109 protein-coding genes, 2 tRNA genes and 1 pseudogene (1 of these 112 cut by a window edge) are annotated in these 92209 nt (G+C 60.1%); 72 read left to right on the forward strand and 40 right to left on the reverse strand.

The window, feature by feature from the left end; all coding sequences use genetic code 11:
• A protein-coding gene (gene cysE, locus HYI44_RS23540; RefSeq protein ID WP_045057716.1) for a serine O-acetyltransferase crosses the window boundary here: on the reverse strand, window positions 1-240 show its 5' end (the start). The gene continues 537 nt to the left of window position 1, outside the view; 240 of the gene's 777 nt are visible here — the first part of the coding sequence; it begins with the start codon at window positions 238-240; its stop codon lies off the left edge, out of view.
• A 2-nt stretch (window positions 241-242) separates the two neighbouring features.
• The gene (gene trmJ, locus HYI44_RS23545) at window positions 243-1013 is read right to left on the reverse strand and encodes a tRNA (cytosine(32)/uridine(32)-2'-O)-methyltransferase TrmJ (protein WP_122837619.1); all 771 of its coding nucleotides are present in this window, start codon (window positions 1011-1013) and stop codon (window positions 243-245) included.
• A gap of 146 nt (window positions 1014-1159) precedes the next feature.
• On the opposite strand from trmJ, the gene suhB reads away from it, so the two are divergent.
• Entirely contained in the window at window positions 1160-1978 is an 819-nt protein-coding gene (gene suhB, locus HYI44_RS23550) for an inositol-phosphate phosphatase (protein WP_008014726.1), read from the forward strand.
• A 263-nt stretch (window positions 1979-2241) separates the two neighbouring features.
• Here suhB and HYI44_RS23555 read toward each other — a convergent pair whose 3' ends face one another.
• The 6 genes from HYI44_RS23555 to queA all read right to left on the reverse strand — a co-directional run bounded on the left by HYI44_RS23555 (window position 2242) and on the right by queA (window position 8326).
• On the reverse strand, window positions 2242-2790 hold the full coding sequence (locus HYI44_RS23555; protein WP_045061576.1) for a glycine zipper 2TM domain-containing protein: 549 nt from the start codon (window positions 2788-2790) through the stop codon (window positions 2242-2244).
• 121 nt (window positions 2791-2911) lie between these two features.
• On the reverse strand, window positions 2912-3826 hold the full coding sequence (secF, locus tag HYI44_RS23560) for a protein translocase subunit SecF (protein ID WP_122837618.1): 915 nt from the start codon (window positions 3824-3826) through the stop codon (window positions 2912-2914).
• 9 nt (window positions 3827-3835) lie between these two features.
• Window positions 3836-5704, reverse strand: a complete 1869-nt coding sequence (gene secD, locus HYI44_RS23565) for a protein translocase subunit SecD (protein WP_225570639.1) — start codon at window positions 5702-5704, stop codon at window positions 3836-3838.
• A gap of 63 nt (window positions 5705-5767) precedes the next feature.
• Entirely contained in the window at window positions 5768-6103 is a 336-nt protein-coding gene (gene yajC / locus HYI44_RS23570; RefSeq protein ID WP_007982729.1) for a preprotein translocase subunit YajC, read from the reverse strand.
• A 43-nt stretch (window positions 6104-6146) separates the two neighbouring features.
• Complete coding sequence (gene tgt / locus HYI44_RS23575) at window positions 6147-7262, reverse strand: tRNA guanosine(34) transglycosylase Tgt (protein WP_163019375.1); 1116 nt, start codon at window positions 7260-7262, stop codon at window positions 6147-6149.
• Window positions 7263-7276: 14 nt separating this feature from the next.
• Window positions 7277-8326, reverse strand: coding sequence for a tRNA preQ1(34) S-adenosylmethionine ribosyltransferase-isomerase QueA (gene queA / locus HYI44_RS23580; RefSeq protein ID WP_122837616.1), 1050 nt, complete (start codon window positions 8324-8326; stop codon window positions 7277-7279).
• 108 nt (window positions 8327-8434) lie between these two features.
• On the opposite strand from queA, the gene HYI44_RS23585 reads away from it, so the two are divergent.
• Window positions 8435-8519: transfer RNA gene (locus tag HYI44_RS23585), tRNA-Leu, on the forward strand.
• 328 nt (window positions 8520-8847) lie between these two features.
• On the opposite strand, the gene HYI44_RS23590 is transcribed toward HYI44_RS23585, so the two are convergent.
• Both HYI44_RS23590 and HYI44_RS23595 read right to left on the reverse strand, forming a co-directional pair.
• Window positions 8848-9156 (reverse strand): BrnA antitoxin family protein, encoded by a 309-nt coding sequence (locus HYI44_RS23590; protein WP_225570640.1) that lies wholly within the window; start codon window positions 9154-9156, stop codon window positions 8848-8850.
• A complete protein-coding gene (locus HYI44_RS23595) occupies window positions 9134-9409 on the reverse strand; it encodes a BrnT family toxin (RefSeq protein ID WP_225570641.1) in 276 nt (91 codons plus the stop codon). Before HYI44_RS23595 ends, HYI44_RS23590 begins: the two co-directional genes overlap by 23 nt.
• Before the next feature lie 472 nt (window positions 9410-9881).
• On the opposite strand from HYI44_RS23595, the gene HYI44_RS23600 reads away from it, so the two are divergent.
• The 35 genes from HYI44_RS23600 (at window position 9882) to HYI44_RS23765 (ending at window position 35014) form a co-directional block, all read left to right on the forward strand.
• On the forward strand, window positions 9882-10286 hold the full coding sequence (locus HYI44_RS23600; protein ID WP_225570642.1) for a hypothetical protein: 405 nt from the start codon (window positions 9882-9884) through the stop codon (window positions 10284-10286).
• Window positions 10283-10561 (forward strand): hypothetical protein, encoded by a 279-nt coding sequence (locus HYI44_RS23605; RefSeq protein WP_225570643.1) that lies wholly within the window; start codon window positions 10283-10285, stop codon window positions 10559-10561. The genes HYI44_RS23600 and HYI44_RS23605 overlap by 4 nt, the downstream gene beginning before the upstream one ends.
• Window positions 10561-11157 carry a recombination protein NinG gene (locus tag HYI44_RS23610; protein ID WP_225570644.1) on the forward strand — a complete coding sequence of 199 codons (597 nt, stop codon included), beginning with the start codon at window positions 10561-10563 and terminating at the stop codon, window positions 11155-11157. The genes HYI44_RS23605 and HYI44_RS23610 overlap by 1 nt, the downstream gene beginning before the upstream one ends.
• Window positions 11154-11735: a hypothetical protein gene (locus tag HYI44_RS23615; RefSeq protein WP_225570645.1), complete on the forward strand. Its 582-nt coding sequence runs from the start codon at window positions 11154-11156 to the stop codon at window positions 11733-11735. The genes HYI44_RS23610 and HYI44_RS23615 overlap by 4 nt, the downstream gene beginning before the upstream one ends.
• A gap of 212 nt (window positions 11736-11947) precedes the next feature.
• A complete protein-coding gene (locus HYI44_RS23620) occupies window positions 11948-12187 on the forward strand; it encodes a hypothetical protein (RefSeq protein ID WP_225570646.1) in 240 nt (79 codons plus the stop codon).
• Between the two features lie 268 nt (window positions 12188-12455).
• Entirely contained in the window at window positions 12456-12779 is a 324-nt protein-coding gene (locus HYI44_RS23625) for a phage holin, lambda family (protein WP_225570647.1), read from the forward strand.
• On the forward strand, window positions 12776-13153 hold the full coding sequence (locus HYI44_RS23630) for a hypothetical protein (protein WP_225570648.1): 378 nt from the start codon (window positions 12776-12778) through the stop codon (window positions 13151-13153). Before HYI44_RS23625 ends, HYI44_RS23630 begins: the two co-directional genes overlap by 4 nt.
• On the forward strand, window positions 13122-13310 hold the full coding sequence (locus HYI44_RS23635) for a hypothetical protein (protein ID WP_318653945.1): 189 nt from the start codon (window positions 13122-13124) through the stop codon (window positions 13308-13310). The genes HYI44_RS23630 and HYI44_RS23635 overlap by 32 nt, the downstream gene beginning before the upstream one ends.
• Window positions 13311-13364: 54 nt before the next feature.
• Window positions 13365-14771: a DUF1073 domain-containing protein gene (locus HYI44_RS23640; protein ID WP_225570650.1), complete on the forward strand. Its 1407-nt coding sequence runs from the start codon at window positions 13365-13367 to the stop codon at window positions 14769-14771.
• Window positions 14772-14778: 7 nt separating this feature from the next.
• On the forward strand, window positions 14779-15633 hold the full coding sequence (locus HYI44_RS23645) for a phage head morphogenesis protein (RefSeq protein ID WP_225570651.1): 855 nt from the start codon (window positions 14779-14781) through the stop codon (window positions 15631-15633).
• A gap of 3 nt (window positions 15634-15636) precedes the next feature.
• Window positions 15637-16740 (forward strand): DUF2213 domain-containing protein, encoded by a 1104-nt coding sequence (locus tag HYI44_RS23650; protein ID WP_225570652.1) that lies wholly within the window; start codon window positions 15637-15639, stop codon window positions 16738-16740.
• A complete protein-coding gene (locus tag HYI44_RS23655) occupies window positions 16740-17249 on the forward strand; it encodes a hypothetical protein (protein ID WP_225570653.1) in 510 nt (169 codons plus the stop codon). The genes HYI44_RS23650 and HYI44_RS23655 overlap by 1 nt, the downstream gene beginning before the upstream one ends.
• Before the next feature lie 10 nt (window positions 17250-17259).
• On the forward strand, window positions 17260-18237 hold the full coding sequence (locus HYI44_RS23660) for a major capsid family protein (protein WP_225570654.1): 978 nt from the start codon (window positions 17260-17262) through the stop codon (window positions 18235-18237).
• Window positions 18238-18246: 9 nt separating this feature from the next.
• Window positions 18247-18585 carry a hypothetical protein gene (locus HYI44_RS23665; RefSeq protein ID WP_225570655.1) on the forward strand — a complete coding sequence of 113 codons (339 nt, stop codon included), beginning with the start codon at window positions 18247-18249 and terminating at the stop codon, window positions 18583-18585.
• A 52-nt stretch (window positions 18586-18637) separates the two neighbouring features.
• Window positions 18638-19075 (forward strand): DUF4054 domain-containing protein, encoded by a 438-nt coding sequence (locus tag HYI44_RS23670; protein WP_225570656.1) that lies wholly within the window; start codon window positions 18638-18640, stop codon window positions 19073-19075.
• On the forward strand, window positions 19072-19569 hold the full coding sequence (locus HYI44_RS23675) for a hypothetical protein (RefSeq protein ID WP_225570657.1): 498 nt from the start codon (window positions 19072-19074) through the stop codon (window positions 19567-19569). Before HYI44_RS23670 ends, HYI44_RS23675 begins: the two co-directional genes overlap by 4 nt.
• An 11-nt stretch (window positions 19570-19580) precedes the next feature.
• Window positions 19581-19988, forward strand: coding sequence for a hypothetical protein (locus tag HYI44_RS23680; RefSeq protein ID WP_225570658.1), 408 nt, complete (start codon window positions 19581-19583; stop codon window positions 19986-19988).
• Window positions 19981-20538, forward strand: coding sequence for an LIC_12616 family protein (locus HYI44_RS23685; protein WP_225570659.1), 558 nt, complete (start codon window positions 19981-19983; stop codon window positions 20536-20538). Before HYI44_RS23680 ends, HYI44_RS23685 begins: the two co-directional genes overlap by 8 nt.
• Window positions 20522-21652: a DUF3383 family protein gene (locus HYI44_RS23690; protein WP_225570660.1), complete on the forward strand. Its 1131-nt coding sequence runs from the start codon at window positions 20522-20524 to the stop codon at window positions 21650-21652. Before HYI44_RS23685 ends, HYI44_RS23690 begins: the two co-directional genes overlap by 17 nt.
• Before the next feature lie 13 nt (window positions 21653-21665).
• Window positions 21666-22070, forward strand: a complete 405-nt coding sequence (locus HYI44_RS23695) for a hypothetical protein (RefSeq protein WP_225570661.1) — start codon at window positions 21666-21668, stop codon at window positions 22068-22070.
• Window positions 22067-22513: a phage tail assembly chaperone gene (locus HYI44_RS23700; protein WP_225570662.1), complete on the forward strand. Its 447-nt coding sequence runs from the start codon at window positions 22067-22069 to the stop codon at window positions 22511-22513. The genes HYI44_RS23695 and HYI44_RS23700 overlap by 4 nt, the downstream gene beginning before the upstream one ends.
• A gap of 50 nt (window positions 22514-22563) precedes the next feature.
• Complete coding sequence (locus tag HYI44_RS29325; protein WP_263868940.1) at window positions 22564-22698, forward strand: hypothetical protein; 135 nt, start codon at window positions 22564-22566, stop codon at window positions 22696-22698.
• A gap of 41 nt (window positions 22699-22739) precedes the next feature.
• On the forward strand, window positions 22740-24500 hold the full coding sequence (locus HYI44_RS29455; protein ID WP_225570663.1) for a phage tail tip lysozyme: 1761 nt from the start codon (window positions 22740-22742) through the stop codon (window positions 24498-24500).
• The gene (locus HYI44_RS23710; RefSeq protein WP_225570664.1) at window positions 24497-25117 is read left to right on the forward strand and encodes a phage baseplate protein; all 621 of its coding nucleotides are present in this window, start codon (window positions 24497-24499) and stop codon (window positions 25115-25117) included. The genes HYI44_RS29455 and HYI44_RS23710 overlap by 4 nt, the downstream gene beginning before the upstream one ends.
• A complete protein-coding gene (locus HYI44_RS23715; protein ID WP_225570665.1) occupies window positions 25114-25419 on the forward strand; it encodes a phage baseplate plug protein in 306 nt (101 codons plus the stop codon). Before HYI44_RS23710 ends, HYI44_RS23715 begins: the two co-directional genes overlap by 4 nt.
• Before the next feature lie 61 nt (window positions 25420-25480).
• The gene (locus HYI44_RS23720) at window positions 25481-26344 is read left to right on the forward strand and encodes a baseplate hub protein (protein ID WP_225570666.1); all 864 of its coding nucleotides are present in this window, start codon (window positions 25481-25483) and stop codon (window positions 26342-26344) included.
• Window positions 26341-27018: a Gp138 family membrane-puncturing spike protein gene (locus HYI44_RS23725; RefSeq protein ID WP_225570667.1), complete on the forward strand. Its 678-nt coding sequence runs from the start codon at window positions 26341-26343 to the stop codon at window positions 27016-27018. The genes HYI44_RS23720 and HYI44_RS23725 overlap by 4 nt, the downstream gene beginning before the upstream one ends.
• Window positions 27015-27380, forward strand: coding sequence for a hypothetical protein (locus HYI44_RS23730; RefSeq protein ID WP_225570668.1), 366 nt, complete (start codon window positions 27015-27017; stop codon window positions 27378-27380). Before HYI44_RS23725 ends, HYI44_RS23730 begins: the two co-directional genes overlap by 4 nt.
• Complete coding sequence (locus HYI44_RS23735) at window positions 27380-28639, forward strand: baseplate J/gp47 family protein (protein ID WP_225570669.1); 1260 nt, start codon at window positions 27380-27382, stop codon at window positions 28637-28639. Before HYI44_RS23730 ends, HYI44_RS23735 begins: the two co-directional genes overlap by 1 nt.
• A complete protein-coding gene (locus HYI44_RS23740; RefSeq protein ID WP_225570670.1) occupies window positions 28636-29295 on the forward strand; it encodes a DUF2612 domain-containing protein in 660 nt (219 codons plus the stop codon). The genes HYI44_RS23735 and HYI44_RS23740 overlap by 4 nt, the downstream gene beginning before the upstream one ends.
• Window positions 29295-30077: a phage tail protein gene (locus HYI44_RS23745; protein ID WP_225570671.1), complete on the forward strand. Its 783-nt coding sequence runs from the start codon at window positions 29295-29297 to the stop codon at window positions 30075-30077. Before HYI44_RS23740 ends, HYI44_RS23745 begins: the two co-directional genes overlap by 1 nt.
• Entirely contained in the window at window positions 30077-30286 is a 210-nt protein-coding gene (locus tag HYI44_RS23750; RefSeq protein WP_225570672.1) for a hypothetical protein, read from the forward strand. Before HYI44_RS23745 ends, HYI44_RS23750 begins: the two co-directional genes overlap by 1 nt.
• An 8-nt stretch (window positions 30287-30294) precedes the next feature.
• Window positions 30295-30744: a terminase small subunit gene (locus tag HYI44_RS23755; RefSeq protein WP_225570673.1), complete on the forward strand. Its 450-nt coding sequence runs from the start codon at window positions 30295-30297 to the stop codon at window positions 30742-30744.
• A gap of 53 nt (window positions 30745-30797) precedes the next feature.
• Entirely contained in the window at window positions 30798-32351 is a 1554-nt protein-coding gene (gene terL / locus HYI44_RS23760; RefSeq protein ID WP_225570674.1) for a phage terminase large subunit, read from the forward strand.
• A 62-nt stretch (window positions 32352-32413) separates the two neighbouring features.
• Window positions 32414-35014, forward strand: a complete 2601-nt coding sequence (locus HYI44_RS23765) for a D-alanyl-D-alanine carboxypeptidase family protein (protein WP_225570675.1) — start codon at window positions 32414-32416, stop codon at window positions 35012-35014.
• Window positions 35015-35061: 47 nt separating this feature from the next.
• On the opposite strand, the gene HYI44_RS23770 is transcribed toward HYI44_RS23765, so the two are convergent.
• Window positions 35062-35907, reverse strand: a complete 846-nt coding sequence (locus HYI44_RS23770) for a hypothetical protein (RefSeq protein WP_225570676.1) — start codon at window positions 35905-35907, stop codon at window positions 35062-35064.
• A 93-nt stretch (window positions 35908-36000) separates the two neighbouring features.
• Between HYI44_RS23770 and HYI44_RS23775 the strand changes: the two genes are divergently transcribed.
• Together HYI44_RS23775 and HYI44_RS23780 are read left to right on the forward strand one after the other, a co-directional pair.
• Window positions 36001-36426, forward strand: a complete 426-nt coding sequence (locus HYI44_RS23775; RefSeq protein ID WP_225570677.1) for a cell wall hydrolase — start codon at window positions 36001-36003, stop codon at window positions 36424-36426.
• A gap of 53 nt (window positions 36427-36479) precedes the next feature.
• Window positions 36480-36710 (forward strand): hypothetical protein, encoded by a 231-nt coding sequence (locus HYI44_RS23780; RefSeq protein ID WP_225570678.1) that lies wholly within the window; start codon window positions 36480-36482, stop codon window positions 36708-36710.
• A 2-nt stretch (window positions 36711-36712) separates the two neighbouring features.
• Here HYI44_RS23780 and HYI44_RS23785 read toward each other — a convergent pair whose 3' ends face one another.
• The 3 genes from HYI44_RS23785 to HYI44_RS23795 form a co-directional block, all read right to left on the reverse strand.
• Complete coding sequence (locus tag HYI44_RS23785) at window positions 36713-37081, reverse strand: hypothetical protein (protein WP_225570679.1); 369 nt, start codon at window positions 37079-37081, stop codon at window positions 36713-36715.
• An 80-nt stretch (window positions 37082-37161) separates the two neighbouring features.
• The gene (locus tag HYI44_RS23790) at window positions 37162-38334 is read right to left on the reverse strand and encodes a tyrosine-type recombinase/integrase (RefSeq protein WP_225570680.1); all 1173 of its coding nucleotides are present in this window, start codon (window positions 38332-38334) and stop codon (window positions 37162-37164) included.
• Window positions 38335-38591: 257 nt separating this feature from the next.
• On the reverse strand, window positions 38592-39671 hold the full coding sequence (locus HYI44_RS23795; RefSeq protein WP_225570681.1) for a patatin-like phospholipase family protein: 1080 nt from the start codon (window positions 39669-39671) through the stop codon (window positions 38592-38594).
• 149 nt (window positions 39672-39820) lie between these two features.
• Between HYI44_RS23795 and HYI44_RS23800 the strand changes: the two genes are divergently transcribed.
• Genes HYI44_RS23800 through HYI44_RS23815 form a run of 4 tightly spaced genes read left to right on the forward strand, consistent with a single transcriptional unit; the run spans window position 39821 to window position 42434 of the window.
• Entirely contained in the window at window positions 39821-40129 is a 309-nt protein-coding gene (locus HYI44_RS23800) for a PepSY domain-containing protein (RefSeq protein ID WP_122839394.1), read from the forward strand.
• Entirely contained in the window at window positions 40129-40452 is a 324-nt protein-coding gene (locus tag HYI44_RS23805) for a PepSY domain-containing protein (protein ID WP_045060934.1), read from the forward strand. The genes HYI44_RS23800 and HYI44_RS23805 overlap by 1 nt, the downstream gene beginning before the upstream one ends.
• Window positions 40453-40455: 3 nt before the next feature.
• A complete protein-coding gene (locus HYI44_RS23810; protein ID WP_122839393.1) occupies window positions 40456-41124 on the forward strand; it encodes a response regulator transcription factor in 669 nt (222 codons plus the stop codon).
• Window positions 41121-42434 carry a sensor histidine kinase gene (locus tag HYI44_RS23815; protein WP_201147130.1) on the forward strand — a complete coding sequence of 438 codons (1314 nt, stop codon included), beginning with the start codon at window positions 41121-41123 and terminating at the stop codon, window positions 42432-42434. The genes HYI44_RS23810 and HYI44_RS23815 overlap by 4 nt, the downstream gene beginning before the upstream one ends.
• 107 nt (window positions 42435-42541) lie before the next feature.
• Here HYI44_RS23815 and HYI44_RS29690 read toward each other — a convergent pair whose 3' ends face one another.
• Together HYI44_RS29690 and HYI44_RS29695 are read right to left on the reverse strand one after the other, a co-directional pair.
• Window positions 42542-43297, reverse strand: coding sequence for a methyl-accepting chemotaxis protein (locus HYI44_RS29690; RefSeq protein WP_412548508.1), 756 nt, complete (start codon window positions 43295-43297; stop codon window positions 42542-42544).
• A 102-nt stretch (window positions 43298-43399) separates the two neighbouring features.
• Window positions 43400-44689 (reverse strand): annotated as a pseudogene (locus HYI44_RS29695) (HAMP domain-containing protein); the annotation flags it as partial.
• Between the two features lie 324 nt (window positions 44690-45013).
• On the opposite strand from HYI44_RS29695, the gene HYI44_RS23825 reads away from it, so the two are divergent.
• Window positions 45014-46330: a Na+/H+ antiporter family protein gene (locus HYI44_RS23825; RefSeq protein WP_163019423.1), complete on the forward strand. Its 1317-nt coding sequence runs from the start codon at window positions 45014-45016 to the stop codon at window positions 46328-46330.
• 108 nt (window positions 46331-46438) lie between these two features.
• Window positions 46439-48121, forward strand: a complete 1683-nt coding sequence (locus HYI44_RS23830) for a methyl-accepting chemotaxis protein (protein WP_122839389.1) — start codon at window positions 46439-46441, stop codon at window positions 48119-48121.
• A gap of 111 nt (window positions 48122-48232) precedes the next feature.
• On the opposite strand, the gene HYI44_RS23835 is transcribed toward HYI44_RS23830, so the two are convergent.
• Complete coding sequence (locus HYI44_RS23835) at window positions 48233-49168, reverse strand: LysR family transcriptional regulator (RefSeq protein WP_122839388.1); 936 nt, start codon at window positions 49166-49168, stop codon at window positions 48233-48235.
• A 216-nt stretch (window positions 49169-49384) separates the two neighbouring features.
• On the opposite strand from HYI44_RS23835, the gene HYI44_RS23840 reads away from it, so the two are divergent.
• From HYI44_RS23840 to HYI44_RS23850, 3 genes are all read left to right on the forward strand, one after another.
• Window positions 49385-49870: a DMT family transporter gene (locus HYI44_RS23840; RefSeq protein ID WP_122839387.1), complete on the forward strand. Its 486-nt coding sequence runs from the start codon at window positions 49385-49387 to the stop codon at window positions 49868-49870.
• 2 nt (window positions 49871-49872) lie between these two features.
• Entirely contained in the window at window positions 49873-50325 is a 453-nt protein-coding gene (locus HYI44_RS23845; protein WP_122839386.1) for a DMT family transporter, read from the forward strand.
• Between the two features lie 82 nt (window positions 50326-50407).
• The gene (locus HYI44_RS23850; protein ID WP_122839385.1) at window positions 50408-50575 is read left to right on the forward strand and encodes a metallothionein; all 168 of its coding nucleotides are present in this window, start codon (window positions 50408-50410) and stop codon (window positions 50573-50575) included.
• A gap of 84 nt (window positions 50576-50659) precedes the next feature.
• Here the strand turns inward: HYI44_RS23850 and HYI44_RS23855 are convergent, their stop codons facing one another.
• Window positions 50660-50887: a DUF6555 family protein gene (locus HYI44_RS23855; RefSeq protein WP_045060943.1), complete on the reverse strand. Its 228-nt coding sequence runs from the start codon at window positions 50885-50887 to the stop codon at window positions 50660-50662.
• Window positions 50888-51118: 231 nt separating this feature from the next.
• On the opposite strand from HYI44_RS23855, the gene selD reads away from it, so the two are divergent.
• Together selD and mnmH are read left to right on the forward strand one after the other, a co-directional pair.
• Entirely contained in the window at window positions 51119-52153 is a 1035-nt protein-coding gene (selD, locus tag HYI44_RS23860; RefSeq protein ID WP_225570683.1) for a selenide, water dikinase SelD, read from the forward strand.
• Window positions 52153-53256 carry a tRNA 2-selenouridine(34) synthase MnmH gene (gene mnmH, locus HYI44_RS23865; RefSeq protein ID WP_122839383.1) on the forward strand — a complete coding sequence of 368 codons (1104 nt, stop codon included), beginning with the start codon at window positions 52153-52155 and terminating at the stop codon, window positions 53254-53256. Before selD ends, mnmH begins: the two co-directional genes overlap by 1 nt.
• 38 nt (window positions 53257-53294) lie before the next feature.
• Here mnmH and HYI44_RS23870 read toward each other — a convergent pair whose 3' ends face one another.
• Both HYI44_RS23870 and HYI44_RS23875 read right to left on the reverse strand, forming a co-directional pair.
• Window positions 53295-54350 (reverse strand): permease, encoded by a 1056-nt coding sequence (locus HYI44_RS23870; protein WP_225570684.1) that lies wholly within the window; start codon window positions 54348-54350, stop codon window positions 53295-53297.
• A 66-nt stretch (window positions 54351-54416) separates the two neighbouring features.
• Window positions 54417-55091 carry a histidine phosphatase family protein gene (locus HYI44_RS23875; protein ID WP_225570685.1) on the reverse strand — a complete coding sequence of 225 codons (675 nt, stop codon included), beginning with the start codon at window positions 55089-55091 and terminating at the stop codon, window positions 54417-54419.
• Window positions 55092-55453: 362 nt separating this feature from the next.
• Between HYI44_RS23875 and HYI44_RS23880 the strand changes: the two genes are divergently transcribed.
• The 3 genes from HYI44_RS23880 to hemB all read left to right on the forward strand — a co-directional run bounded on the left by HYI44_RS23880 (window position 55454) and on the right by hemB (window position 58127).
• A complete protein-coding gene (locus HYI44_RS23880) occupies window positions 55454-56152 on the forward strand; it encodes a glutathione binding-like protein (RefSeq protein WP_225570686.1) in 699 nt (232 codons plus the stop codon).
• A 27-nt stretch (window positions 56153-56179) separates the two neighbouring features.
• On the forward strand, window positions 56180-57022 hold the full coding sequence (locus HYI44_RS23885) for a PhzF family phenazine biosynthesis protein (protein ID WP_201147123.1): 843 nt from the start codon (window positions 56180-56182) through the stop codon (window positions 57020-57022).
• Between the two features lie 130 nt (window positions 57023-57152).
• Window positions 57153-58127 (forward strand): porphobilinogen synthase, encoded by a 975-nt coding sequence (gene hemB, locus HYI44_RS23890; protein ID WP_225570687.1) that lies wholly within the window; start codon window positions 57153-57155, stop codon window positions 58125-58127.
• A gap of 62 nt (window positions 58128-58189) precedes the next feature.
• Here the strand turns inward: hemB and HYI44_RS23895 are convergent, their stop codons facing one another.
• The gene (locus HYI44_RS23895; RefSeq protein ID WP_225570688.1) at window positions 58190-59725 is read right to left on the reverse strand and encodes an FAD-dependent oxidoreductase; all 1536 of its coding nucleotides are present in this window, start codon (window positions 59723-59725) and stop codon (window positions 58190-58192) included.
• 291 nt (window positions 59726-60016) lie between these two features.
• Between HYI44_RS23895 and HYI44_RS23900 the strand changes: the two genes are divergently transcribed.
• Window positions 60017-61108 carry a DUF1615 domain-containing protein gene (locus HYI44_RS23900; RefSeq protein WP_122839376.1) on the forward strand — a complete coding sequence of 364 codons (1092 nt, stop codon included), beginning with the start codon at window positions 60017-60019 and terminating at the stop codon, window positions 61106-61108.
• A 63-nt stretch (window positions 61109-61171) separates the two neighbouring features.
• Here HYI44_RS23900 and HYI44_RS23905 read toward each other — a convergent pair whose 3' ends face one another.
• From HYI44_RS23905 to HYI44_RS23915, 3 genes are all read right to left on the reverse strand, one after another.
• On the reverse strand, window positions 61172-61891 hold the full coding sequence (locus HYI44_RS23905; RefSeq protein ID WP_225570689.1) for an anti-sigma factor domain-containing protein: 720 nt from the start codon (window positions 61889-61891) through the stop codon (window positions 61172-61174).
• Entirely contained in the window at window positions 61888-62415 is a 528-nt protein-coding gene (locus HYI44_RS23910) for a sigma-70 family RNA polymerase sigma factor (protein WP_225570690.1), read from the reverse strand. The genes HYI44_RS23905 and HYI44_RS23910 overlap by 4 nt, the downstream gene beginning before the upstream one ends.
• A gap of 267 nt (window positions 62416-62682) precedes the next feature.
• Window positions 62683-63204, reverse strand: a complete 522-nt coding sequence (locus tag HYI44_RS23915) for a DUF3455 domain-containing protein (protein ID WP_122839374.1) — start codon at window positions 63202-63204, stop codon at window positions 62683-62685.
• Between the two features lie 157 nt (window positions 63205-63361).
• On the opposite strand from HYI44_RS23915, the gene HYI44_RS23920 reads away from it, so the two are divergent.
• Entirely contained in the window at window positions 63362-63985 is a 624-nt protein-coding gene (locus HYI44_RS23920) for a glutathione S-transferase (protein ID WP_225570691.1), read from the forward strand.
• Window positions 63986-64086: 101 nt separating this feature from the next.
• Here the strand turns inward: HYI44_RS23920 and HYI44_RS23925 are convergent, their stop codons facing one another.
• Window positions 64087-64527 carry a CBS domain-containing protein gene (locus HYI44_RS23925; RefSeq protein ID WP_045060957.1) on the reverse strand — a complete coding sequence of 147 codons (441 nt, stop codon included), beginning with the start codon at window positions 64525-64527 and terminating at the stop codon, window positions 64087-64089.
• A 212-nt stretch (window positions 64528-64739) separates the two neighbouring features.
• Here HYI44_RS23925 and HYI44_RS23930 point away from each other — a divergent pair, with 212 nt between their 5' ends.
• A complete protein-coding gene (locus tag HYI44_RS23930; protein ID WP_225570692.1) occupies window positions 64740-67100 on the forward strand; it encodes a DNA polymerase II in 2361 nt (786 codons plus the stop codon).
• Here HYI44_RS23930 and HYI44_RS23935 read toward each other — a convergent pair.
• A complete protein-coding gene (locus HYI44_RS23935; protein ID WP_122839371.1) occupies window positions 67065-67535 on the reverse strand; it encodes a DUF1810 domain-containing protein in 471 nt (156 codons plus the stop codon). The genes HYI44_RS23930 and HYI44_RS23935 overlap by 36 nt on opposite strands.
• Window positions 67536-67563: 28 nt before the next feature.
• A complete protein-coding gene (locus tag HYI44_RS23940) occupies window positions 67564-68385 on the reverse strand; it encodes an aldo/keto reductase (protein WP_225570693.1) in 822 nt (273 codons plus the stop codon).
• 226 nt (window positions 68386-68611) lie between these two features.
• On the opposite strand from HYI44_RS23940, the gene HYI44_RS23945 reads away from it, so the two are divergent.
• From HYI44_RS23945 to HYI44_RS23955, 3 genes are all read left to right on the forward strand, one after another.
• Window positions 68612-69361, forward strand: a complete 750-nt coding sequence (locus HYI44_RS23945; protein WP_225570694.1) for a hypothetical protein — start codon at window positions 68612-68614, stop codon at window positions 69359-69361.
• 65 nt (window positions 69362-69426) lie between these two features.
• Window positions 69427-70641 (forward strand): MFS transporter, encoded by a 1215-nt coding sequence (locus tag HYI44_RS23950; protein ID WP_122839369.1) that lies wholly within the window; start codon window positions 69427-69429, stop codon window positions 70639-70641.
• Between the two features lie 218 nt (window positions 70642-70859).
• Window positions 70860-71645, forward strand: coding sequence for a sulfite exporter TauE/SafE family protein (locus HYI44_RS23955; RefSeq protein WP_225570695.1), 786 nt, complete (start codon window positions 70860-70862; stop codon window positions 71643-71645).
• A 12-nt stretch (window positions 71646-71657) separates the two neighbouring features.
• On the opposite strand, the gene HYI44_RS23960 is transcribed toward HYI44_RS23955, so the two are convergent.
• Window positions 71658-72128: a GNAT family N-acetyltransferase gene (locus HYI44_RS23960; RefSeq protein WP_122839368.1), complete on the reverse strand. Its 471-nt coding sequence runs from the start codon at window positions 72126-72128 to the stop codon at window positions 71658-71660.
• A 211-nt stretch (window positions 72129-72339) separates the two neighbouring features.
• Here HYI44_RS23960 and HYI44_RS23965 point away from each other — a divergent pair, with 211 nt between their 5' ends.
• Complete coding sequence (locus tag HYI44_RS23965; RefSeq protein ID WP_225570696.1) at window positions 72340-72888, forward strand: DUF4174 domain-containing protein; 549 nt, start codon at window positions 72340-72342, stop codon at window positions 72886-72888.
• 61 nt (window positions 72889-72949) lie between these two features.
• Here HYI44_RS23965 and ampC read toward each other — a convergent pair whose 3' ends face one another.
• The 3 genes from ampC to HYI44_RS23980 all read right to left on the reverse strand — a co-directional run bounded on the left by ampC (window position 72950) and on the right by HYI44_RS23980 (window position 76962).
• Window positions 72950-74116: a class C beta-lactamase gene (gene ampC / locus HYI44_RS23970; RefSeq protein WP_225570697.1), complete on the reverse strand. Its 1167-nt coding sequence runs from the start codon at window positions 74114-74116 to the stop codon at window positions 72950-72952.
• Between the two features lie 136 nt (window positions 74117-74252).
• Window positions 74253-75596, reverse strand: coding sequence for a glucarate dehydratase (gene gudD / locus HYI44_RS23975; protein WP_225570698.1), 1344 nt, complete (start codon window positions 75594-75596; stop codon window positions 74253-74255).
• 22 nt (window positions 75597-75618) lie between these two features.
• Entirely contained in the window at window positions 75619-76962 is a 1344-nt protein-coding gene (locus tag HYI44_RS23980; RefSeq protein ID WP_122839364.1) for an MFS transporter, read from the reverse strand.
• Window positions 76963-77240: 278 nt separating this feature from the next.
• On the opposite strand from HYI44_RS23980, the gene HYI44_RS23985 reads away from it, so the two are divergent.
• The 3 genes from HYI44_RS23985 to HYI44_RS23995 all read left to right on the forward strand — a co-directional run bounded on the left by HYI44_RS23985 (window position 77241) and on the right by HYI44_RS23995 (window position 79576).
• Complete coding sequence (locus HYI44_RS23985) at window positions 77241-77957, forward strand: FadR/GntR family transcriptional regulator (RefSeq protein ID WP_045060970.1); 717 nt, start codon at window positions 77241-77243, stop codon at window positions 77955-77957.
• A gap of 89 nt (window positions 77958-78046) precedes the next feature.
• Window positions 78047-78277 carry a hypothetical protein gene (locus HYI44_RS23990; RefSeq protein ID WP_225570699.1) on the forward strand — a complete coding sequence of 77 codons (231 nt, stop codon included), beginning with the start codon at window positions 78047-78049 and terminating at the stop codon, window positions 78275-78277.
• A gap of 237 nt (window positions 78278-78514) precedes the next feature.
• Entirely contained in the window at window positions 78515-79576 is a 1062-nt protein-coding gene (locus HYI44_RS23995; RefSeq protein ID WP_225570700.1) for an AI-2E family transporter, read from the forward strand.
• Here HYI44_RS23995 and HYI44_RS24000 read toward each other — a convergent pair.
• The 3 genes from HYI44_RS24000 to HYI44_RS24010 form a co-directional block, all read right to left on the reverse strand.
• Window positions 79573-79755 (reverse strand): hypothetical protein, encoded by a 183-nt coding sequence (locus HYI44_RS24000; RefSeq protein WP_122839360.1) that lies wholly within the window; start codon window positions 79753-79755, stop codon window positions 79573-79575. The genes HYI44_RS23995 and HYI44_RS24000 overlap by 4 nt on opposite strands.
• A gap of 100 nt (window positions 79756-79855) precedes the next feature.
• Window positions 79856-80050: a hypothetical protein gene (locus HYI44_RS24005; protein ID WP_122839359.1), complete on the reverse strand. Its 195-nt coding sequence runs from the start codon at window positions 80048-80050 to the stop codon at window positions 79856-79858.
• A gap of 234 nt (window positions 80051-80284) precedes the next feature.
• Entirely contained in the window at window positions 80285-80662 is a 378-nt protein-coding gene (locus tag HYI44_RS24010) for a hypothetical protein (RefSeq protein WP_122839358.1), read from the reverse strand.
• A gap of 245 nt (window positions 80663-80907) precedes the next feature.
• On the opposite strand from HYI44_RS24010, the gene HYI44_RS24015 reads away from it, so the two are divergent.
• Window positions 80908-81726, forward strand: coding sequence for a shikimate 5-dehydrogenase (locus HYI44_RS24015; RefSeq protein WP_122839357.1), 819 nt, complete (start codon window positions 80908-80910; stop codon window positions 81724-81726).
• Between the two features lie 134 nt (window positions 81727-81860).
• Here HYI44_RS24015 and HYI44_RS24020 read toward each other — a convergent pair whose 3' ends face one another.
• Window positions 81861-82508, reverse strand: coding sequence for a YceH family protein (locus HYI44_RS24020; protein ID WP_122839356.1), 648 nt, complete (start codon window positions 82506-82508; stop codon window positions 81861-81863).
• Window positions 82509-82710: 202 nt separating this feature from the next.
• On the opposite strand from HYI44_RS24020, the gene HYI44_RS24025 reads away from it, so the two are divergent.
• On the forward strand, window positions 82711-83220 hold the full coding sequence (locus HYI44_RS24025; protein WP_045060247.1) for a DUF1993 family protein: 510 nt from the start codon (window positions 82711-82713) through the stop codon (window positions 83218-83220).
• A 152-nt stretch (window positions 83221-83372) separates the two neighbouring features.
• Here HYI44_RS24025 and sstT read toward each other — a convergent pair whose 3' ends face one another.
• Entirely contained in the window at window positions 83373-84605 is a 1233-nt protein-coding gene (gene sstT / locus HYI44_RS24030) for a serine/threonine transporter SstT (protein WP_225570701.1), read from the reverse strand.
• A gap of 246 nt (window positions 84606-84851) precedes the next feature.
• On the opposite strand from sstT, the gene HYI44_RS24035 reads away from it, so the two are divergent.
• Window positions 84852-86006, forward strand: coding sequence for an MFS transporter (locus HYI44_RS24035; RefSeq protein ID WP_045060155.1), 1155 nt, complete (start codon window positions 84852-84854; stop codon window positions 86004-86006).
• Window positions 86007-86010: 4 nt separating this feature from the next.
• On the opposite strand, the gene nhaR is transcribed toward HYI44_RS24035, so the two are convergent.
• Window positions 86011-86910, reverse strand: coding sequence for a transcriptional activator NhaR (gene nhaR, locus HYI44_RS24040; RefSeq protein WP_225570702.1), 900 nt, complete (start codon window positions 86908-86910; stop codon window positions 86011-86013).
• A 134-nt stretch (window positions 86911-87044) separates the two neighbouring features.
• On the opposite strand from nhaR, the gene HYI44_RS24045 reads away from it, so the two are divergent.
• Together HYI44_RS24045 and HYI44_RS24050 are read left to right on the forward strand one after the other, a co-directional pair.
• The gene (locus HYI44_RS24045; RefSeq protein WP_045060157.1) at window positions 87045-87287 is read left to right on the forward strand and encodes a hypothetical protein; all 243 of its coding nucleotides are present in this window, start codon (window positions 87045-87047) and stop codon (window positions 87285-87287) included.
• A gap of 27 nt (window positions 87288-87314) precedes the next feature.
• Window positions 87315-88064, forward strand: a complete 750-nt coding sequence (locus HYI44_RS24050; protein WP_045060158.1) for a TerC family protein — start codon at window positions 87315-87317, stop codon at window positions 88062-88064.
• Between the two features lie 68 nt (window positions 88065-88132).
• Here the strand turns inward: HYI44_RS24050 and HYI44_RS24055 are convergent, their stop codons facing one another.
• Window positions 88133-88288, reverse strand: a complete 156-nt coding sequence (locus HYI44_RS24055) for a hypothetical protein (RefSeq protein WP_163019420.1) — start codon at window positions 88286-88288, stop codon at window positions 88133-88135.
• Window positions 88289-88511: 223 nt separating this feature from the next.
• Between HYI44_RS24055 and HYI44_RS24060 the strand changes: the two genes are divergently transcribed.
• The 3 genes from HYI44_RS24060 to HYI44_RS24070 all read left to right on the forward strand — a co-directional run bounded on the left by HYI44_RS24060 (window position 88512) and on the right by HYI44_RS24070 (window position 89703).
• Window positions 88512-89183, forward strand: coding sequence for a peptidase C39 family protein (locus HYI44_RS24060; RefSeq protein WP_201147136.1), 672 nt, complete (start codon window positions 88512-88514; stop codon window positions 89181-89183).
• 89 nt (window positions 89184-89272) lie between these two features.
• Window positions 89273-89479, forward strand: a complete 207-nt coding sequence (locus HYI44_RS24065) for a DUF6021 family protein (RefSeq protein WP_122839351.1) — start codon at window positions 89273-89275, stop codon at window positions 89477-89479.
• 17 nt (window positions 89480-89496) lie between these two features.
• Window positions 89497-89703 (forward strand): hypothetical protein, encoded by a 207-nt coding sequence (locus HYI44_RS24070; RefSeq protein ID WP_122839350.1) that lies wholly within the window; start codon window positions 89497-89499, stop codon window positions 89701-89703.
• 52 nt (window positions 89704-89755) lie between these two features.
• Here the strand turns inward: HYI44_RS24070 and pbpG are convergent, their stop codons facing one another.
• Both pbpG and folD read right to left on the reverse strand, forming a co-directional pair.
• The gene (gene pbpG, locus HYI44_RS24075) at window positions 89756-90694 is read right to left on the reverse strand and encodes a D-alanyl-D-alanine endopeptidase (RefSeq protein ID WP_122839349.1); all 939 of its coding nucleotides are present in this window, start codon (window positions 90692-90694) and stop codon (window positions 89756-89758) included.
• A gap of 238 nt (window positions 90695-90932) precedes the next feature.
• On the reverse strand, window positions 90933-91787 hold the full coding sequence (folD, locus tag HYI44_RS24080) for a bifunctional methylenetetrahydrofolate dehydrogenase/methenyltetrahydrofolate cyclohydrolase FolD (RefSeq protein WP_122839348.1): 855 nt from the start codon (window positions 91785-91787) through the stop codon (window positions 90933-90935).
• 275 nt (window positions 91788-92062) lie between these two features.
• On the opposite strand from folD, the gene HYI44_RS24085 reads away from it, so the two are divergent.
• Window positions 92063-92139, forward strand: a tRNA-Arg gene (locus HYI44_RS24085).
• The last annotated feature ends 70 nt before the right edge of the window (window positions 92140-92209 follow it).

Genomic DNA, 92209 nt, shown 5'->3' on the forward strand with positions numbered 1-92209 from the left:
GATAAAGAACCGACGCCCGACCTTGGCCCCCGGATGAATCTCGATACCGGTCAACCAGCGACCAAAGTTCGACACCAGCCGCGCCAGCCACTTCAGCTCGGCGCGCCACAGGGCCGCCGCCAGCCGATGGATCCAGATGGCATGCATGCCCGGATAGCAGGTCAGGACTTCGAAGGCGTTGCGCGCTGCCGGATCACGATGGAAAACACTCTGGATATCTTCACGCAAACGCTCGAACATTTTTAATCCTTCCGCTTTAGAAGCTCACCACGGGCCGCTTTTTGGGTTTCCGTGAGGATGCCACGCAATATATTCATTTCCGCCCGGCTGACCGAGCTTCGTCCGTACAACCGACGCAGGCGCGCCATCAAGTGACGCGGTTTTTCCGGATCGAGGAATTCGATGGCCACCAGGGTCTGCTCCAGGTGCTCATAGAATCGCTCCAGCTCATCCATGGTCGCCAGCTCGCCACTTTTAGTGGAAGCCACCTCATCCTTCTCGACCTTGCTCGGCTGGCCTTGAGCCGCGAGCCAGGACATGCGCACTTCATAACTCAACACCTGCACCGCGGCCCCGAGGTTCAGCGAACTGAACTCAGGGTCTGATGGGATGTGCACGTGATAATGACATCGCTGCAGCTCTTCGTTGGTCAGGCCGGAATCTTCACGACCGAACACCAGGGCGATCTCGGCGCCCTGCCCGGCCTCCTCGACCACTTTCGTCCCGCATTCGCGCGGATCGAGCAGTGGCCAGGGGATGCGCCGGTCGCGGGCGCTGGTGCCGAGCACCAGGTTGCAGCCCACCAGGGCATCTTCCAGGGTGGCGACAACCTGGGCGTTTTCCAGGATATCCCCGGCGCCGGAAGCCCGGGCATCGGCCTCGTGGTGCGGGAACAACCGTGGCTCAACCAGCACCAGCCGCGACAGGCCCATGTTCTTCATGGCACGCGCAGCCCCGCCGATGTTCCCGGGATGGCTGGTATTGACCAGGACGACACGAATGTTTTGCAGCAAGGGAGGCGCTCTCGAACACAATAAAGGGGAGCCGAATCTTACAGCGCCTACTACCGTTAAGCTATGAAAGCGAACGTCGTCCTTCACCTGTAGAAACTTTCTGATAGAATGCCCGGCTTTCTTTAACAACCTTAGGTGACACATCCATGCAGCCCATGCTGAATATCGCGCTGCGCGCCGCCCGCAGCGCCAGTGAATTGATCTTCCGCTCCATCGAGCGCCTGGATACCATCAAGGTCGACGAAAAAGACGCCAAGGATTACGTATCCGAGGTAGATCGCGCTGCCGAGCAGAAAATCATCGACGCGCTGCGCAAGGCCTACCCGAATCACTCGATCATGGGTGAAGAAACCGGCATGCACGCCGGCACCGGTATCGAAGGCGAAGAATACCTGTGGATCATCGATCCACTGGACGGCACCACCAACTTCCTGCGCGGCATCCCGCACTTTGCAGTCAGCATTGCCTGCAAATACCGTGGCCGCCTGGAACACGCAGTGGTTCTGGACCCGGTTCGCCAGGAAGAATTCACCGCCAGCCGTGGTCGCGGCGCCCAACTGAACGGTCGTCGCCTGCGCGTCAGCGGCCGCACCAGCCTGGACGGCGCCCTGCTGGGCACCGGCTTCCCGTTCCGTGATGACCAGATGGACAACCTCGACAACTACCTGGGCATGTTCCGCGCCCTGGTTGGCCAGACCGCCGGCATCCGCCGCGCCGGCTCGGCGAGCCTTGACCTGGCCTATGTCGCTGCCGGTCGTTTCGATGCATTCTGGGAGTCGGGCCTGTCCGAGTGGGACATGGCTGCAGGCGCGCTGCTGATCCAGGAAGCAGGCGGTTTGGTGAGCGACTTCACCGGCGGCCACGACTTCCTTGAAAAAGGCCACATCGTTGCCGGCAACACCAAGTGCTTCAAGGCAGTGCTGACGGCGATCCAGCCGCACCTGCCAGCCTCGCTGAAGCGCTAAGCTTCAAGCGACGAAAAAAAGGCACCCTTCGGGGTGCTTTTTTTATGCCTGCAATCCGACTCCGCGCTTACCACCACCCCATATAGGAGCGAGCTCGCTCGCGATGGCCGTCAACGGTAGCGCGGGCTTCCAGAATGAACGCGGTTACTGGTAGTTATTCGCGACCAGGCTCGCTCCTACAGGGCATTGGTGGCATCCGCATATTCGGGGCACAAAAAAAAGCACTCCAATCGAGTGCTTTTTTCAACCTGCAGCCGGGCGACTTACTGAGCCGGCTCGTTCTGTGACAGCACCAGCTTGCCTTCCTTATCGACCGGAATCTGGTTGCCTGGATCGCGATCCATCCGCACCTTGCCTTCCTTGCCATCCAGCGAATAACGGACGTCATAGCCCACGACCTTGTCGCTGATGTCATTCACCGTGTTACAGCGAGTCTGGGTCGTGGTGTAGGTATCACGGTTCTGCATGCCTTCCTGCACCTTGTTGCCGGCATAACCGCCGCCAACGGCGCCAGCTACGGTGGCAATCTTCTTGCCGGTGCCGCCGCCGACCTGATTACCCAGCAAACCACCGGCCACTGCGCCAATGGCGGTACCGAGGATCTGGTGTTGATCCTTGACCGGCGCCTGGCGGGTCACGGCTACGTCCTTGCACACTTCACGTGGCGTCTTGATCTGTTTCTTGACCGGGTCAACGGCTAGAACTTGCGCATACTCAGGGCCGCTTTTAACCAGGCTGTAGGTGGCAACAGCACCCCCGGCAGTCACACCGACAGCACCCAATACCGCACCAACCAGCAACGACTTGTTCACATGAACCTCCTGACCATCATAGGCGGGACAACGCCCGCGCTTCTCCCAGCCTTGGAGCATAAAAAAAGGCGCGAGTTCAATACTCGCGCCTTTTAGGCCGACAGCTGGAAGACGATGGCCGTTATGGGCGGTCGTCGACTTCCTTATCGGTAGCCACCGGAGGAATCAGATCCTCGGTGCTCAGGTTCAGCCAGATCAGCACCACGTTAGCGATGTAGATCGACGAGTAGGTACCCGCCAGAACACCGATAAACAGCGCAATGGAGAAGCCCCACAGGTTGTCACCACCGAAGAACAACAGCGCCGCAATCGCCAGCAACGTGGAGATCGAAGTAGCCATGGTCCGCAACAGGGTCTGGGTGGTCGAGATGTTGATGTTCTCGATCAGCGTCGCCTTGCGCAGCACCCGGAAGTTCTCTCGAACCCGGTCGAATACCACGATGGTGTCGTTGAGCGAGTAACCAATGATCGCCAGCACCGCCGCCAATACCGTCAGGTCGAAGGTGATCTGGAAGAACGACAGGATACCGATGGTCACGATCACGTCGTGGATCAGCGACAGGATGGCGCCGACCGCGAACTTCCACTGGAAGCGGAAAGCCAGGTAGATCAGGATGCCGCCGAGCGCCATCAGCATGCCGAGGCCGCCCTGGTCGCGCAGTTCTTCACCGACCTGCGGGCCGACGAACTCGACACGCTTGACCGCCGCCGGGTTGTCGCCGCCAACCTTCAGCAGCGCTTCAGCGACCTGATGCCCCAGCTGCGGGTCTTCGCCGGGCATGCGCACCAGCAAATCGGTAGTTGCACCGAAGCTCTGCACGATAGCGTCGTGATAACCCGAGGAAACCAGCTGCTCGCGCACCTTGGTGACATCGGCCGGACGCTCGTAGGTCAGCTCGATGAGCGTACCGCCGGTGAAGTCCAGGCCCCAGTTCATGCCCTTGGTCGCGACACTGAACAAGGCCAGCAACGAGAGGAACAATGTGACGCCGAACGCAACGTTGCGAACGCCCATGAAGTTGATTGTACGTAACATGGCAGCCCCTTAAATCCACAACTTCTTGAAGTCACGACCGCCGAAGATCAGGTTGACCATCGCGCGGGTCACCATGATGGCCGTGAACATCGAGGTAAAGATCCCGAGGGACATGGTCACTGCGAAGCCCTTGACCGGGCCGGTGCCCATGGCGAAGAGAATCCCGCCGACCAGCAACGTCGTCAGGTTGGCGTCGAGAATCGCAGTAAATGCCCGGCCGAAGCCTTCGTTGATTGCCCGCTGGACGGTCATGCCCGCCGCAATCTCTTCACGAATCCGCGAGAAGATCAGCACGTTGGCGTCTACCGCCATACCCATGGTCAATACGATACCGGCGATACCCGGCAGGGTCAGCGTAGCACCCAGCAGCGACATCAGCGCCAGCAGCAACACCATGTTCACTGCCAGAGCGACGGTGGCGATGATGCCGAAGAAGCGGTAGATGGCGATAATGAACAGGGAGACAAACAGCATGCCCCACAGCGACGCATCGATACCCTTGGTGATGTTGTCCGCACCCAGGCTCGGGCCGATGGTGCGTTCTTCAGCGAAGTACATCGGGGCAGCCAGGCCACCGGCACGCAGCAGCAGTGCCAGCTCGGAGGACTCGCCCTGGCCGTTCAGGCCGGTGATACGGAACTGGGCACCCAGTGGCGACTGGATGGTCGCCAGGCTGATGATCTTCTTCTCTTCCTTGAAGGTCTGCACCGCCACGTCTTTCTCGACGCCGTCGACCACTTGCTTGGTGTAAGTGGTAACAGGACGCTGCTCGATGAAGATCACCGCCATGCTGCGACCGACGTTGTTACGGGTCGCACGGCTCATCAGCTCGCCACCGTGGCCATCCAGGCGGATGTTCACTTCTGGCGTGCCTTGCTCGCCGAAGCCAGCCTTGGCGTCAGTCACCTGGTCACCGGTGATGATCAGGCTACGCTCGATCTGTGCCGATGGACGATTGCCTTCACGGAACTCGAACGTTTCCGAAGTGGCTTTCGAAGCGCCCGGCTCTGCAGCCAGACGGAACTCGAGGTTGGCCGTCTTGCCCAGGATACGCTTGGCTTCAGCCGTGTCCTGCACGCCTGGCAGCTCAACCACGATGCGGTTGGCGCCCTGGCGCTGCACGATCGGTTCGGCAACACCCAGCTCGTTGACGCGGTTACGTACCGTGGTCAGGTTCTGCTTGATGGAGTATTCGCGGATTTCCGCCAGCTTGGCCGGGGTCATCGCCAGACGCAGCACCGCCTGACCATTGAGGTCGGCCGGAACAATATCGAAATCGTTGAAGTTCTGGCGGATCAGTGCACGGGCCTGCTCGCGGGAAGCTTCATCAGTGAAACCCAGCTGAATGGCACCGTTGAGTTGCGGCAGGCTGCGATAGCGCAGCTTCTCTTTGCGCAACAGGCTCTTGACGTCGCCTTCGTAGACTTTCAGGCGGGCATCGAGGGCTTTGTCCATGTCCACTTCCAGCAGGAAGTGCACACCACCGGACAAGTCCAGACCCAGCTTCATCGGGTGCGCGCCCAGGCTGCGCAGCCATTGCGGGGTGGTCTGTGCCAGGTTCAGTGCAACGACGTAGTCATCACCCAACGCCTTGCGCACAACGTCCTTGGCCGGCAGTTGGTCTTCAGCCTTCACCAGGCGAATCAGACCGCCCTTGCCACCCGCCGTCAGCGAGGTCGCCTTGACGTTGATCCCGGATGCCTTGAGCGCAGCGCTCACTCGATCCAGATCAGCCTGATTGACCTGCAGCGCAGTGCTTGCACCGCTGACCTGAATGGCCGGGTCATCAGGATAAAGATTGGGAGCGGAATAAATCAGACCGACCGCCAGCACCGCCAGGATCAGAATGTATTTCCACAGAGGGTATTTGTTCAGCATCACGCCGCCCGCTTATGACGCGGGGCGCCTTGCGCGCCCCGTCGATTGAGTAGAAGTTGAAACTTAGATCGCTTTGAGCGTGCCTTTTGGCAGCGTGGCGGCGATGGCGCCTTTCTGGAACTTCATTTCGACAGTGTCGGAGACTTCCAGAACCACGAAATCATCAGCCACTTTGGTGATCTTGCCGGCGATGCCGCCAGTGGTCACAACTTCGTCGCCTTTTTGCAGGCTGCTCAGCAGGTTCTTCTGCTCTTTGGCGCGCTTGGCCTGTGGACGCCAGATCATCAGGTAGAAGATGACCAGGAAACCGACCAGGAAAATCCACTCAAAGCCGCCGCCCATTGGGCCTGCAGCAGGTGCAGCAGCGTCAGCCATGGCGTTAGAGATAAAAAAGCTCATTTAGCACTCCAGTTGCAAATGTTGAATCTTGGGGTCAGAAAACTCAGTCCAAAGGCGGAACGGGAAGCCCGCGTTTGGCGTAGAAGGCATCGACAAAGGCGGCCAATGTACCCTGTTGAATAGCCTCGCGCAAACCAGCCATAAGCACCTGGTAATGGCGCAAATTGTGGATGGTATTCAACATGCTACCCAGCATTTCGCCACACTTGTCCAGATGGTGCAGATAAGCACGGGAGAAGTTCTGGCAGGTATAGCAATCGCAGGTCGGATCCAGCGGCGAATCATCATGGCGATGGAACGCGTTGCGGATCTTCAGCACGCCTGTATCAATGAACAGATGCCCATTGCGGGCATTACGGGTTGGCATCACGCAATCGAACATGTCCACACCGCGGCGCACACCCTCAACCAGATCTTCCGGTTTGCCAACGCCCATAAGGTAACGAGGTTTGTCAGCCGGCATCTGGCCCGGCAGATAATCCAGCACCTTGATCATCTCGTGCTTGGGTTCGCCCACCGACAGACCGCCAATGGCCAGGCCGTCGAAGCCGATCTTGTCCAGGCCTTCCAGGGAGCGCATGCGCAGATCCTGGTGCATGCCGCCCTGAACGATCCCGAACAACGCCGCCGTATTGTCGCCATGGGCATTCTTCGAACGCTGGGCCCAGCGCAACGACAGCTCCATGGAAATGCGCGCGACGTCTTCGTCAGCCGGGTACGGCGTGCATTCGTCAAAAATCATCACGATGTCCGAGCCCAGGTCACGCTGGACCTGCATCGACTCTTCCGGCCCCATGAACACCTTGGCGCCATCCACCGGGGAGGCGAAGGTCACGCCCTCCTCCTTGATCTTGCGCATGGCGCCCAGGCTGAACACCTGGAAACCACCGGAATCGGTCAGGATCGGGCCTTTCCACTGCATGAAATCGTGCAGGTCGCCGTGCTTCTTGATCACTTCGGTGCCAGGGCGCAGCCACAGGTGAAACGTGTTGCCCAGAATGATTTCCGCGCCGGTGGCGGTGATATCCCGCGGCAGCATGCCCTTCACGGTGCCGTACGTGCCCACCGGCATGAACGCCGGGGTCTCGACGGTACCGCGCGGGAAGGTCAGGCGACCGCGACGCGCCTTGCCGTCTGTGGCAAGCAACTCAAACGACATACGACTTTGGCGACTCATTCTTTGTCCTCAGGGCCACGTGGTGCGGGGTTACGGGTGATAAACATCGCATCACCGTAGCTGAAAAAACGGTATTCATGCTCCACGGCGGCTTTATAAGCGGCCATGGCTTCGGGATAACCGGCGAACGCCGAAACCAGCATCAGCAGCGTGGATTCGGGCAAATGGAAGTTGGTGACCAGGGCATCGACCACATGAAACGGCCGCCCCGGGTAGATAAAGATGTCGGTATCGCCACTGAACGGCTTGAGCACGCCATCGCGCGCGGCACTTTCCAGGGACCGCACGCTGGTGGTCCCCACCGCCACTACCCGTCCACCGCGAGCGCGACAGGCCGCCACTGCATCGACCACATCCTGGCCGACTTCCAGCCATTCAGTGTGCATGTGGTGATCTTCGATCTTCTCGACGCGCACCGGCTGGAACGTACCTGCACCCACGTGCAGGGTCACGAACGCCGTCTCGACGCCCTTGGCGGCAATCGCCTCCAGCAGCGGCTGATCAAAATGCAGCCCCGCCGTCGGCGCCGCCACCGCGCCCAGGCGCTCGGCGTACACCGTCTGATAACGCTCGCGATCCGAGCCTTCATCCGGGCGGTCTATATAAGGAGGCAACGGCATGTGCCCGACTCGGTCCAGCAGAGGCAACACCTCCTCGCTAAACCCCAGCTCGAACAACGCATCGTGACGGGCCAGCATCTCGGCCTCGCCACCGCCATCGATGAGGATCTTCGACCCAGGCTTAGGCGACTTGCTGGACCGCACATGGGCCAGCACGCGATGACTGTCGAGCACCCGCTCAACCAGAATTTCCAGCTTGCCGCCGGAAGCTTTCTGGCCAAACAGCCGCGCCGGAATCACCCGGGTATTGTTGAACACCATCAAGTCGCCCGGGCGTAAATGCTCAAGCAAATCAGTGAATTGACGGTGTGCCAGGGCGCCGCTGACCCCATCAAGGGTCAACAGGCGACTGTTGCGACGCTCAGCCAATGGATGGCGAGCAATCAGCGAATCAGGGAGCTCGAAAGTAAAGTCAGCAACGCGCATGATGGGGTTCGTCTAGCAGGGCCGGGAAGTCTAGCGGAAATATCAAAAATTCTCCATGAAACGTGATTGACCAACGGTAATCTCATCTCTATACTTCGCCGCCATTGAGCCCTGATGGCGGAATTGGTAGACGCGGCGGATTCAAAATCCGTTTTCGCAAGAAGTGGGAGTTCGAGTCTCCCTCGGGGCACCATATAGATAGATCAAGATGCCGCTCAATGCACCTTGAACCCAAAGAAACCGGCCACTTGGCCGGTTTTTTTGTTTCTGTATAGCCCATCTTGAATCAGCTTGTGCAATTCAAGGAATTGGGGGGCTGGAAAAAGAGTAACATCGCCTGAACGCCCCTAAAACCTGCTGTGACACCCTGCTACCGCTATGTTTGAATGGGGCTTTTCACCTCGCGGAAGGACAACGCGTCACCGTTCTGGACAGGATTTCTGCTGTGGGCAAAGCTAATCCCCAGACAGCAAAAAGCCGTCACATGGACGGCTTATTCTTTCTGCGACGAACTCGGGTGACTACGCCTTCAATTCATCTGGTGTGTGCGTTTTGAGCCAGTCGGCCAAGGCGGCGTTCATTCGCGTTTGCCAGCCAGGCCCAGAGGCTCTGAATTGCTCCAGCACCTCAGGATCAAAGCGAACATTGACGTGTTCTTTAGTGGCTGCCGACTTTGGCCGGCCACGCTTCGGCTTGAGCATCTCCTTTGCCTGAGCCTTGCCGAACAACCCCGCTAGCACATCGCTGGCAGGCTTGGCCTTCGCGAAATCCTTGGCCGACCATTCAGGGTTTGTCCTATCGACCATCTCAGGATTGAGTTTCTTGGTCATAGCTTTTGACCTCCCGCTTGTTGGCTTTACGAAAACTGATGACGTGAACCGCATCGCCCCGAGGGGTGAACACCACGACATGCAGCCGATCCCCTATGTACCCCATCGCCCGATACCGGCACTCGCCGTAGTCAAAGCGATCATCTTCCACGATCAAGGCCGTAGACCATTCAAATTCCCGGACCTGGGCAAATGGCAGTCCACGTTCTTCAACGTTGCGAGCCTCTTTGGCTGGGTCATAAGTAATCCGCATGGTATTATTGTACCCACAGTAAATTACCCGTACAAGGGTTAGCTAAAACGATCATCGTTACTGTGGCTGGAGGGAGGACAGGGAAACACGCCAGGCCCCGGCTTACTTCGTCCAGACAGAGGTTGAGGGCTGGATCAGGAGAAAAATGAACGGCCGCCAGGGGGCGAACAACGAAACAAAGGCGAATCAGCTACCGCACGGCCTACAGCTCAGCAGGCCCTGTATGGTGGCCTGTATGGCAAAAAAACGAATGGACTTGTAAGCTGCGCAGATCAAGGCTTGCTACAGCCCCCTCGGGCGCCAAAATCAAGAAAGACCTTGCTTGGCAAGGCCTTTTTTTCGCCCGCGATAAACCACCTGACACCCCACCACCCCCCCGTAGGAGCTGCCGAAGGCTGCGATCTTTTGATCTTGNAAGATCAGCGTCAACTGCCAGGCCAAGCTCACCGAAGCCATCACCTGCCTCAACACGATGTTCCGCGAGAAGAAGTTCGTCGTTGTGTCGCTACGCCCGGGAAAGGACCGCACTCTCGACCAGAACGCGCTGTGGTTCGCCCTGTACCAGCGTATCGCCCAGATGACCCAGATCGGTGACGTGGACGATGCTCGTAAGTACTGCAAGTTGCACTTTGGCGTGCAGATCCTGCTGAACGAGGACGACGAGTTCCGGATTGGCTGGTACCGAACCATGCGTCACCTGACCTACGCGGAAAAGTTGGACCTGATGGGGGGCTGTCCCTTGTTTGGGCCTGATGGCTTCCCTGTGACCCGGTTGTTCAGCCGAGCACAGGGCATCGCTTACACCGATCGCATCGTTGCCGACTTCACGGAGCGCGGTGTGGTGTTCACGGATCTGCTGGGCGAGGTGGCGGCATGAGCCAGAAACTAACTATGCGCTACATCGCTTGGCAGGTAGCAACCGGGATGTTCGACAGCGACATGTACCGGGAGGCTTTGAAAGGGCTCTGCCGGCTGGCATTCGCAGTAACCGCGTTTGTTCTTCGGCTGCTGATGCTTGCCACGTTTCCCGTGTCAGTGCCATTCCTCTGGGGCTTCTTCCGCGTGATGGAGCCGATCAACCAGAAGCGAAGGAAGGCTCGTAACGAGAAGGCCGTGCAGGCTTATCGCAAGCGCTTGCAGGAGGAGGACTGATGCTCGCTACCAAGCAACCAAAGCCCAAAACCTGCAAGAACCCAGCGTGCAGGGCCTCTTTCGTCCCGCAACGTCTCGGGCAAGCAGTGTGCAACTACACCTGCGGACTGGCCATCAAGGAAGTGAATCAGGAGAAGGCGCGCAAGTCGCTGGCCCAGGTTGAGCGCCGGGAGATCAAGGTCCGCAAGGAGAAGCTGAAGAGCCGGGCCGAGCACCTCAAAGATACGCAGCAGGCTTTCAACGAATTCATCCGGTGGCGCGACCAGGTGGCGGGGCATCCGTGCATATCCAGCGGGCGGCCATTGGACTGGTCCGGCAACCAAACAGATGCTGGGCATTATCGATCAACAGGCGCAGCGCCTCACCTGCGCTTCGATGAACGCAACTGCCACGCACAAAGCAAGGCTGACAACCGGTTTCTCTCTGGGAATGCCGTTGACTACCGGGTCGGCTTGATTGCCCGGATCGGCCTTGAGGCAGTCGAGGCGCTGGAGGCCGATCAGTCGGTGAAGAAGTACACGGTGGAAGATTTGAAGGCGCTGACTGCGCATTACCGGGCGAAGACCAGAGACTTGAAAAAGGGAGCAGCAGCATGAAAATCAATTCTGCACGCCAGGCATGGCACGACTGCAACTACAACCCGGCCCCAGGCCAGACCTCCGACGTTACGTTACTGGGCGTGGTGGTGCAGGGTACAGAGCGCGGGCCGACTGCCGACCATGCGGTGCACGGCGCACTAGCTGGACAGATCCAGTCAGCGATCGCAAGGCTTCACCACCAGCTGCGCGCATTCGGCAATGCTATGTATGCGGCCGAGCCTACGGATGACGATCGGGAGGAGGCGGAGGAGGCCGTATTCAATCTGGCCTGCTCCCGGGTTTCGCGCATGACAGCCGACAAGAGGGATCGCGCCGAGTACGTAGCCAAAGGGGTGTTCCGTCGCTACCGCTTCATGCACCAGGGCGGGCAGTCGGCCAATGACGATCCGCTGATCAAGCCTGAGATTTTCCGCGCATGGATGAATGCCGAGTACGGGATCAAGCTTCCATCGACTGCTTGGTCGCGTGACTGGGAGCCGTTCGTTCAGCTCTGCTTCGACGCCTGCTACGACATTGACGCGAAGGCTCTGAGCCCAATCGGTGGGGTGATTTACAAGATGAGAGAGGCTGCTTGACTTCCCGCACGGCTGAGGGCATCATTTAGCCATCGTTACAATTTTGCCTTCGGCAACTCACACCAAAACCCTGCTTTCGAGCGGGGTTTTTTCGTTTTCGGCACAGCCACACCCATTGCTCCGAGCTGGGAGTGCAGCTGTCGCCGACTCCATCACCGCAGGCGAAAGACCGGAAAGACCCTCCTGCCATATCGACGTCAGAGGATCTGCCCATGTCTCATATCACCCGCTGCAAAATGACTCTTCGCTCCAAAGGGCCTGTTCAGGGCTCGTCGGAATCACTGACCCGCCTGCACTTCGGCGCTGTGTGGTCGGCAAATCCTGCCGAAGAGGATGCGATCTACGGCAAGTACACCCCATACGGCGAATACACCGTGAACGTGGTCGCCGATCGCGCTGAGCATTTCGAAGAAGGGAAGGATTACTACTTCGACATCTCGCCAGCTTTCTGATTCACCGCAGCCAGGGCGGCCTCACGGGAGGCCTGGACACTGATAAGCCGGCAAGTGCAGTGCTACGACAAAACACCGGCAGCCCGCGTACCCCGTCCTCACCATGCTTACGGGGTAGCGCGAGACTGGATCTGCGAGATCGATGCAACAGGGCGTCGACGTGGAGAGGGTCTTTGGCTGACAGCGTGGAAAGACATGCGCACCTATTCAGGGCCTCAGAATGATCTGGGGCCTTTTTTGTTCATGCTCCCCAAGGGGAGAACACCGGATGCCTGCCATGCCAGACAGACCTGAGAGCTGGGCCAAGTTCTGGGAGGCAATGAGCAATCCGCTCCTACAGGGCGCAATCATGGCGATCCTCATCTGCCTCCTTCGTGTCTTGTACGACGCCAAAGAAACCAGCAAGCGCCGGATCGTCTTCGAAGCGCTGATCTGCGGAGGTCTGAGCTTGTCCGCCAGTAGCGTTATCGCCTGGATGGAGTGGCCCTCAAATCTTTCGGTTGCTGCCGGAGGGGCTATTGGGTTCCTCGGGGTGACAGCCATGCGAGAAATGGTGACCCGATTCATCGGGCGCAAGGTGGACTCGTTATGAAAGCGTTTGCCGCTGCAGCAATCATCCTGCTTGTCGGCCTGCTCCTCGTCGGCATCCAGCAGTCGCGTGTTGTTGCCCTCAGGGGTGAGGTTGCTTTCGAAGCAGGCGAGAAGAAGAGGGCGGTCGATGCCAACCTCGAGAGCCAGGCCACCATCACCACTCTGCGGGCAGAAGCCCAACGCAACGCTGACTACCTCAAAGACCTGAACCTTCGGATAAAGGCCAGCGAGGACAAAGCCAAAAAGGCGAGGAAAGACTTTGAAGACCTCAAACGCAACAGCAAGCCTGTTCGTGATTGGGCTGCTCAGCCTTTGCCTGACGGCCTGCGCGGGAAAGCAACCACTGGTAACAAAGACCCAGGCCGTAAGAATTGAAGCGCCTGAGCTGATCCCCTGCGAGCGGGTGGACCAAGACCAAACAGACCTCCGCCTCAATGGTGACGTGTGGGAGCTGAAGGATCAGGCCATCAAGCTCCTCGACACGTGTGCCGACCAGGTGGACGCCCAGATCAAGCGCAGCCAGAGCAAATAAATCCGCGACACAAAACGAGCATCACGAAAACGTGGCGCGGAATAGGGCCCAAACATGACCGAGTCAAAACCACGAATTCAAGTCCAAGATGGAAAAGTTGTCTCGGTCGATAGTCTTTCGAACCTGGTAGCCAACATAGGCACCAATCGAGACAAGCGCTCGCACAACTCATTCGGCTTCGAGTTCGTGAATCAGGTAGAACTGGAGTCGGCCTATCAGTCCAACTGGATCGCCCGCCGGATCGTGGACAAGCCGAACGAAGACGCGCTGCGTGAATGGCGCAAGTTCAGCGGAAAGCAGTCCAAGCAGATCGAATCAGAAGAGCGCCGCCTGGGTGTACAGCAACACTACCTCGACACCTGCTGCTGGGCTGACCTGTACGGTGGCGCAGCACTGCTGATGGTGACCGGGCAGGACCTGAGCAAGCCGCTCGAACTGGACAAGATAAAAAAGGGCGGTTTGAAGAATCTGGTCGTCCTCGATCGCTGGGACATTCAGCCGCTTGAATTCAACCTGACCGACCCGCTCGAACCGAACTGGATGCAGCCAAACAGCTACATGATGGTCAACGGCACTCAGCCGATTCACTACACCCACATCATTCGCCGCACTGGTGCTCGCCTGCCGCGCCGCATGCGCATGTTTGAGCAGGGCTGGGGTGACAGTCGCCTACGTCGCTGCATGTCTGACCTGCGCGATGTGGTGGCCACCAAGGGCGGTATTGCCTCCCTGGTGCTGGAAGCCAACGTCGATACGATCAGCGTCAAAGGCCTGCAATCGGCCCTGGCCAGCGCTCAATGTGACCAGATCACCAATCGCTACCGAATGTTCGGCATGATGAAGTCGATCGTGAACCTCGGCCTGCTTGATGCAGACAACGAGGAATACGACCGCAAGAGCATCAGCTTCAGCGGCCTCAGCCAGATCATGGAACAGTTCATGGTGTGGACGGCGGGCGCCGCTGAAATGCCGGTGACCGAGCTTTGGGGCCAATCAGCAGCAGGCCTCAGCTCTACCGGTGAAGGCGACCTGAAGACCTATCACGGCACCATCAAGGGTAAGCAGGACGGCCAAATGCGCCTCGACCTTGAGATGCTCGACCAAGTGCTGATCCGCTCGGCACTGGGCACGTATCCGGAAGGCATCGAGTTCGAGTGGAATCCTCTGTCGCTGCCTTCGGGCAATGAGCAAGCTCAGGAAGACCTCGCTGATGCCCAAGCTGACGCGATGAACATTGAGTCCCGCGTGATCCGCCCAAGCCATGCCATGCGACGCGCTCAAGGTAAAGGCACCTACGCCATCACCGACGAGCAGATCGCGGCTCAAGAGCAGCTAGAGAAGGACGAAGACAATGGCCTTGGCGACGACGGCGAAGACCTCCCCGGCTTCTCCCTTGGCAACACTGACGACGACAAACCAGACGCTTCTGGAAAAACGCCGGAAAAAACCGAAAGCACCTAAGCCAGTGATGCCCAGCAGGGCGGCCGAGCGCTACTACCTCGGTCAGCTGCGTGCACTGGTCAGGGCGATGGCTTCCGAGCTGATCGCGTCACTGGAGCCTGAGCTTAAGCGCCTCAAGCCTGACTACATCGCAGACAGTCGCGTAACGCTCGATGGCAGCTGGACTGATCAGATGCTCAGATCGATCCGCAGCGTGTCCCAGCGCTTCACGTCACCACTGTTCGAGGCGCAGATCCAGCGGGTTGCCGCAACGACCATCAGTCGTGCTGAGGCCGACAACGCCGAAGACTTCCGCGACTCGATCAACAACGCAGTAGGTGTCGACTTCCAGCTGATCACCAAGCCCAAGGGTATGGTCGACTATCTGGAGGCCTCCACCGCTGAAAACGTCAACCTGATCAAGTCCATCCCTGCCGAGTACTTCAGCAAGGTCGAGACGATTGTCTTGGGCGGCATGAAGGATGGCCTTGCGCCTACCACCATTGCCAAGCAGATACAGGAAGAGACTGGCGCCAGTGCCCGGCGAGCCAAGCTCATCGCGCGTGACCAGGTGTCACAGCTCAACTCAGACCTGACCCGGCAACGACAAACAGCCGCCGGCCTTGTGTTCTACAAGGCTGTCGATGCTGCCGACCAGCGTGTCAGCGGCAACCCGGGAGGCAAATACCCCAACGCCAAGATCAGCTGCTGGGGTATCGCCCGGCAAGACATCGGTTATGGGCCGGGCGTCTACAAGATTGCCGACGGTGCGAGCTGGGGCGGTAAAACCGGACTGCACCCAGGAAAGCACCACGTTCTCTGCCGATGCGTCGGGCTACCCATGATCCCTGGCGTGAACTATTTCCCCGACAAGAACGGGTAACCCATGAAAAGAATGACCATCGACGAGGCCTTCAAGCCTACGTCGCGCACGATCACGCCTGAGGGTTTCCTTTGTGTGAAAGGGGTTGCGGCGCGGACCGGGGTTTATCAGTACGTCTCGACGGAACTGGAGCTCCCGGGTCCACCACGGATCGTCAACGTCTACCGCTCCCCTGAGGAGGTGTTCTCGCCCGAATCCATGGCGACCTACCTCGACAAAGACGTGACCAATGACCACCCGGAAGACCTGGTCGACTCGACCACGTTCAAGGATGTCTCGGTTGGCCATGTTCGTGGCGTTGAGCGCGACGGCGACAACTTGATCGTCGACATGATCATCAAGGACCAGTCGGCAATCGATGCCATCCAGTCCGGCAAGTCTGAGCTCTCCCCCGGCTACCTGGCCGAGTACGTCGAAGCCCCGGGCATCGCCCCGGACGGCACAGCGTACGAATACGAGCAGCGCGACATCCAGATCAACCACAACGCGGTTGTTGAAGCAGCGCGGGCAGGAAAGATCGCCCGCATTTTTGACCACAAACCGAAAGGTGTACCAATGGCACAACGGAAAGTCTTTTTAGACTCCAAGAAAAGCCGCTCCATCATCCTTGACGAAGAGGCCGCTTCGGTAGTCGAAGAGGCTATTTCCGCACTGGAAGACCTGGCGGAAGACGCAGCAAAGCGCGCAGACGAGGCCGAAGCAAAGGCTGACGAGCTGAGCGACAAGCTGGACGATTCGGCCAAGTCGACCTCTGACGCCGCCATCGGCGTGAAGGTCAAGGCCACCCTAGACACCATCGCTCTGGCATCCAAGGTCGTTAAGTCCTTCGACGCCAAAGGCCTGGTATCTCCTCTGGAGATCAAGCGTGCCGCGATGGCTCAGCTCAAGCCAACCCGCGACTGGGCCGGCAAGTCCGAAGCCTACGTCCTGGCTGCCTTCGACGCCGCTGCTGATGAAGCAGACGAGAAAGGCGAGGACGAGGACGACGACAAGTCGAAAGTCAATGACAGCCTGACTCAGTTCGCCAAGGACGCTGCAGCTCGCGGCCTGAAGCCAACGCAGGACGGTACCGACGCCTACAACACATTCCTGCGAGGTGGCAAGTAATGGGCACTGCAATTGATACCTTCGGCCAGTACGCCGGCAAGGCCTACGAAGGCCAGATCAATGACCTGAGCATGGCGGATGTCACCACTTCCGTCGCCTCGGTCGTCATTCCATTCGGTCGGGCAGTCATGTCTGCCGCAGTCGACAAGCAGAGCCAGCTGCCTGCCGCCGGCGCCGGTTTCTTCCTCGGCATCTCGGTGCGCAAGCCTGTTGGTGTGAGCGGCAGCTTCCTGACCGGTCAAGTCTCCGACAGCGGCAACGTGGTCGGCGCCTATCGCGTCAACGAAGAGGTGAGCCAAGTCAGCACCGGTCGCATCTGGGTCAAGACCCTGGGCGGCGCCACCAAGGGCGCGCAGGTCTACGCCGTGCCGCTGACCGGCGAGCTGACCAACGCCGCCACCGCAGGCAACCACCTGCTGCCGGGTTGCGTATTCAAGACCACCGCCGCGGCTGGTGAATTGGCGCTGGTACAGGTCAAGTCCGACGTCGCCACCACCATTACCACTTAAGGATCGACGAATGAAGACTTTCGACGCCTCCGCGCAGGCTCAGCTGGGCTTCCTCATCGGTCAGTTGACCTATGTGGAGCAAGAGGTGCTGCGCCAGCCGTACCCAGAAATCAAATACCCTTCGATCCTGACCGTGGACACTTCCGCCCCGGACTACGTCGAATCGATCGCCTTCAAGGTGCTCGACTACAAGGGCGAACCGGCTCCGATCGGTGACGTGTCCCACGACTTCCCTCTGGCCGAGATTGCATCCAAGGTCGGCGGTGTGGACGTGGTTCAGGCTGGCCTGGGCTACACCTACACCCAGATCGAAGTTGGCAAGGCTCAGGAAATGGCGAATAGCCAGGGCTTCGGCGGCGCGATCAACTACCTGGCCGAGAAGCCAATCGCGACCCGCACCCTGACCGAGCAATGGTTGGATCGCGTGGCATTCGTCGGTGACGCTCGCTGGCCTTCGCTGACCACTGGCGGCCTGCTGAAGTACCCAGGTGTTCCTGTTGTTGCTACCGGCACTCTGCTGGGTGGCGCGAACAAGACCATCGCAGCGATCCTGGCGGCCGGCGGTGAAACAGCGGCGAACGAGATCCTGACGCTGCTGAACAACGCGATCCTGCGTGTTTACGCAACTCAGACCAACTCGATTTTCCGCCCGACGCACATCTTGCTGCCGCTGGTCGAATACGGCCTGCTGACCACCTTCCGTATCCCGAACACTGCGGAAACTCTGATCAGCTACCTGGAGCGTGTGCTGAACATCAAGATTGAGCCAATCCTGCAGGCGGCCACTGCCGGTGCTGGCGGCGGCAATCGCATGATGGTCTACACCAAGAACGCCCAGTTCGCCAAGTTCCACCTGCCGATGCCGTTCACCCTCAATGCGCCGATCCCGTCGCATGGTGGTCTGCGCTTCGAAGCAGCTGGTGTCGTGCGCACTGCCGGTACCGAGCTGCGCGTTCCGATGTCCCACCTGTACGTCGACGGTATCTAAGGGGGTCGCATGGCTCGCAAACAAAGCAAGGCAGGCGATTCCGCTTCGGCGGACGTCTGGACCAACACCAGCCAGAACCCGGTAATTCTGGGTGATGGCAGCTCGGTCGCCCCCGGTGCACAAACCTCCCCGGAACAGGCTGAGTTCGTTGAAGGCTCGTTCTGGGAGGAGCACGGCGTTCTGGTATCCGGCTCGCCGGTGCTGAGCGAGGCCGGCTCGCGCAAGGCTGAAGAGCTGGAGGCGGAGAACGAAACCCTGCGCGCCCAGCTGTTCGAAGTGAGCGCCAAGGTCGAGTCGCTTCAGACTGAAAACGAAGCGCTGAAGGCCAAGATCCCAAAGGCTGAGTGAAACCCAGCAGCCCCGCCCAGTGCGGGGCTGTTGTTTTCTGGAGGTTGCAACCGTGGCTGAACTGACAATTGAAGTGACGCCGGCGATCATTGCTGACTTCCGAGCGTTCTACGAAGAATTTTCCGACAGTGCCGCCTGGTCTGACACCAAGATCACGAAGGCGCTGTACATCGCTCGCGGCGAGTTTGGTGGCTGCGCGCACTGGGGCGACTACAAGCCCTATTCATTCTTCCAGCGAGGCTGGTTCGCCCTGGCGGCGCACTACCTGACTTGGAACAAGGCTACATCTGACGCCACTGGTGCTGATGGCAGCGCATCGACCCCCTACGCACAGTCCAGCAAGTCTGTACGTGACGAGTCGGTGTCCTACGCCATCCCGGCGGCTAACGCCAATCTGACGGTGTGGGAAGCATCCCTGGCCCTGACTCCATACGGACTTGAGTACCTGCACCTACGCTCGCGGGCTGCCATGGGAGCCATCTGCGTATGATTTCCCCGACCGTTAGCCTCATCGGCAAGCAGCAGGTCGAGGAAGCGCTGAAAGAGCTGGCCAAGCGTCTGGGAAGCGATGCGCGTGTGCTTGCGGGCGTTCCCAAGGGGGCCGGCAACTACGAAGACGGCGTGACCCTGGCAACAATAGCCGCAGTGAACAACTTCGGATCCGCCGACGGAAAGATTCCGGCGCGCCCAACGCTACAGCCTGCCATCGAGAAAGGCGCTCCGCAGTATCAGCGGCTTGCTGAGGTGATGATCCCCAAGGTTTTATCCGGCGAAATGACCATGCTCATGCTGCTGGAGCAGATGGGGCAGCTTGCCGAGGGGCATATCAAGCAAGAGATCACGGACATCGACAGCCCGCCGAACGCAGCCGCGACGATCGCGAGGAAAGGTTCTGACAATCCACTGATCGACACCGGCGCATTTCGCCAGTCTATCCGCTACGTCATCGACGACGGCTCGGAACCAATCGAAGAGGGTCTGTGATGGGGCTGAACATGCGAGGCCACGTCTCCGGCCCATTCGTCACGCACTCGGGAGTGGTCCTGAATCGCTACACCAGCGAGATCATCGACTTCGAACCGGCTCTGACTTTGAGCTACACCGACAGCTTCAACGCCAACGTGCAGCCGGTCAGCGACAAGGAGATCGAGTTCCTGCAGATCGGTGCAGAGCGCATCAACGACGTCAGGGTGATTCACCGCAATGACGGCAAGGGCATCGAGGTTTCGGTACCCGGCCACCTCGCGGACATCCTGGTATTCGCTGAGACGCCCGATAAGGCGCCGACCTGGTGGAAGTCCATAGCGACCGACTTCAGGCCTTGGCACAACTTCTGCCGCGCTGTCGTGGCCAAGCTGGACCCGGCTGAGATCGCCAAACTGGAGGCGCGAACCGATGCTTGATGCAACTGCGCTATCCAAGGCTGTGTGCAAGATCGTCATGGCTGCGACAGGCCTGCCAGCCAACAAGATCATCATTGGTGACCCGGGCGTCGGCGCTCCCGCTGGCAGCTACTGCGCCGTGCGGATTGATAGCCCCGCCCAGTTCGGCCAGGCGCTCAACTCGCAGCGCAGCGTCGTCGCCGAGGATGACCCGCAATACATGGACATCATCGCCAAGGTGGCCACCCAGTTCACCATCGGATTCAGCATCAACTTCTACCGGGCTGGCGCGATGGGTTATGCCTCAGCCATGTGCGAGGCGAACAAGCGCGAGCCGATCAAGGCCCTATTGCGCACCGCAAAGCTCGGCTGGTCCCGCACGTCTCCGATCAACAACCTGACCGGCCTATATCAGGCTGCGATGGAGGAGCGAGCCCAAATCACCTTGTACCTGAATGGCGAATCCGTCGCCGAAGACCGCATCCAGCGGATCTATCGCGTGGGGTTCTCCGCGCAAACCGAACAAACTGGCGCCATTGCGCAAGGGGAAGTAAATGGCTTATCCAGCTGAAAGCATCATCAACATTTCCACGCTGATCAACTCAGCCGGGCTCGGGACCTCCAATTTCGGCGCGGGCATGGTGTTTGCTGACTTCGACTCGTCGAGCGACGTGGCATTTGTTGAGGGCAGCTATCGCGACTACGGCTCGGCCCCGCAAGTGGCGGAGGATTTCGATATCGCCTCTGACCCTTACGCGGCGGCGCTGGCCTGGTTCTCGGCAGTGCCGAAGCCGAAGACCTTGCGCATTTACCTCCGCGTCGAAGAAGACAGCCCGGTCGAGTCGCTGAATGACGCGATCAACAAAGGCATCTGGTTCTACTGGTTCGAGTTCGAGACTTCGATCCGCGCTGTAGATACTGATGTGCTGGCCTTGGCCGCCACCGGCGACGCTGCTGGCAAGTTCTTCGCGTACACCACCAACCAGGCAACCGTCCGCGACCCAGCTGTCACCACCGACATCGTCAGCAAGGCTTTGACCCAGGGCTCGCGTCGCCTGTTCGTGGCCAGCCATGCGACCGAGCTGTATGAAGGCTTCGAGATTGCCGCAGTGTTCAGCCGCGTCAACTTCAACGCGGCCAACTCGACCATCACTGGTGAATACAAAAAGCTCCCAGGCATCGACGCTGAAAACCTGACTCCTACTGCATACGGCGCCATGAAGGCTAAGGGGGCGGTGTTCTACACCGTAGTTGAGACTGGTGGCGAGCGGGACAATGGCCGGATCATCAACTCGAAGACTACGTCGACATTCGGCGAATTCATCGACGACGTGTTCAACCTGGACGCATTCACGAACTTCATGACCATCGCGCTTTACAACGCGCTGACCAAGGTGCCCACCAAGCTGCGCCAGACTCCTGCCGGCCAGCAGATCCTGATCGATGCCGCCGCGCAGATCGGAGAGAAGTTCATCGGCAACGGCTACCTGGGCGAGCGTCTTTACCTGGACGACGAGACCGGCGAAGAGAAGCTGAGCCGTGGCTACGAGATCCTGACCAAGGCCGAAGACATCCTGCTGATCTCCGATGCCGAGCGCGCTGCTCGCGGGGCGGCCCCGATCAGCATGCGGATCTTCCGTGCAGGCGCCATCCACACCGTCGACCTGACGGCCAACGTAGAATAAGAGGCGCTGACCAATGGCACTTTCCGATCTTTCTGTAGAAAACACCATCGTGGTAATCACCGGCGTCGGCGTCATTGACGACTGGGGCCGTACCGATCCGCCCTTCACCATCGAGCCTATCGATGACAAGTCGGTGTTGAGTCGTGGTCTCGGCGGCAATGCCGTCAAGTTCACCCGCAAGAATCCAGGTCAGCGACTCACGCTGAACCTGATGCCGGGCAGTCCTCAGGCGATCGGCTTGCAGGCGATGGTCAATGCTGGCACCGAAGTTTCCGGTTCGTACGCCTCGATCTCTGGCCTTGAGGGTGCGGTCTTCGCCGAGGGGGTTGGCACTCGCGGCAAGTCGATGGCGCGCGGCGGTCCCGGCATGAATGACGCGACCTTCGTCTTCGAATTCAACGCAGGTCTCGCGCAATGAATCAGGCCGAAGCCCATATTCGATCGATCGAGCATGACGGCGTGACGTATCGCTTCGCCATGCCCAGTGCCGAGAAGCAGCGCGCCGTGCTGTTCAGGCTGGGGAAGTACGGCGTAGAGCCAATGATCCGGGGCCTGGCCCTGGCTGAAGTCGGCGCGGCGTCGTCCTTCGTGGTAGCGGGCGGCATCGTCGGCACCATGTTGTCTCGCATGCCTGAAGACGACTTCAACTTCGTCTGCGACTCCATGCTGGGCAAGCTGTTCAAGGAAGGCAGCTCCGCGCCGCTGACCATGGAAGACTTCTCTGGCCGACTGAAGACCTACTTCACCCTGGTGGTGATGGCGCTCGGGAACGTCTACGAGGATTTTTCCGGACTCCTGACCCTCTTCCAGAAATCTACCGCTTCAGCCGAGGCGGCGGATACGAGTCAGGAGTCCGCCTAAACCCGGCGGTCGACTGGGAGCTGTGGCGTCCATGTGTCGGGATCCCCGGCATGTGCCCGCCACTTTGCACCTACAAAGACCTCACCGACGGCACCCATTCGCTCGGCTGGGTCAAGCGAGCGAACCTGGTCATGGATGAAATGATCTATGCCCGCCAGCTGGCCGAATCAACTCGCCCTAAATAGCCCTGCAATCGCGGGGCTTTTTGTTTTCAAGGAGCCGGCCTGTGAAGGTGCTCGAATCGTTTCTAATTGCGCTGGGCTTGAATGTTGACAAAAAGTCCTTCGAGGCTGGCGAGAATGCGTTCAGCGGCATTACCAAATCGGCCCTGCAGCTCGGCGCGGTACTGGCCAGCAAGCTTGCAATCGACAAAGTGGTCTCCGATTTCAAAAACGCCGGCACCGAGCTCGACAATTTCAACAAGCTGACCGGGATGAGCACGCAAAACGTGCAGATGCTCGGCCAGGCGATAAAGGCCCAGGGCGGCAATGCGGCGGATGCATTCGCCGACATGACCAAGCTTCAAGACCTGATGGCCTCACCTATTACCGGCAATACCGGGTGGTTTGGCGACGTGGCCAAGCTGGGTCTTGATCCTGACGTCATCATTGGTGCGCAGGACACTGCCGAGGCGTTGACCAACATCGCTAAGCAGTTCGAAACCATGTCACCGCTCAATCAGCGCCTGGCGGGTAACGCCCTGGGCCTAAGCGAATCAACCGTGCGTCTGCTGATGAAAGGCAGCGAGGAAGCCCAAAAGCAACTCGACGTGCGCGGCAAGCTCGGGATCATGACTCAGCAGCAGATTGACGATGCGGCACGATTGACCAAAGCGTCCAGTGAGCTCGACCTTGTCTTCACTGATATCGGCAACACCATTGCTGGCGAGCTGGCCCCGGCCTTTGCCGACATGGCTGAGGACTTCGTCGCCTTCTACCGCGACAACAAGGATCTTATCGACTCGGGCCTGAAAGAGTTCTTCGGCGAACTGGCAGACAACATCGAGCTGGTCGCCATTGCCATGGCCTTGCTGGGCGGCAGTGCTGCGCTCAAGGGTCTCGCCTCTCTACGAGCCATCGTTGGCCTGGGCGGAGCTGGGGCGGGAGCTGGAGCGGCTGGAGCGGCAGCGGCTGGCGGCGCGTCCATGCTGACAGTGGCCGGCGGCAGCGTTGCGGCGCTGCTCTACTCGAGCAAGCTCAACGAGGGCGAAGACACCGAACTGCTGAACAACCGCCTGAAGAAGGGCGGCGGTGAGGCGGTCGGCGCAACCGTGGACTTCTTCATGCAGAAAGGCTGGACCCGCGAGCAGGCAGAAGGGCTGGCAGCCAACCTGGAGCAGGAGAGCGGGTTCAAGGCGGACGCAGAGGGTGACGGCGGCCAGGCTTATGGCTTGGCGCAGTGGCATCCAGACCGGCAGGCCGAATTTGCCAAGAAGTACGGCAAGGAAATCCGCAAGTCCACCGGGGCCGAGCAGCTTGAGTTCATCAACCACGAACTTACCCGAGGCAACGAGAAGACTGCCGGCGGCAAGCTCAAGATGGCCGATAACGCCTACGACGCAGCGGCGATCGTGTCTCGCGAATACGAGCGCCCCGCTGACAAGGAGGGCGAAGCTGATCGGCGCGGCGAGCGGGCCAGATCTTACGGGGTCGCACCTCCAAAGCCCGACCAGTTGTTCGGCGGTGAAATCGACTCAGCTAAGAGCAAGACCCAAGAGCCGGCTTATGACGAGCCCGGCTCCTCGAGCAAAGTTCAGCGCGAGGCTCCCCGCGAGCACACGGCGAACTCAGTCGTTCAGCCCGCCGCGCAGGATTCGGTCACGCCTTCGCCCGGCAGCGGTGCTGCTTCTAGCCAGCCAGCGTACACCGACAATCGCCAGTTCCACATTCACGGAGCCGATGTCGGCAAGGTCAAGCAGATCATCAACGAACAAATGAGCGGCTTGACCGAGCAGACCATGCAGGACTTCAGGAGCCCCGAAAAATGAGCCTGATGAGCATATTCGCCAAAAATCTTCCGAAAATCGGCCCGCTGGAATTCGACGCCAAGCTTGAAGGCAAGACCAATAAGTCGGTCCAACTCACCCGCTTTCCGATTGAGTTCGGCGCGCCTGTAAATGATCACGCCATCCTGCTGCCGAATCGCTACCTGTTGACCGGGGCTGTCTCGAATAGCCCTCTCGGCCTTGGGTTGAGCGACATCGGCATGATGGGTGCCGGCGCAATCGCTACGGCAGTCGGTGGCATCGGTGGTGCTGCAATCAGCGCCGTATCGGCCTACCTGCTATCGGGCGGAAACGAAACCCGAGCATCGACCGCCTGGGCATCGCTGAGCGCACTGCTCGAATCCCGCGCCAAGTTCGACCTGGATACCGGCAAAGAGATCATGCGCGACATGGTGCTGGTCGACCTTTACGAGGGAACCGTTCCTGAAAACGAGGATGGTCTGGTTTTCGTCGCCGAGCTTTATCAGGTGCGCGTTATCCGATCACAGGTAGCCCAGGGCGTCACCTCTGCAGAGCAGCTTATGCAGAACGACCGCGTGTCCACACAGGGCGCGCCAATGATCAGCACCGGCGATGCGGCCGTCGAGGTTATCCAATGAGCCGATTCAAGGTAGCCGTCCAGGCGCTGCCCGCGCAGACGTTTAGCGCGCGACTGGGCACAAACACGCTGGTCATTGAGTTGCAATGGATGTCCCGGCTTGAGGTGTTCCGCGTGAACATCCTGACCCCTCTGGGCGTAACGCTGACAGCGGGGCGCTCCCTGCTCCCGGGCTCAGACCTGCTCGCCGGCCTGTATCCGCCGCCAAGAATTAGTTACGGCTCCCTGACGCTCGAGGGGGATCAACCTACCCCGGAGAACCTGGGGGTCACTAACCAATTGGTGTGGTCCGATGAGCAATGAAATATTTCTGCGGCGCTACCGCCTAAAGGTTGGGCGCGCAACTGGGTCGCGGATCTACGAAATGAATACTAGCGGTGACGGGCTTCGCATCACCTTCCAGGCGACCCACTTCGCCGGTGGCGCCCTAAGCGTGGCCGAAATCACCATCTTCAACGTGTCGCCCTATGCCGAGCGGCAGATGCTCGGCGATGGCGCCACCAAGAAATACGAGTTCATTTCGCTCGAGGCCGGTTACGACAACCTCTTCGGATCCGTGTTCGTTGGGCAGATCGTCAACGTGCAGCGCCACCTGGAAGACGACGGCGCGACCAAGGGCATTCGCTTTTTCTGCAAGTCCTCGGCCAAGGAGCGCGATCAGAACCTGATCAACCTCACGCTTTCGCCCGAGACAGATCCGGTTCAGATCATCGAGGCATGCGCTGAGCCATTCGGTGCGGAGATCCAGTTCTACGGCGACTTCTCGGAACTCAAGCGGAGGTCTCGCGGCACTGTCCTGCAGGGCAGTCCGACCGCCTGCATGAACGAACTGGCCGAGACCTTTGCCTTCGACTGGATGGTCGAGAACGGCGCCATGAAGATCATCAAGCGCGATGCTGCCCTGGACAACCAGGTCTACGTGATCAGCGCCGGCACCGGAATGATCGGATCGCCGGTGGTGACCGACACCGAGGTCGGCATTCGCTACATCCTGAACCCCAAGCTGAAGCTGGGCGACACCATCAAGCTCGAGTCGATGGCGCCGCGCTTCGAGTTCTCAGGGGCGTTCTTCTACGACATCCCGCGCACTGTTGGCGAGGGCTACTACAAGGTCAACTCGCTGGTCTTCGCCGGGGACTCCCACGGTGATCAGTGGGAAACCCAAATCAGCTGCCTACGCCTCAGTGCGGCGGCACAGGCTGGAATTTCCGAAAGGGCTACCCGATGAGTAGTGATCCGCTCGCCTCAAGAACACAGGCGCAGTTCTCCAAGATGCTGCGTGGAATATTCGGCGAGTACCTGAAAGACAACATGCGCACCAGCGTTCCCGGGCATGTGCTGAGCTTTGATCCGGTTACCCAAATGGCTGAAGTCCAGATCGGACTGATGCTAGAGGATCACCTGGACAACCAAGAAGCGCGCCGCCCAATCATCTGCGTCCCTGTGCAGTTCTGGGGCGCCTCGGGTGGAACGCTGGAGTGCCGGGTAGGCGCTGGCACAGAGGGCGCTCTGTTCTTCTCTCAGGAGTGCATCGACTCTTGGGTTGACCAGGGTGGCGTGGCCGTCAAGTCAGAGATTCGGCGCTTCTCGGTCAACGATTGCTACTTCATACCGGGCATCCGGTCGATCCCTGGCGCGATCACCAACTTCGCTAACGACGGCATCCGCCTGCGCAGCAACGACGGCACGGCCTACTTCTGGATTCACGACGACAAGACGCTCGAGATCGACGGTGTGTCGCTCAACGTCAAGTGCTCGGCCAACTTTGAACAGCCTGCCAACTTCGAACAGGCTGTCACCACCATGACCACCATCCACAACCAGGGCGTCAGCATTGGCCTGGAGCACGGACACATCGGCGTGGAGATGGGCGACGACATATCAGGACCGGTGAACCCATGACGGTACGAAAACTGGACGCAGGCGGCGACCTGGCCCTGGGCCCGCAGGAATTCCTGACCGGCTACACCGCCGAGGAAGTCGCGCAGAACGTGGTAACCCGCCTCAAGTTCTTCCTGGGCGAATGGTTCCTCGACACCACGGACGGTACCGACTGGTTTGGCAGCGTGCTCGGCAAGGGCTCACCCCTGGCCTCCCGCGAGTCGGTGATCCGCCGCCGAATCCTTCTAACCCCAGGCTGCGCAGGCATGACGGCCTTCAGCGTGACCACGGACATCGCTAAGCGAGAGCTCACGGTGAGCGCCTCAATCGTCAGCAGCTCAGGCGAAAGCGCCGATATCAATTATGTGCAGGCGGTTATCTAATGGCTGAAATCACCGAACAAGGCATCAACGGGCGCTCGCTAAGCGAGTACCTCGGCGACATCAAGACAAGAACACTGGCGATCGATCCCGACTGGAACCTCGATGCCGACTCACCGGACGGCCAGCGCATCGGCATCGACTCCGAGCTTCTGGCAAATCTGGATGAGGCTGTTGTAGGGGCCTATCGCAGCAAAGACCCGGACAGCGCCACTGGCGAGGCCTTGCGCGACATTGGCAAGATCTCTGGCGTGCCGATCCGGGATGCGACCTACTCTGTCGCGCCTGTCGAAGTGATCGGTCAGGCCGGCACAGCCATCCCTTCAGGCTCCCAGATCCGCAGCCGTATCGACAACACCGTATGGCTGACCACCTCCGTGATCGTGATTGGCGTAGGGCAGACCGGTACAGGGTTTGCCATCTGCACCACACCCGGCCGCGTCCTGGCCGGTCCCGGCGAACTGACCAAGATCGGCACGCCGTTCGGTGGCTGGTCTGCCGTCACCAATGGCGAGGCCGCCGCCGGCGAAGACGCCGAGCGCGATGAGGACTTCCGCAAGCGCCGCAATGACTCAGTAGCCCGCGCCGGCAGCAACATGCGAGACAACATGCTGGCCAACATTGCCAGCGTGCCAGGCGTTACCGACGTGAATGTGCTGGAGAACAGCAGCGACTCCCCATTCGATGCTGACGGCGTGCCCTATACCGGCATCGCCGTCATCGTAAACGGCGGGACTGATGCTGATATCGGCCTGGCCATCTATCAGAAGCACAACCCGGGCACTCCAATGTTTCCGCGGTACAGCGCAAAGACGGCGACATGGGTTGATGCGCCAGGCGCGAGCGGCGTCAAGGTTGAGGTCACCTCGCCAGTCACTGGCAACAAGGACACTGTCACCTTCCAGCGGGCTACCGGCCTGCCGATCTTCGTGAGCATGGCCATTCAGCAGGAAGGCGATCTGCCGAGCGACATCTACGCGCAGCTAAAGGCCGCCATCGTCGCCGACTCGACGCGCCGCCTGTTCAACGGTGAGACCACTACCGGCTTCAACAAGGGCGGGTATGACATCGGCGAGAAGGTCGTCGCGGGCCGCCTGTACACGCCGGTGAACAAGATCCTTGGCAAGTACGGCGACAGTTACGTCACGTCCCTGACAATCGGCCTGAGCGCCGGCGCACAAGGCCTGACGCCAATCCAGCCGACCATCGCCCAGATCGCCACCTTTGATACCGACAACATCGCGGTCACGGTGACCCCATGATTATGGATCACGTCGAACGCGCAAAGTCGCGGATCATCAACGAGTACCGAGACAAGCAGCGCATGGTGCGCTGGCTGACCATAACGCCAGAGATCGCCAACCAGTATCTGGAAGGTCCACTGGATCAGCTCTACGGCAGCTATGACGTGGACAATGTGACCGGCGAGCTGCTCGACATCATCGGGCGCATCGTCGGAGTGCGTCGCCCCATTCTGCGCGCCTCAGAGTTTGATGTTTTCGGGTACGCAGGAAACGACAGCTACACGAATTACAACGTCGCACCCTACATCGGCGATGGCGAGGCGGTTGACGCTCCGCTGAACAACGACCTGTACCGAAAGCTGGTCAAGGCCAAGATCGCCCGCAACATCAGCGACGGCACGGCCGACAGCATCATCCAGCTGGTGGAAATCATCATCGGCGTGAAGGTGACGGCGTTGATTTGCAATGGCGACAAGTCTTTCGATATCGGCATCGCCTCGCCACTCGACAACACCACGCTTTACCTGATTGAGAATTTCGACCTGATACCGCGCCCGCAAGGAACACGCATCGGCGAGATCTTCATCCTTCCAGTGAACATCGGTGACATTGAGTTTTCGTCATCGCACATCTACGAATACGCAAACGTGACTCTTCCTGGAGATTTAGCCTAATGGCGAGACAGCCTTTTAATACGCGCTGGGCTCAGGGCGTCGAGTCCGAGAGCAGTTTGAACAGCTTCCAGGCGCCAAACGATGCCCGCCTGCTATCTGGCTGGGAAGGCGGACAAGACAAGGATGCGCCACCTGCCGGCCATGAAAACTGGTGGCATAACCGAGTTGACTCTGCGCTGCAAGGCGTCGAGCGCAATGGGGTCATGGCCTGGCACGCCCAGGCCGTGTATGGATTGGGCGCTCCCGCTTATGCCTCCGACGGCAACTACTACGAGAGCCTCGTCGCAGGGAATAGCGGGAATAACCCGGCCTCCACGACTGGGTTCTGGCGCTACTGCGGTCCTTCATTCTTCACCGGGCATGAGCCTGGCGATGGAAAGCTGGTATGGCACAACAACACCCCTCCTGCTGGATGGCTGAAGTGCAACGGGGCGATCCTGCTGCGCGCCTCCTATCAGAGATTGTTCGCGGCCATTGGTACAGCCCACAACATCGGCGGGGAAACCAGTCTTCAGTTTCGCCTGCCTGATACTCGTGGCGAGTTTATCCGCGGTTTTGATGATGGTCGCGGAGCTGACCCAGGACGTGTTTTTGGCAGCTTTCAGAACTTCGAGATACAGCAGCATGACCATGCCGGGGTTCCACTGCGAGTCGATGACACCGACAGGGGCACGGGCCCAGCAAGCCTGTTCTCTATAGATCTTATGGGAAGCACTCTGCCTACCGGTGGGACTGAAACAAGACCCCGAAACAAGACAGCCAACTACTGGATTAAATACTAATGGGTATTCAACTTCAGCCCGGTCAGCACCTTGTCTACCAGACGGATGGCCAAGGGTTCTACGTGGGAGAGGCGGCGGCAGACCCCGATCCGCAAAACATCGGCAACTGGCTGATCCCGGCCGGCTGCGTAGAAATGAAGCCGCCGACTATCACAGGCGGCAAGCGGCCCCAGTGGGTCGGCTACAAGTGGAAACTAATCAACCATTAGGTGTGCATATGGAAAGGCCTCGCAAGCGCCGCTTCACGGACAAGATGGAGGCGTTCTGCCTTGCTTACATTGAGACAAACAACGCTTCCGAGGCCTACCGCCGCTCCTACAACGTCACCAACATGGCAGAGAAGACTGCAGCTCGAGAGAGCTGGATCGTTCTGCAGAAGCCGCAGGTTCAGGCCAGGCTTGCCGAGCTAAGAGAAGTGGTCATGGATAGGCACAACATCACCGTCGACACGCTGCTGGCCGAACTGGAAGAGGCTCGCAAGGCCGCCCTGAGCGCCGAGACTCCGCAAACCTCGGCAGCAGTATCAGCCACCATGGGCAAGGCCAAGCTGCTGGGCCTGGACAAGAAGATCGTCGAAATCACCGGCAAAAATGGCGGAGCCATAGAGACGAAGTCGCAAGTCACGGTGGACAAGAAGACGCTCGAATCTGTGCTTGACCGCCTATGAGCGCGCTTCTCGACTGGGATTCAATGAGTCGGGAGGAGAAAGAGGCGTCAAAAATGATCAGCGAGCATTCCCCGCTGTCGTTCATGCGCGTTTTTTTCCAGCTAAATCAGGGCATGAAAATGCTCTGCAACTGGCACCACCGGTACATGGACCACACTGCCCTCAAAGTTCTGTCTGGCGAACTAAAAAACGTCGTGTTCAATATGCCACCCGGCGGCACCAAGACCGAGTTCTGGTCGATCCACGTGCCGTCATACGCCATGACCATGTTCGACCGGACGCGGACGTTGAACGTCTCCTACTCGAAGGCCTTGGTCGAAGAGAACTCCAACCGCATCAAGTCGATCATCACCAGCGCTGAATATCAGGACTTGTGGCCGTGCGACCTGGGCAAGGCCGACGTGGCCAACTGGATAATCACCGACGAGAACGGGCGCAACAAACACCAGATTTTCAGCCGATCCACCGGCGGCCAGATCACTGGTGTGCGTGGTGGCTATATTTCCGAAGGATTCACCGGGTTCATCAACCTGGATGACCCAGAGAAGGCCGACAGCGCATTCAGCGCGACCATGCGCGCCAAGGCTCAACGGATTGTCACCAATACCCTGCGCAGCCGGCGAGCGTCCCCGGACACCCCGGTCATCTGCACTCAGCAGCGCCTGCACACGGACGACGTGTCGGGCTTCCTGCTCAAGGGTGGCATGGGCCTGGACTTCAGCCACATCAAGGTCCCGGCGCTGGTCACCCGCGAATACATCGCGAGCCTGCCTGATGAGATCCGCGAGCACGCCGAACGAGACGTTTTCAGTGGGCCATCAATAGTCCGTGGAGGCGTCGAATACTGGTCCTACTGGCCAGCAAAGGAGACCGTTGCCGATCTAATGGCACTGTGGGATCGCGACCCTTACACGATGGTCAGTCAGTACCAGCAGGAGCCGGTGGCGTTGACTGGCGGCATGATTGATGCCGACTGGTTCAAGACCTATGAGCAGCTGCCTTTCTTGGTTTGGCGCGGCGTGTACGTCGACACCGCGCAGAAGACCGGCGAGCAGCACGACTACTCAGTCTTCAGTCACTGCGGCTTGGGGGTCGACGGCAACCTTTACATCATCGAGGTTCACCGCGGTAAGTATGACGCGGGCGACCTTGAAGCGACCGCCTTGCGCCTGTGGCAGCAGTGGAAAAACTGGGACCCGTTCCGTCCGGCCGCCCTGCGCTATATGCGCGTGGAGGACAAGTCGAGCGGTACCGGACTGATCCAGACTATTAGCAAGAAGGGCGCGATACCGATCGAGCCACAACCGCGCGGCCCGGCAGCCAACAAGGTGACCCGCTGCATGGATGCCGTGCCCTGGCTCAAATCTGGCCGGGTTTACGTTCCGGCTATCTACGACGACCAAGGCAGCAAGATCGAGCACGTCCGCGACCACCGAGGCGAGATCGTGGGCCCCACCGATTGGGTTGCCCCATTCCTTACCGAAGCGGCCGCATTCACGGCTGACGACACTCACGCGCATGACGATCAGATCGACACCATCTTCGATGCGGTGGCCGACATGCTGATCAGCAACAACGGCGAATTCTTCTCCGGAAACTGGCTTTAACCGTCTCCATCCTGCCGACCGTGACTGGTCGCACTCATTAAATTCGCCTTAAGGAAATACACATGGCAGACCAGACTGAGCGGCTAGAACTCGCCACAGTAAAAGCCGAAATCGGTAGCGAGATCATCAGCCGGTTCTCCAACGATCCGGTTGAGGCTGATCCAATCCACACCAATTCTGGCGAAATCCAGAACCTGAAGCAGGTAGCGGCGAGTATTGAGGCTGATGGTCAGGCGGCAATAACTCAGGCGGTGGCGGACGGCATTGTTGATCTGACTGCGGCAGCGGATAGCGCCTCTATCAGCGCGGATCGCTCCGAGTCAGGAGCGGCCTTATCGCTCGCGGCGAGCCATCCTTTCCCAACCACCGCGGACGGTATTGCCAATACCTCAGGCAGCGGCGCTACCAATAGGTATTTCTCCGTGCCTGTATCGGGAACTACCCTAGCCACTCTTTACCGTAACGACGCGAATACCGCAGTAAAAATCGGCGAGGCACCTAGCGCTAACGCTGTCGCAGCAATTGCGCTTAGCCTTGAAAACTCGAAGACGGTTGGCCTTTCTACAACCCCCATAACAGGAACATTTGTCACCGCCAATACTCGGATTTTTGATACGGCAGTGGCTAAGTCCGGAGTTGCAAGAAAACTTCGTACCTACTCAAAGAATGCGGGCCAATCAATAACTCTTCGAAGGTTTGTTAGTACAGGAGGAAGCCAGCTTTTGCTGGGCGACGTCCTTACTCAGGTCGGCTCTGACTATGTCGTCCCTCTTGACAGTTCCGATAGTGCAAAAGAGATATCAATTACGTTTCCCGTAAATGCCGGTGAGTTTATTGGTATTTATGGTGCTTCATTTGTTTATCCGGGCGTGACAGTTGGCGTTGGTGCCACGATGGGACAATCTGCCACATCTGGAAACTACACGTCCCTCACGATTGGCGGGTTTGGCACCGGCTATAAGTGGCAGGTTGGCTTGGATATATATTCCAACTATGTGAATGCAAGCTTGCTGTCTGGGCTTGAGATATCGGTTCAGACCTTAGGTACCATGGCGCCAGTTGGCGTATCTAGCATTTACGACCTCCCTCCCAGCCCAAAAGGCCGTCACGGTGTAGTTACCGGATCACCTTTAGGTTCCGTCTACTCAGACGGGACGGTTTGGCGATGGACTCGCGACGATGAGCCAGTGCCTGTCCCTTGGATGAGAATATTGGACCTGGCCAAGCGCGATGGCTGGATGTCGGTTTACGATTTCACAAACAGCGCGAAAGTATCGGTCGTTCAATCCGGAGGCATTGAATATATAAGCGCTATCGAAGATGCTTTGGGCAGCTCTCCGATAGCCCTGCAAGCAACTCCAGCAGCGCGACCTGTTCTGGCAGGCGATGGTATTGGCGGGCTGAAGTCAGCAAGATTCGCCGGGGCGCAGAACCTGCTCATTTCCGACAGCGTCGTCTACAACCAAGTGTATTGCGTGCTTGAGGTATCTAAATTCTCAGGCCCAGTGGATCTAGCGACTTCTACAGGGAAGTTTGCTTTCTCCGGACGAGGCGCTAATAGACCAGGCATCATTGGCTATGACAACGCTGGAACGATGACCGCTTGGCATGGCAACGGCGTGGCTGGCAATACCCTCTCGAACAACCCCACGGTATTCGGTGCGGTATTTGAGGGCGCTGACTCGACCGCATATGAGAATGGCTGGATAACCAGTGTTGGATTGATCGCCGCAACTAACAAGCTTCAACTCGGCTATATCGGCGCGGACTATCAGGGGCAGCGGGGCTGGATTGGCGATATTGCCGCCTTGTTGGTTTATCTTGGAGATCCAGGTCAAGAGAAAGTCGAGCGCATGCAGAAGCTTCTCGCGGACGTATTCAGCATACCAGTCCCTGGTCTGGAGATCAGTGCGCTTGGCGCTACAGTCACAAGGCTTTCCGACATGAAAGTGCTCTATGGAAAGGCCCCGGCGGCTACCGGGCATGTCGCCTCCGTAACCAAGGTTATGACGTCACTGGTTCTGGATCGTAAAGTTGCGGACCTGTCTCAAACGGTGACAGTCGTAGCTGGCGATATCGTTGACTCGGGCACAACACTGTTCGTGAAAGCTGGAGATATCATTAGTTATCAAGACCTGATGTACGCCGCGCTTCTGCCGTCGGATAACAACGCAGCTACGGCTATTGCGCGCGCGGTCGGTTATATAATAAACCCTAGTGCTGGCGACGACACCGCAGCCAAAGCGGCGTTTTATGCTGAAATGAACGCGGTCGCTACCCTCTTGGGTATGACGGAGACGGTTTACAACAACTCGTATGAGGGGTGCACGTCAAATGCCACTGACCTTACCAAGCTTCTGGCTCATATAAGTGCCAACGCTCCGCGCATGCTGGCCGTCGGCAGTCAGGCCTCTCATACGATTACGGTGACCGGAACCACGCCGCGAACCTACACCATCACCAGCACAATCTATCCCCCATTTTTCCCTGGGTACGCCTTCGGGAAAACAGGTACCGGCGACAGTTACGGATCACTTGTGCTCCTGTGGGACAAGGATGGCGAACGCTATGCGTCGGTTATGGTCCGATCTTTCCCTTCAACACTTCGTTACCGCGAGGCGCGATGGCTGATGGATGAGGCCATTTATAATCCTCTTCCCTGACTTCTAGCAGCTCAACGAAATAAGCCCGCCATAGTGCGGGCTTGCTTTTATATCCGCCTAAACACAATAGTCTGCCGGCTCACTCCGAACGCAGTCACATAGTTTCCAATTTCTGATACCTGCAGCGGACCCTTTGACACCGACGACCACGCCTGCCCCTCAATTGCCTGCTCATCCGTGATAATGGTGATCGCCGGAAACATTCCGGGGTTCGTCATACTGAACAGCAACACGCGATTCCCTATTACCTGAGCAACTCGATAGTCGCCGTCCTGCGCCCACACGAATTTGTTTCGGTGGCGGGATATCCCGTCCTTTTGAATTAGCGACACCAGATTATTGAAGTCCATCTGATTCCTGCCCGGCAGCATTGGCTGGGCGCCCGTTCGGCTTGAAACTTCCGAAATAAGACGCTTATCCTCAGCGGTCGCCTTCGCTTCAGCGTTGTGTATATAAGCGATGACTTGCGCCTGTTTCTCCTTGCACAGTTCCGGTATGCGCTGCATCTGCGGACTTGAAACCGTCATACGGTCCTGTCCGCCAAACCTACCTGTAGGTCCAACCACTTCAATCGTGGAGACCGCAGCCAGGAATTCAGCTTCGTCCTCATAGAAAGTTTCGCCTGCGAATAGCGTTTCCCCGCCAATGCTGATCGTCCAAGGGTCTCCCGCACCACCAAATTTGCCGGCACTCCTGCGACTAATCACATATCGACGCGATTCCTCAGTACAGATGGCTGATACCTCGACCGTCTTCCCTGTTGCCTTGGAGGACGCTCGAACGCCGACCGCCGAGAAGCTGTCCACGCCTTCATAGGTGAAATCGTTTTTGACGGCCTGGCCGGCGCATCCACTCAAGGCTGCCACGGCTGATAAGGCGATGATCCGTTTCATCACATGCTCCATTCTTTAAATACTTAGATTAACAGAGAGCCATCACCAACTTATGCCTGGCATGAGGTGGTTTTGTTCGCCTGGAGAAAAGTTATGACAGCAATCGAGAAAGACCGTGACATCCTCGCCAGGACTTTGTGGGGCGAAGCCCGCGGCGAAAGCCTGGCCGGACAGATCGCCGTGGCTTGGACAATCCGCAACCGTGTATTCGATGGCAAGACCAAGTCATGGTGGGGCGAAGGCTACGCCGGCGTGTGCCTGAAGCCGTGGCAGTTCAGCTGCTGGAACAAGAACGACCCGAACTACTCCTATCTGAGCGGGGCGAAGCCTATCCCGACTGCGCAGTATGCCCAGGCGTTGAAGGCGGCTGATCAGGTCATGGCGGGAACCACGCCCGATCCAACTGGCGGCGCGACTCACTACTACGCGACGACCATGCCGAAGCCGCCGACCTGGGCAAAGGGCGCCAAGCAGACCTTGAAGCTCGGCCAGCACATATTTTTCAAAGATGTCCCCTAAGCTACACATGCCGCTATTCTGTATTCGTTCCTGAATGTAAAAGGGTCGGTAATATGGAAGGTATGGTGCTCAGCCCCAAGATCGAGCGCGAAGCCGACAAGCTTCTCGCTCAGATCGCCAGGGCCGATTCTATGATCATAGCGGCGAAGGCTGGTGCCAGGGCTGAGGGGTTCGTCCTTGGTCTGGAGTCGGCGCGCGCGCTGAATGATTTGACCATCGAAAAGCTATACGTCATCTTCGACTCGGCTACAGAGGAGCGGCTCCGTTCTCTCGCGACATCGTGAGCCTACTGCTTCGGTATCTGAGTGAAAGGCTCCACGCCAGTCAGCGAAACGACCGTCGCGTAAAGCTCGCTGATCACACGGTCCTTCGACATCAACTCGCTACTACTCTTGATCTGGATGTCGATCGCTTGCCTCTGAGCTTCTAACGCATCGGTCCGTGCTCGATTGAAATCTGCCCGCAGCTTGTCGCGCTCCTTCGATACGTCCGCATGCATCTGCACCAGGCCGAAGACGTCCTGCCGAGCCTTGCGAAGCTGGGATGTCAGCTCCTGAACCTCATTCTCGAGCATGAGCAGAAATTGTCGGCAGGTCTCAAGCTCGGTTGGAGTTCCGAGCCAGTCGCTGGTGTCTTCGATGTCGTACGGGTCCACGGTGATGCCTTTTCGAATACTGTTTGGATATACAGTAATCGAGGCGAAGAGTTCGAGCGAGGGTGAGGCGACGAGCTGCGCTATGAGGGCGACACCAGGTCGGCCCACTCCTGCATCATGGCTCTGCGCTGCTCCAGATAAGTGGCGTGGTTGTACACGTCGCGGATGAAGCTGCTGTCAGCGTGAGCCAGTTGCCGCTCGATCCAGTCGCGGTTGTGCCCGCGCCCGTTCATCTCCGTGGAGAACAGGTGCCGGAACCCGTGTGGCGATTGCTTGCCTGTGAGCCCGCAGGCGTCCATGACGTTGTTCGCGTAGTTGGTGCCGATCGGCATTGTGGAGTCGCTGCGGTTAACGAAGACGTACCGCAAGTGCCCGGTGAGGGGCAGCATGCTTTTCAACAGCTCAACCGCCTGGCGCGATAGCGGGACGGAATGGTCCCGGCGCATCTTCATCTTGGCGGCAGGCGTCGTCCATATGGCGGCGTCGAGGTCGATCTCCGACCACTCGGCACGCCGGACTTCCCCAGGGCGTGAGGCGGTGTAGATCATCAGCATCAGCGCCGCGCGGAGCTGTTGCCCGGATGAGCTTTCCTGAATTGCCGCCATGGTCTTTGGCATTTCGCTGAACGGAAGGAAAGGGTGCGGCTTGTGCTGGCCCATCCTTTCCGTGACTGCGTGCATCTCGGCGGTCGGGTTGACCTCGATAAGGCCGACAGCGATTGCATAGCTGAACACCTGGCCAGTTCGTTGCCGCACCTTGACGGCGGTGGCCACGGATCCGCGCTTCTCAATCTTTCGGATCAGGCTGATGACATCGGAGCGCTTGATGGCGTCAATCTGCCGTGTGCCGAAAGTCGGCAGCACATCCAGCTCCATCAGGTTGCTGATGATTCTGTAAGTACCAGGTGAAATGCTTCCCTTCCTGAATGCCAGCCACTCGTCGTACACGCGACGGAAGGTTCGGCCCCCGGCCTCGATCATCTCGGCCTTCTTCTCCCTCCTCGAATTGCGCGGGTCAATTCCGTTCGCAATGTCTTCGCGTGCCTCGTCTCTGCGTGAGCGCGCTTCCTTTAGGCCGGTGTCCGGGTACGTCCCGAATGAAATGCGCGCCTGTTTCCCAAGCCAAGTAAAACGGAAATGCCAGCTCTTGATGCCACTGGTGGCTATATAGAGGGAAAGCCCGAGCGAGTCCGCGAGTGTGTAGGCCTTGTCCTTCGGCTTGGCCTGCCTGGCCGCTGTGTCGGAGATCGCCACTAGTACATCCTCTGCTTTTAACTTTCAATGTACTGGATGATGTACTAACTCGATGTCACTGGGAAGGTATCGCGTGGTACGCGGTGATACTCCGATGTAGCGTAATTCGTGGGTTGTGGGTGTGTTCGTGAAACGGAGGGGTTTTCGGCGGGAGTCTACCGTGGAATCTTTGAAGATTTCCACAGTGTCTTGAGCTCTGTCAGGTGGCGATCGCCGCAGCGATAGGGGCAGGCGGCGAGTTTAACAGCTTGTCCTGACTAAAGGGTCAGCAAGCGTTCGCCGAGGCGACCGTTGGCGGCCAGTTCGAGGAACTCGTCGCCCAGGCGACGGCTTTCGTCCATCGCCGCGCGCCAGTACTTCTGCCGGCTTGGCGCGTCGCCCATGAAGCGCTTGAAGTCATTGCGGTCGGGCAGCTTGCCGAAGGGCAGGCGCGCCAGATATTGCTTCGACGGTGCCAGCAACAGCACGTCCTGCAGCCGCGTCGTACAGGCGCGGCGCCAGGGCAGAGTCTTGTCGAACCAGCCGGGAATGATCCGGTCGGTGAAGTGCGGGTACAGCACGATGTCATTGCCGCTGTAGGGCAGGTCGAGGTGGTAGTCGAGCAGGCCGCCGTCGCGAAAGGTTCCGGCGCCAGCGCCCGGCAGGTCCCGAACACCTTCCATGACCATGGGGATCGAGCCGGATGCGAGCAGTGCCTGGCGCAGGTTGGCGGCGTTCAATGCGACGAAGCGCGAGGGGAAATCGGTCAGTGGGTGCACCGGCGGGGGGAGACGTGGATCGTGGATGATCAGGCGTTCAAAATGCCTCGACAGGCGAGAGCGGTTGCGCAGGTTGTCGGCGATCACCGTCGACAACCCCAGGCCCAGGTGACCGCGATGGTCTTGCGCGAGTCGGCCGTGGCTTTTGACCACCATGATGTTCAGTCGATAATGCGCATTATCGAGAATCGCCGAGTCGCGGCCGTCGAGCAGCTGCTCGAGCATGCGCCGCGAGCTCTGGCTGATCTGTGCCATGGTCACGCCCTTGTTGAAATCCTGCTCGGTGTACAGCCGGCCGAGACGCCGGATGCCCTCGGCGGCGTCCGGCAGGCAGGCGCTGGCGAAACGCCAGGAGCCCACCGAGGCGCCAATCAGCGAGCGCTCCCGCGGGGCGGCCGGCAACCACTCACCGAACAACGCCAGGTCCAGTCCCTGAATCCCCAGGGCTTTGGGACCACCGGCGGCGCCGGGCAGGGTGCCGACGTCGGCGGCGCTCAGCCCTTGTTCACGGATGCGCGCAAAGGCGCGAGGGCCGGCTTTGAGGGTCAGGGCGGGGAACTTGATGTGGATGGCGGTCATACCGTATCTCGATTCTGGCAAGCGGGAGCGATTATAAGAGATTTGAACGTCAAACCCTTGCGCAATGCATGATGGCCATTCAGTTTCAGTTAAGTTCGAATCGTTAAGGTGGCTCCCGTAAGCAACACCCAGAAAATTCGGAGACACCGATGAAAACCCTGACTGCCCTGTTCGCTGCTTCCCTCATCGCCATGACCGCCAGCCTCGCCCATGCCCGTGACCTGGGCCCTGATGAAGCCCTGCGGCTGCGCGACGCTGGTACCATTGTGTCTTTCGAGAAGCTTAATGCTACAGCCCTGTCCAAACACCCGGGCTCCACCATCACCGAGACCGAACTGGAAGAAGAGTACGGCAAGTTCATCTACCAGGTGGAGATGCGTGACCCACAGGGTCTCGATTGGGACATGGAATTGGACGCTGTCAGCGGGCAGGTTCTCAAGGATCAACAGGATACGTAATGAAGGTGCATTTTTTGTCCGGCACGCGCGCCAGCCTCCGAGTGGGGCTGGCGCTGCTGGTTTTCTGTTCGGTGGTGATGGCCCGCGACCTGGATCAGGACGAAGCCCTGCGCCTGCGCCAGCAAGGGGTGATCATGCCCCTGGAGCAGCTGCTGCAGCAGGCCCTGGATCGCTACCCGGGGGCCAAATTGCTGGAGGCCGAGCTTGAAGAAAAACACGACGTCTACATTTATGAAGTCGAACTGTTGACCGCCGAAGGCGTAGTCCGCGAGCTGGACCTCGACGCCACCACTGGCCAGTTACTGAAAGACAAGGAAGATTGACCGATGCGCTTGCTTCTCGTTGAAGACCACGTGCCCCTGGCCGACGAATTGATGGCCGGTCTGAACCGCCAGGGGTATGCCGTGGACTGGCTGGCCGACGGCCGCGATGCGGTGTATCAGGGCAGCAGCGAGCCTTATGACCTGATCATCCTCGACCTTGGCCTGCCCGGTTTGCCCGGGCTTGAGGTGCTGGCGCAATGGCGCGCCGGTGGCCTGTCGACACCCGTGCTGATCCTGACCGCGCGCGGTTCCTGGTCCGAACGCATCGAAGGCCTCAAGGCCGGCGCCGACGATTACCTGACCAAACCCTTTCACCCCGAAGAGCTGCATTTGCGCGTCCAGGCGCTGTTGCGCCGCTCCCACGGCCAGGCCAACCAGCCGACGCTCAAGGCGGCGGGCCTGCATCTGGATGAAGGCCGCCAATGTGTGACGCGGGACGGTGCCGACATCCAGCTCACCGCTGCGGAATTTCGTCTGCTGCGCTATTTCATGCTGCACCCCGAACAGATCCTGTCCAAGAGCCACCTGGCCGAGCACCTCTACGACGGTGAAACAGAGCGTGATTCCAACGTGCTGGAGGTCCACGTCAATCATCTGCGACGCAAGCTGGGCCGCAGCGTGATCGAGACCCGTCGCGGCCAGGGCTACCTGTTCGGCGGGCAAGCCAAGTGAAGTCGATCCAGCGCCGCTTGAGCCTGGGCCTGATCAGCGTGATGGTGATTGTCGGTCTGGTGTTGGCGCAGACCAGCCTGTGGCTGTTCGAAATGGGTTTGCAGCGCTACCTCGAGGCGGGCCTGCGCAACGACAGCGAGAACCTGCTGGTGGCACTGGTACGCGGGCCTCAGGGTTTGCAACTGGATGAGCGGCACCTGTCGCCGGCCTATCAGCGGCCGTTCTCCGGGCACTACTTCCGCATCGATTTCGCCGACAAACATTGGCGCTCGCGATCCCTGTGGGACCAGGAGTTTCCCCGCCTCACTGAGTCGGGGCTGCACAGCAACCTGCAACTGGGGCCCGAGGGCCAGCAGTTGCTGGTGTTGCGTTCCGACTATCGGCGGCTGGGACAGTCGATTTCCATCAGCGTGGCGCAGGACTACACCCCGGTTCGCGACAGTTTCCTGCGCATGCAACAGGTCGGCCTCGGGCTGGGACTGGCGGGGCTGCTGCTGATTCTGGTGCTGCAACGGGTCACCGTACGTCGGGCGTTGCGTCCCCTGGAAAAGGCCCGCGAGCAGATCGCCCAGTTGCAACAGGGGCAGCGCTCGCAGCTGGACGATCAGGTCCCGGTAGAGCTGGAGCCTCTGGTGGCGCAGATCAACCATCTGCTGGCGCACACCGAGGACAGCCTCAAGCGCTCGCGCAATGCCCTGGGCAATCTTGGCCACTCCTTGAAAACCCCGCTGGCGGTGTTGGTGAGCCTGGCCTCGAGTGAAAAACTCGATGACCACCCCGAGTTGCGCAGGATCTTCAAGGAGCAGCTGGAGCAGGTCCGGCAACGGCTCAATCGAGAGCTCAATCGCGCAAGGTTGTCCGGCGATGCGCTGCCGGGCGCCTTGTTCGATTGCGCTGGCGAGTTACCGGGGCTGCTGGCGACGCTGAACATGATCCACGGTGAACACCTGCACCTGAGCTACCGCGCGCCCCAGGGACTGCGCCTGCCCTGGGATCGTGAAGACCTGCTGGAACTGCTCGGCAATCTGCTGGACAACGCCTGCAAATGGGCGGATGCCGAGGTGCGCTTGAGCGTAGTGGAGACGACGGCAGGGTTTGAGTTGAATGTGGAGGATGACGGGCCGGGTATCCCCGAGGATCAACGGACCCAGGTCTTCAGCCGCGGCACCCGTTTGGATGAGCAGACCGATGGGCACGGCCTGGGGCTGGGGATCGTGCGCGATATCGTCGACACGTGGGGCGGGGTGTTGCGCCTGGAGGAGAGTGAGTGGGGCGGGTTGCGTGTGGTGATTGAACTGCCCAGGCGCTGAGACCTCAAGCAGCCCCAAAGTCCCTGCGGGAGCCAGCCTGCTCGCTCCCACATTGCTCTTGCACAGTGGCTTTTCCACATTGGATCGGCCGTGCGCTGTGGACTGGCTCACACGCGAAACTGATCCATCAAGCTCTGCTGCTGATTCGCCAGGCTGTTGAGTGACTGGCTGACCCGCGCCGACTCATTCGCCTGCCCCGACAGCGACTCCGTGACGTCGCGAATCGTCGCCACGTTGTTGTTGATCTCTTCAGCCACGGCGCTCTGTTCTTCCGCCGCACTGGCGATTTGCAGGTTCATGTCGCTGATCACCGTCACCGCGTCGCCGATCTGGCGCAGGGCGGTCACGGCCTGGCCAACCTGCTCGACGCTGCCCTGGGCCTGGCGATGGCTGTTGCTCATCGAGCCCACCACCTCCTGTGTACCGCTTTGCAGCTGCTCGATCACCAGACGGGTTTCCTCGACCGACTCCTGGGTACGTCGCGCCAGGTTGCGCACCTCATCGGCCACTACGGCAAAGCCGCGCCCGGCTTCACCCGCGCGAGCGGCTTCGATGGCGGCGTTCAAGGCCAGCAGGTTGGTTTGTTCGGCGATGGCGCGAATCACTTCCAGCACCGAGCCGATTTTCTCGCTGTTGGCCGCCAGGCCTTCGACCTGCACCATCGCCGCACTCATGTCGGCGGCAAGGTTGTCGATGCTGGTGGTGGTCTGGTCGATCACGGTCAGGCCACGGCGAGTCGCATGGTCCGCGTCGCGGGCGGCCTGGGCGGCTTGCGCTGCACTGCGGGCGACGTCCTGGGCAGTGGCGCTCATTTCGTGGGACGCGGTGGCAACCTGGTCCACCTGGCGGTACTGCTGCTCCATGCCGGCGCTGGTCTGAGTGGCGATCGCGGAGGATTGGTCAGCGGTGCTGCGCGCATCCTGCACCGAGCGTTTCACTTCGGCGATGATCGGCTGCAGCTTGTCCAGAAAGCGGTTGAACCAGCCGGCCAACTGGCCCAGTTCGTCCTGCTTGTCGTAGGCCAGTCGGCGGGTCAGGTCGCCTTCGCCGCTGGCGATGTCTTCGAGCATGCGCGCCACCCCGAGGATCGGTTTGGTCACACTGCGGGCCATCAGCCACACCAGCAGCAGGCCGATCAACGCGGCCAGCACGCCCAGGCCCAGTTCGACCAGCGTGCCGGTGGTGTTGCTCTCATCGAGTTGTCGTTCCAGGGCTTCGGCAGGGCCGACCAGGACTTTTTCCGGCACTTGCAGCAGCACGCCCCAGGATTTGCCACCGGGGATCGGCTCGAAGGGTGCGAGCACCTTGAGCTGTTGGTCGCTGTGCAGGCTGGCCGTCTTGTCGCTGGTCGCCAGCAACCGAATCAGCTCGGCGCCGCTGCTCTTGTCGATACTGTCCAGGCGCTGGCTGAGTTTGCTCGAGTCCCGGCTGTAGCCGGCCAGCAGGCCGACCGGGCTGATGATGCTGACGTGGGTCTGGCCGTCGTAAAGCTTCTTGCTCGCCGCCTGGCTGATCGATTGCAGGCTGTTGAGGTTGATGTCCACCGACAGCGAAGCGATGACCTTGCCGTTGACCATCAGCGGAAAGACGATGCTGGTCATCAACACGTCCTGGCCGTCGATCTTGTAGAAGTACGGCTCGATGACGCACGGCTTGAGCGAGGTGCGCGGGCAGGTGAACCAGGCGTTGGCCGGTTCGCCGCTGGGGCCGGCATTGGTGTCGGCCATGTCGCTTTCCGGCAACGCCATGGACGTTACCTGGCCCGGAGTCGGCTGCGACCAGTACAGGGCGAAGCGGCCCTTGTCGTTGCTGCCCAGCTCGGCCTGGCCGGCGAACAGTTCGTCCTTGCCGTCCAGGGCATTGGCTTCGAACACCAGTGACAGGCCGAGCAGTTCCGGGTTGGCCTGCAGCGCCGACTTGACCTGGCGGGTCAGGTCTTCGCGCAGGTCGAAGGCGTCGAGGAAACGCTTTTCCGCCTGGTCGCGCAGGAACAGCACCTGGCGCGAGAAGCCATGGCCGTATTGGTAGGCGTCCATGAACTGCTGGCGAATGACCAGCGCCTGGTTTTCACCCTGGGATTGAATCCGTGCCTGGGCCGCTTCATTGAGCATCTCCGTGCTCGAGGCCTTCACCAAGGCGGAACTGTGCTCCATGCGATACAGCGAAAGACCCACCAGCAGGGTCACGATACCCGCCAGGCAAAGCCCGGCCAGCAGGGTGATTTTCCATTGAATGGAAAGTTGTCTGAGCGACATGGAGACATCCTTATTCGATAAATATCTGCGGCTTGGTACTGTAGCGGCCGTTGCTCGGGATTCTTGAAGTCACTGATCGAGAGATATTGCGGGGATGTGTGGGTGTCACATGTGCGAGCAAGGCTTGCCCGCGATGGCGTCCTGGAAATCGCCATCGCAGACCCGCCTTGCTCCCGCAGCGTGCGCGTTGCTGTCACTGGCTTTGACAAGCTGGCAGCGCTGCGGCACAGTGCGCGCCCTCTAATAAAACCCATTCTAAAATCCGCTGGCGGCTCTTCGCAGACTGCCGGCTGAGCTCATTCCGCTTGCCTTGAGGTAACGATGATTAATGCAGTAATTGCTGCGGTCGGCGTCATGCTGATACTCAGCCTGTCCCGCGTACACGTAGTGATCGCGCTGATCGTGGGCGCGCTGGTCGGTGGCCTGACCGGCGGCCTGGGCATCGACGCCACGCTTAAAGCGTTCAACAGCGGCCTTGGGGGCGGGGCTACCGTTGCGCTGTCCTATGCCTTGCTGGGGGCGTTCGCGGTGGCGATTGCCAAGTCGGGGATGGCCCATGCCCTGGCGGACAAGGCGCTGGCCATGGTTGATCGCCAGCACGCCAGTGGTGGCGGCCGGGTCAAATGGTTGCTGATCGGCCTGCTGGGAGTCGTGGCCGTCGCCTCGCAAAACATCTTGCCGATACATATCGCCTTTATTCCGTTGCTGGTGCCGCCGCTTTTATACGTGCTGACCAAGCTGCAACTGGATCGACGTTTGATCGCCTGCGTCATGACCTTCGGCCTGATCACGCCATACATGTTCCTGCCGGTGGGCTTTGGCAACATCTTCCTCAACGAGATCCTGCTGGCCAACGTCGCCCGCAGCGGCGTCGATATCAGCGGCATCAACGTCACCCACGCAATGGGTATCCCGGCGCTGGGCATGGTGTTTGGCCTGACGATCGCGTTTTTCAGCTACCGCAAGAAGCGCGTCTACGACCTGGGCAAGATCGAGCAGGTCGAGCAGGTGGCGGTGCAGTACAACCCGCTGAGCCTGATGGTCGCGGGCCTGGCGATCATCGCCGCGTTCGTGATCCAGCTGCTGCTCGACTCGATGATCATTGGCGCCCTGGCAGGGTTCCTGATTTTCTCGGTGTCGGGGATTGTGAAGTGGCGTGATACCGACGATCTGTTCACCGAAGGCATGAAGATGATGGCGATGATCGGCTTCATCATGATCGCCGCCTCGGGGTTTGGCGAAGTGATCAAGGCCACTGGCGATGTGCAGTCGCTGGTCGAAACCTCCGCTTCCTGGATCGGTCACAGCAAGGCCATTGGTGCCTTGTTGATGTTGCTGGTGGGGTTGCTGGTGACCATGGGCATCGGCTCGTCGTTCTCGACGGTGCCGATCCTGGCGGTGATTTTCGTGCCACTGTGCGTGCAGCTGGGCTTCAGCCCGCTGGCGATCGTGTGCATCGTCGGCACAGCAGGTGCACTGGGGGATGCGGGCTCCCCAGCCTCGGATTCGACCCTCGGCCCGACCTCCGGCTTGAACGTCGATGGCCAGCATCACCATATCTGGGACACTGTGGTGCCGACTTTCCTGCACTACAACCTGCCGCTGCTGGCCTTCGGCTGGGTGGCGGCGATGGTGTTGTGATCCCCACGCCTCACTGGTCTCCCCTGTGGGAGTGAGTGACATTCAACTTTTGCTCCGGCGTGCCGTTAAAGCTTTCAGGCACGCCAATAAATCAAAAGAGTGAATGTCATGCGCATGAGCCTCAAGGCTAAAGTCCTGTCCCTCGCCGTCCTCCCGGTGCTGCTCTTTGCGCTGGTCATCAGCCTGACCACACTGTTTATCCTGCAGCAACAGGCGCGCAACGAAGTCGAGGAAACCCGCCAGCGCCTGCTCACTGACGCCAAGGCCACCTTGCAAAGCTACGTGGCCGTGGCCATGTCCACGATCAAACCTCTCTACGAAGCCGCCGCCCCCGGCGACGATGGCGCGCGGGCCCAGGCGATCAAATTGCTGTCGAGCATCAGCTATGGCAAGGATGGCTATTTCTTCGGCTATGACTCCAACACCGTGCGCCTGTTCAAGGCCAACAGCCCGGAAGGCGTCGGCCAGAGTTTCAAGGACAACCGCGACCCGAACGGCGTGTACGTCAACCGCGACCTGGTGAAAGTCGCAAAAGACGGCACTCATTACCTGCAATACAGTTCACCGTTGCCGGGCAACACCCAGGTTCTGGTGCCCAAGCTTGGCTACACCGAGTACCTGGCCAAATGGGACATGGCGGTGGGTACGTCGGTGAATCTGGACGGCATTGAAGCGCAGGTGGCGCTGGTCGAGGCCAAGGTACAGGAACGCATGGAAGGGGTGGTGTGGAGCATCGTCGGCATCGCTGCCGTGGTGTTGCTGGTGATCGCCGCTGCTGGCGTGTTGCTGTCCAATACGATCTTGCGTCCACTGCACCTGATGAAAGCCAACCTCGATGACATCGCGGCCGGCGAGGGTGACCTGACCCGCCGCCTGACTATTACCAGCCAGGATGAACTTGGCGAACTGGCGGGCTCGTTCAATCGTTTTGTCGACAAGATCCATGGGCTGGTGCGCCAGATCACTGAAATGACTTCGCAACTGACCGGCCTGGTGACACAGGTATCCGCTCAGGCCCAACGCTCGGACCAGGCGATGGAACGCCAGCGTCACGAGACCGATCAGGTGGCCACGGCGATCAATGAAATGTCGGCGGCCGCCCAGGAAGTCGCCAAAAGCGCGCAGAACGCTGCGGTAGCAGCTCAGCAGACGGATGAAGAGGGGCAGGCGGCCAAGCGGGTAGTGGCCGGCAGCATCGTGAAGATTCATGCGCTGGTGGACGACATTCGCAGCAGCGGCGTGTCGCTGGACAGTTTGCAGAAGGACGTGTCGTCGATTGTCAGCGTGCTCGGGGTGATTCGCTCAATTGCTGACCAGACCAACCTGCTGGCCCTCAATGCCGCGATCGAAGCGGCTCGCGCCGGCGAGGCGGGCCGCGGCTTTGCTGTGGTGGCGGACGAAGTGCGGGCGCTGGCCAGTCGCACGCAAATCAGCACCCAGGAAATCCAGGGCATGATCGACCGTTTACAGGCGGGCACGCAGTCAGCGGTTGAGGCGATGCGTCGCTCCAGCGAGGCCGGCGACGGCACCAGCGCCCAGGCCAACGAGGCGGGCGCTTCGCTGGATGCGATGGCGCAGTTGATCGGCACGATCAACTCGATGAACGCGCAGATCGCCAGCGCCGCCGAAGAGCAGACTGCCGTGGCCGAAGAGATCAACCGCAGCGTGCATCAGATTGCGGCAGCCGTGGACAGCGTCGCTGACGAAACCCAGCTCGGCGCACAAACCACCCGTAGCCTCGCGGATCTGGGGCAGCGGTTGGGCGGACTGGTTGGGCAGTTTCGTATCTGACGCCTGACGTTTTTGGTGGCCAGTACATGCCTATGGCAATAGAGCTCCTGTGGCGAGGGGGCAGGTTGCCCGCTCCAGGATGGTGCCATAGCGCACTGCCCACCTCGCCAGCTAGGGTCGGTCCCAGTACGGCACCGCCCCGAAGCATTCGACAAAAAAATCGATCACCGTCCTGACCTTCACCGACAACCGTCGGCTACCGGGCCAGAGGACGGCGATCTGCTGCGGTTCCAGGCTGTTGGATACCTGATACTCCTCCAGCACGGGCACCAGCGTGCCGTTACGCACCGCTTCGCCAATCAGCCATGACGGAAACATCACCAGCCCCAGGCCCTGTTCCGCCGCTTGAGTGAGGGTGTCGGCATGGTTGCCGGTGATTGGCCCCTTCACCGAGTAAGGCACCCAGTCCTGCTGATCCTTGCGGAAAAACCAGCGCTGCTGACCGGCCACGCCTTTGTAGGCCAGACACTGATGGGCGACGAGCTCGTCGGGATGCCTCGGGGTGCCGCGACGCTCAAGATACGCCGGGCTGGCCGCCACCTGGAAACGATGGGGCGCCAGAATTCGCGCCTGCATGCTCGAGTCGTGGAGGGGGCCAATGCGGAACAGCAGGTCGGCACCTTCCTGCAGCGGATCGACGTAGCTGTCGGTCTGCTGGATATCCAGTTGCAGCTTCGGGTAGCGCTCGCACAACTGGCCAAGCCAGGGCGTCAGGTGCCGTTGCCCGAAGACCACCGGGGCGTTTATCCGGACCAGTCCACTCGGCTCGCTTCGCTGCTCCTGCAGTGCCTGTTCGGCTTCCTCGAGCTGCACCAGCACCAGCCGCGCATGGTGCCCCAGCATGCGCCCGGCTTCGGTAGGTGTGACGGCGCGGGTGTGGCGGTACAGCAGCTGTTGGCTCAGGGCCTGTTCCATCAGCTGGATCTGCCGCGAAATGGAGGAGGGTGCCAGGCCTTCGCGACGGGCGACTTCAGAGAAACTGCCATGGTCGAGCACCGCGACAAACAGCCTGAGCGCCTTGAATCCAAATTGGTTGAGACCCTGCATGATCAATCCTGCTGTGCGTAATGCGCAAAAGTGTTGTCTGGATGCTCCCATTTATCGCAAAGGGAAGCCAGCCGATAATGCACGCCTCCTTCGCCCATGGGGCGCAAGTCTGCGCGCGAAATCATCGCTCACCGGCTTGTTGCCGACCCGAGCAGCGTTTTCGCGAGCAGGCTCGCGCCCACATGGGTTTGTGTTAACTGACCACAGGTTATCTTTATGCAATCTTCAATCGAACAGGTCGCTGCGACGCCTGCCACCAAACCGGGGCTACGGCTGCTGCTGTTGCCGCTGGTGATCCTGGCCGGCATGGGGCTTTCCGTGGAGGCCGGGTTGCTGGGGCCGCTGGGGGGTCAGGTCGGGCATCTGTGGGCGACCTTGAGCATCTTTGGCGTTGGCTCGGCCATCTTGTTTCTGCTGCTGTTGATGAGCGGCCCGCAACAGGGGCCGGCGTTGAACACCTTGCCGCGCTGGCAACTGATCGGCGGATTCCTGGGCCCCGTTTACGTGATCGTACTCACGCTGGCCACGCCGCATATCGGCATCGCCATGACGATGATCGCGATTCTTTCAGGGCAGGTCGGCAAAAGCGTACTGATCGACCATTTCGGCTGGTTCGGCGCAACGCGCAAAAAGGTCAACGGTGAACGCTGGCTGGCGTTGGTGTTGATTGTTGCCGCACTTGTTCTGATTGCCAGGGGTTGATCATGAGTCTGTTTATTTTGTTGGCGGTGGTCGTAGCGGCCGGTGCGGTGTTGAGTGTGCAGGCGGCGATCAATGGACGCCTGGGTGAAACGGTAGGCGTGTTGCGCAGCAGTCTGTTGACCTTCGTGGTCGGCGCTGTGGTCACCGGCTTGCTGATCCTGTTCTTCGAACCGACCCATGCGGTGAGTCTGCTCGACGTGCCGAAATGGCAGCTCAGCGGCGCCCTCTTCGGCGTGGTCTACATGATGGTGATGGTCGGCGCAGTGCCACGGGTAGGGGCGGCTGTCGCCACTGTGGCGGTTATCGTCGGGCAGTTGGGCATGGGCATGCTGATCGACAATTTCGGCTGGCTGGGCAACCCGGCAATCGAGTTGTCGGGCAGCCGGATCCTGGCCATGGTGTGCCTGGCGCTGGCACTGGTGTTCATGTACCGCAGTAATGCGCGGCAGGCGTAACGTTGATGGTTGATGGTCCTACACTGTAATCACGGGTGGGCATCCGCTGCATCCGGACGACCATAACGATGGAGTCAAGACCATGACCGTGACCAGGACCGATACCTGCGACTGCCCCAAATGCAAGTGTGAGCTGGGTGAGCACCCAATCGCTCGACACGGCAAGCATTACTGCTGCGAAGCTTGCGCCAAGCACCACGAGCATGGCGAAGAGTGTTCATCCAAAGGCTGCAAGTGCGCCCACAGGTAACCGGTCACCCAATAACCGGTCGCCCAAACAAAGTGGAGCCTTTTCAGGCTCCACTTTTGTTGTGGGCAAACCATGCTTCGTGGGTCAGCCAGCCGGCCGCCAGGTCACGTTCTCGACGCCGAATTTCTCGGCCATCGGTTTACTGGTCTTCTGCACCTTCTCCCGGCCAAAGCGCGGGATCCGACCCACACCGGCGTCACAGCTTGCCCAATGCCAAGCCTCTGCGTTGTCCATCTTGTCCAGACGGATAATGAAAGACTTGGGGGCGCCATGAAGGGTGTACTCAATGACGAATAATTTTGCGTTGTTCATAAAGCCCGTGATTCTCCCTGTGGTATTAGAAGGATCATCGGCGGGCCGGAAAATTCAGTCGGATTGTCAGACGGCAGCGAGTCGGGATGGGCTCCCAACCTGAAACTGACTATATAGCTGAGGGAACCTGCACGTGGTTTTTTGGCCTGAAGGCCCAAAGATCACAGGCCGGCTCTGATCGCCCAGGTGATTGCTGTACGATTGTCGACCTGACTACACAAGGTGCCCCCCATGAGCGAGCCGATTCGTCTGACCCAATACAGCCACGGTGCAGGATGCGGCTGCAAGATTTCCCCCCAGGTGCTGGAAGTGATCCTGGCAGGCAGCGGGGCGCAGAACCTGGACCCGAATCTGTGGGTCGGCAATGCCTCGCGTGATGATGCGGCGGTCTATGCCATCGACGAAGAACGTGGGGTGGTCTCGACCACCGACTTCTTCATGCCGATCGTCGATGACCCGTTCGACTTCGGTCGCATCGCCGCCACCAATGCCATCAGCGACATCTACGCCATGGGCGGCGATCCGCTGATGGCAATCGCCATTCTCGGCTGGCCGGTCAACGTGCTGGCCCCGGAAATCGCCCGGGAAGTGATTCGTGGCGGTCGCTCGATCTGTGATGAAGCAGGCATTCCCTTGGCCGGCGGGCACTCCATCGACGCGCCCGAACCGATTTTCGGCCTGGCCGTGACCGGTCTGGTGGAAAAACGCCACATGAAACGCAACGACACCGCGACCGCCGGATGCCTGTTGTACCTCACCAAACCCCTGGGGATCGGCATCCTCACCACCGCCGAGAAAAAGGGCAAGTTGCGCCACGCCGATATCGGCCTGGCCCGGGACTGGATGTGCACCCTGAACAAGCCCGGCAGCCGTTTCGGCAAGCTTGAGGGCGTGACCGCGATGACCGACGTCACCGGGTTCGGCCTGCTCGGGCACCTGGTGGAAATGGCCGACGGCAGCCACTTGACCGCGCGTATCGAGTACGAGCGCGTGCCGCGCCTGGCCGGTGTTGAGTATTACCTTGAGCAGGGTTGTGTCCCAGGCGGCACCCTGCGCAATTTCGACAGCTATGCCAGCAAACTGGGGCGTCTGCAGGAACTGCACAAGCGTGTGCTGTGCGACCCGCAAACCAGCGGCGGCCTGCTGATCGCGGTCACTCCGGCAGGCAACCCGCAGTTTCTGAGCGTGGCCGCCGAACTGGGACTGACCCTTGAGCCCATCGGTGAGTTGGTTGAGCGACAGACCCACGCGGTCGAGGTGTTCTGATGCCAATCGACTGCACCGACTACCGCGCCATTTTCCTCAACGACCGACCCATGCTCGACGCCCGTGCACCGGTGGAATTCGCCAAGGGCTCGTTTCCCGGCGTGGTCAACCTGCCGCTGATGAATGACCACGAGCGCCAGCGCATCGGCACCTGCTACAAGCAGCACGGGCAGGAGGCAGCGATCACCCTCGGGCACCAGCTGGTGTCCGGTGCGATCAAGGCCGAACGTATCCAGGCCTGGGCCGATTTTGCCCGGGCCCATCCTGAAGGTTATCTGTACTGTTTTCGCGGTGGCTTGCGCTCGCAGCTTGTGCAGCAGTGGCTCAAGGACGAGGCAGGCATCGAGTACCCACGAGTCGGTGGCGGCTACAAGGCCATGCGCTCGTTCCTGCTGGACACGGTCGACCAGGCAGTGACCCAGTGTGATTTCGTGTTGCTGGGCGGCATGACCGGTACCGGCAAGACCGAGGTGCTCACGCAGTTGAGCAACGGTCTGGACCTGGAAGGCCATGCCAATCACCGCGGCTCCAGTTTTGGCAAACGCGCCACTGACCAGCCCTCCAACATCGATTTTGAAAACCGCCTGGCCGTGGACATCCTGAAAAAACGTGCGGTCGGCATCGAGCGCTTCGTATTGGAAGACGAGAGCCGCACGGTCGGCAGTTGCGCCTTGCCGCTGCCGTTGTTCCAGGGCATGCAGCAGTATCCGATGGTCTGGCTGGAAGACAGCCTGCAAGGGCGGGTCGAGCGGATCCTGCGCGATTACGTGGTAGACCTGTGCGCCGAATTCATCACTGTGCATGGTGATGGCGGGTTTGCGCTGTTCTCCGAGCGGTTGCTGGAAAGCCTCAATAATGTGCAAAAACGCTTGGGTGGCGAACGGCACCGGCGCATGCTGCTGTTGATGGAGGATGCCCTGGAACAGCAGGCGCGCACCGGCTCGGTGGACCTGCATCGGGCATGGATCGAGGGCTTGTTGAGCGAGTATTACGACCCGATGTATGCGTTCCAGCGCGAGAAAAAGGGCGCGCGAATCGAGTTTGCCGGGGAGCGGGACGCGGTGCTCGAGTATCTGCTCGAGCGTGCTGTTCAGCGGGGGTGATGTTGCCTGTGCTGGCGCCCTAACGGGCGCCACAGAATCTACAGCAAAGCCGCCCCGATCAACCCGCTGACCACACCAATCCCCATGGTCATCAGCGCCACACTCACCAGCACCCTCGCATCGAAATCCTTGCGCAGCATCAGCAGCGACGGCAGGCTGATGCTCGGCAGGGTCATCAGCAGCGCGACGGCGGGGGCAGTGCCCATGCCGAGGGTCATCATGGTTTGCACGATGGGGATTTCCGCTGCTGTTGGAATCACGAACAAAGTGCCGATGATCGCCAGCGGCACCAGCCACATCAGGCTGTTGGCCATGGCGCCATCGATGTGCGGAAACACCCAGACCCGCACTGCGCCGAGCACCAGCACTGCCAGGATGTAAATCGGGATGGTGCTCCAGAACAGTTGCCAGAGCGTGCGGCCCCAGCGCACCAGGAACGGTTGCACATCCACCGTGCTCGCTTCACTCACTGCTTCCACAGCCGCTTCAGGCAGCACCTGAGGGCCGGACATGCGCTGTGCCACCCAGGACACGCCAAACACCAGCACGATACCCGCCACCAGGCGCAGCACCGTAAAGCCCCAGCCCAGCACGAAGCCCATGAACACCAGCGTGGCCGGGTTGAGCACCGGATTGCCGATCCAGAACGCCAGCGCGGCGCCGACCGACACATTGGAGCGACGCATGCTGGCCGCCACCGGTGCCGCGCAGCATGAACACATCATGCCCGGCAGGGCGAACAGGCCGCCGCGCAAGGTCGAGGCAAAACCGGCGCGGCCGAACAGGCGCAGCAGCCAGTCGCGGGGGATCAATACCTGCAGCAACGAGCCGAGAATCACTGCCAGCACTGCAGCTTTCCAGATCGCCAGGAAATACACCTTGGCATAGGTCAGTGCAGCGGCCAGGGGAGCGGCCTGGGCGTCGTTGAGGATGGAGGCGCCGATGCTGTGGTTGTCAGCGGCCAGGAAAGCCTTGGCGTAGTAGGGCGACCATTTGACGTAATACAGGCCGATACAGGCGACCAGGACGAAGAGCGCAGGTTTCCACCAGAACGACCAGCCCCTGGAGGGGGCAGCTGTGGATAAGAGTGACATGGGGAGGTTCCGGGGCAAGAAGGAAAGGGTTCATGATAGCCCAGCTCCTCCTCCCGGCGCAGACACTTACGTTGGGCAGGTCTCGCGACCGTTATCCAGGCCTTGCTTGTAGGTGTGGCTTTCCAGGCTGGCCTTGCCGTTGTGCCAGGTCAGGGTCAGCACATACAACGAGTCGAAATCGTTCGACTCCCAGTCTTCGGTAATCTTCTGCTTCTTGCCCAGGGCGTCGCCCGCCACCTTGTTGATCAGCTCAGGCAGGTAGCCATGGGACCAGGCGGTGTAGATCACCGAGTTGTGGTATTTGTCGTCGAGCAGTTCGTCGGCCAGGTCGCTGGTATCGTTGGCCGAGAACTTGATGTTCACCGGCAGGCCGAGCTTGATCGCGCTCGGGCTGATGGTCATCAGGGGACGGATGTAGCTGTAGGAGTTGTCCAGCTCGCCTTCTTCGACATTGCGGGTCGGGTTGGCCGCAAACACGTAGTCGGCCTTGCCGAATTTTTCCGGGAGCAGGGTCGCCAGGTCAATGGCGCGATTGAGGCCCTGGCAGTTGAGCTGGCCCAGGCCACCCTCGGGTTTTTCCGCATGGCGCAGGAAGACCAGGGTCTGAGTACCGTCAGCGGGCTGGGCGCGGCTTTCGCTGGACTCCAGCGACAGGAATACCGCACTGGTGGCAAGCAGCGCCGGCAGGAACAGATAGGCACGATGCTTGAAGCGATTGGCAAATTTCAAGAGTTTCATCATCGAATAAGGGGTTCTTCAGCGCATTCGGTTAAGGCTGACAAACCTTTACACCGCGAGCATCCAGCGTCGGGTGATTTCCATGTCGTTGAGCCGGTCCGTTTCCGAAGGGGCAAGGATCAGAGTGCCTGAAGCCCATTTGGTTCGATCCCGAGAGGTGCGCCGCACTCTACCGGGATGCTTTCTCGGATGTAGGAAAAGTTACCGACAGGATGTTACAACTTGTCGTCGCAGCTGCCGGAGGCTGCGATCTTTTGCGCTTGATGTTCAGCAACCTTGAAAAATCAGGATCACGATCAAAAGATCGCAGCCTTCGGCAGCCCCTACGGATTATCATCGGCTTACATCTTCCTTTGGATGCTCCCATGACTGATTTGTCCGCGTTCCCCATCACGCAAAAATGGCCGGCCCAGTACCCTGAATGGATCCAGCTGTACTCCCTGCCGACACCCAATGGGGTCAAGGTCTCGATCATGCTCGAAGAGATCGGACTGCCCTACGAGCCCCATCGCGTCAGCTTCGAAACCCATGACCAACTGTCCCCGGAGTTCATTTCGCTGAGCGCTAACAACAAGATTCCGGCGATCCTCGATCCCCATGGTCCGGCCGATCAACCCTTGGCGCTGTTCGAGTCCGGGGCGATTCTGATCTACCTCGCCGACAAGAGCGGGCAGTTACTGGCTCAGGAATCGACGGCGCGTTACGAGACGATCCAGTGGCTGATGTTCCAGATGGGTGGCATCGGGCCGATGTTTGGCCAGCTCGGCTTCTTCAATAAATTCGCCGGCAAGGACTACGAGGATAAACGCCCACTCGGTCGCTATGTGGACGAAAGCAAGCGCCTGCTCAAGGTGCTCGATACCCGGCTGCAAGGGCGGGACTGGATCATGGGCGAGCGCTACACCATTGCCGACATCGCCACGTTCCCCTGGGTGCGCAACCTGATCGGCTTCTATGAAGCGGGCGACCTGGTGGGCATCAACGACTTCAAGAACGTGACGCGGGTGCTTGAGCGCTTCCTGGCGCGGCCGGCAGTCATGCGCGGGCTGGAAATTCCGAAGTAGTCCATTCAACAAGACCAGGGAAAGGCCATGCATTCATTCGATTTCAAGCAGGTAGATGTGTTCAGCCGCAGCCCGCTCAAAGGCAATCCGCTGGCGGTGGTGTTCGGCGCTGATGAACTGAGCGACGAGCGGATGGCGGCGTTTGCCGCCTGGACCAACCTCAGCGAGACCACCTTCATCCTCCAGCCCCGTGACCCGCGGGCCGACTACCGGGTGCGGATCTTCACCACGCTCAAGGAGCTGCCATTCGCCGGTCATCCGACCCTGGGGACTTGTCATGCCTGGCTGGAAGCCGGCGGCGTGCCCATGGCCGAGGAGGTGATTCAGGAGTGCGGAGTCGGGCTGGTGCGCATTCGTCGCCAGGGCGCGGAGCTGGCCTTCCTGGCGCCGCCGCTGATCAGGACCGGGCCGGTGGATGCCGGGATTGTAGAACGGGTGCGCCTGGGATTGGGCCTGGAGCGCGGTGCGATCCTGCGCAGTCAGTGGGTCGATAATGGCGCCGGCTGGCTGGCGGTGATGCTGGCTGATCGCCAGCAGGTGCTGGACCTGCAGCCCGACCATGCGCAAATGCTCGGCCTCGCGGTCGGGGTCGTTGCGCCCTGGCAGCCGGCACGCGATGGCGATGCCGCGCAGTTCGAAGTGCGTGCATTTATCAGCGGCGACGGCATGCCTGAAGATCCGGCCACCGGCAGCCTGAATGCCGGGCTGGCGCAGTGGCTACTCATGGAAGGGCTGGCACCGCCGAGCTATGTGGTCAGCCAGGGTGTGACCATGGGTCGCGCCGGGCGAATCCAGGTCGAGCAGGTGGGCGACGAAATCTGGGTCGGTGGCCCCGTGGTGACCTGCATCAGCGGCACTTTGACCCTCTAGACCGACCGTGCCGTCTGGTGATTATTGCCCGACCGGTAACGCACTCTTGGTCAACAAGCGTTTGTGCGGTACGCCGCACAACGCATAAGCTTTCGCCCCCTACGACTTTTGTCTTGTCCCAGGAACCCCCATGTCCAGTCAGTTCCCCGAAGCACGTCCACGCCGTTTGCGCCGCAATGCGAGCCTGCGCAGCCTGTTCCAGGAAACCGAGTTCAGTCTCGATGACCTGGTGCTGCCGATCTTCGTCGAGGAAGAAATCGACGACTTCGTGCCGATCAAGAGCATGCCGGGCGTGATGCGCATTCCCGAATCGAAACTTGCCGGCGAGATCGAGCGCTACGCCCGTGCCGGCATCCGTTCGGTGATGACGTTCGGCGTGTCCCACCACCTGGACAGCAACGGCAGCGATACCTGGAACGAAAACGGGCTGGTGTCTCGCATGTCGCGCATCGCCAAGGATGCAGTGCCGGACATGATCGTGATGTCCGACACCTGCTTCTGCGAATACACCGACCATGGCCACTGCGGGGTCATGCACAACCATGAAGTCGACAACGATCAGACCCTGGTCAACCTCGGCCGGCAGGCCGTTGCTGCAGCCCAGGCCGGTGCCGATGTGATCGCTCCTTCGGCGGCGATGGACGGGCAGGTCCAGGCAATTCGCCGGGCACTGGATGCCGCCGGTTTCACCCACACGCCGATCATGGCCTATTCGACCAAGTTCGCTTCGGCGCTTTACGGCCCGTTTCGTGAAGCCGGTGGCAGTGCCCTCAAGGGCGATCGAAAGAGCTACCAGATGAACCCGATGAACCGCCGCGAAGCGGTGCGCGAGTCTTTGCTGGACGAGCAGGAAGGCGCGGATGCGCTGATGGTCAAGCCGGCCGGCGCGTACCTGGACATCATCCGCGACATCCGCGAGGCCTCGCGCCTGCCGCTGGCGGGGTACCAGGTCAGCGGCGAATACGCGATGATCAAGTTCGGCGCCCAGGCCGGGGCCATTGACGAAGACCGGGTGGTCCGCGAAAGCCTGGGGGCGATCAAACGCGCCGGTGCCGATCTGATTTTCACCTACTTCGCGATGGACCTGGCGCTGGCCGGGATCTAACCAACAGCAACCTGCCTGTGGCAGCGGGCAAGCCCGCTGCCACATGTTTGTTGTGTAGGGTGTCAGGGGTTGGTGAAAAACGTACGAATCCCGTGATCACGGAAATAGCGTTCGATCACCTTCGGATCCGAGCTGTTCTCGGCGATCGCCACATAGGTATCCGGTCGTAACAGGTAGAACCCGTTACGTCCCAGGCCGGCCGCTTTGAACGCAGGCCGCCAGGCAAATACCTGCAACGGCAGGTGATGCTCCACGCACCAGGCGATCATTTCGTCGCTGGTGTCGCCATACACATGCACCTGCCAGACCGGTTGCTTGAGCGATTCATAATTGTCGCCTTCGCCATCGTGCGCCCAAGGCAGTCGATCCCCGCCATGGACATGCCCGGCCACGCCTGCACTTAATGCCATCGCCCGGTAATTCAGAGTGATCTGCGAAACCGTGCGAAACAGAAATTCGCGGGATGTTTCGAACGCGGCCATTCTCGGAATGAGCAACGGCGCCAGGCGGGTGCGCAGCAGGTCGGCCATGGGGCCCTGGGCGGTGACCAAACTGAATACCCGGTCGGTAGTGGCGACCAGTTTGCGGGCAAAAGCGATGCGTTCCGGTTCATAACTGTCGAGCAACCGCGCTTCGGCACCGCCACTCAACACGGCGGCGAGTTTCCACGCCAGGTTGATGGCGTCGCCGATCCCGGTGTTCATGCCCTGGCCGCCGACCGGACTGTGGACGTGGGCGGCGTCCCCCAGCAGAAACGCGCGACCGGTGCGAAAGTGATCCGCCACCCGGTGATGCACGCGGTAGGTCGAGAACCAGTTCACCTGCTCGATCTGCACGTTCATGTTCTGGATCGCGTGATTGCTGACATCCTCGAACCTCAGGTTTTCCGACTGTTCGGCGCGCTCACCGCGCACTGTGCCGATCAGACGCGCGCGACCTTGCTCGGCCATGGGAAACACCGCAAGGAAGTCGGCCTCATCCAGGTCCACGTGCAATTCGCCATTGAGGGCCTCGCCGCTGGCATGCACATCGGCCACGTAGAAAATCTGCTGGTAGGTGCCGCCGGGAAAGTCGGTATCGAGGGCCTTGCGCACGATCGATCGGGCGCCATCACACCCGGCCAGGTAACACGCCTGGCAAATTTCCTGCTGGCCGTCCGGCAAGCGCAATTGCGCGCTGACGCCGTCGCCGGTTTCCTCGAAACTTTCAAGTTCGGTACTGCGTTCAACCTTGATTCCAAAGGCTTCGAGGCGGGTGATCAATAGTCGCTCGTGCTGGTCCTGGGGATATATTTCCAGGAAAGAGTAGGGCGTGAGGCCTTCGCCGACGGCCGTCAGGGGCAAGCGCGCGACAGGCCCGCCCTTGACCCAGAAATTCGCCGCGGCAACGCGATGACCGTTCTGCACCACGGCGTCGGCGAGGTCGAGCTGGCGATACAGTTCAAGGGTGCGCGCCTGCACCGCCAACGCCCGGGAGGTCGTGCCGGGCGCCGAGCTCTTGTCGATGATCCGCACCCGAATCCCCAGTTTGCTCAACCACAGCGCCAGTACCAGTCCAGTGGGGCCGGCGCCGACAATCAGCACATCGCTTCGATTCATGGGGCTGGTCTCCTCGCCGTGTTGCTCAAGTATGGTCCAGCCCGAAACCGCGTCCAGACGGCCTGCCCAACGGAAAAAGCCCTCGGGTGAAAGCATGCCTGCTGGGGACGGCGTTCCGATCAAAAGATCGCAGCCTCGTTTCTCTCGGCAGCTCCTACCCGGATTGCATGCAGATCCCGCGCAAATCGCACCCGGTTTAGTCGGGGGAACAGCTAGCGGCGGCAAGAGTCATAGCCTGCGCCATGCCATTGATCGTATGGTTAACCGTCCCGAAGAATCTGATGGAACACCATGCAAGCCAATCGATTGATCACAAGCGTCACCGCGCTACTGGTACTCGCCGGTTGCGCCACGCAAAGGACACCGGAACCGCCTGCGCGCAAGCCCGCAGAGGTCAAGGCTGAACTGGTGCGTCTGTTGCCGGCCAAAACAGCCGATCGCCAGGGTTGGGCCACGGACATCTATGCCGCATTCGCCGCGCAGGGCATTTATCCGAGTACGCAAAACCTCTGCTCGGTGCTCGCCGTTACCGAGCAGGAGTCGACGTTCCAAGTGGACCCGCCAGTGCCCGGGCTGGGCAAGATCGCCCGTGAAGAGATCGACCGCCGGGCCGCCAAGGTGCATATCCCCCGCCTGCTGGTCAGTGGCGCGCTGCAGGTCAAATCGCCTAACGGCAAGAGCTACAGCACCCGGCTCAATGCCGCACGCAGTGAAAAGGAACTGAGCGCGATCTTCGATGATTTCATCGGCATGGTGCCAATGGGACAGACGCTGTTCGGCGGATTTAACCCGGTGCATACCGGTGGGCCGATGCAGGTCAGCATCGATTTCGCCGAAGAGCATGCGCGACAGTACCCGTATCCGGTCGAGGGCACGATTCGCCGTGAAGTGTTCAGTCGTCGCGGCGGCATGTATTTCGGTATCGCCCACCTGTTGGGTTACCCGGTGAGCTACGAACAACCCCTGTACCGCTTTGCCGATTTCAACGCCGGCTGGTACGCCAGTCGCAATGCCGCCTTTCAGAATGCCGTGAGTCGCGCATCTGGCATCCCGCTGGCGCTGGACGGTGATCTGGTGCGCTACGACGCAATCATGCCCGGGACCACCGAACTGGCGGTGCGCAGCCTTGGCAAGCAACTGGACATGCGCAATCCGACCATCCGCGCCCAACTGGAGAAGGGCAAGAGCCTGGAGTTCGAGGAGACGAAACTGTATCAGCGGGTGTTCGAATTGGCAGAGCAAAATGAAGGCCGGTCATTGCCCCGGGCGGTGTTGCCGGGAATCGTCCTGCAAAGCCCGAAAATTACTCGAAAACTCACCACCGCCTGGTTCGCCAAGCGGGTGGATGAGCGCTATCAGCGTTGCATGGCCCGAGCCCGCTGAGCGGGCCCAGGCCTCAGTGGGAGCGCGCGGTTGTTTGCATCAGACGGCCCAGGGTAAATTCAATCAAATGACCTTCACTGCCCGGCCGATGAATTGAATCGGCCCGGTCGGCTTGCCGATCGGCGAGCCATTGGGGTTCTCCAGAGTCAGCTCGAACAGTTGATCCGGGACCAGTGGTGGCAGCTTATCCAGCGGCACCGACAGGGTTTGCCCCGGTTTGACCAGACCCAGGGATACCGGTCCTTGCCAACCGTCAGCCTTGGTCCAGAATTCCAGCGCCTTGTCGGCTGGAACTTCAACCACCCCCAGCGGAATCAGCTGCAACTCCCTTGGGTTGCTCGCCTGGACGACCCAGCCCGGCGCCTTGTCCTGAGGGCCGACCAATACCACCAGGTAGGTCGGCTTGGCCGTGGTCTGCGTCAACAGCAATGCACCGAACAGCAGACTGGCTGCTAGCCCGGCACCGGCCAGCCCGCGCCATAAGGGCAGCAGGTTCCACCAGGAGGGCGCGCGCGGGGCAGGTGACCGGGGTTTGGGCTCCAGGACCTGCACACTGCGCTCAATCTGCGGCCACAATTGGGTAGAGGGAAGCACAGGCTCGACGAGGTCGGTCAGGCCGAGCAGGCGACGTTCCCAGCTGTCGACCGCCGTGCGCAACTCGGCGTCGTCCTCGAGGCGAAGGCGCACCTGAACTCGCAACTCGGCCGGGAGCGTGCCCAGTACGTACTCGCTGGCCAGTTCGTCGCGCTCTTCAGGGGTTTCGTTCAAAGGTCTGCTGATCATCCCATGCACTCCCGCAACGCCGTCAGGCTGCGCTTGATCCAGGCTTTGACCGTGCCCAGCGGGGTGCCGAGCTTGTGTGATATCTCGGCGTGGGAATAACCGTCGACGTACGCATGCACGATGCAAGTGCGCCGTGCCGGATCCAATTGCTCCAGGCAGTGATGGATGCGCCCGGAATCGGCCTGGTCATCGAAAGCTTCGGTAACGTCCGGCACTTCGGTCTCGTCGTGGTTTTCGCGCCGATGGTCGCGCAGGAAATTCAGCGCCAGGTGCCGCGTTACGCTGTACATCCAGCCCCGCGCCGAGCCTCGCGCGGGATCGAATCGCGCGGCACCGTTCCAGATTTTCAGAAATGCATCGTGGACAATGTCTTCGGCCAGTGCCGTGTCGCGGACCAGGCGCTTGGCCACGCCCAGCAGGCGCGGACTCTCCTGCACGTATAAATCGCGCAAGGCCTGCCGTTCGCCTCGCCCGCAGGCGGCCAGGTGTGCTTCGTAATCGAATAAGGTTTCGGGCAAGGACACTGTGCTCAGCCATTGTTGGGACCTGGCATGCAATCTAGCAAACAAACACAACTCCTGTAGGCGCAAGGCTTGCCCGCGATGGCTTTTTGTCAGCAAATGTTGAATCTGCTGACCGACCACCCTCGCGGATAAGCCCTGTTCCCACAGCTGCCAGAGCTGCTACAGCTGTTCCAGGTCACAGAAATTGCAGGTGTCCCGGATCACGGATAATGCATGTGTTCCAGAATATTGCAGTGTCCAGGCGTTTATTCGAGGTGGGTGCCGGAATCAGCTGGCAGCCCAGAAAATGTAATCCGCCTGGTACTTCACCACTTCCTGCTTGCCCTTGTTGGCGGAGGTGCATTCGGTACCCGGCGCCACGCCGCCCTTGAGAGCTACGCGCTGGATATAGCTCACGCCGCTCATCGCGCCTTTGCCTTCGGCCGGATTGGCCTTGACCAACTGGTAAGGCAGGTTACCCGGTGTCGAAGGTGCGACGGCCAGTTGGGTACCGGTGACCTTCGAGCCGTCCTTCGCCTGCCAGGTGGCCGGCGGGCCGAAATAGGTGCCGACCTGTTTGCCGCTGCGATCGTTAAGTACCGCTTTGGGCCCCACGAAAACCCACTCGGTCATGCCGGCGGCGTTGGCCTTGTCTCGGCACTCATAGGTGATCTCGCCGACCCCGGTGGTCTCCATCGCCACCTTGTGCCCGTCCGGCACCTTGATGCTGTCGGGCAACCCGGTCTGGGCGAAGGCGGCGTTAGTGGTGGCAAGCAAACCGGCAAGGCACATCAGCTGTTTGGCGTTCATTGATAGCACTCCGAAAGTGGGTAATCCGCTGTGCAGCATCAGGGCTGCTACAGGTACTACCCGCCACGGGGCGATTTGGATGCAGAGGCGAAAAAAGAAATTTTTCCGCGGGAGCCGAGTCAGCTGCTACAAAGAGAGAACTGCAAAGGAGGTGTGTATGTACCAGCTCTACGGACACAGGAACTCCGGCGCTGCGGCGATTGAGGCGGCGTTGGAACTCTGCGAGATTCCCTATCGTTTCATCGATGTCGAGGCCTCACCAGAGTCGGCCCAGGCCCTGGAGAAACTCAATCCGCTGAAGCAGATACCAACCCTGCAATTGCCCGACGGCAGCGTCCTGACCGAGAGCGCCGCGATCCTCATCCACCTGGGGTTGACCTTTCCCGAGTCGAACCTGCTGCCGGACGACGTCGCCGAACGCGACCAGGCCATTCGCGGTCTGGCGTTCATTGTCAGCAATTGTTATGCGGCGATCGGCATCATCGACTACCCCGAGCGCTGGCTGGACGAATCGGATGAGAAGTCCCGGCAGAACCTCATGGCCGGCGCGCGCCAGCGCCTGCACTGGAGTTGGGAGGTGTTCGCCGACCAGTTTTCCGGCGAGTTGTACCTGGGCGACGAGGCGCCAGGCGCTCTGGACGTTCTGGCCGCCGTGGTCAGCCGCTGGGCGGGTAGCCGCGAACATCTGCGTGGCACCCGGCCAGGATTTTATGCGTGGCTGGAGCGAATCGACCGGCATCCGACATTGGCACCGGTGTTTGCCCGGCATTGGCCAACGTGAACAATACTGTGGGAGCGAGCCTGCTCGCGATGGAATGTCAGATCCAATGCTGTCGACTGACACTCCATCGCGAGCAGGATCACCCACAAGTGGGACCCAAACTATTCGCCGCGAATGTACTGCTCCAGCTGCCGAATGAGCTCGGCCTGTTCGGCAATGGCTTCCTTGACCAGGTCGCCGATCGACAGCAGGCCGATCAGCTTGCCGTTCTCGACCACAGGCAAGTGACGCAGCCGTTTATCGGACATGATGCCCAGGCAGGTGTCCACGGTCTGGTGGGTGTCCACGGTGATCACTTGCGAGACCATGATGTCGCGCACTGGCGTACCCACCGAGGAACGACCATGCAACACCAGTTTGCGCGCGTAATCCCGTTCGCTGATGATCCCCAGCACCTGGTCATTTTCCACCACGAGCAGGGCGCCGACGTTCTTCTCGGCCATCTTCATCAACGCTTCCAGCACCATGTGGTCGGGCTTGATCTGGTGCACTTCCTGATTCTTCTGATCTTTCAACTTGAGCAGTTGGGCGACGGTTTTCATGGTGGGTACTCTGGTGTTGTCGTTGTTCTAGAAGAATCATAGACCCGGGCGTCGAGGGCAAGACGCAAAGCGGCGGATATGATGCAAAAAACGTCATTTGGCAGTTTTTTTATACATTTTCCCGTTCCAACGCCACATAACCTCGCTGGCTCGGCAGCTGTGACGAGGATACGCGTAGAATCCCCACCTGAATTGTTATCGAGGCTGCACTGGTGGATCTACAGCAGGGTTTTGTCCTGACCCGGCATTGGCGTGACACCCCGGCCGGCACGGAAGTCGAGTTCTGGCTGGCGACCGATAACGGTCCCCGGCGCATTCGCCTGCCCCATCAACCGTCGGTGGCGTTCATTCCCGCCGAACAGCGGGGACAGGCAGAGCAGGTGCTACAGGGTGAAAAAAACGTCGAGCTACGGCCCCTGGCTCTGCTGGACTTCGAGCATCGCCCGGTGCTCGGCCTGTACTGTCAGCAACACGGCCAGTTGATGCGCCTGGAAACTGCCCTGCGCAAGGTCGGCGTCGAGATGTTCGAAGCCGATGTGCGACCACCCGAACGCTACATGATGGAGCGCTTCATCACCGCACCGGTGGTCTTCGGTGGCACGCCAAATGCCGATGGCCTGGTGCTCGACGCGCAGATGAAAGCCGATCCGGCTTACCGGCCCACGCTCAGGCTGGTGTCCCTGGATATCGAAACCACCGCCCGGGGCGAGCTTTACTCGATTGCGCTGCAAGGGTGTGGCGAGCGTCAGGTGTACATGCTTGGTCCGCCCAATGGTGACGACAGCGAGGTGGACTTCCAACTTGAATACTGCGAGTCACGCACCCTGTTGCTGAAGAAACTCAACGAATGGTTTGCCCGTTTCGACCCGGACGCGATCATCGGCTGGAACGTCGTGCAGTTCGACCTGCGGGTGCTGCACGAGCATGCCCGGCGCCTGGCGGTGCCGCTCAAGCTGGGGCGTGGTGGCGAAGAGATGCAGTGGCGTGAACATGGCAGCCGCAATCACTTTTTTGCGGCAGCGGCTGGCCGCTTGATCATCGACGGCATCGAGTCCCTGCGCTCAGCGACCTGGAGTTTCCCCTCGTTCAGCCTGGAAAACGTCGCCCAGACCCTGTTGGGGGAGGGCAAGGCGATCAGCACGCCTTATCAGCGCATGGACGAAATCAACCGCATGTTCGCCGAGGACAAGCCGGCCCTGGCCAAATACAACCTCAAGGACTGCGAATTGGTCACGCGGATTTTCGCCAAGACCGAGCTGTTGACCTTCCTGCTCGAGCGCGCCAGCGTTACAGGTTTGCCGGCGGACCGCAGCGGCGGCTCGGTAGCGGCCTTCACCCACCTTTACATGCCGCTGATGCACCGCCAGGGCTTTGTTGCGCCGAACCTCGGTGGGCGGCCACCGCAGGCCAGTCCTGGCGGTTTTGTCATGGACTCACAGCCGGGGCTCTACGAATCGGTGCTGGTGCTGGACTACAAGAGCCTCTACCCCTCGATCATCCGCACGTTCCTGATCGACCCGGTCGGCCTGATCGAAGGCCTCAAGCACCCTGACGACCACGACTCGGTCCCAGGTTTCCGCGGCGCGCGGTTTTCCCGCACGCGGCACTGCCTGCCGGCAATAGTCTCGCGGGTGGCCGAAGGCCGGGAAACTGCCAAGCGCGAGCACAACGCGCCGCTGTCCCAGGCCCTGAAGATCATCATGAACGCGTTCTACGGCGTACTCGGGTCCAGCGGCTGCCGTTTTTTCGACACGCGCCTGGCTTCGTCGATCACCTTGCGCGGGCACGAAATCATGCTGCGCACTCGTCAGCTGATCGAGGCCCAGGGACACACAGTGATTTATGGCGATACCGACTCGACCTTCGTCTGGCTGCGTCGGGCCCATGGCCAGGAAGAAGCCGCGCAGATCGGCAGGGCCCTGGTCGATCACGTGAACCAGTGGTGGCGTGAGCACGTGCAGCAGCAGTATGGGCTGCAAAGCGTGCTTGAACTGCAATATGAAACCCACTACACGCGGTTCCTGATGCCGACCATTCGCGGTGCGGAGGAGGGCAGTAAAAAGCGTTATGCAGGATTGGTCCGCCGTGCCGATGGTACCGACGAGATGGTGTACAAGGGCCTTGAAGCGGTGCGTACCGACTGGTCACTGCTGGCCCGGCAATTCCAGCAGGAACTCTATTCGCTGATATTCCACCGCAAGCCCTATCAGGATTATGTGCGTGACTACGTGCGCAAGACCCTGGCCGGCGAGTTCGACGAGCGCCTCGTCTACCGCAAACGCCTGCGCCGCACCCTCGACGACTATGAGCGCAACGTGCCTCCACATGTGCGGGCGGCGCGCATCGCCGATGCCTACAACGACCAGCAGGGCCGGCCTCGGCAGTACCAGAACGGCGGCTGGATCAGTTACCTGATCACCGTAGCCGGGCCTGAGCCGCTGGAGGTGCGTAGCGCGCCTGTCGACTATGACCATTACGTCACGCGGCAACTGCAACCGATCGCGGATGCCATCCTGCCGTTTGTCGATGACGACTTTTCAACCCTGATTGGAGGGCAACTGGGGCTCTTTTGAGTCCAGTAGCGACAGGGTCCACTCGTCCGGAATGCCGTGGTAATAACGGTCCAGGGCCTGATGGAACAGACTGTCCCCAGGGCTGAACTGCGTAAACAGGGTCATGGAGGAGTGAAATTTCAGGTTGTCGGGGTGGCCGAAAATGTCACCGATGGACCGATGCTTGATGTTGAGCACCAATTGAGTGCAGGTGCGCAGGCGTGTACCCAGCACTGCATGATCCAGATAGGCCATCGCTTCTGCAGCCGATTGGATAGCGAAGCGCCGCGACATTTCGCTGCCACCCAGCCCGGCGATCTGCGGGAAGATGAACCACATCCAGTGCCGGCGCTTGCAGCCGGCAGCCAGTTCCTCGAGGACGTAGTCGAACACCGGGTCCTGCGCCTGGAGGAAGCGGTCCAGGTTAAAGGAGTCCAGCGGATCGGTGCTTCTCATGTAGAAGCCCTCTGATGAAACCGATGGCCTAGACCATGGCCAGTCGCTGTTTGCGTTGTGGCGCACGAAACACTTGGTCCAGCGCCTCCAGATCCCCGGGTTCAAGCCTGATGTCCTGGGCTTGGGCGTTGAGTTTGACGTGCTCGGGTCGCACCGCCTTGGGGATGGCGATCACCCCGTCCTGTCGCAGAATCCATGCCAGTGCCACCTGCGCCGGTGTCGCGGCGTGACGGGCTGCCACTTGTCCAAGGGTGGCGTGGGCCAGCATATGCCCACCTTGGCCAATGGGACAGTAGGCCATGACGGGCAGCCTCTGTTGCTGGCACCACGGTAGCAGGTCGAATTCGATGCCGCGCGCTTCCAGGTTGTACAGCACCTGGTTGGTGGCGCACGCCGGTGCAGCCAGTTCGTGCAGGTCATCCAGATCAAAATTGGATACGCCCCAGCGGCCGATCTTGCCGGCCTCGCGCAAGCGTTCGAAGGCTTCGACAGTTTCCTCCAGCGGATACTGGCCGCGCCAATGCAGCAGATAAAGATCAATGTAATCGGTGCCCAGGCGCTTCAGGCTGCGCTCGCACGCCAAGGGAATACCCTGGCGGCTGGCGTTGTGCGGGTACACTTTGCTGACCAGGAAGACCTTGTCACGCTGACCCGCGATCGCCTCGCCCACCACTTCCTCTGCTGCGCCTTCGGCGTACATTTCGGCGCTGTCGATCAGGGTCATGCCCAGCTCGATGCCTTGGCGCAAGGCCGCGACTTCGCTGGCGTATTGCGACGAATCCTCGCCCATGCGCCAGGTGCCCTGGCCGATGACCGGTACCTCGACGCCGGCCAATTGCAAAGTGCGCATTCAAACCTCCTGAAAAATTCGCTGGTGTACGTTCGGCAGCATGAATGGCATGAGGTTCATTGCTGCAAGGCTCCAGGCTACCGCAGCCGGTGGACGTTGTTGAGTGGCGCATCCTTTGTGCAGGTTTACGGACCGTCGGCACTGCACTTTTTCAGCATTCGCGGCTCTATCCATGGCCTGCCCGCGGCGATCCCCACCGCCGGCCAATGCCCAAGTCGCAAAATTCATGGCCCAATTGTTGTCCCTCATCACCGCGCACATCCGCGGCCAACGCTGGCTGATCGCCTGCATGACGCTGCTGTTCGTCACCGGTTGCAGCCAGCAGCAGGGACGGGACGTCATCAGCCAGTTTCGCGAAGGCAAACCCCAGGAATTTCTCCAGACCAGCGTCGACCGCATGGCCACCCTGACCATGCGCGACAACCTCGACAGCCTCTACCTGCTGATGAACAAGCTGTACCTGCGCAACCCCGACGAGCTGAAAAAGTCCGGCTTTCTCGACGCTCGAATTGCCGAAAAACAGGTGCGCATGGCGATCGAGCAGCAGCAACCGCTGCCCACCCTGGGGGGCAGGAAGGATCTGGCGGCGCTGAGCTATGCCATGAGTCCGGAGTTTCTCGGCGACCGGGTCGGTGCGTTCATCTATGCCATCGGCAGCATGCTGGTGACGGCCCACGGTGACCGGCTGGAGTTCTACATGACGGATGCGATCAATCCGACCTTCGTCAACAACGCCGCGCGCAACATCGAGAAAGCCACCTGGATCCTCAGTCAGCGGCAGAACCCCCAGGGCGGACCCTTGCTGTTTTCAAACGAGATCTCGGAGGAGGGCAGCAACCTGAGTTTTGCCGTGGAATTCGGCAAGATCGTTGCGCGCCTGGACCTGTTGACCCAGATGCTCGACGAGCGATATCGACGGATCGGCCTGAACTACGCGCAGAGCCTGCTGTTTCTGAATTTTTTACCGGTGCAGTGATCCGAGTCAGTTACAGCGTGAAGTTGTATACAATTTATCTCGCTTGAAAGGGAGCTGCAACCTTCATGACAGACCAGGCCGCCGTCGAACGTGCGCGCACCGAACACTCTGCCAAGAGCGAAAAGCTGCCTTACGCTGCGCTGCTGGCGTTCGCCATGACCGGTTTTATCGCCGTGCTCACCGAAACCCTGCCGGCCGGGTTGCTGACGCAGATCGGCGCCGGGTTGCAGGTGAGCGAAGTGTGGGCCGGCCAGCTGGTAACGCTCTATGCCCTTGGCTCGATCGTGGCGGCCATTCCGCTGACTGTGGCGACTCGCGGCTGGCGGCGTCGGCGAGTGCTGATGATGACGGTGTGCGGATTTCTGTTGTTCAACACAGTCACGACGTTCTCCAGTCACTACGGGCTGACCTTGGTGTCGCGCTTCCTGGCGGGCATGGCCGCGGGCCTGGCGTGGGGCATCATGGCCGGTTACGCCCGGGGCCTGGTCACCCCGCGCCTGCAAGGTCGGGCGCTGGCGATCGCGATGCTTGGCACCCCGGTCGCGCTGTCGCTCGGCACGCCTGCCGGGACCTGGCTGGGTAACCTGATTGGCTGGCGCGCCTCGTTCGGCATCATGTCGGCCCTGGCGCTGCTGCTGGCGGCCTGGATCATGGTCGCCGTGCCGGACCGTCCCGGCCAGCCCGACACCGAGCGCCTGCCCCTGGCCAAGGTGTTCAGCATGAAGGGCGTGCGTCCTGTGTTGTTTGTGGTGCTGACATGGATGCTGGGGCATAACATTCTGTACACCTACATCGATCCGTTCCTGACCCAGGCGGGTCTGGGTGAACGGGTGGACCTGGTGCTGCTGGTGTTCGGTGTCAGTTCTCTGGTGGGTATCTGGGTGATTGGCCTGCTGGTGGACCGTTGGTTGCGCCGGTTGGCGCTGATCAGCCTCGCGGTTTTTTCGCTTACCGCGCTGGTGCTGGCCATGGCTGCGTCGTCGCCGTGGGTGGTGTATGGCTGCATGGCGGTGTGGGGTCTGTCATTTGGCGGGTCGGCAACGTTGCTGCTGACGGCGGCTGCAGATTCTGCGGGGGAGAACGTTGATGTGGTGCAGGCGATGCTGACGACTTCCTGGAACGTGGCCATTGCCGGGGGCGGACTGTTCGGTGGTCTGCTGCTGGACCGGGTGGGCGCGATGGCGTTTCCCTGGGCGTTGCTGATTTTGTCGCTGGTGGCGTTTGCTACGGTTTTTGTTAATAGCCATTACAGCTTCAAGCCGGGGCGGCGGTCGCACTGACCTGCAATGATCCGAACTCATTCTGTGGGCGCAACGCTTGCCTGCCACGGCTGCCTGCGTCGCACCCCCTGTGAGAGCAAAGCTTGCTCGCGATAGCGGTCCGCCATTCAACATCATTGCCGAATCGATATAACCATAGTCCGCATTGATATAAGTAGTTATAAGAAAAATCGCTATGCTGCGGGCCAGTTTTTTCCTGCGGTTTGTTTGGGCGATTTATGGACTTTGGAAACCTCGGGTTAGTCGTTGCAGGCTTGGTAGTGGGTTTTATTGTCGGCATGACCGGCGTCGGTGGCGGGTCGTTGATGACTCCCATCCTGCTGTGGTTCGGCGTCAATCCCGCCACAGCGGTCGGCACTGACCTGCTGTACGCGGCCATCACCAAATCCAGTGGTGTTCTGGTTCACCGCAAAAACAAGAATATCGACTGGGCGATCACCGGCTGGCTGACCCTCGGCAGTGTCCCGGCAGTGGTCATGACATTGTGGTTCCTGAGCACGCTGCACAGCTCTCCGGATGCCATGAATGCCGTTATCAAACAGGCCCTGGGTTTCGTACTGTTCGCGACGGCACTGGCAATTTTCTTCAAGAAACGCCTGCTCGATTTCGCCCACAAACGAGCTGGCGGCAACTACAACCCGAGCGGTCCGCGCCTCAATGTGATGACTGTCATCACCGGTTTGTTCCTTGGCACAATGGTCGCACTGACGTCCATCGGCGCTGGCGCGCTGGGCACCGTGGCCTTGTTCATACTCTATCCACTGCTGCCAACCCGGCGCCTGGTGGGCACCGAAATCGCCCACGCCGTACCGCTGACCCTCGTCGCCGGTCTTGGCCACGCGAGCATGGGCAACATGGACTGGCACGTGCTGGGCTATTTGTTGATCGGCTCGCTGCCGGGCATCTGGCTGGGCAGTCACCTCACCGGACGGATCTCCGATGAAGTGCTGCGACCTTGCCTGGCGACCATGCTGGTATTGATCGGTTACAAATTGGCGTTCTGAGTGAGCCGTGCGTCAGGCCTTTTGGATCAGACGCTTCATCACAGTGATGTCGAGCCCCTCGTCATCGACCGTATGCTCGACAACTTCCCAACCCAGCCTGGCATACAGCGACTGGGCCTGATCGGTGTAGAGATACAACTCGGCAATGCCCAGTGCTGCCGCTTCGTCGACAATTCGGTTCACCAGCGCCGAGGCAATGCCCCGGCCGCGATGCTCGACCTTCACATACACTCCAGCCAGCCACGGCGTCAGATCCGGGCGGGAGTCGAGGTCGCTGTCGATCAGCAGGGCGCCGCCGAGCAATTGTGCACCTTCAATGGCGACCACAACCGAGGGCACTGCACCTTTGCCACAGGCCGCCCGCATGCGCACGGTTCTGGCTTGCAGTGTGTCGCCGGGACGGTATTGACCCCACTCGTTGAAATTGAGTTCGGCCAACTCGGGGATGAGTGCTGGGTGGTCGCACAGGTAGTCGATTTGCATGGCGCTTGAAGCTCCTTTTCATGACGCTGGCTTGTCGTGCGCTGACCATAGAATGTTCGTTTCAAGTCATCAACTGCGCACAGGATGGCGGTTGCGCAATAATCGCCCTGACCTAAGCTTTGAACAAGGCGAAACATTATTGCGGTGCGTCACCCGGAACAATCACCGCGATGCGCAATCATTAGAGCGTGGATTACAAAAGGAGATGCGCATGCTCATCAGGTCTTTGACCCTGACTACCTTGCTGGTACTCGCCGGCCCCTTGCTCGCCGCTGACGGCGATTCACCGCTGGACATGGACAAGGGCCGCTCGCGTCCGCTGATCGTGATCGCGCCCAGCACGGTGGACCCGACGTGGGTCAGCCTGAAAAAATCCCTGGAAGAGCCCGACAACAAAAAAGGCTTCACCGACCGCAACATGGTGCTTTATTCGGTGATCAACACCATGGGCCAGCGAGAGGGCAAAGACCTCGACCCGCAAAGTACGATGGCGCTGATTCGTGCACTGAAGATGGGGGCAGGGGCGCAGACCAAGGTCATTCTTGTGGGCAAGGATGGTGAGAAGAAGCTTGAACAATTGGGGACGGTAGACCTGAAGCAGATTTTCAGCACTATCGATGCCATGCCGATGGCTGAAAAAGAAGCGGCGGCAGCGGCGGTGGCGGCACCGGTCGAAGCCGAGCCGGCCAAGGGCGCCAAGGGCGCGAAACCTGCCAAACCGGCTAAACCCGCCAAGCCGCCTGAAATGCCCGACGACTGAAACAAAATGGGCGACCTGCACAGGTCGCCCATTTTAGTGTTCACACGAAAGGTAGTTTCGATCAGTGTGCCAGCACGCCCAGAACCGAGTGAGCGATCTTGACCCTGTCGGGGATTGGAAAGTTCTTGTTCGCAAGAATCACGATGCCTATCTCCTTGGAGGGCACGAACGCCGCATAGGCGCCAAAGCCGCCAGTCGAGCCGGTCTTGTTGATCAGTACATTCTGCGGCTGTGGTTGCGGGGGGTTAAGCCACTTGACTTGATGCGCCTGCATCGCCATTTCCGTTGAATTCCCGGCCAGTAGCTGGTCGAGTGTGATGGGGTAGCTGTACAGCTCCCAACCCAGCCCCTGAGTCATGTTTGCGACGCTGTAGTAGCCGGTGTGGGTGGTAGCGATAGCCTGTTGCATCGGCGCTTCCAGCTTCGTCGGCCGCATGTTTGCCTCGACATAGCGCAGCATGTCGACGGCGCTGGTTTTGACCCCGTACGCCTCGGAATCGAGCGCTCCCGGGCCGACTCTGACGGGTTTGTCCTCCTTGTTGTAGCCCTGGGCGTACAGTGCCATTTCGGCCGTTGGGACTTTGAGCCAGGTATGGGAAAGGCCCAGTTTTGGCAGCACGGTCTGTTCCATCAACTGGTCAAATGGCGCCCCCATGCTTTGCGCGGCCAGATAGCCAAAGAGCCCCAGGCTTGGGTTGGAATATAGTCGATGGCTGCCAGCGTCATAGGTCGGCTTCCACTGCTGGAAATAGCCGATCATCTTGTCTGGCGAGTCGGCATTTTCGGGGAACTGCAACGGCAGACCACCGGCGGTATACGTGCCCAGTTGCAGCACGCTGATGTTGTCGAAGGCGCTACCTTGCAATGCCGGGAGAATCTGGCTGGCCTTTGTCGACAGGGACAATTTGCCGCTGGCCTGGGCGTAGGCGGCCAGGGTCGCGGTGAAGGTTTTGCTGAGTGAGCCTATCTCGAACAAGGTGTTTTCAGTGACCGCCTTGCCGGTTTCCCTGGAGGCTGCACCGAAGTTGAAATAATGCGCCTGGCCTTTGTAGGTGACGGCTACCGCCATGCCCGCGATGTTTTGTTGCTGCATGACGGGGGTCACGGCGGCCTTCACGGTCGCTTCGATTTGTTGATCGGAGGGCGCGGCGGCGATGCAGTGGGTCGTGGCGAGGAGGAGTCCGAATGCGCTGCAGGCCAGGGTTTTGCTGAGGCTGGAGGTGTGCATGAGGTGTGGTTGTCCTTGGTGTTTTGCACAGTGTACAGGCTGGGTGGGGAGTGAATCCTGAGCAAGCAACACTTTGCTCCCACAGGTGTCACTACGCGCAAGCCCAGGAAACGGATCTGTACACCGCCAAAAAGCCCTAGCGCACCAGACACGGCCGCTTGTTATCGAACTTCCAGCCCGGAATCAGAAACTGCATCGCCACGCTGTCGTCCCTCGCACCCAGGCCCATTCCTTTATAAAGCTCATGAGCCTTGGCCAATTGATCCTCATCCAGCTCAACCCCCAACCCTGGCTTGTTCGGCACCTGCACGCAGCCGTCGACGATTTGCAGAGGCGCCTTGGTCAAGCGCTGGCCGTCCTGCCAGATCCAGTGCGTGTCGATGGCGGTGATGTCGCCCGGCGCGGCGGCCGCGACGTGGGTGAACATCGCCAGAGAAATATCGAAGTGATTGTTGGAGTGCGAGCCCCAGGTCAGGCCCCACTCATGGCACATCTGCGCCACCCGGACCGAGCCCTGCATCGTCCAGAAGTGCGGGTCGGCGAGGGGGATGTCCACCGATTGCAGCTGGATCGCATGGCCCATTTCCCGCCAGTCGGTAGCGATCATGTTAGTGGCGGTTTTCAAGCCCGTGGCACGGCGGAATTCGGCCATCACTTCACGGCCCGAATAGCCGTTTTCCGCTCCGCAAGGGTCCTCGGCGTAAGCGAGCACATGATGCTGATCCCTGCACAGGCGAATCGCTTCTTTCAACGACCATGCACCGTTGGGGTCCAGGGTGATGCGTGCGTCAGGGAAGCGTTCGGCCAGGGCCGTCACGGCTTCGATTTCCTCATCCCCTGACAACACGCCGCCCTTGAGCTTGAAGTCCTTGAACCCGTACCGCGCATGGGCGGCCTCTGCCAGGCGGACCACCGCGTCGGTGCTCATGGCCTTTTCGTGACGCACCTGGAACCAGTCGTTATCCGCATCCGGTTCGCTGCGGTAGGCCAGGTCCGTTTCGGTGCGATCACCCAGGTAAAACAGATACCCGAGCATCTTCACTTTATCGCGCTGCTGACCTTCGCCGAGCAGGGCGGCGACCGGCACTTCCAGATGCTGACCAAGCAGGTCCAGCAGAGCGGCTTCCAGGCCGGTCACCGCGTGGATCGTGATGCGCAGGTCGAAAGTCTGCAGACCGCGACCACCGGCATCGCGGTCGGCGAATGTCTGGCGCACCTGATTGAGGATCTTCTGATAGGTGCCGATCGGGCTCCCCACCACCAGCGAGCGAGCGTCTTCCAGCGTCTGGCGAATACGCTCGCCACCGGGTACCTCGCCGACCCCGGTGTGCCCGGCATTGTCCTTGAGGATCACGATATTGCGCGTGAAAAACGGGCCATGGGCGCCGCTCAGATTGAGCAGCATGCCATCGTGGCCTGCTACCGGCACCACTTGCATACTGGTAATGATCGGGGCTTTTGCGGTGTCTTGTGCGTGCATTTTCTTGTCCTTATGACCGGGTTCAGGCGTGGTTGGGCGCAGGGTCCAGTACAACGTCGGGAGCGGGCTTGGGTGTGTTGCGTGCGGCGAAGACGATGATCGCGGCAATGATCGAGGTGGCGGCCAGGCCGTACAGCCCGCCCTGGATCGAACCGGTGTGCTCTTCCAGCAGGCCGAAGGTGGTGGGCGCGACGAAGCCGCCGAGGTTGCCCACCGAGTTGATCAGGGCAATCACCCCGGCAGCGATCCGTGCATCCAGATAGGCCTGGGGGATCGGCCAGAACAGCGACGAAGCCGATTTGAAACCCAGTGCCGCGAAACAGATCGCGACGAAGGCGAAGATCGGCCCGCCAGTGGTGGACATGAACATCCCTGCGGCGGCAATCAGCAACGCGGCAGCCACCCAGGCTTGCTGGTGTTTCCATTTGGCTGAGAGAGACGCGAAGGCATACATGCCGATGATCGACAGTAACCAGGGGATCGAGTTGAACAAGCCGACCTGGATGTCGCTGAGGTCGCCCATCTTTTTGATGATGCTCGGCAGCCAAAAGGTCGCGGCGTAGATGGTCAGCTGGATGAAGAAGTAAATCACGCAGAACAGGATGATCTGGCGGTCCCTGAGCAGCTTGCCCAGTGACGGCTTGATCGGCGTTGCTGCTTCGCGAGCCAGTTGTTCATCGTCGATGGCCTTGACCAGTGCATCCTGTTCGTCGCGGCTCAGCCACTTGGCGTCGTGCGGTTTGGAGTCCAGCCAGAACCAGACAAACACGCACAGGCAGACGGAGAACATGCCCTCGATGAAATACATCCATTGCCAGCCGTGCATCCCCAATCCGTTGATTTGCAGCAGGAGCCCCGACAGAGGGCCGGAAATCAGCGAAGCAATGGCTGAGCCGCTGAGGAAGATCGCGATTGCTTTGCCGCGCTCCACGCCTGGCAGCCAGCGGGTGAAGTAGTAAATCACCCCGGGGAAAAATCCGGCTTCGGCTACGCCCAGCAGGAATCGCAGGATGTAGAAGTGGGTTTCGTTCTGGATGAATGCCATGCATGCGGCTACCAGGCCCCAGGTCAGCATGATGCGGGTCAGCCAGATACGTGCACCGACTTTCTGCAGGAGGATGTTGGAGGGGACTTCGAACAGCGCGTAACCGATGAAGAACAGGCCGGCACCAAGGCCGTAGGCAGCAGCGCCGATGCCCAGGTCGTGTTCCATGTGGGCGCGGACGAAGCCGATGTTTACCCGGTCAATGTAGTTGACGATGAACATGATGACGAACAGCGGCAAGACGTGGCGTTTGACTTTCGAGATGGCGGAACTCAGGACCGGATCGGCGGCCTGGTTCATCCCGTGTATGGATGATTTCACAGATGTTCTCCCACTGATTATTTTTATGCGGGGTGGAGCTTCCTGTTGCGTTGTTGATAGACATCATACAACTGCTATTTTTACGTCTGCAAGGTGTTCTGCTCAGTAAATTGGCAGAAGCACGTGGTATTTTTTAATCTTTAGCGGAGGTGTTGGCGTTGTAATGAGCTATTTACGAGGCTTTGGTTGAGTGTTGTCATACAAGCTAACTGTCTTTTCCAGAGATTCCCGAGCAGCGCAGTGCTACGATTGCAGCAGTTCCGCTTTCGGATGACGCCATGCAAGAAGACCTTGAAGCACCCGCTCGCAAGCGCACCCATAACCTGGCCCATGACCTGGTCGCCAAGCTGACCCAGAGCATCCTGCTGGGGCAGATGCAGCCAGGGGACAAGCTGCCGTCCGAGAACTCGATCGTGCAGGAACACGGGGTCAGTCGCACCGTGGTGCGCGAGGCAATCTCCAAGCTGCAGGCGTCGGGTTATGTTGAGACACGTCACGGCATCGGTACCTTTGTGCTGGAGCGTGAGACGCAGCAGGGCCTGCGATTGAACGTCGATACCGCGCTGGGGGTGCGCAGCATCCTGGAGCTGCGCATGGGGCTGGAAACCCAGGCCGCCGCGTTGGCAGCTATGCGCCGTTCGGATCAGCACCTGGTGCAAATGCGCCAAGCGCTCGACGACTACCAGCGCTTGCTGGCGAATAACGACAGTTGCGTTGAAGCCGACAGGCGTTTTCACCTGCTGATCGCCGAAGCCACCGGCAATGCCTGCTTCAGTGAAATCATGCAGCACCTGGGTAACGCGATGATTCCTCGAACCCGGGTCAACGCCGCCGAACGCGGCGCGGCGGACTTGAGCAAGCTGGGCCTGCTGGCCAACCTTGAGCATGAGGCAATCCTCAATGCGATCAAACGCCAGGACACTGACGCGGCGCGCGCTGCCATGTGGTTGCACCTGACCAACAGTCGCGACCGCTTTCTCGCCGATCACACCTGACCGTCCGTCTCGCCGACAGCACGCGGCGCCCGAACCCCTTTCCAACAAGTACGGCCCAGATTTGCTGGACCTCATCAATGAGGTGCGTCATGGCTAACGAAACGAACTTCCCCGGCACAACCCCCGACACCGACCCCGCCAGACCCATGCCCGACACGGATGAGCCGTTGATGGATCACGATGCGCCCCCTGGCATGGACCCCTCGCGGGATCCGTCCGAGGCGGATGCGGATCGTCCTGAAGACTGGATGGACCCCACTGCGGACGAAGACATGCCGCCAGCGGATGAACCTTCGCCGCTGTCAGATGATCGTCGCTAAACGGCACCAGGCGACCGTGCCGGATTAATCAGTCGTTGTATTCGCAAGCCTGACGGCATCTGCCTGTCAGGCTTTTTTTTGGGTGAAAATGCCTGGGCGGCGGCGGGGTTGTAAGTCCCTCGGGGTCTATCGATCTCCATCTATGCTTTATCCACAAACGGATGGCACTCGCGCGGACCGTGGTGGACTAAGCATCAGGTCGCGAACTTGCGGCCTGTGGACTGACATGGATCGGACATGAACGAAAAGACGCTACAGAATAAATCGTTGGTGATACTGCTGTTCGTGGTCACCGCCGCCTTCATCTGGATCCTGCTGCCATTTTACGGTGCGGTGTTCTGGGCGGTGATTCTGGGAATTGTGTTTGCACCCTTGCAGCGCCGCCTGCAGTTGAAATTCGGCTGGCAGCGCAACGTGACCTCGCTGTGCACCCTGAGTGTGTGCCTGGTGATCGCGATTTTGCCGGTGATCATCATCAGTGCGTTGCTGGTGCAGGAAGGCGCGGTGTTCTACAAGAGTGTGGAAAGCGGCGAGCTGGATATTGCGGCCTATGTGGCCCAGTTCAAACACAGCCTGCCGACCTACTTCCAGCACCAGCTCGACCGCTTCGGCATGGGCGAGTTGAACGGCTTGCGGGAAAAACTGGTGAAGAGCGCCATGACCGGGGGCCAGGTCCTGGCATCCCAGGCCTTCAGTTTTGGCCAGGGCACGTTTGAGTTTGTCGTGAGCTTTTTCATCATGCTGTACCTGCTGTTCTTCTTCCTGCGCGACGGTCCCGAGCTGGCGCGCAAGGTTCGCGCGGCAGTGCCGCTGCAGGAACACCAGAAACGCCGGCTGCAGCTCAAGTTCAATCGCGTGGTGCGCGCGACCGTTAAAGGCAATCTGTTGGTGGCTGTCACGCAGGGCGCTCTGGGGGGACTGATGTTCTGGTTTCTGGATATTCCGAGTGCGTTGCTGTGGGCGGTGCTGATGGCGTTTCTGTCGCTGTTGCCGGCGGTGGGGGCGGGCATTGTCTGGGGGCCGGTGGCCGCTTACTTCCTGCTGACCGGGGCGATCTGGCAGGGCGTGGTACTGGGGTTGTTCGGGGTATTCGTCATCGGCCTGGTGGACAACGTACTGCGTCCAATCCTGGTGGGCAAAGACACCAAGATGCCGGACTACATGATCCTGATTTCAACCCTGGGCGGCATGGCGGTGTTCGGCCTCAATGGCTTTGTGATCGGGCCACTGATCGCCGCGCTGTTCATGTCGAGCTGGGCGATCTTCAGTGAAACCAAGCCGCGGGTGCAATTGCCTTAAGCATTCAGGCGGCCATGGTCGATCCGTTGCGACAACGCCTGTGCGGCCGGCAGTGAAGTCAGCGGGCCGCTGATTGGCTCACCGTCCTGCACAAGATACCAACAGGCCAGCAGACCCAGCTCCCTCAAGGGGGCGGGGACTGCGCTGCCAACTACGGACATGATCTGGACCTGGGACATAAATACCTCCATCAATCGATGGAGCTACCTTACGGGCCCGGCGCCGACAGGAACAATCAACGCTCTCGATAGTCGTCATTGACGCCAGTGTGTGCTGCGTTCAGTCGACCACCAGGTCCAGCATATGCACCACTTCCTGCTCATTGAGCACCCCCTTGCGCACCAGGTTTTCGGTCAGCAGCGAGAGGAACTTGGCGTTGCGGTGGCCTTCCAGGTGCTTGAGTTCGGTCAGCGTGTCATACACCTTGCTGGAGGTGCACAGGCCGACATTGCGATGCGGATTCTGTGTGGGCATGAGGTCGTCCTTGTTGTTATCAACCTGTTATTGGCGGACAGGCCCAAGCTTGCGGACCTGACATGACATAAATATGACTGTTTTATCCAAAATGGGGAAAGAGGATCGAGTCAATCTTGCCGAATTTGCTTGCAAGCGCTGTTCCGACAGCGACCTCGGCAAAATCGATCCAGACCTGAGCCGATCAGCGGGCACAAAAAAGCCCCGTTTTCGAGGCGGGGCCTGATGGGTCTATCAGTAGTGCGGGCGGCCGTAATAACCACGGGGCGGGCCGTAATAGCCGCGCGGTGGACCGTAGTAGCCGCGGGGTGGACCGTAGTACACCGGCGCTGGCTGATAGTAGACCGGCTGTTGAACGTAGACCGGCGCCGGCTGGTAATAGACCGGTGGCGGCTGTTGCACATAAACCGGCTGTGGTTGGGCGTAGACCGGTTGCTGCACATACACCGGCCGGTTGGCGTTGATCAGGGCCGAACCGACGATGGCCGAGCCCACGATCGCACCAAATACCGCTGGACCTTGCCAACCGCCACCACCGCCATGGGCCTGTGATTGTCCTGTGATCGCGAGAGCGCCGATCAGCAGGGCCACTGTGGAGATTTTACGGATCATGATAATTCCTCGGTTTTTCGACCCGGCGCTCGCGTCTGCAATAGACCCAAGGATCGTCGCGGGGATACATCTAAGACAGCACTTTTTGCAAAATCAGCACAGCCGCTGGGTAAATTTTGTGTAAGGTCTGTAACGGCTTGCCGACGGTCCCGTTCCCAAGCGAACGCTGACCTTTATGATCGAACAGAACAGGATGGAATGGCCAATCCCGTCCATCTGAAAGTGCACTTGATGGAGATTTTTTCATGCAGATGAACCCCAACCGAGATACCCAGCTGTGCATGTCCCTTTCGGGGCGTCCGGGGAATTTTGGCCTGCGCTTTCACAATCATCTGTACGAGCAGTTGGGCCTGAATTTTTACTACAAGGCGTTCAGCAGCCAGGACTTGCCTGGTGCGGTGGGCGGCATTCGCGCGTTGGGCATCCGTGGCTGCGGGGTGTCGATGCCGTTCAAGGAGGCCTGCATCGCCCTGGTCGATGAGCTGGACGCATCGGCTGCGGCCATCCAGTCGATCAATACCATCGTCAACACCGATGGCCACCTCAAGGCTTACAACACCGATTACATCGCCATTGCGCAGCTGCTTGAAACTCATCAGGTGCCCAAGGATTCAACCTTCGCCCTGCGCGGAAGCGGCGGCATGGCCAAGGCGGTGGCGAGTGCGCTGCGCGATGGCGGTTACGGCAATGGCCTGATCGTCGCCCGCAACGAACAGGCCGGGCGCGCCCTGGCCACTTCGCTGGGCTATGAATGGCAAGCAGAGCTGGGAAATGAGCGGGCACAGATGCTGATCAACGTCACGCCGATCGGCATGACTGGTGGGCCGGAAGCGGAGCAGTTGGCCTTTGCGGCAGATGCGATTGAAAAAGCGCAAACCATCTTCGATGTGGTGGCAATCCCCTCGGAAACGCCGCTGATCGTGCGCGGACGTGCCGAGGGCAAGCGAGTGATCACAGGGCTTGAAGTGATCGCCATCCAGGCGCTGGAGCAGTTCGTGCTATACACCGGCGTGCGGCCGACGGATGAGCAGTTTCGCCTGGCGGTAGAGTTCGCACGCAGCTGACGTGCCCGCGCGGGGGCGTCATCCACCTATTGATAGGGTGCAATGCGCCCTACATGGAAAACGCATCTTCCGTGTTGTTCAAGTCAGGGGAACGCATTTTCCGGGTGTTCAAGTCAGGAAATACATTCGTCAGGTTATTCCAGGCGGGAAAGGCGCTCTTCCAGCGCGGCAATCCGCGCTTCCAGCTCTTCGATCCTTTCCACCGAAACGCCACCGCTCGAGCCGCGTTCCGCAGGGTTATGCCGTGCGGCCAGAATCACCTCGATGTCCGCCGGATCCCCCAGCGCGTGCATGTAGCGGTCCTCGCGCTGTCCCGCCTGGCGCGGGATCAGCAGCGCCAGCCCGCGTGCGATCAGGCGTTCCAGTTGATGCACTACCTGCTCGGCGTCTTCGAAATCATGCATGCGACCGCTGCGGGTCAGCAGTTCATTGACCGTTTGCGGGCCGCGCAGAAACAACAGTCCCGCCAGGATCACTTGTGCCGGCACCAGTTCCAGCGCCTTGTCGACCTTATGCTCCCAGCGGTCGGCGCGGCTGCCCATCACCAGTTTGGTGAAGCCGCGACCTTCCAGCGCGCGCAGGCTCTGGCCGACCTGGCCCTGAGTGAGGTTCATCACCGGCTCGCGGCTGGTTTTCTGGTTGCAGGCAATCACCAGCGCATTGAGCGTCAGCGGGTAGGTTTCCGGGCTGGTCGCCTGTTTCTCGATCAACGAGCCCAGGATGCGGATTTCCGTGCTGTTGAGCCGCGGTTCGTCGAGGGTCGTTTGTTGTTCAGTGCTCATTTTTTTCTATCCCTAATTGGCAGTCGGGTCGGCAACCACGACTCATCCCCATATCAATCGAGCCGGGAATCTTGCGCTAAAGAGACTATCCCGAATCTGCGGCAGTGGCCAATGGACACGCATGCATGCACATCAGCGTGTCGATCCGTTCCAAGGCTATAATCGCCCCCACGTTTCCCTACTGTCATCACACGAGACTGCCATGACCATTTCCCTGTACGACGCCTCCATCCCGGTTTTCACGCAAATGCTCACCGCCCTGAGCGACGTTCTGAAAAAAGCTGAAGCCCACGCCAGCGCAAAGAACATCGACCCGAACGCGCTGCTGCAAGCGCGCCTGTTCCCGGACATGTTCCCGCTGGTGCGCCAGGTGCAGATCGCCGTCGATTTCGCCAAGGGCGTGTCCTCGCGCCTGGCCGAGATTGAAGTGCCGAAGTACGAAGATACCGAAACCACCTTCGCCGAGTTGCAAGCGCTGCTGACCAAGGTGCTGGGCTACATCGGCGAAATCAAACCCGAGCAGATCAACGGCCAGGAAGGTATCGAGATCGTGACGCGTCCGGGCACGCCTAAAGAGAAGCGCTTCACCGGCCAGGCCTACCTGCTGACTTACGGCTTGCCGCAGTTCTTCTTCCACGTCACCACCGCTTACGCCTTGCTGCGTCATAACGGTGTGGAAGTGGGCAAGCGCGATTACATGGGCGCGTTCTAAGCTGCCCAGGCACAAAAAAGCCCGCCAAGGTTTGCGCCTTGCCGGGCTTTTAGTTTTAAAGTCAGAAGATCGCAGCCTGCGGCAGCGCCTACAGTGGATTTGTGTTAACCCGGTAGGCGCTGCCGCAGGCTGCGATCTTTTGCTGTCCAGCTTTACGCCAGTCTCTGAGCCTTCTCTTCTTCACCCAGGCAAGCGGCCGCAGTAAACAAGACATCCGTCGACGAATTCAATGCAGTCTCCGCCGAATCCTGAATCACCCCGATGATAAAACCGACCGCCACCACCTGCATGGCAATCTCGCTCGGGATGCCGAACAGGCTGCAGGCCAGCGGAATCAGCAGTAGCGAACCACCGGCCACACCCGAGGCGCCGCAGGCGCAGATGGCCGCGACCACGCTGAGCAGAATGGCGGTGGGTATGTCCACGGCAATGCCCAGCGTATGCACGGCAGCCAGGGTCAGGACGGTAATGGTGATCGCCGCACCCGCCATATTGATCGTCGCGCCCAGCGGGATCGAGACCGAGTAGGTGTCTTCGTGCAGGCCCAAGCGCTTGCTCAACTCCAGGTTCACGGGAATATTAGCCGCCGAACTGCGGGTGAAGAATGCGGTGATGCCGCTTTCCCGCAGGCACATCAGCACCAGCGGGTAAGGGTTGCGACGCAGTTTCCAATAGACGATGGCCGGGTTCATCACCAGCGCCACGAACAGCATGCAACCGAGCAGGACCGCCAGCAGGTGCAGGTAGCCGACCAGGGCACCAAAGCCCGAGGTGGCCAGGGTCGAGGCCACGAGGCCGAAAATCCCCAGCGGGGCGAAGCGGATCACCATGCGCACGATCAGGGTCACGCCGTTGGACAGGTCGCCCAGTACTTCGCGTGTGGTGTCGCCCGCATGGCGGATGGCCACGCCCATGCCGATCGCCCAGGCCAGGATGCCGATGAAGTTGGCGTTCATCAGCGCGCTGACAGGGTTGTCCACCACACTTAACAGCAGGCTCTGCAATACCTCGCCGATGCCGCCAGGGGCCGTTACAGCCACGTCCTGGGTGGAGAGCACCAGGCTCGACGGGAACATCATGCTGGCAACGACCGCGACCACCGCCGCAGCGAATGTGCCCAGCAGGTACAGGAACAGGATCGGCCGGATGTGAGTCTCCTGGCCGTGCTTGTGATTGGCGATCGACGCCATGACCAGCACGAACACCAGGATCGGCGCGACTGCTTTCAGCGCCGAGACGAATACCTTGCCGATGAATGCAGTGGACTTCGCCACGTCCGGCGCGAGCAGCGCCAGGGCAATGCCGGCGATCAGGCCGATGATGATTTGGGTAACCAGGCCGGTGCTTTTCAGGCGGTGCAGCAGGGAAGGGGATGAAGGGGTCATAAAGCGGGCATCTCTGATTTTTTAGGTGCGGGCTAGCCGACGAACAGGGTGTGCATATCGCGGGGCGCGGACTTTATCACAGCGCAGGCTCGATCCTTCAGGCCTGTGACGGTTGTTCAACCGGTTTTGCAGGTTCGTGCATCCCGGTGCGCAAACACTTCTGGTAGGATGGCCCATCCTCATTTTCAAGTTCTGCCAGTGGGCCTTCGGGCTAGCGCTGGTGTCGTCGTTTTCCTGGAGTTCTGCATGCTGTTGCCCATCCTTCTGTTGTCGGCCGCCGGTTTCACCGTGCTGACCACGGAGTTCATCATCGTCGGCCTGTTGCCGGCAATCGCTCGAGACCTGGCTGTCACCATCCCGCAAGCGGGCCTTCTGGTGACCCTGTTCGCCTTCACGGTCGCTGCATTCGGCCCGTTCCTGACCGCGTACTTCGCCCGGTTCGAACGGCGAAAATTGTTTATTTCGGTATTGATCATGTTTGGCCTGGCCAACACGCTTGCCGCGTTTGCCCCCAACATCTGGGTGATGGCCGCTGCGCGCCTGATTCCGGCGCTGGGGCTGCCGGTGTTTTGGGCACTGGCCAGTGAAACTGCAGTGGACATCGTGGGCCCTGACTTCGCCGGGCGGGCAATCGCCAAGATCGGCTTTGGCATCGTCTGCGCCACTGTATTTGGCATCCCGGTGGGCACGCTGATTTCCGATGCGTTCGGCTGGCGCAGTGCCTTCGGCATTCTGGCGGTGATCGCGTTTGCCAAGGCATTGCTGCTGTTTATCTACCTGCCCAGGACCAGCCTGCATCAGCACCAGGTCAGTTTCCGCTCGCAATTCAAGATCCTGCGCAGCCCGTTGATGATCGGCCATGTGCTGTTGTCGATCCTGGTGTTCAGCGGCATGTTTACCGCCTACACCTATCTGGCGGATATCCTCGAGCGGCTTGCCGGTTTCAACGGCACCCTGGTCGGCTGGTGCCTGATGGGCTTTGGTGCGGTCGGCCTGATCGGTAACTCCCTGGGCGGCCGTGCCGTGGATCGCCATCCGCTGATTGCTTCGGTGATGTTTTGCGCATTCATGATTGCCGGCATGGTGACGCTGGTGCCGAACATTCATTCGACCCTGGGCCTGGCGGCGGCGATGGGGATCTGGGGCGTGACCCAGGCTGCGTTGTTCCTGGTCAGCCACGTTCGGCTCATGAAGGCCGCCCCCGAAGCGCCAGCGTTTGCCGCGTCGCTGAACATTGCCGGGGCCAACCTCGGCATCGGCCTGGGCGCCATGGTAGGTGGTCGCGTGATCGACAGCGTTGGCCTGCAAGGCCTCGGGTTCGCCGGGGCGGCGTTTATCCTTGCCTCGATCCTGCTGGCCATCGCCCTGATGACCTTCAAACCCAGGGAAGTTTGCGCCTGAGGGGTTAAACCCCGGGAAACAGCTCGCGTCGGGCGCCTTCGGTAATCGCAACGATACCGGGGTGCTTGACCTTGCGCTCCACCGAGATGGCGTAGAACGACTCGGTGACCGCGTCCGTCTGGCCGATCACCTCCACGCCATATTGGCGTCTGACTTCATCGGCGATCACGCTGGGGCCGATGAAAATCCCGCTGCCGGATTGCCCGAAGGCCTGCATCAGCGCGCTGTCATCGAACTCGCCGACAATTCTTGGCTGTATCTGCTGCTCGGCGAACCAGCGCTGCAAGCGACTGCGCACCACCGTTTCCGGCCCGGGAATCAGTAGCGGGGCATCGTGAAGGCTGCGGGGAAAATCCTGGCCGTATAGCGCCGCCAATTGCGCAGTGGCGAAGAAACTGATGCCGCACTCCCCGAGTTTCTGGCTGTAGCCCTTGATGTCGAGGTGCGAAGGCATGGGGCTGTCGGAGATCACCAGGTCCAGGCGCTGGATCGCCAGGTCGGCGAGCAGGCGTTCGAGTTTGTCCTCGCGACAGGTGATGCGCATCGGCTCGCTCAACTCCATGGTCGGCGCGATCAGGCGGTAGACGATGGATTTGGGCACCACGTCCGCCACCCCTACCCGAAACAGAATCTGTTGTTCGTTGGGCTGGGCGCGCAGCATCAGCTCCAGTTCGCCCCCCAGCTGGAACATTTGCTCGACGAATGGCAGGGTCTGGCGCCCGGCTTCGGTCAGCTCCAGCTGCCGGCCGACGCGCTGGAACAGTTCGATCCCATAGGTTTGTTCCAGCAGCGAGATCTGCCCGCTGATGGTCTGCGGCGTCAGGTTGAGCTGTTCGCAGGCGCGCACAATGCTGCCGGTTTTGGCCACGACCCAGAAATAGTGAAGCTGGCGATAATTGAGCATGTTGATCAACAGTTCGTTAAAACCGAAGTATAACAGCCAAAAATACGAATTTTACTGAACTGTTTCGGTCTCTAGAATGCAGCGCTATCAACGGGCCACTGTACTGGCTGCGTTTGTTCTAACGAGGGAATTTGATGAAGTTTAAAACCACGGCATTGTTGGTCGCGTCTTTACTGTTACTGGCGGGCTGCGACCAGGCTGAAAAAAGCGCTCAGCAGTTGATGGGCAAGGCCGCCGAGACTGCCAAACAGGCTATCGACGATACACATAAAGCTGCAGAGCAAGCGATCAGCGACGCCACCGGCGGTTTGATCAGCAAGAAAGAATCATCGGCCGAAGAAAAAGACGACACTGAATCTTCGTCCCAGGAAATCTAAACCGTCTCAACGAGTCAGGACTGACCCATGGAATATCTTTTAGAACTTGCTGTAAGCCCTACCGCCTGGGTTGCCCTGGCTACGCTGGTGGTCATGGAGATCGTGCTCGGCATCGATAACCTGATCTTCATTTCCATTTTGACGAACAAACTGCCCGAGCAGCATCGGCAAAAAGCACGACGCATCGGTATCGGCATGGCGCTGATCCTGCGCCTGGCGCTGTTGAGCACTATTGCGTTCATCGTCCAGTTGACGGCACCCGTGATCGAAATCCTCGGCCACGCGTTCTCCTGGAAAGACATGATCCTGATCGCCGGTGGCCTGTTCCTGTTGTGGAAGGCAACCACTGAGATCCATCACAGCATGGACCCGGCGCCGGAAGATCCAAAGTCGGCGACTTCCACCGTGACGCTTGGCTTCGCGGCGGCCATCGGGCAGATTCTGATGCTGGACCTGGTGTTCTCCATCGACAGCATCATTACCGCTGTCGGCATGACCGAGCATTTGCCGATCATGATCATCGCGGTGGTGGTGTCGGTGCTGGTGATGTTGCTGGCGGCTGATCCCCTGGCCAAGTTCATCAACGACAACCCGACCGTGGTGATGCTGGCGCTGGGCTTCCTGATCATGATCGGCATGACGTTGATCGCCGAAGGCTTCGGCGCCCATGTTCCAAAAGGCTATGTGTATGCGGCCATGGCGTTCTCTGCCACGATCGAATGCCTGAACATGATGTCGCGACGGGCCAAGCAGAAGCGTGCGACTGCTGAAGCTTGACGCTGACTGAAAACGCAACGGCCGCCTGGTAACCAGGCGGCCGTTTTTGTTTGTTTAACCCTGGCCAGTCAGTGCGCAGATACGGTTTTGCGGGGCTGCGCCAGGGGTGCAGGTTGCACCGGGTGATGATGGCGGCGGGCAATACGCAGCACGCCCCACAGCATGGCGGCCGCGACCGCCAGCCATCCGGTTACCAGCATCAGTATGATCATTGCCAGGCTCATCAGTGCCTCCTCTCTGCCCTGCTGCGGGCAACCACTCTTGCTAAATGACAGTCTAGCCGTTGCCATGTTGCAGGCTATTGACCAAAGGTCGCCTGTCACCAACCAGTTCGCTCTATCGAAGCGCCGCTACTGGCACTTGAGGCTATACCCTGGCTGCCTGTCGCCCTATGATCGACGACCTGGCCGGTCGATCGATTGCCGGCATTTGAACAAGAGAGAGATGATGGTACGGGTATTTCCTCGAATTATGGCTGCAGCGCTGTTCGCCTGGAGCCTTGCGAGCCTGACTGGCTGCGCCGGCAGCGTCTCGCCGCAAATCAAACGGCTGCCGGAACGGGTCGAGCTCAGTGGCACCTTCTATCGCGGGCAGACCCATCAAAGCGGTCCGCAGGTGCTGGCCAGCCTGCTGTCGCAACAGGGCATCGCGATCACGCCCGGTTTGCTCGACAAGCCGCTGCGTCTGCCGGCAGCCGAGGCTCAGCTGCAGCAGAACATGGTCAACCTTGCCCGGGAATATGGCCTGGTGGTCTACCCCCTGGACGACGATCTGCCAGCATTGCTCACCCAGGTGGCCGCCGGTTATCCGGTGATGGTGCGGTTCAACGAAGGCTCGGCGTTCTGGGCTGGGCCGCGCTACGCCATTCTGTCCGGCTACAACACCCAGAAGCAGACCGTTCTGTTGCGCGCCGGGATGGATCGCCGGACCCTGATGAGCTTCAGTTCATTCGAGTCGGCGTTCAAGGACGGCGGCGGCTGGGCGGTACTGCTTCAGAAGCCGGAGCAGATCCCTGCCGATGTTGATCAGCAACGCTGGCTGAAGGCCGCGAACGATCTGGCCCAGGCCGGTCAGGAGCAAGCTGCCGCGCGGGCGAAGAGGGCGCTGGGCTCTCAGTAGTCCGTTCGTCATCTGCCGGGCACCGTCGCGCGTCGCAAGCCTCTGAAGTACAAGGCCCGGGTTTTCCGGGCCAGACCAAGGAGGCGCCCATGGCACATTCAAATACTCCCGCCGGCCCGCATTCATCGGAGCATTCGTCCGGTGATGACCTGGGTTTTGATCCTGATTCGCCTGACGCTGCAGACCCGCAAGTCGATCCCGTCGGGCCCGCCATCGCGCCACTGGACAAGGATCCGAACAAGAACGAGAAGGCACCGGCCAAGCCTTACGACCCGCTAAGTGACCTCAAACCCTGATTTTCTGTGAGGTGCGTATGTCTACCGATTCGAGTTTCAATGACAAGCGTCCGGACAGTGTCCCGACTACGCCTGAGGACGATATAGACCCCGTCCTCGATCCGGACAGTCCACTGCGCGATCCAATGGCGCGTCCGCTGGTGACGCCGGCCGAGCACCACAGGGATCCAAGTGCGGGAGATGGCATTCCGGATGATGACCAGATGCCGCTGCCGAACGACTGATGGCAGGCAGTAAAAAGCCCCGGACGATCGGGGCTTTTTTTTGCGGCTGCGTTTACTTGGACGCCTCGACCACACCGCTCTGGCGGCTCTTCAGGTTCTTCTCCGACTTGTATTGCAGCGCCACCGATGGCACGTTCGCGCCCTTGCCGGTTTCTACCCAGCTGCGAATCCGGCTGGCATCGGCGAAATGGGTGTATTTGCCGAACGCATCGAGTATCACCAGGGCGACCTGGCGATTGCCCATGGTCGTCACCAGCACCAGACAATGTCCGGCCTGGTTGGTGAAGCCGGTCTTGGTCAGACGGATGTCCCAGTTCGGCTTGTTCACCAGGTGGTCGGTGTTGCGAAAGCCCAGGGTGTAGTTGGGTTTGCGAAACGACACGGTTTTTTCCTTGGTGGTGCTTAGCGTCGTCAGCAGCGGGTACTTGTGGGCGGCCACCAGCAGTTTGCTCAGGTCCCGCGCTGTCGAAACGTTGCGAGGGGAAAGTCCGGTAGGCTCGACAAAGTGAGTGCTGGACATGCCCAGGGCCTTGGCCTTGGCGTTCATGGCGGCGATGAACGCGACGTAACCGCCCGGGTAGTGATGGGCGAGGCTGGCCGCGGCGCGGTTTTCAGAAGACATCAGGGCAATGAGCAGCATTTCCCGGCGCGGCATTTCGCTGTTGAGCTTTACCCGGGAGAACACGCCCTTCATTTCCGGCGTGTCGCTGATGTTGATGGAGATGTATTCGTCCATGTTCTGGCGCGCTTCAACCACCACCAGCCCCGTCATCAGCTTACTGACAGAAGCTATGGGCACGACCACGTCCGGATTGCTCGCATAGATGACTTTGTTGGTCTGCATGTCCATCAGCAACGCGCTGCCGGAGGCGATCTTCAGTTGTGTGGCATCCCGAGGCGCCGAGGTGGTTTCGGCGGCGTTGACCGATGGCGTGATGAATGTCCCTGTAACTGCAAAAACCAGGGTCAGGATGGAAAGACGGATTTTCACGCTGGCAGACTCATAAGAGGTGGATAAGCCGTTTTGTAACGGGCTATTTCTTAAAACCGACGCATTTTAGGAGTATGGCTGAAGAACTGTCGATGGTTGATCAAATAACAGGTCAAAGTCCTTGAAAAGGCGTACAAAACAGCGGGTTTCCGGCGAATGGTAGGTTGGGTTCGGCGAATACAAAAAACCCCGCCATTGGCGGGGTTTGTTGGCTCAGCGTGCAAGGCACACAATGCCATCAGTCATGCAGGGTTTCTGCTGCGTACAGGGTGTTTTCCAGAAGGCACGCACGCGTCATCGGACCTACGCCGCCAGGCACCGGGGTGATCCAGCCGGCGCGGGGCAGGGCGGTTTCGTAGATCACGTCACCGACCAGCTTGCCGTCGTCCTGACGGTTGATGCCGACGTCGATAACGATTGCGCCTTCCTTGATCCACTCGCCCCGGACCAGCCCCGGCTTGCCGGCGGCGACCACCACCAGGTCAGCGCGGCCGACGTGACCGGCCAGGTCCTTGGTGAAGCGGTGGGTGACCGTCACGGTGCAGCCGGCCAGCAGCAGTTCCATGGCCATCGGGCGACCGACGATGTTCGATGCGCCTACAACCACCGCGTCCATGCCGTACAGGTCAGCGCCGGTGCTTTCCAGCAAGGTCATGATGCCCTTGGGTGTGCACGGGCGCAGCAGCGGGATGCGCTGGGCAAGGCGGCCGACGTTGTAAGGGTGAAATCCGTCAACGTCCTTGTCCGGGCGAATGCGTTCCAGCAGCTTGGAAGCGTCCAGGTGTTCCGGCAGGGGCAGTTGAAGCAGGACGCCGTCGATTGCCGGGTCGTCGTTGAGGCGATCGATCAGCTGGGTGAGTGCTTCCTGGGTGGTTTCTGAAGGCAGGTCATAAGCTTGGGACAGGAAGCCGACCTCTTCACAGTCTTTACGCTTGTGCGAGACATAAACCTGAGAGGCAGGATCGCTGCCGACCAGGATCACCGCAAGACCGGGCGTGCGCAGGCCTTGCTGGCGACGCTCGGTGACGCGTTTGGCGATCTGCTGGCGCAGGCTGGCGGCGATCGATTTGCCGTCGATTAGTTGTGCAGTCATTGCGCGTGATTAACCATCGAGAGGGGAAAAAAAGAGAACGCATTCTCGCATGTCATGCGGTGAGGGCAAAGGCGCTTGGTCTGCAAATTCCTCTAACCCCTTTAATTAAATGAATTTTTTTTAAAAAGGATTTGACGCCCTTTGGGGCGGTCTATACTATTCGTCGCACTTGTCGGGCACAGCCTAGCACTGGTTAAGAAGGTTGAGCGGAGTTCCGATTCTGCGAGGCTGGAAAGCACTTAGTTTGTAGTCGTCCAAGAGTACAGATTAACAAGGCGCCCGTAGCTCAGCTGGATAGAGCATCCGCCTTCTAAGCGGATGGTCGCAGGTTCGAGTCCTGCCGGGTGCGCCATTAGGCAGCTTTGGCACAAGTAGCGCGATATGGTGGGCGTAGCTCAGTTGGTAGAGCACGGGATTGTGAC

Origin of the sequence: Pseudomonas sp. Y24-6 (assembly GCF_020295325.1) — a bacterium.
Taxonomy (GTDB): domain Bacteria; phylum Pseudomonadota; class Gammaproteobacteria; order Pseudomonadales; family Pseudomonadaceae; genus Aquipseudomonas; species Aquipseudomonas gregormendelii.

What these genes read in the sequence shown, in the direction of transcription:
- suhB (WP_008014726.1), top strand. Translation starts at nt 1,160, where the DNA reads ATGCAGCCCATGCTGAATATCGCGCTGCGCGCCGCCCGCAGCGCCAGT.
- secF (WP_122837618.1), bottom strand. Translation starts at nt 3,826, where the DNA reads ATGTTACGTACAATCAACTTCATGGGCGTTCGCAACGTTGCGTTCGGC.
- secD (WP_225570639.1), bottom strand. Translation starts at nt 5,704, where the DNA reads ATGCTGAACAAATACCCTCTGTGGAAATACATTCTGATCCTGGCGGTG.
- yajC (WP_007982729.1), bottom strand. Translation starts at nt 6,103, where the DNA reads ATGAGCTTTTTTATCTCTAACGCCATGGCTGACGCTGCTGCACCTGCT.
- tgt (WP_163019375.1), bottom strand. Translation starts at nt 7,262, where the DNA reads ATGTCGTTTGAGTTGCTTGCCACAGACGGCAAGGCGCGTCGCGGTCGC.
- queA (WP_122837616.1), bottom strand. Translation starts at nt 8,326, where the DNA reads ATGCGCGTTGCTGACTTTACTTTCGAGCTCCCTGATTCGCTGATTGCT.
- HYI44_RS23590 (WP_225570640.1), bottom strand. Translation starts at nt 9,156, where the DNA reads ATGACCAAGAAACTCAATCCTGAGATGGTCGATAGGACAAACCCTGAA.
- HYI44_RS23595 (WP_225570641.1), bottom strand. Translation starts at nt 9,409, where the DNA reads ATGCGGATTACTTATGACCCAGCCAAAGAGGCTCGCAACGTTGAAGAA.
- HYI44_RS23600 (WP_225570642.1), top strand. Translation starts at nt 9,882, where the DNA reads ATGTTCCGCGAGAAGAAGTTCGTCGTTGTGTCGCTACGCCCGGGAAAG.
- HYI44_RS23605 (WP_225570643.1), top strand. Translation starts at nt 10,283, where the DNA reads ATGAGCCAGAAACTAACTATGCGCTACATCGCTTGGCAGGTAGCAACC.
- HYI44_RS23610 (WP_225570644.1), top strand. Translation starts at nt 10,561, where the DNA reads ATGCTCGCTACCAAGCAACCAAAGCCCAAAACCTGCAAGAACCCAGCG.
- HYI44_RS23615 (WP_225570645.1), top strand. Translation starts at nt 11,154, where the DNA reads ATGAAAATCAATTCTGCACGCCAGGCATGGCACGACTGCAACTACAAC.
- HYI44_RS23620 (WP_225570646.1), top strand. Translation starts at nt 11,948, where the DNA reads ATGTCTCATATCACCCGCTGCAAAATGACTCTTCGCTCCAAAGGGCCT.
- HYI44_RS23625 (WP_225570647.1), top strand. Translation starts at nt 12,456, where the DNA reads ATGCCTGCCATGCCAGACAGACCTGAGAGCTGGGCCAAGTTCTGGGAG.
- HYI44_RS23630 (WP_225570648.1), top strand. Translation starts at nt 12,776, where the DNA reads ATGAAAGCGTTTGCCGCTGCAGCAATCATCCTGCTTGTCGGCCTGCTC.
- HYI44_RS23640 (WP_225570650.1), top strand. Translation starts at nt 13,365, where the DNA reads ATGACCGAGTCAAAACCACGAATTCAAGTCCAAGATGGAAAAGTTGTC.
- HYI44_RS23645 (WP_225570651.1), top strand. Translation starts at nt 14,779, where the DNA reads ATGCCCAGCAGGGCGGCCGAGCGCTACTACCTCGGTCAGCTGCGTGCA.
- HYI44_RS23650 (WP_225570652.1), top strand. Translation starts at nt 15,637, where the DNA reads ATGAAAAGAATGACCATCGACGAGGCCTTCAAGCCTACGTCGCGCACG.
- HYI44_RS23655 (WP_225570653.1), top strand. Translation starts at nt 16,740, where the DNA reads ATGGGCACTGCAATTGATACCTTCGGCCAGTACGCCGGCAAGGCCTAC.
- HYI44_RS23660 (WP_225570654.1), top strand. Translation starts at nt 17,260, where the DNA reads ATGAAGACTTTCGACGCCTCCGCGCAGGCTCAGCTGGGCTTCCTCATC.
- HYI44_RS23665 (WP_225570655.1), top strand. Translation starts at nt 18,247, where the DNA reads ATGGCTCGCAAACAAAGCAAGGCAGGCGATTCCGCTTCGGCGGACGTC.
- HYI44_RS23675 (WP_225570657.1), top strand. Translation starts at nt 19,072, where the DNA reads ATGATTTCCCCGACCGTTAGCCTCATCGGCAAGCAGCAGGTCGAGGAA.
- HYI44_RS23680 (WP_225570658.1), top strand. Translation starts at nt 19,581, where the DNA reads ATGCGAGGCCACGTCTCCGGCCCATTCGTCACGCACTCGGGAGTGGTC.
- HYI44_RS23685 (WP_225570659.1), top strand. Translation starts at nt 19,981, where the DNA reads ATGCTTGATGCAACTGCGCTATCCAAGGCTGTGTGCAAGATCGTCATG.
- HYI44_RS23690 (WP_225570660.1), top strand. Translation starts at nt 20,522, where the DNA reads ATGGCTTATCCAGCTGAAAGCATCATCAACATTTCCACGCTGATCAAC.
- HYI44_RS23695 (WP_225570661.1), top strand. Translation starts at nt 21,666, where the DNA reads ATGGCACTTTCCGATCTTTCTGTAGAAAACACCATCGTGGTAATCACC.
- HYI44_RS23700 (WP_225570662.1), top strand. Translation starts at nt 22,067, where the DNA reads ATGAATCAGGCCGAAGCCCATATTCGATCGATCGAGCATGACGGCGTG.
- HYI44_RS29325 (WP_263868940.1), top strand. Translation starts at nt 22,564, where the DNA reads ATGTGCCCGCCACTTTGCACCTACAAAGACCTCACCGACGGCACCCAT.
- HYI44_RS23710 (WP_225570664.1), top strand. Translation starts at nt 24,497, where the DNA reads ATGAGCCTGATGAGCATATTCGCCAAAAATCTTCCGAAAATCGGCCCG.
- HYI44_RS23715 (WP_225570665.1), top strand. Translation starts at nt 25,114, where the DNA reads ATGAGCCGATTCAAGGTAGCCGTCCAGGCGCTGCCCGCGCAGACGTTT.
- HYI44_RS23720 (WP_225570666.1), top strand. Translation starts at nt 25,481, where the DNA reads ATGAATACTAGCGGTGACGGGCTTCGCATCACCTTCCAGGCGACCCAC.
- HYI44_RS23725 (WP_225570667.1), top strand. Translation starts at nt 26,341, where the DNA reads ATGAGTAGTGATCCGCTCGCCTCAAGAACACAGGCGCAGTTCTCCAAG.
- HYI44_RS23730 (WP_225570668.1), top strand. Translation starts at nt 27,015, where the DNA reads ATGACGGTACGAAAACTGGACGCAGGCGGCGACCTGGCCCTGGGCCCG.
- HYI44_RS23735 (WP_225570669.1), top strand. Translation starts at nt 27,380, where the DNA reads ATGGCTGAAATCACCGAACAAGGCATCAACGGGCGCTCGCTAAGCGAG.
- HYI44_RS23740 (WP_225570670.1), top strand. Translation starts at nt 28,636, where the DNA reads ATGATTATGGATCACGTCGAACGCGCAAAGTCGCGGATCATCAACGAG.
- HYI44_RS23745 (WP_225570671.1), top strand. Translation starts at nt 29,295, where the DNA reads ATGGCGAGACAGCCTTTTAATACGCGCTGGGCTCAGGGCGTCGAGTCC.
- HYI44_RS23750 (WP_225570672.1), top strand. Translation starts at nt 30,077, where the DNA reads ATGGGTATTCAACTTCAGCCCGGTCAGCACCTTGTCTACCAGACGGAT.
- HYI44_RS23755 (WP_225570673.1), top strand. Translation starts at nt 30,295, where the DNA reads ATGGAAAGGCCTCGCAAGCGCCGCTTCACGGACAAGATGGAGGCGTTC.
- terL (WP_225570674.1), top strand. Translation starts at nt 30,798, where the DNA reads ATGATCAGCGAGCATTCCCCGCTGTCGTTCATGCGCGTTTTTTTCCAG.
- HYI44_RS23765 (WP_225570675.1), top strand. Translation starts at nt 32,414, where the DNA reads ATGGCAGACCAGACTGAGCGGCTAGAACTCGCCACAGTAAAAGCCGAA.
- HYI44_RS23770 (WP_225570676.1), bottom strand. Translation starts at nt 35,907, where the DNA reads ATGAAACGGATCATCGCCTTATCAGCCGTGGCAGCCTTGAGTGGATGC.
- HYI44_RS23775 (WP_225570677.1), top strand. Translation starts at nt 36,001, where the DNA reads ATGACAGCAATCGAGAAAGACCGTGACATCCTCGCCAGGACTTTGTGG.
- HYI44_RS23780 (WP_225570678.1), top strand. Translation starts at nt 36,480, where the DNA reads ATGGAAGGTATGGTGCTCAGCCCCAAGATCGAGCGCGAAGCCGACAAG.
- HYI44_RS23795 (WP_225570681.1), bottom strand. Translation starts at nt 39,671, where the DNA reads ATGACCGCCATCCACATCAAGTTCCCCGCCCTGACCCTCAAAGCCGGC.
- HYI44_RS23800 (WP_122839394.1), top strand. Translation starts at nt 39,821, where the DNA reads ATGAAAACCCTGACTGCCCTGTTCGCTGCTTCCCTCATCGCCATGACC.
- HYI44_RS23805 (WP_045060934.1), top strand. Translation starts at nt 40,129, where the DNA reads ATGAAGGTGCATTTTTTGTCCGGCACGCGCGCCAGCCTCCGAGTGGGG.
- HYI44_RS23810 (WP_122839393.1), top strand. Translation starts at nt 40,456, where the DNA reads ATGCGCTTGCTTCTCGTTGAAGACCACGTGCCCCTGGCCGACGAATTG.
- HYI44_RS29690 (WP_412548508.1), bottom strand. Translation starts at nt 43,297, where the DNA reads ATGGAGCAGCAGTACCGCCAGGTGGACCAGGTTGCCACCGCGTCCCAC.
- HYI44_RS23830 (WP_122839389.1), top strand. Translation starts at nt 46,439, where the DNA reads ATGCGCATGAGCCTCAAGGCTAAAGTCCTGTCCCTCGCCGTCCTCCCG.
- HYI44_RS23835 (WP_122839388.1), bottom strand. Translation starts at nt 49,168, where the DNA reads ATGCAGGGTCTCAACCAATTTGGATTCAAGGCGCTCAGGCTGTTTGTC.
- HYI44_RS23840 (WP_122839387.1), top strand. Translation starts at nt 49,385, where the DNA reads ATGCAATCTTCAATCGAACAGGTCGCTGCGACGCCTGCCACCAAACCG.
- HYI44_RS23845 (WP_122839386.1), top strand. Translation starts at nt 49,873, where the DNA reads ATGAGTCTGTTTATTTTGTTGGCGGTGGTCGTAGCGGCCGGTGCGGTG.
- HYI44_RS23850 (WP_122839385.1), top strand. Translation starts at nt 50,408, where the DNA reads ATGACCGTGACCAGGACCGATACCTGCGACTGCCCCAAATGCAAGTGT.
- HYI44_RS23855 (WP_045060943.1), bottom strand. Translation starts at nt 50,887, where the DNA reads ATGAACAACGCAAAATTATTCGTCATTGAGTACACCCTTCATGGCGCC.
- selD (WP_225570683.1), top strand. Translation starts at nt 51,119, where the DNA reads ATGAGCGAGCCGATTCGTCTGACCCAATACAGCCACGGTGCAGGATGC.
- mnmH (WP_122839383.1), top strand. Translation starts at nt 52,153, where the DNA reads ATGCCAATCGACTGCACCGACTACCGCGCCATTTTCCTCAACGACCGA.
- HYI44_RS23870 (WP_225570684.1), bottom strand. Translation starts at nt 54,350, where the DNA reads ATGTCACTCTTATCCACAGCTGCCCCCTCCAGGGGCTGGTCGTTCTGG.
- HYI44_RS23875 (WP_225570685.1), bottom strand. Translation starts at nt 55,091, where the DNA reads ATGATGAAACTCTTGAAATTTGCCAATCGCTTCAAGCATCGTGCCTAT.
- HYI44_RS23880 (WP_225570686.1), top strand. Translation starts at nt 55,454, where the DNA reads ATGACTGATTTGTCCGCGTTCCCCATCACGCAAAAATGGCCGGCCCAG.
- HYI44_RS23885 (WP_201147123.1), top strand. Translation starts at nt 56,180, where the DNA reads ATGCATTCATTCGATTTCAAGCAGGTAGATGTGTTCAGCCGCAGCCCG.
- hemB (WP_225570687.1), top strand. Translation starts at nt 57,153, where the DNA reads ATGTCCAGTCAGTTCCCCGAAGCACGTCCACGCCGTTTGCGCCGCAAT.
- HYI44_RS23895 (WP_225570688.1), bottom strand. Translation starts at nt 59,725, where the DNA reads ATGAATCGAAGCGATGTGCTGATTGTCGGCGCCGGCCCCACTGGACTG.
- HYI44_RS23900 (WP_122839376.1), top strand. Translation starts at nt 60,017, where the DNA reads ATGCAAGCCAATCGATTGATCACAAGCGTCACCGCGCTACTGGTACTC.
- HYI44_RS23905 (WP_225570689.1), bottom strand. Translation starts at nt 61,891, where the DNA reads ATGATCAGCAGACCTTTGAACGAAACCCCTGAAGAGCGCGACGAACTG.
- HYI44_RS23915 (WP_122839374.1), bottom strand. Translation starts at nt 63,204, where the DNA reads ATGAACGCCAAACAGCTGATGTGCCTTGCCGGTTTGCTTGCCACCACT.
- HYI44_RS23920 (WP_225570691.1), top strand. Translation starts at nt 63,362, where the DNA reads ATGTACCAGCTCTACGGACACAGGAACTCCGGCGCTGCGGCGATTGAG.
- HYI44_RS23925 (WP_045060957.1), bottom strand. Translation starts at nt 64,527, where the DNA reads ATGAAAACCGTCGCCCAACTGCTCAAGTTGAAAGATCAGAAGAATCAG.
- HYI44_RS23935 (WP_122839371.1), bottom strand. Translation starts at nt 67,535, where the DNA reads ATGAGAAGCACCGATCCGCTGGACTCCTTTAACCTGGACCGCTTCCTC.
- HYI44_RS23940 (WP_225570693.1), bottom strand. Translation starts at nt 68,385, where the DNA reads ATGCGCACTTTGCAATTGGCCGGCGTCGAGGTACCGGTCATCGGCCAG.
- HYI44_RS23945 (WP_225570694.1), top strand. Translation starts at nt 68,612, where the DNA reads ATGGCCCAATTGTTGTCCCTCATCACCGCGCACATCCGCGGCCAACGC.
- HYI44_RS23950 (WP_122839369.1), top strand. Translation starts at nt 69,427, where the DNA reads ATGACAGACCAGGCCGCCGTCGAACGTGCGCGCACCGAACACTCTGCC.
- HYI44_RS23955 (WP_225570695.1), top strand. Translation starts at nt 70,860, where the DNA reads ATGGACTTTGGAAACCTCGGGTTAGTCGTTGCAGGCTTGGTAGTGGGT.
- HYI44_RS23960 (WP_122839368.1), bottom strand. Translation starts at nt 72,128, where the DNA reads ATGCAAATCGACTACCTGTGCGACCACCCAGCACTCATCCCCGAGTTG.
- HYI44_RS23965 (WP_225570696.1), top strand. Translation starts at nt 72,340, where the DNA reads ATGCTCATCAGGTCTTTGACCCTGACTACCTTGCTGGTACTCGCCGGC.
- ampC (WP_225570697.1), bottom strand. Translation starts at nt 74,116, where the DNA reads ATGCACACCTCCAGCCTCAGCAAAACCCTGGCCTGCAGCGCATTCGGA.
- gudD (WP_225570698.1), bottom strand. Translation starts at nt 75,596, where the DNA reads ATGCACGCACAAGACACCGCAAAAGCCCCGATCATTACCAGTATGCAA.
- HYI44_RS23985 (WP_045060970.1), top strand. Translation starts at nt 77,241, where the DNA reads ATGCAAGAAGACCTTGAAGCACCCGCTCGCAAGCGCACCCATAACCTG.
- HYI44_RS23990 (WP_225570699.1), top strand. Translation starts at nt 78,047, where the DNA reads ATGGCTAACGAAACGAACTTCCCCGGCACAACCCCCGACACCGACCCC.
- HYI44_RS23995 (WP_225570700.1), top strand. Translation starts at nt 78,515, where the DNA reads ATGAACGAAAAGACGCTACAGAATAAATCGTTGGTGATACTGCTGTTC.
- HYI44_RS24000 (WP_122839360.1), bottom strand. Translation starts at nt 79,755, where the DNA reads ATGTCCCAGGTCCAGATCATGTCCGTAGTTGGCAGCGCAGTCCCCGCC.
- HYI44_RS24005 (WP_122839359.1), bottom strand. Translation starts at nt 80,050, where the DNA reads ATGCCCACACAGAATCCGCATCGCAATGTCGGCCTGTGCACCTCCAGC.
- HYI44_RS24010 (WP_122839358.1), bottom strand. Translation starts at nt 80,662, where the DNA reads ATGATCCGTAAAATCTCCACAGTGGCCCTGCTGATCGGCGCTCTCGCG.
- HYI44_RS24015 (WP_122839357.1), top strand. Translation starts at nt 80,908, where the DNA reads ATGCAGATGAACCCCAACCGAGATACCCAGCTGTGCATGTCCCTTTCG.
- HYI44_RS24020 (WP_122839356.1), bottom strand. Translation starts at nt 82,508, where the DNA reads ATGAGCACTGAACAACAAACGACCCTCGACGAACCGCGGCTCAACAGC.
- HYI44_RS24025 (WP_045060247.1), top strand. Translation starts at nt 82,711, where the DNA reads ATGACCATTTCCCTGTACGACGCCTCCATCCCGGTTTTCACGCAAATG.
- sstT (WP_225570701.1), bottom strand. Translation starts at nt 84,605, where the DNA reads ATGACCCCTTCATCCCCTTCCCTGCTGCACCGCCTGAAAAGCACCGGC.
- HYI44_RS24035 (WP_045060155.1), top strand. Translation starts at nt 84,852, where the DNA reads ATGCTGTTGCCCATCCTTCTGTTGTCGGCCGCCGGTTTCACCGTGCTG.
- nhaR (WP_225570702.1), bottom strand. Translation starts at nt 86,910, where the DNA reads ATGCTCAATTATCGCCAGCTTCACTATTTCTGGGTCGTGGCCAAAACC.
- HYI44_RS24045 (WP_045060157.1), top strand. Translation starts at nt 87,045, where the DNA reads ATGAAGTTTAAAACCACGGCATTGTTGGTCGCGTCTTTACTGTTACTG.
- HYI44_RS24050 (WP_045060158.1), top strand. Translation starts at nt 87,315, where the DNA reads ATGGAATATCTTTTAGAACTTGCTGTAAGCCCTACCGCCTGGGTTGCC.
- HYI44_RS24055 (WP_163019420.1), bottom strand. Translation starts at nt 88,288, where the DNA reads ATGAGCCTGGCAATGATCATACTGATGCTGGTAACCGGATGGCTGGCG.
- HYI44_RS24060 (WP_201147136.1), top strand. Translation starts at nt 88,512, where the DNA reads ATGGTACGGGTATTTCCTCGAATTATGGCTGCAGCGCTGTTCGCCTGG.
- HYI44_RS24065 (WP_122839351.1), top strand. Translation starts at nt 89,273, where the DNA reads ATGGCACATTCAAATACTCCCGCCGGCCCGCATTCATCGGAGCATTCG.
- HYI44_RS24070 (WP_122839350.1), top strand. Translation starts at nt 89,497, where the DNA reads ATGTCTACCGATTCGAGTTTCAATGACAAGCGTCCGGACAGTGTCCCG.
- folD (WP_122839348.1), bottom strand. Translation starts at nt 91,787, where the DNA reads ATGACTGCACAACTAATCGACGGCAAATCGATCGCCGCCAGCCTGCGC.